115 protein-coding genes, 1 tRNA gene, 2 pseudogenes and 1 riboswitch (1 of these 119 running past the window's edge) are annotated in these 115,343 nt (G+C 52.0%); of the genes and pseudogenes, 31 read left to right on the top strand and 87 right to left on the bottom strand.

The genetic code is table 11. The features are described from left to right. The 29 genes and pseudogenes from AAC636_RS05645 to AAC636_RS05505 all read right to left on the bottom strand — a co-directional run. Nucleotides 1-304, bottom strand: the 5' end (the start) of a protein-coding gene (locus AAC636_RS05645; RefSeq protein ID WP_340300698.1) for an O-antigen ligase family protein. The gene continues 968 nt to the left of window position 1, outside the view; 304 of the gene's 1,272 nt are visible here — the first part of the coding sequence; it begins with the start codon at nt 302-304; the stop codon falls past the left edge of the window. Nucleotides 305-697: 393 nt separating this feature from the next. Beyond that, nucleotides 698-1,564: a hypothetical protein gene (locus tag AAC636_RS05640; RefSeq protein ID WP_340300697.1), complete on the bottom strand. Its 867-nt coding sequence runs from the start codon at nt 1,562-1,564 to the stop codon at nt 698-700. A 313-nt stretch (nt 1,565-1,877) separates the two neighbouring features. After that, nucleotides 1,878-3,004, bottom strand: a pseudogene (locus AAC636_RS05635) (IS3 family transposase). 184 nt (nt 3,005-3,188) lie between these two features. Then, complete coding sequence (locus tag AAC636_RS05630) at nt 3,189-3,746, bottom strand: acyltransferase (RefSeq protein WP_340301096.1); 558 nt, start codon at nt 3,744-3,746, stop codon at nt 3,189-3,191. Nucleotides 3,747-3,792: 46 nt separating this feature from the next. Then, nucleotides 3,793-4,680, bottom strand: a complete 888-nt coding sequence (locus AAC636_RS05625) for a hypothetical protein (RefSeq protein WP_340300696.1) — start codon at nt 4,678-4,680, stop codon at nt 3,793-3,795. Further along, a complete protein-coding gene (locus AAC636_RS05620) occupies nt 4,673-5,443 on the bottom strand; it encodes a glycosyltransferase (protein WP_340300695.1) in 771 nt (256 codons plus the stop codon). Before AAC636_RS05620 ends, AAC636_RS05625 begins: the two co-directional genes overlap by 8 nt. Next, nucleotides 5,444-6,865, bottom strand: a complete 1,422-nt coding sequence (locus AAC636_RS05615; protein WP_340300694.1) for a hypothetical protein — start codon at nt 6,863-6,865, stop codon at nt 5,444-5,446. Then, the gene (locus AAC636_RS05610; RefSeq protein WP_340300693.1) at nt 6,858-7,934 is read right to left on the bottom strand and encodes a hypothetical protein; all 1,077 of its coding nucleotides are present in this window, start codon (nt 7,932-7,934) and stop codon (nt 6,858-6,860) included. The genes AAC636_RS05615 and AAC636_RS05610 overlap by 8 nt, the downstream gene beginning before the upstream one ends. Next, the gene (locus tag AAC636_RS05605; protein ID WP_340300692.1) at nt 7,931-8,929 is read right to left on the bottom strand and encodes a glycosyltransferase; all 999 of its coding nucleotides are present in this window, start codon (nt 8,927-8,929) and stop codon (nt 7,931-7,933) included. The genes AAC636_RS05610 and AAC636_RS05605 overlap by 4 nt, the downstream gene beginning before the upstream one ends. Before the next feature lie 16 nt (nt 8,930-8,945). Next, entirely contained in the window at nt 8,946-9,704 is a 759-nt protein-coding gene (locus tag AAC636_RS05600) for a hypothetical protein (RefSeq protein WP_340300691.1), read from the bottom strand. Nucleotides 9,705-9,767: 63 nt separating this feature from the next. Continuing rightward, entirely contained in the window at nt 9,768-10,841 is a 1,074-nt protein-coding gene (locus AAC636_RS05595; protein ID WP_340300690.1) for a hypothetical protein, read from the bottom strand. A 544-nt stretch (nt 10,842-11,385) separates the two neighbouring features. Then, nucleotides 11,386-12,141, bottom strand: a complete 756-nt coding sequence (locus AAC636_RS05590; protein WP_340300689.1) for a glycosyltransferase family 2 protein — start codon at nt 12,139-12,141, stop codon at nt 11,386-11,388. Next, nucleotides 12,138-12,863, bottom strand: coding sequence for a glycosyltransferase (locus tag AAC636_RS05585; RefSeq protein ID WP_340300688.1), 726 nt, complete (start codon nt 12,861-12,863; stop codon nt 12,138-12,140). The genes AAC636_RS05590 and AAC636_RS05585 overlap by 4 nt, the downstream gene beginning before the upstream one ends. Nucleotides 12,864-12,902: 39 nt before the next feature. After that, nucleotides 12,903-14,636, bottom strand: coding sequence for a hypothetical protein (locus AAC636_RS05580; protein ID WP_340300687.1), 1,734 nt, complete (start codon nt 14,634-14,636; stop codon nt 12,903-12,905). Continuing rightward, on the bottom strand, nt 14,623-15,327 hold the full coding sequence (locus AAC636_RS05575) for an acylneuraminate cytidylyltransferase family protein (RefSeq protein WP_340300686.1): 705 nt from the start codon (nt 15,325-15,327) through the stop codon (nt 14,623-14,625). The genes AAC636_RS05580 and AAC636_RS05575 overlap by 14 nt, the downstream gene beginning before the upstream one ends. Nucleotides 15,328-15,555: 228 nt before the next feature. Next, complete coding sequence (locus AAC636_RS05570) at nt 15,556-17,106, bottom strand: N-acetylneuraminate synthase family protein (RefSeq protein WP_340300685.1); 1,551 nt, start codon at nt 17,104-17,106, stop codon at nt 15,556-15,558. Between the two features lies 1 nt (nt 17,107). Further along, nucleotides 17,108-18,199, bottom strand: a complete 1,092-nt coding sequence (locus tag AAC636_RS05565) for a Gfo/Idh/MocA family protein (RefSeq protein WP_340300684.1) — start codon at nt 18,197-18,199, stop codon at nt 17,108-17,110. 46 nt (nt 18,200-18,245) lie between these two features. Beyond that, nucleotides 18,246-19,988 (bottom strand): ABC transporter ATP-binding protein, encoded by a 1,743-nt coding sequence (locus AAC636_RS05560; protein WP_340300683.1) that lies wholly within the window; start codon nt 19,986-19,988, stop codon nt 18,246-18,248. Further along, complete coding sequence (locus AAC636_RS05555) at nt 19,985-20,668, bottom strand: cytidylyltransferase domain-containing protein (protein ID WP_340300682.1); 684 nt, start codon at nt 20,666-20,668, stop codon at nt 19,985-19,987. The genes AAC636_RS05560 and AAC636_RS05555 overlap by 4 nt, the downstream gene beginning before the upstream one ends. 217 nt (nt 20,669-20,885) lie before the next feature. Beyond that, a complete protein-coding gene (locus AAC636_RS05550) occupies nt 20,886-21,947 on the bottom strand; it encodes a nucleotidyltransferase family protein (protein ID WP_340300681.1) in 1,062 nt (353 codons plus the stop codon). 26 nt (nt 21,948-21,973) lie between these two features. Beyond that, on the bottom strand, nt 21,974-22,645 hold the full coding sequence (locus AAC636_RS05545; protein ID WP_340300680.1) for an acetyltransferase: 672 nt from the start codon (nt 22,643-22,645) through the stop codon (nt 21,974-21,976). Continuing rightward, nucleotides 22,642-23,712 (bottom strand): N-acetylneuraminate synthase, encoded by a 1,071-nt coding sequence (gene neuB, locus AAC636_RS05540; protein ID WP_340300679.1) that lies wholly within the window; start codon nt 23,710-23,712, stop codon nt 22,642-22,644. The genes AAC636_RS05545 and neuB overlap by 4 nt, the downstream gene beginning before the upstream one ends. Before the next feature lie 14 nt (nt 23,713-23,726). After that, entirely contained in the window at nt 23,727-24,398 is a 672-nt protein-coding gene (locus AAC636_RS05535) for a PIG-L deacetylase family protein (RefSeq protein ID WP_340300678.1), read from the bottom strand. Beyond that, nucleotides 24,395-25,309: a methionyl-tRNA formyltransferase gene (locus AAC636_RS05530; protein ID WP_340300677.1), complete on the bottom strand. Its 915-nt coding sequence runs from the start codon at nt 25,307-25,309 to the stop codon at nt 24,395-24,397. Before AAC636_RS05530 ends, AAC636_RS05535 begins: the two co-directional genes overlap by 4 nt. Then, nucleotides 25,306-26,457 (bottom strand): UDP-N-acetylglucosamine 2-epimerase, encoded by a 1,152-nt coding sequence (gene neuC, locus AAC636_RS05525; protein ID WP_340300676.1) that lies wholly within the window; start codon nt 26,455-26,457, stop codon nt 25,306-25,308. The genes AAC636_RS05530 and neuC overlap by 4 nt, the downstream gene beginning before the upstream one ends. Next, on the bottom strand, nt 26,454-27,647 hold the full coding sequence (locus tag AAC636_RS05520; protein ID WP_340300675.1) for a LegC family aminotransferase: 1,194 nt from the start codon (nt 27,645-27,647) through the stop codon (nt 26,454-26,456). Before AAC636_RS05520 ends, neuC begins: the two co-directional genes overlap by 4 nt. A 14-nt stretch (nt 27,648-27,661) precedes the next feature. Next, complete coding sequence (locus AAC636_RS05515; RefSeq protein WP_340300674.1) at nt 27,662-28,666, bottom strand: NAD-dependent 4,6-dehydratase LegB; 1,005 nt, start codon at nt 28,664-28,666, stop codon at nt 27,662-27,664. Between the two features lie 115 nt (nt 28,667-28,781). Further along, nucleotides 28,782-29,126: a MarR family EPS-associated transcriptional regulator gene (locus AAC636_RS05510; RefSeq protein WP_340300673.1), complete on the bottom strand. Its 345-nt coding sequence runs from the start codon at nt 29,124-29,126 to the stop codon at nt 28,782-28,784. A gap of 164 nt (nt 29,127-29,290) precedes the next feature. Continuing rightward, complete coding sequence (locus AAC636_RS05505) at nt 29,291-30,202, bottom strand: tyrosine-type recombinase/integrase (RefSeq protein ID WP_340300672.1); 912 nt, start codon at nt 30,200-30,202, stop codon at nt 29,291-29,293. A gap of 59 nt (nt 30,203-30,261) precedes the next feature. Between AAC636_RS05505 and AAC636_RS05500 the strand changes: the two genes are divergently transcribed. The 3 genes from AAC636_RS05500 to AAC636_RS05490 all read left to right on the top strand — a co-directional run bounded on the left by AAC636_RS05500 (nt 30,262) and on the right by AAC636_RS05490 (nt 31,610). Continuing rightward, a complete protein-coding gene (locus AAC636_RS05500) occupies nt 30,262-30,474 on the top strand; it encodes a helix-turn-helix domain-containing protein (protein WP_445322541.1) in 213 nt (70 codons plus the stop codon). 143 nt (nt 30,475-30,617) lie between these two features. Next, nucleotides 30,618-31,061 carry a hypothetical protein gene (locus AAC636_RS05495; protein ID WP_340300670.1) on the top strand — a complete coding sequence of 148 codons (444 nt, stop codon included), beginning with the start codon at nt 30,618-30,620 and terminating at the stop codon, nt 31,059-31,061. A gap of 171 nt (nt 31,062-31,232) precedes the next feature. Further along, a complete protein-coding gene (locus AAC636_RS05490) occupies nt 31,233-31,610 on the top strand; it encodes a hypothetical protein (RefSeq protein WP_340300669.1) in 378 nt (125 codons plus the stop codon). Between the two features lie 71 nt (nt 31,611-31,681). Here AAC636_RS05490 and AAC636_RS05485 read toward each other — a convergent pair whose 3' ends face one another. The 12 genes and pseudogenes from AAC636_RS05485 to AAC636_RS05430 form a co-directional block, all read right to left on the bottom strand. Then, nucleotides 31,682-32,662: a glycosyltransferase gene (locus AAC636_RS05485; protein WP_340300668.1), complete on the bottom strand. Its 981-nt coding sequence runs from the start codon at nt 32,660-32,662 to the stop codon at nt 31,682-31,684. Between the two features lie 82 nt (nt 32,663-32,744). Then, a complete protein-coding gene (locus tag AAC636_RS05480; RefSeq protein ID WP_340300667.1) occupies nt 32,745-33,209 on the bottom strand; it encodes a hypothetical protein in 465 nt (154 codons plus the stop codon). A 253-nt stretch (nt 33,210-33,462) separates the two neighbouring features. Then, nucleotides 33,463-34,005 (bottom strand): annotated as a pseudogene (locus tag AAC636_RS05475) (sugar transferase). 197 nt (nt 34,006-34,202) lie between these two features. After that, a complete protein-coding gene (locus AAC636_RS05470; RefSeq protein WP_340300666.1) occupies nt 34,203-34,655 on the bottom strand; it encodes a hypothetical protein in 453 nt (150 codons plus the stop codon). Nucleotides 34,656-34,777: 122 nt separating this feature from the next. Continuing rightward, complete coding sequence (locus tag AAC636_RS05465) at nt 34,778-36,982, bottom strand: NADP-dependent isocitrate dehydrogenase (protein ID WP_340300665.1); 2,205 nt, start codon at nt 36,980-36,982, stop codon at nt 34,778-34,780. Nucleotides 36,983-37,082: 100 nt separating this feature from the next. Continuing rightward, nucleotides 37,083-38,015, bottom strand: a complete 933-nt coding sequence (locus AAC636_RS05460; RefSeq protein WP_340300664.1) for an AEC family transporter — start codon at nt 38,013-38,015, stop codon at nt 37,083-37,085. 3 nt (nt 38,016-38,018) lie between these two features. Then, nucleotides 38,019-38,816 (bottom strand): MBL fold metallo-hydrolase, encoded by a 798-nt coding sequence (locus AAC636_RS05455; protein ID WP_340300663.1) that lies wholly within the window; start codon nt 38,814-38,816, stop codon nt 38,019-38,021. 4 nt (nt 38,817-38,820) lie between these two features. After that, a complete protein-coding gene (locus tag AAC636_RS05450) occupies nt 38,821-39,651 on the bottom strand; it encodes a TatD family hydrolase (RefSeq protein ID WP_340300662.1) in 831 nt (276 codons plus the stop codon). Nucleotides 39,652-39,716: 65 nt separating this feature from the next. Next, nucleotides 39,717-40,844 carry a DNA polymerase III subunit delta' gene (locus AAC636_RS05445; protein ID WP_340300661.1) on the bottom strand — a complete coding sequence of 376 codons (1,128 nt, stop codon included), beginning with the start codon at nt 40,842-40,844 and terminating at the stop codon, nt 39,717-39,719. Beyond that, nucleotides 40,841-41,470, bottom strand: coding sequence for a dTMP kinase (gene tmk / locus AAC636_RS05440; protein WP_340300660.1), 630 nt, complete (start codon nt 41,468-41,470; stop codon nt 40,841-40,843). The genes AAC636_RS05445 and tmk overlap by 4 nt, the downstream gene beginning before the upstream one ends. Beyond that, entirely contained in the window at nt 41,471-42,670 is a 1,200-nt protein-coding gene (locus tag AAC636_RS05435) for a D-alanyl-D-alanine carboxypeptidase family protein (RefSeq protein ID WP_445322540.1), read from the bottom strand. 46 nt (nt 42,671-42,716) lie between these two features. Continuing rightward, nucleotides 42,717-43,559 carry an SPOR domain-containing protein gene (locus tag AAC636_RS05430; RefSeq protein WP_340300659.1) on the bottom strand — a complete coding sequence of 281 codons (843 nt, stop codon included), beginning with the start codon at nt 43,557-43,559 and terminating at the stop codon, nt 42,717-42,719. A gap of 183 nt (nt 43,560-43,742) precedes the next feature. Between AAC636_RS05430 and AAC636_RS05425 the strand changes: the two genes are divergently transcribed. Continuing rightward, nucleotides 43,743-43,833 (top strand) — tRNA-Ser (locus AAC636_RS05425). 143 nt (nt 43,834-43,976) lie between these two features. Next, a complete protein-coding gene (locus tag AAC636_RS05420) occupies nt 43,977-44,153 on the top strand; it encodes a hypothetical protein (RefSeq protein ID WP_340300658.1) in 177 nt (58 codons plus the stop codon). A gap of 310 nt (nt 44,154-44,463) precedes the next feature. Here AAC636_RS05420 and AAC636_RS05415 read toward each other — a convergent pair whose 3' ends face one another. Beyond that, nucleotides 44,464-45,627: a glycine cleavage T C-terminal barrel domain-containing protein gene (locus AAC636_RS05415; protein WP_340300657.1), complete on the bottom strand. Its 1,164-nt coding sequence runs from the start codon at nt 45,625-45,627 to the stop codon at nt 44,464-44,466. 157 nt (nt 45,628-45,784) lie between these two features. Beyond that, entirely contained in the window at nt 45,785-46,303 is a 519-nt protein-coding gene (locus AAC636_RS05410; RefSeq protein ID WP_317655896.1) for an Lrp/AsnC family transcriptional regulator, read from the bottom strand. 129 nt (nt 46,304-46,432) lie between these two features. Here AAC636_RS05410 and AAC636_RS05405 point away from each other — a divergent pair, with 129 nt between their 5' ends. From AAC636_RS05405 to AAC636_RS05390, 4 genes are all read left to right on the top strand, one after another. After that, nucleotides 46,433-46,834 carry a thiol-disulfide oxidoreductase DCC family protein gene (locus AAC636_RS05405; RefSeq protein WP_340300656.1) on the top strand — a complete coding sequence of 134 codons (402 nt, stop codon included), beginning with the start codon at nt 46,433-46,435 and terminating at the stop codon, nt 46,832-46,834. Then, nucleotides 46,831-47,211, top strand: coding sequence for a hypothetical protein (locus AAC636_RS05400; RefSeq protein WP_340242972.1), 381 nt, complete (start codon nt 46,831-46,833; stop codon nt 47,209-47,211). The genes AAC636_RS05405 and AAC636_RS05400 overlap by 4 nt, the downstream gene beginning before the upstream one ends. A gap of 93 nt (nt 47,212-47,304) precedes the next feature. Then, the gene (locus AAC636_RS05395; protein ID WP_317655900.1) at nt 47,305-47,985 is read left to right on the top strand and encodes a phosphatidylserine decarboxylase; all 681 of its coding nucleotides are present in this window, start codon (nt 47,305-47,307) and stop codon (nt 47,983-47,985) included. Between the two features lie 11 nt (nt 47,986-47,996). Then, a complete protein-coding gene (locus AAC636_RS05390) occupies nt 47,997-48,794 on the top strand; it encodes a CDP-alcohol phosphatidyltransferase family protein (protein ID WP_340300655.1) in 798 nt (265 codons plus the stop codon). On the opposite strand, the gene AAC636_RS05385 is transcribed toward AAC636_RS05390, so the two are convergent. Genes AAC636_RS05385 through AAC636_RS05360 form a run of 6 tightly spaced genes read right to left on the bottom strand, consistent with a single transcriptional unit; the run spans nt 48,795 to nt 54,705 of the window. Beyond that, complete coding sequence (locus AAC636_RS05385) at nt 48,795-49,178, bottom strand: Na+/H+ antiporter subunit G (protein WP_317656679.1); 384 nt, start codon at nt 49,176-49,178, stop codon at nt 48,795-48,797. It abuts the gene before it with no gap. A gap of 3 nt (nt 49,179-49,181) precedes the next feature. Beyond that, a complete protein-coding gene (locus tag AAC636_RS05380; protein ID WP_317655903.1) occupies nt 49,182-49,451 on the bottom strand; it encodes a K+/H+ antiporter subunit F in 270 nt (89 codons plus the stop codon). Continuing rightward, on the bottom strand, nt 49,448-49,939 hold the full coding sequence (locus AAC636_RS05375) for a Na+/H+ antiporter subunit E (protein ID WP_340242977.1): 492 nt from the start codon (nt 49,937-49,939) through the stop codon (nt 49,448-49,450). Before AAC636_RS05375 ends, AAC636_RS05380 begins: the two co-directional genes overlap by 4 nt. Nucleotides 49,940-49,944: 5 nt before the next feature. Continuing rightward, nucleotides 49,945-51,468: a monovalent cation/H+ antiporter subunit D gene (locus tag AAC636_RS05370; protein WP_340300654.1), complete on the bottom strand. Its 1,524-nt coding sequence runs from the start codon at nt 51,466-51,468 to the stop codon at nt 49,945-49,947. Next, nucleotides 51,465-51,818 carry a Na+/H+ antiporter subunit C gene (locus AAC636_RS05365; RefSeq protein ID WP_340300653.1) on the bottom strand — a complete coding sequence of 118 codons (354 nt, stop codon included), beginning with the start codon at nt 51,816-51,818 and terminating at the stop codon, nt 51,465-51,467. The genes AAC636_RS05370 and AAC636_RS05365 overlap by 4 nt, the downstream gene beginning before the upstream one ends. A gap of 1 nt (nt 51,819) precedes the next feature. Next, nucleotides 51,820-54,705, bottom strand: a complete 2,886-nt coding sequence (locus tag AAC636_RS05360; RefSeq protein WP_340300652.1) for a monovalent cation/H+ antiporter subunit A — start codon at nt 54,703-54,705, stop codon at nt 51,820-51,822. Nucleotides 54,706-55,133: 428 nt separating this feature from the next. Between AAC636_RS05360 and AAC636_RS05355 the strand changes: the two genes are divergently transcribed. Then, entirely contained in the window at nt 55,134-56,150 is a 1,017-nt protein-coding gene (locus tag AAC636_RS05355) for a hypothetical protein (RefSeq protein WP_340300651.1), read from the top strand. Here the strand turns inward: AAC636_RS05355 and AAC636_RS05350 are convergent. The 10 genes from AAC636_RS05350 to AAC636_RS05305 all read right to left on the bottom strand — a co-directional run bounded on the left by AAC636_RS05350 (nt 56,138) and on the right by AAC636_RS05305 (nt 68,575). Beyond that, a complete protein-coding gene (locus AAC636_RS05350; protein WP_340300650.1) occupies nt 56,138-56,365 on the bottom strand; it encodes a formate dehydrogenase subunit delta in 228 nt (75 codons plus the stop codon). The genes AAC636_RS05355 and AAC636_RS05350 overlap by 13 nt on opposite strands. 6 nt (nt 56,366-56,371) lie before the next feature. After that, nucleotides 56,372-57,181, bottom strand: a complete 810-nt coding sequence (fdhD, locus tag AAC636_RS05345) for a formate dehydrogenase accessory sulfurtransferase FdhD (protein ID WP_340242988.1) — start codon at nt 57,179-57,181, stop codon at nt 56,372-56,374. A 2-nt stretch (nt 57,182-57,183) separates the two neighbouring features. Beyond that, nucleotides 57,184-60,081 carry a formate dehydrogenase subunit alpha gene (fdhF, locus tag AAC636_RS05340; protein ID WP_340300649.1) on the bottom strand — a complete coding sequence of 966 codons (2,898 nt, stop codon included), beginning with the start codon at nt 60,079-60,081 and terminating at the stop codon, nt 57,184-57,186. 14 nt (nt 60,082-60,095) lie between these two features. Further along, complete coding sequence (locus AAC636_RS05335; protein ID WP_340300648.1) at nt 60,096-61,622, bottom strand: formate dehydrogenase beta subunit; 1,527 nt, start codon at nt 61,620-61,622, stop codon at nt 60,096-60,098. Continuing rightward, nucleotides 61,619-62,095 carry a formate dehydrogenase subunit gamma gene (locus AAC636_RS05330; protein WP_317655915.1) on the bottom strand — a complete coding sequence of 159 codons (477 nt, stop codon included), beginning with the start codon at nt 62,093-62,095 and terminating at the stop codon, nt 61,619-61,621. Before AAC636_RS05330 ends, AAC636_RS05335 begins: the two co-directional genes overlap by 4 nt. A gap of 127 nt (nt 62,096-62,222) precedes the next feature. Further along, nucleotides 62,223-63,113: a LysR family transcriptional regulator gene (locus AAC636_RS05325; RefSeq protein WP_340300647.1), complete on the bottom strand. Its 891-nt coding sequence runs from the start codon at nt 63,111-63,113 to the stop codon at nt 62,223-62,225. Between the two features lie 104 nt (nt 63,114-63,217). Beyond that, the gene (locus AAC636_RS05320) at nt 63,218-64,438 is read right to left on the bottom strand and encodes an ABC transporter permease (RefSeq protein WP_317655918.1); all 1,221 of its coding nucleotides are present in this window, start codon (nt 64,436-64,438) and stop codon (nt 63,218-63,220) included. Between the two features lie 4 nt (nt 64,439-64,442). Continuing rightward, nucleotides 64,443-66,110, bottom strand: a complete 1,668-nt coding sequence (locus AAC636_RS05315) for an ABC transporter permease (protein WP_340243000.1) — start codon at nt 66,108-66,110, stop codon at nt 64,443-64,445. A 165-nt stretch (nt 66,111-66,275) separates the two neighbouring features. Then, nucleotides 66,276-67,397: an extracellular solute-binding protein gene (locus AAC636_RS05310; RefSeq protein WP_340243002.1), complete on the bottom strand. Its 1,122-nt coding sequence runs from the start codon at nt 67,395-67,397 to the stop codon at nt 66,276-66,278. 80 nt (nt 67,398-67,477) lie between these two features. Next, on the bottom strand, nt 67,478-68,575 hold the full coding sequence (locus AAC636_RS05305; RefSeq protein WP_317655923.1) for an ABC transporter ATP-binding protein: 1,098 nt from the start codon (nt 68,573-68,575) through the stop codon (nt 67,478-67,480). A gap of 294 nt (nt 68,576-68,869) precedes the next feature. On the opposite strand from AAC636_RS05305, the gene AAC636_RS05300 reads away from it, so the two are divergent. Beyond that, nucleotides 68,870-70,666 carry an ABC transporter ATP-binding protein gene (locus AAC636_RS05300; RefSeq protein WP_340300646.1) on the top strand — a complete coding sequence of 599 codons (1,797 nt, stop codon included), beginning with the start codon at nt 68,870-68,872 and terminating at the stop codon, nt 70,664-70,666. Here the strand turns inward: AAC636_RS05300 and AAC636_RS05295 are convergent. Beyond that, entirely contained in the window at nt 70,663-70,977 is a 315-nt protein-coding gene (locus AAC636_RS05295; protein WP_340300645.1) for a periplasmic heavy metal sensor, read from the bottom strand. The two genes, AAC636_RS05300 and AAC636_RS05295, sit on opposite strands and share 4 nt — an antisense overlap. After that, complete coding sequence (locus AAC636_RS05290; RefSeq protein WP_340300644.1) at nt 70,944-71,243, bottom strand: hypothetical protein; 300 nt, start codon at nt 71,241-71,243, stop codon at nt 70,944-70,946. Before AAC636_RS05290 ends, AAC636_RS05295 begins: the two co-directional genes overlap by 34 nt. Before the next feature lie 190 nt (nt 71,244-71,433). On the opposite strand from AAC636_RS05290, the gene AAC636_RS05285 reads away from it, so the two are divergent. The 3 genes from AAC636_RS05285 to pepN all read left to right on the top strand — a co-directional run bounded on the left by AAC636_RS05285 (nt 71,434) and on the right by pepN (nt 75,176). After that, nucleotides 71,434-71,865 (top strand): DUF983 domain-containing protein, encoded by a 432-nt coding sequence (locus AAC636_RS05285; RefSeq protein ID WP_340300643.1) that lies wholly within the window; start codon nt 71,434-71,436, stop codon nt 71,863-71,865. Continuing rightward, nucleotides 71,855-72,469 (top strand): NUDIX hydrolase, encoded by a 615-nt coding sequence (locus AAC636_RS05280; RefSeq protein ID WP_340300642.1) that lies wholly within the window; start codon nt 71,855-71,857, stop codon nt 72,467-72,469. Before AAC636_RS05285 ends, AAC636_RS05280 begins: the two co-directional genes overlap by 11 nt. A gap of 79 nt (nt 72,470-72,548) precedes the next feature. Then, a complete protein-coding gene (gene pepN, locus AAC636_RS05275) occupies nt 72,549-75,176 on the top strand; it encodes an aminopeptidase N (protein ID WP_340301094.1) in 2,628 nt (875 codons plus the stop codon). On the opposite strand, the gene AAC636_RS05270 is transcribed toward pepN, so the two are convergent. Both AAC636_RS05270 and AAC636_RS05265 read right to left on the bottom strand, forming a co-directional pair. Beyond that, nucleotides 75,164-75,895 (bottom strand): heparan-alpha-glucosaminide N-acetyltransferase, encoded by a 732-nt coding sequence (locus tag AAC636_RS05270; protein ID WP_340300641.1) that lies wholly within the window; start codon nt 75,893-75,895, stop codon nt 75,164-75,166. The two genes, pepN and AAC636_RS05270, sit on opposite strands and share 13 nt — an antisense overlap. Further along, nucleotides 75,892-76,509: a transglycosylase SLT domain-containing protein gene (locus AAC636_RS05265; protein ID WP_340243018.1), complete on the bottom strand. Its 618-nt coding sequence runs from the start codon at nt 76,507-76,509 to the stop codon at nt 75,892-75,894. Before AAC636_RS05265 ends, AAC636_RS05270 begins: the two co-directional genes overlap by 4 nt. 133 nt (nt 76,510-76,642) lie before the next feature. On the opposite strand from AAC636_RS05265, the gene gatB reads away from it, so the two are divergent. Next, the gene (gatB, locus tag AAC636_RS05260; protein WP_340300640.1) at nt 76,643-78,157 is read left to right on the top strand and encodes an Asp-tRNA(Asn)/Glu-tRNA(Gln) amidotransferase subunit GatB; all 1,515 of its coding nucleotides are present in this window, start codon (nt 76,643-76,645) and stop codon (nt 78,155-78,157) included. A 6-nt stretch (nt 78,158-78,163) separates the two neighbouring features. Here the strand turns inward: gatB and AAC636_RS05255 are convergent, their stop codons facing one another. Beyond that, nucleotides 78,164-78,436, bottom strand: a complete 273-nt coding sequence (locus tag AAC636_RS05255; RefSeq protein WP_340300639.1) for a BolA family protein — start codon at nt 78,434-78,436, stop codon at nt 78,164-78,166. Between the two features lie 77 nt (nt 78,437-78,513). On the opposite strand from AAC636_RS05255, the gene AAC636_RS05250 reads away from it, so the two are divergent. Together AAC636_RS05250 and AAC636_RS05245 are read left to right on the top strand one after the other, a co-directional pair. Further along, a complete protein-coding gene (locus AAC636_RS05250; protein ID WP_340261108.1) occupies nt 78,514-79,149 on the top strand; it encodes a DnaJ domain-containing protein in 636 nt (211 codons plus the stop codon). Then, nucleotides 79,150-80,364, top strand: coding sequence for a BaiN/RdsA family NAD(P)/FAD-dependent oxidoreductase (locus AAC636_RS05245; protein ID WP_340300638.1), 1,215 nt, complete (start codon nt 79,150-79,152; stop codon nt 80,362-80,364). It begins immediately after the preceding gene. On the opposite strand, the gene AAC636_RS05240 is transcribed toward AAC636_RS05245, so the two are convergent. From AAC636_RS05240 to metZ, 3 genes are all read right to left on the bottom strand, one after another. Further along, on the bottom strand, nt 80,339-81,787 hold the full coding sequence (locus AAC636_RS05240) for a TrkH family potassium uptake protein (protein WP_340300637.1): 1,449 nt from the start codon (nt 81,785-81,787) through the stop codon (nt 80,339-80,341). The two genes, AAC636_RS05245 and AAC636_RS05240, sit on opposite strands and share 26 nt — an antisense overlap. 227 nt (nt 81,788-82,014) lie before the next feature. After that, entirely contained in the window at nt 82,015-83,112 is a 1,098-nt protein-coding gene (folE2, locus tag AAC636_RS05235; RefSeq protein WP_340300636.1) for a GTP cyclohydrolase FolE2, read from the bottom strand. Nucleotides 83,113-83,280: 168 nt separating this feature from the next. Beyond that, nucleotides 83,281-84,477, bottom strand: coding sequence for an O-succinylhomoserine sulfhydrylase (gene metZ / locus AAC636_RS05230; RefSeq protein ID WP_340301093.1), 1,197 nt, complete (start codon nt 84,475-84,477; stop codon nt 83,281-83,283). A 79-nt stretch (nt 84,478-84,556) separates the two neighbouring features. Next, a riboswitch (SAM riboswitch) is annotated at nt 84,557-84,635 on the bottom strand. A 240-nt stretch (nt 84,636-84,875) separates the two neighbouring features. Here metZ and AAC636_RS05225 point away from each other — a divergent pair. From AAC636_RS05225 to AAC636_RS05215, 3 genes are read left to right on the top strand one after another with little or no spacing between them, the layout of a single operon-like run. Further along, nucleotides 84,876-85,166: a hypothetical protein gene (locus AAC636_RS05225; protein ID WP_340261113.1), complete on the top strand. Its 291-nt coding sequence runs from the start codon at nt 84,876-84,878 to the stop codon at nt 85,164-85,166. 9 nt (nt 85,167-85,175) lie between these two features. Continuing rightward, on the top strand, nt 85,176-86,141 hold the full coding sequence (locus AAC636_RS05220) for a DUF2927 domain-containing protein (protein WP_340300635.1): 966 nt from the start codon (nt 85,176-85,178) through the stop codon (nt 86,139-86,141). 52 nt (nt 86,142-86,193) lie between these two features. Further along, a complete protein-coding gene (locus tag AAC636_RS05215; protein ID WP_340300634.1) occupies nt 86,194-86,544 on the top strand; it encodes a hypothetical protein in 351 nt (116 codons plus the stop codon). 60 nt (nt 86,545-86,604) lie between these two features. On the opposite strand, the gene AAC636_RS05210 is transcribed toward AAC636_RS05215, so the two are convergent. Together AAC636_RS05210 and dksA are read right to left on the bottom strand one after the other, a co-directional pair. Next, on the bottom strand, nt 86,605-87,762 hold the full coding sequence (locus AAC636_RS05210) for an FAD-dependent monooxygenase (protein ID WP_340300633.1): 1,158 nt from the start codon (nt 87,760-87,762) through the stop codon (nt 86,605-86,607). Nucleotides 87,763-87,840: 78 nt separating this feature from the next. Next, nucleotides 87,841-88,263, bottom strand: coding sequence for an RNA polymerase-binding protein DksA (dksA, locus tag AAC636_RS05205; RefSeq protein WP_340261486.1), 423 nt, complete (start codon nt 88,261-88,263; stop codon nt 87,841-87,843). 356 nt (nt 88,264-88,619) lie between these two features. Between dksA and AAC636_RS05200 the strand changes: the two genes are divergently transcribed. From AAC636_RS05200 to AAC636_RS05185, 4 genes are read left to right on the top strand one after another with little or no spacing between them, the layout of a single operon-like run. Then, nucleotides 88,620-89,066: a GNAT family N-acetyltransferase gene (locus AAC636_RS05200; protein ID WP_340300632.1), complete on the top strand. Its 447-nt coding sequence runs from the start codon at nt 88,620-88,622 to the stop codon at nt 89,064-89,066. Further along, a complete protein-coding gene (locus AAC636_RS05195) occupies nt 89,056-90,459 on the top strand; it encodes a DUF2927 domain-containing protein (protein WP_340300631.1) in 1,404 nt (467 codons plus the stop codon). Before AAC636_RS05200 ends, AAC636_RS05195 begins: the two co-directional genes overlap by 11 nt. A gap of 22 nt (nt 90,460-90,481) precedes the next feature. Then, entirely contained in the window at nt 90,482-90,655 is a 174-nt protein-coding gene (locus tag AAC636_RS05190; protein ID WP_340300630.1) for a hypothetical protein, read from the top strand. Nucleotides 90,656-90,712: 57 nt separating this feature from the next. Next, the gene (locus AAC636_RS05185; protein WP_340301092.1) at nt 90,713-91,411 is read left to right on the top strand and encodes a M48 family metallopeptidase; all 699 of its coding nucleotides are present in this window, start codon (nt 90,713-90,715) and stop codon (nt 91,409-91,411) included. Here the strand turns inward: AAC636_RS05185 and AAC636_RS05180 are convergent. The 12 genes from AAC636_RS05180 to AAC636_RS05125 form a co-directional block, all read right to left on the bottom strand. Continuing rightward, a complete protein-coding gene (locus AAC636_RS05180; RefSeq protein WP_340300629.1) occupies nt 91,408-91,953 on the bottom strand; it encodes an RSP_2648 family PIN domain-containing protein in 546 nt (181 codons plus the stop codon). The two genes, AAC636_RS05185 and AAC636_RS05180, sit on opposite strands and share 4 nt — an antisense overlap. Next, nucleotides 91,950-93,158, bottom strand: a complete 1,209-nt coding sequence (locus AAC636_RS05175; protein WP_340300628.1) for an RSP_2647 family RNA methyltransferase — start codon at nt 93,156-93,158, stop codon at nt 91,950-91,952. The genes AAC636_RS05180 and AAC636_RS05175 overlap by 4 nt, the downstream gene beginning before the upstream one ends. Nucleotides 93,159-93,205: 47 nt before the next feature. After that, entirely contained in the window at nt 93,206-93,622 is a 417-nt protein-coding gene (locus AAC636_RS05170; protein ID WP_340300627.1) for a DUF6778 family protein, read from the bottom strand. After that, complete coding sequence (locus AAC636_RS05165; RefSeq protein WP_340300626.1) at nt 93,619-93,879, bottom strand: hypothetical protein; 261 nt, start codon at nt 93,877-93,879, stop codon at nt 93,619-93,621. The genes AAC636_RS05170 and AAC636_RS05165 overlap by 4 nt, the downstream gene beginning before the upstream one ends. A gap of 196 nt (nt 93,880-94,075) precedes the next feature. Further along, a complete protein-coding gene (locus tag AAC636_RS05160) occupies nt 94,076-94,249 on the bottom strand; it encodes an RSP_7527 family protein (protein ID WP_340300625.1) in 174 nt (57 codons plus the stop codon). Between the two features lie 126 nt (nt 94,250-94,375). Then, nucleotides 94,376-95,461 carry a FliM/FliN family flagellar motor switch protein gene (locus AAC636_RS05155; RefSeq protein ID WP_340300624.1) on the bottom strand — a complete coding sequence of 362 codons (1,086 nt, stop codon included), beginning with the start codon at nt 95,459-95,461 and terminating at the stop codon, nt 94,376-94,378. A 70-nt stretch (nt 95,462-95,531) separates the two neighbouring features. After that, nucleotides 95,532-98,216 carry an ATP-binding protein gene (locus tag AAC636_RS05150; protein WP_340300623.1) on the bottom strand — a complete coding sequence of 895 codons (2,685 nt, stop codon included), beginning with the start codon at nt 98,214-98,216 and terminating at the stop codon, nt 95,532-95,534. Beyond that, a complete protein-coding gene (locus AAC636_RS05145; RefSeq protein WP_340300622.1) occupies nt 98,216-98,551 on the bottom strand; it encodes a hypothetical protein in 336 nt (111 codons plus the stop codon). The genes AAC636_RS05150 and AAC636_RS05145 overlap by 1 nt, the downstream gene beginning before the upstream one ends. Continuing rightward, a complete protein-coding gene (locus AAC636_RS05140; protein ID WP_340261128.1) occupies nt 98,552-98,956 on the bottom strand; it encodes a response regulator transcription factor in 405 nt (134 codons plus the stop codon). It lies immediately after the preceding gene. A gap of 113 nt (nt 98,957-99,069) precedes the next feature. Continuing rightward, a complete protein-coding gene (locus AAC636_RS05135; RefSeq protein ID WP_340300621.1) occupies nt 99,070-100,425 on the bottom strand; it encodes a short-chain fatty acyl-CoA regulator family protein in 1,356 nt (451 codons plus the stop codon). Between the two features lie 64 nt (nt 100,426-100,489). Continuing rightward, nucleotides 100,490-100,771, bottom strand: coding sequence for a hypothetical protein (locus AAC636_RS05130; RefSeq protein WP_340300620.1), 282 nt, complete (start codon nt 100,769-100,771; stop codon nt 100,490-100,492). Between the two features lie 77 nt (nt 100,772-100,848). Further along, entirely contained in the window at nt 100,849-102,174 is a 1,326-nt protein-coding gene (locus tag AAC636_RS05125) for an aspartate aminotransferase family protein (RefSeq protein WP_340261131.1), read from the bottom strand. Between the two features lie 330 nt (nt 102,175-102,504). Here AAC636_RS05125 and accB point away from each other — a divergent pair, with 330 nt between their 5' ends. From accB to aat, 3 genes are all read left to right on the top strand, one after another. Further along, entirely contained in the window at nt 102,505-103,002 is a 498-nt protein-coding gene (gene accB, locus AAC636_RS05120) for an acetyl-CoA carboxylase biotin carboxyl carrier protein (RefSeq protein WP_340243073.1), read from the top strand. Between the two features lie 13 nt (nt 103,003-103,015). Continuing rightward, nucleotides 103,016-104,368: an acetyl-CoA carboxylase biotin carboxylase subunit gene (accC, locus tag AAC636_RS05115; protein ID WP_340300619.1), complete on the top strand. Its 1,353-nt coding sequence runs from the start codon at nt 103,016-103,018 to the stop codon at nt 104,366-104,368. Between the two features lie 74 nt (nt 104,369-104,442). Next, on the top strand, nt 104,443-105,099 hold the full coding sequence (gene aat, locus AAC636_RS05110) for a leucyl/phenylalanyl-tRNA--protein transferase (protein WP_340300618.1): 657 nt from the start codon (nt 104,443-104,445) through the stop codon (nt 105,097-105,099). On the opposite strand, the gene AAC636_RS05105 is transcribed toward aat, so the two are convergent. From AAC636_RS05105 to AAC636_RS05095, 3 genes are read right to left on the bottom strand one after another with little or no spacing between them, the layout of a single operon-like run. Then, nucleotides 105,063-105,740 (bottom strand): DUF2155 domain-containing protein, encoded by a 678-nt coding sequence (locus AAC636_RS05105; protein WP_340300617.1) that lies wholly within the window; start codon nt 105,738-105,740, stop codon nt 105,063-105,065. The genes aat and AAC636_RS05105 overlap by 37 nt on opposite strands. A gap of 1 nt (nt 105,741) precedes the next feature. Continuing rightward, on the bottom strand, nt 105,742-106,194 hold the full coding sequence (mlaD, locus tag AAC636_RS05100) for an outer membrane lipid asymmetry maintenance protein MlaD (RefSeq protein ID WP_340300616.1): 453 nt from the start codon (nt 106,192-106,194) through the stop codon (nt 105,742-105,744). Between the two features lie 39 nt (nt 106,195-106,233). After that, entirely contained in the window at nt 106,234-106,611 is a 378-nt protein-coding gene (locus AAC636_RS05095; protein ID WP_411567097.1) for an NADH:ubiquinone oxidoreductase subunit NDUFA12, read from the bottom strand. Nucleotides 106,612-106,772: 161 nt separating this feature from the next. On the opposite strand from AAC636_RS05095, the gene AAC636_RS05090 reads away from it, so the two are divergent. The 4 genes from AAC636_RS05090 (at nt 106,773) to AAC636_RS05075 (ending at nt 111,432) form a co-directional block, all read left to right on the top strand. Then, nucleotides 106,773-108,065 (top strand): O-acetylhomoserine aminocarboxypropyltransferase/cysteine synthase family protein, encoded by a 1,293-nt coding sequence (locus AAC636_RS05090; RefSeq protein WP_340300615.1) that lies wholly within the window; start codon nt 106,773-106,775, stop codon nt 108,063-108,065. A gap of 451 nt (nt 108,066-108,516) precedes the next feature. Continuing rightward, nucleotides 108,517-108,840, top strand: coding sequence for a hypothetical protein (locus tag AAC636_RS05085; RefSeq protein ID WP_340300614.1), 324 nt, complete (start codon nt 108,517-108,519; stop codon nt 108,838-108,840). Nucleotides 108,841-108,963: 123 nt separating this feature from the next. After that, on the top strand, nt 108,964-109,362 hold the full coding sequence (locus tag AAC636_RS05080) for a hypothetical protein (protein WP_340300613.1): 399 nt from the start codon (nt 108,964-108,966) through the stop codon (nt 109,360-109,362). A gap of 327 nt (nt 109,363-109,689) precedes the next feature. Beyond that, the gene (locus AAC636_RS05075; RefSeq protein WP_340300612.1) at nt 109,690-111,432 is read left to right on the top strand and encodes a hypothetical protein; all 1,743 of its coding nucleotides are present in this window, start codon (nt 109,690-109,692) and stop codon (nt 111,430-111,432) included. Here the strand turns inward: AAC636_RS05075 and mgtE are convergent. From mgtE to folP, 3 genes are all read right to left on the bottom strand, one after another. Further along, entirely contained in the window at nt 111,429-112,820 is a 1,392-nt protein-coding gene (gene mgtE / locus AAC636_RS05070) for a magnesium transporter (protein WP_340301091.1), read from the bottom strand. The genes AAC636_RS05075 and mgtE overlap by 4 nt on opposite strands. 105 nt (nt 112,821-112,925) lie before the next feature. Beyond that, nucleotides 112,926-114,269: a phosphoglucosamine mutase gene (gene glmM, locus AAC636_RS05065; RefSeq protein WP_340300611.1), complete on the bottom strand. Its 1,344-nt coding sequence runs from the start codon at nt 114,267-114,269 to the stop codon at nt 112,926-112,928. A 4-nt stretch (nt 114,270-114,273) separates the two neighbouring features. Next, nucleotides 114,274-115,293 (bottom strand): dihydropteroate synthase, encoded by a 1,020-nt coding sequence (folP, locus tag AAC636_RS05060; RefSeq protein WP_340300610.1) that lies wholly within the window; start codon nt 115,291-115,293, stop codon nt 114,274-114,276. Nucleotides 115,294-115,343: the final 50 nt, after the last annotated feature.

Genomic DNA, 115,343 nt, shown 5'->3' with positions numbered 1-115,343 from the left:
GGAGGGACCAACGCGGTGCAGAATCCAACGGCGAAACAAAAGATGAAAAACCTGAAAAAAAGGGAGACACCCAGAGCACCAACGCTAGCACCAAGATGGGTAAATCAAACGGCGATGAACCACCAAGCGATTTTGATTTCCAAGATTGAAAGGCCCAAACTAATAAAAACAATATACTAAAGATATTTTTTGGAGCCTCGTATAGCGGAAGACAAAAAAGCGTTAACGCTAGAAGTGATAACTCCACGTTAGATGCCGCGCGTTCAGAAAATTTTTCACTTTTATTAAAAATATTAAAATTCATTTTTCAAATTTAGTTCCCTGCGCCAATTATCAGCTGAGTTTGTCGTGAATTCTATTCACCTGATTTTCAAGAACTTTGTAACTCACTGCAACGATGATGTCTTTATATCCCCAGAAATCTTAAGAGAGAATCCATTGTACTTGCGTGACTTCCTTCAGCACTGGGCAGATCTAGATTTTTATTGGCCCTTTCAAAATCACTTAATATTATAAACTCCATAAGCGACCCAAATCTACGCAAATCTCAAGACGCTTGAATTTTAAACCTATTTACAATAATTTATTAAAAAATTAAATTATTTATAGATATTTCTTAAAAAAATTATACTTTCGATAGCTTTTATAGCACATATAATACGGTCATCGATTTAATAATCAATATTATAAAATATAATCAAGTGAATTTGGCTCTGGTCATCTCATTTAATCGTTTGAAATACGAAGATCCCAAGTTGAATTCTAACTGTCTTTTGTTATAAATTCCAAGTGGCTCTTCAAGTAGTTCAAAATAATGCTGGTCAGCGTCTTGATCATGGCAATAAATCCAATCTCGTTGCAAATTTGTTTTTAGAAATCTAGCGTTCGCCGTACGCCCATCAATCACAATCAAAGTTCCAGGTGAAAGGAAATGTTCAAAAGATAATATATCAGCAGACATTGGCATGCGATCTTTGTGGTTTGTAGTTATGCCCCTTACGCTATCCAATGGTGAAAACTGGTCAGGACCGTCAAGGTAAATGAAGTCAGGACATAAATTCGGTACAGGATCATAATATGTGCAAACCCTTCCGTTGAATTCACCCATTATAAGATCTGATTTATGATACGCTACTAATTCTAATCTGTTATTAGATTCAACTTCATCTATCCATCGTTGATAGTTATCTACTGAATGGCACTCATACAGATTATTTCTTCGCAAGATATCTTTTATGAGATCTCGATCACGCAGCTTATTTTTCATTAAAGCATCATTAAATACTATCGTGGACTTCCCTAAGCCAAACTCCAAAATAGTTGTAACTTTACGTGTATTTACCAACCAATGTAACCTACTAAGATCATCGATTTCTGCTACGAAAGCTTCGAGCAAATCTGGATTTACACTATAGGATGGATCCTTTATTATTTTCTTTTCTACTGTGCCATAATTATTTAAGTCAACACCAACCAAATCAGCAATTTTATGTTCGGATACATATGTAGAAATTTCAAAATTATTGAAAAGAATATTTTTAAAGTTAGGATTTTCTAGTATCATTTTTTCCTCTCCTAGCTAATGGCCATCTCTATATCCCAAAGGTAAGCTAAACGCGTCCTTACCAAGATGCTTTATTTCGTCCAATGTGTTGGCATGCTTATATTTCTTCGCCTCGATCATCTATTCCTGAAACTCTTTATTATGCAGATTAAAAATCTATCAGATTCACTATATTTTTTTATAATTTTTATTAGAGCTATTAAGAATAAGATATGAAAGTTACTATTTTTTGAAAGAGGTTAGCTATTTTTATATGATCAGCGAAGTAACTTGAACAAGTGAGCAGCCTCATTTGACCGGTCCAAGTTTATAGTTAGTGCATATTTGGCCTCTGATCCATTTGTATGATGGCTTCAGGAGCGGGTGGGCGATAGCCCAATGCACTGTGCGGTCTCTTTGTGTTGTAGTGCTGTCTCCATTTTTCAATGATGATTTGGGCTTCTCGTAGCGTGTAGAAGACTTCGCCATTCAAAAGCTCATCACGGAACCTGCCGTTAAAGCTTTCGCAATATCCATTTTCCCACGGGCTTCCAGGTTCGATATAAGCTGTTTTTGAGCCAACAGCCGTAATCCAATCTCTGACCGCTAGAGCAACGAACTCAGGCCCATTGTCAGAACGAATGTATGCAGGTGGCCCACGCAAGATGAACAGATCTGTTAAGGCATCAATCACATTCGTGGAGTTCAGTTTCCGCTCAACTTTGATGGTCAAGCATTCCCGACTGTACTCATCGATAATGTTTAAGGTTCGAAACGGTCTCCCGTCATCCGTTCTGCAGTGCACAAAATCATAGCTCCAAACATGATTGCGGTACTGGGGGCGAAGACGGACGCATGAACCGTCATTCAGCCAGAGCCGTCCTTTCTTGGGTTGCTTAGGTGGAACTTTGAGCCCCTCTCGTCGCCACAGCCTCTCAATGCGACCATCGCTGACTGACCAACCCACCTCTCTCAGAAGGTAGGCCACTCTGCGATAGCCATAGCGGCCATACTGTCGGGCAAACTCAATCATATCCGCAACAAGTCTCTCTTAATCCGCACGCCCTTTTGGGGGATTACGTTGTGTGGACCGATGTTGCTCAAGCACACGACAGGCTCTGCGCTCTGAAACATCCAATTGCGTGCGAACATGATCAATACATGCCCTGCGACGAGCGGGGCTTAGAAGTTTCCCCGTGCAGCTTCTCTTAAGATCAGCTTATCGAGTGTCAGATCAGAAACAGCTCTTCTCAGCTGTTCATTCTCTTTTTGTAGACGTTTAAGCGCTTTCAATTGATCAACGCCCATACCGCCATACTGTCTGCGCCAGCGATAATAGGTCTGCTCAACAACACCAATTTGTCTGATCGCATCAAGACGGGACAATCCTTGCCCAATCAACACTTCAACTTGACGTAACTTTGTAACGATCTCTTCGGGCTTTGGCCATTTGTTTGCCATTCATGGTCCTCCGTTTCCTAAACATAGCAGTGGACCGGTTCAGTGGGGGAGGCTCAATTAGAAGCGCCTTTCTAATCTAGTACATTATGCTGCTTCGATTTCACGAATCCCACTCTTTTTAATATTTTTCGTGAGGTTTGCAAAGTTTTAGAGGCCTAACGGGCTACAGAGTTAAAGGCTCAAATCAATTTTTCATTTCAAGTTGCTTTAGCAACCTAGCTGGAGCGCCCCCATGTAAGCCCCAGCTTCCGACGATGCACTTTGTAACAACTGAATTGGCTGCGATGATGTTAAAACTAGAGATTGAGCACCCAGGATTAACGACGACATTTCGACCTAACCAGCACCCTTCAGCAATGGTTATCGAGCTCAAGTTAACGAGATCCCTCTCGCCCGAAAGACCAACACAGGGAAAACGATGAGTGACATCTGCCAGAAATACGTTATCAGACACCGTAACATCTCTCTCAACTTCGACCGACTGGCTAACCTCGATCTGACAGTTTGCGCCAATGAAAACATTATCAGCCAGAAAAAAAAACGCGTCCTTAGCAACATTAATTTTGGTTCCTCTGCCAATTTTGCAGTTTTTCCCAACCATCATCCGCCCCTGAATGTTAAGGGTGACATCGCTTTCAAGCCAACCCTTCTTGCCAAAAACACAAAAAAAACGAACACGCTTTAACGCATTAGCCAATTGAAAACGAATACGAGTAAATCTGAACACAAAGCTTAACCCCATAAACACCACACACTCTTTAAGACTGGACGCACGAGCGTACTAATTATCACTCAAAATTACCTTTATCCAAATCAATATACTTAGAGCTATTGGCTTCAACATATTTACGAGCATCCGAAAAGAACGCGAATGATTTCACACCATTCTCATGCATTTCCCTGTAGGAAATTTCCCTGAAGCATGGACTCCCTTTAATGATTTTGACAACGAGAGGAACAAGATCATTCTGTAAAAAAATCATATTGTTTCCCATTTCAGACACATGAAACAAGGAATAACCTTTTTCGCTCAACAATGACTTAAACGCCAAGAAGCTTGCACCATAAATACAACCAGAGGCATCAAAACTAAATCGATTGAAATCTTCTTTATAGGGAGTTGAAATCTTTTTTAAATCACCAAATAAACTGTTATACTCAACAATTAACACTTTTGGCTTACAAGTTATCTCTTTCAACACCCAATAATCATTTCCATCCAAGTCGACAGAAATTACGTCAAATTCCGTTGATAGTGCAGAACTGGCCGAAACAATTAAGTTATTGATATTTTCAACTGTAATCCACGATTGGAGAGCCAAGACGTTTGCAGAATAGAATTCCCGAGATTTCTGGATCTTGGTTATATTTTTTGCACTACCATCGATTACACAGTATCTACCGTTGATCAGCGAGCTAAGAATTCTTGTATTTGATTCCCGCCAGTCCTCAACCCCAAATTCCAAAAATGAATTCAAGCCAAGAATCCGCGATAAAACATACAGAAAAAAGTCCTCTTCACCCTGAGAAAAGCCTTTGAAACGCGGTGAAAACCTTTCATTTGCGCCGATTAAAATATTTTGAAATCCAATCTCAAATTGGTTACGAATTATCTTTTCATAGAAGTATCGATCTCTTTTAAGATAAGAGAATTCAGAAATAATTTTTTTAAACACGTGAACCCCCCATCGTGATTTGCTTAAGTTTTCGGATGCGCTTAGATAGTACTGTCAAAAAATAAAAACAACCAAAATACTTGCGGGCGATTGATAGATCCTCACGAAACGACCTTAAGTATTTTTTTAAGCTACCATTACTTGCTCCACCAGCAGACATCGCGATAATACCACTTTTTACATACATTATTTCCCTATCGCATAAAAACTTAAAGCATTTCAAACACCAATCGTAGTCTGACGCAATCTGATACTCATCACTAAATAAAATATTATTCGTTTTCAAAAAAGACGTCCTTACACAAACTGTTGTATGTGGGGGCATCCAGCCCAAGAAAAGCTGGATTGGGGAATAGTACTTCCCATGCCACTCTCTTACAACCTTATCATGGTTATTGATAAAAAGGACGTTCGAATATAAAAAAGAAATATTTCCTGAACTCGAAATTATTGAATCAGAGTAATTTTTTAAATAATTACAATCTAAAAAAAAATCATCTGAATGTAAAAAAAGCGTGTAGTCACCAGAAGCCAGATCGACGCCACTGTTCAATGCAGTGTAAATGCCCATAGGATCTTGTATTAATAATTTGTTTGGCAGCATACTTGAATTTTGAATGATTTCCAATGTATGATCTGTTGAATTTCCGTCAATTACAATCCACTCGAAATCCCTGAATGTTTGCCTTTCAATAGAGTCAATACATCGTTGGATTGTACGCTCTGAATTTCTTGTAGCAGTAATAATCGTAAATCTTGGCATTTATTTTTCTATAATACGATCAAGTTTTACATCAATATGACGCTTATAGTGTAACGCCATATCGGTAAAAACATCAAAGGAATTAGCGTCAATTTCGTCAAAAGAAACGTTAGTTAAATTAACAGAAGGGAAATTCCAATTATAATGTTGAGCAATGGCATAGCGCATCTTAACTAAATCCGGGTCAAGCGACGTTGGATAAAGGCCAACAGTGTCATTCCAGTAAGAAATGGTGGATGAAACTGAGGTTTTTCCTAGTATGAAGGACTCTGCGCCTAATGATGTATTGCGTGAGATAACCATGTCTACCGCTTCGACTAAGTCGTATGTATTAACGGCCGTGTCGGCTGATATGATTTTCACATTGCTATGAATTTTATAAAGTTTAAAAATATCATCGTACCGCGAGTTGCTACGCAATCTTTCTATCGGATGAACTCTTATAATAATATTTTCATTCTTGTAGGTTTGTAAAATTTTTTTCACAAAACTAAATTCGGTTCCATAGACGTCCCTGCGCATTAATGACGCTGCGTCCCAAGGACAACTCAGTGGCACTAATATGTTCAATTTAGAAGGGTCCAAATAATTTGAAAGATCGTTGCTACCCCTTTTTACTTTCTGATATTTAAATATATCTCTTGAACCCATTCTATCTGAAATAAGTTTATCTGCAGATTTCTGTATAATATGAGAGTGGGAACTGCTCATTGAGCTAAAATCAAAAGATTCAACTTCACCTAAGTGTGCAGCCACGCCCTCTCTCGCAAAAATAACCTGTCCGTTTGAACCGGAATCGTATGTATAATACTTTATTTTACAATTATTACATGCGAGAACGTAGGAAAAAGATGGACTTAAAACTCCACCAGGAATAACAATAACGTCATCACAACCAAGTTGAGATATTTTCAATTTTACCTTAACATAGTGTAAACATTGACGCCTGTAATAAAAATTTTTAAAAATTGAATGGCAACTTCTCCACACAAGCTCGCTTTTTGTATACCAAGTTATATTTGCTTTAATATTTTCATAACATGCCCTCCGCTCCGCAAAAGTCAATTGATTGATAGTTTGAGAGTTCCTACTTTTTTCATCAATAATCCTTTGACGAAAAATGAATACAAAAACCAGATGTATTGGGTAATAAACATATGAAAAACTTTCAATAATGAAAGAAACTCTGCAACCATTTTTACTGATCAGTGACGCCAAATATAGTTGATACCATGGCACCCTAGTCCCCTCCCAGGGACATACCAAAAAATGAAAGTGGAATCCAGCTTCCGCAGTTAAGTTCTTTGCCTCAATAAGATCACAATTTTTACGCAAACTCCGTAAACGAGATTCAAATAAAAATATATTTAAAAAAAGAGGTTTACATAGTTTAATAACAATCTTGTAGTATATATTAAACATTTACATCTCGTAGTTCATCTTCAAGCAGCTGCAAGATTGGCAACGTGACATTAGCCGGGCCCAAACTTCGCAAAAATACACTTGGATTGAATGAGAGGTTTGGAACCCTTGAACAAAACGCCAATAATTTTTCATGATTCATGTCGTCAATCCCATATTCGTGCGAAATAGATTGATAATCATCAAGAGCTGACGCCGAATAAATTTGTCCACTTTTTATTTTGAGCAGGCGATCGCGCGGCCGTATATCACGATCGTGTTTCGTTACCACATCACTTTTTTGCACTAAATTCCGTAATTTAATAACAAATATTGCCGATATGAGAGCCCACCAAACCCACTTCTGATGTAAGGATGAAATGGCCAAAATTAATGCACCTATGACATTACGAGCTATGATTAAGTTGATGAATTCTTCAAATCTTGGATTATATATCATTGGAATTGAGTGATAGTACTCCAAATTTCCACGAATACCGAGAAACGGCTGTCTTTTTATCTGCAATTTTCCCGCATGCAAAAAATGTGTGTCGTACGTATCCTTTAAATAAACAACTTTTGAGAAATGATCACCAAAAAATACTTCATCATCCAATATTTTACTTTCTTGCAAAATTTTTAAAAGGTTTATATGGTCAATTAAAATAAAGATTTTGTCATAATTATTAATTTTGATCGAATAATCAGAAAAAATGAGCTTTTCGGAATTAACGTATTTTAAAACGCCGTAAGAAAATTTCGCTCTGGACATAAGACTAAAAGCCGACTTCTTAAACCATGCTTCTCTTCCTTTGAAAAGAACTCCTTTATTTTGAGCTATATTAACATTTAACCTCGATCCGATTATATTTATATTACGAGACCCAATGTTGCAAAATTGAAACATTTTCCTTGAATAGCAGTATACATCTGCGAAGTGATACAAAACTCCGCCCCATTGCTCGACTCGTCCAAATCCGATTTGACCATCCAATCCTATATCTGCAGAAATAATTTCAAGCTCATGATCCTGCAATGCACTAGCAGCATATATTCCAGCAAGTCCAAAACCCACAATCAAAACTTTCACAACGCTTTTAACTCCTTTACAAAATCTTTCACAATAATTTTCCTTCGCATCAATTCATGGCTAAAATCAACATTACATTCTATTGGCATTTTTTTTGAAAAAATATCACTTAGCTCCTGTTTTGAATTTACAAACATGGCGTTACTTACTTGGTCACGATGGAATGATGTATCGCTTAAAATAATCGGCTTATTGAAGGCTAGCGCCTCTTCGACTGAGGAATTCCACCCCTCATACAAGGAGTAATTCAAAAGAGCTTTACAGCGAGCAAACAATTCAAATTTTTCCGAGTTGCTGACATATCCCAAAAAATTTGCACTTGAGTCAGACATTAGTTGTTTTAAACGTTTAGTATAAGCTGTGTTTCTTGGATCAAACAACTTACCTATTACAATTAGGCCAATTTTCTGATCTGATTGATCATACGCCTGAACAACTTCGTCAACTCTTTTATGTGCCCAGGATTGAGCAGCAACCAAAATATATTCTTTCTTACAATGCGCTTTAATATCTTTTATAGAATCAGATTTTGGGTGTGAAATATGATCTTCAAAAAAGCTAAGTACACAAACTCGTTTTCTTGGGGCAATTTTATGCAGTCTTATTTTATCAAAATTATTTTGCACCACGATTAGGTCACTGTAATCGATTAATTTATTCTCAAATCTCACTCTACGCTTTACCTGAGATCTCGAGAAAAACTCTGGAAAATCATGTACTTGAAAATCTGGAAACCAAGAAATACTTTTTATCCCAAGTAATCTTTTTATAAATTGTGGAGGGAAAAAGTTTGATCCATAAACAAGTCGACTATTATGTTTTGATACAGTTATCAGTCTAAAAATACTTAAAAATGAAATTCCAATTGTCTTCCAAATCAGTAGATCTAGTCTTGCAGCTACAACGTATCTTGGGTGAATGGTCTTAATTTGAACTTCTACGCTGTTGAGCGCCATGATGCGCTTGAAACGCTGATAATAGATGCTGCCTCCCATATAATCAGGCCTATCATTAAATATGATTATTTTCATAATACCGAATTACCTCATCAAGAGCACATAATCCAACATACTTAACTGTATACCCACGATCAAATAATCGAGATTTTGTTGATGCTAAACTCATATAGTTTAAATTATCATCATTAGGATGAAATTTCAATTTCATATGAAAATTTAATCCTTGAGCTATGTACTCGACAGCATTTATCAAATGTGTTGCCTCTGAATTTGTGAAATTTACAATTCCCGAAAATTCATTATTCAAGCTAAATCTCATCATGCTAATGAAATCTTCCTCACAAACAAAACATCTTTTCTGTTCTTTTGAAATATGAAAATCACGAACTCCTAATTTTAATTTTCTAATCGCATCATAAACAATTTGTTTTTTAAGCTGTACAGAGACAAACGAAAAAAGTCGGACTATCAAAATATTATTCTTTGCGCTGTGGCACAATGATTTCTCAATTTTACGTTTATGATATCCATATAGAGTAACCCCATTTCCATACTCAACGGATTCATCATAATCTTCAATAAAATTACCGAGAACAGCGGGCGTACTGACATGGACTATACGATCAAAATAGGGCGCTAAATTTTTGATGCTTTCAATATGGGACCATTCCCGTTTAATGTTCTCGTCCGACATCAAACTTGGGTGTGGTATTCCAGCGCAATTAAACAATGTTCCCGGATAGTCCGATGCAACATGACGCAACGATTGTGCAATCGCTCCCCTACCAAGAACATTACTCGAAATAATCACGTTTCAGCACCTTAAATTGATAAGGGATGTCATTTTTTTAGAGCACAGTAAATTAACAAAATTTTACTTACGCACCCGAGACTTCGATTTCACGAGCCTGCTAGTACACACCGCCAAATACACAAAAATAAAATTCATTAAATGGGTTAAGGTCGGATTACCCAATGCAGTCACCCAAATGGGCAACGCATACCAGATACATCTTGTTCCAAAAAGTAATTGAAACAGCAACATTAATAGAACGAAAAAAATGCCCAGCTTGTGATAGTATGAAACGTAAGAGATTTCGAATCCATATGGCCTTGAAACGTCTCTAATCAGCTCTTGAGGCAAACTTGCTCCAAATCCCTCTCCCCAGATTGTAAGTGTATTTTGTATTAATGAAAGTGTCACGGTTAACCTTGTAACGTTTGAAATGTCGGAAGGATCAAAGGTTGCAAGAAATAGGTCATATAAAGGAAAAAAATTTGCAAAGACAGAAACGCAAGAAATAATTGTAAATATTTTTAAAAAATTAATTTTCTTTACGTCAGCTAATATGATGTAGCATACAAGGACGAAACCCGAAAGCACAATGCCCTTTGATCCAGAGAATACAATTGAAAAAATTATGATAAGTACGTCAACCAACTTCAGCGAATTATGTTGGAGCGCCACCTTCATAAAAATCAAACACATCAATAACGTAAAATTATAATTATAAAATCTGTTCCCAACGACAGTACCGCCAGAACTATAAAGTCCAAAAAATTTTACGAACCAGCCATCACGCTGAAACACCTCATAACCCATTGAATGCAGGGCAACAACGACAACGCATTGTCCCACAATTATCAAAATTAATAAATTTACAAAGCGCTTAGAGAAAAAAGTTCCTGTCCTGAGGAGCGATGCAAGTGGAATGATATAGAAGAAGAGCGAGTTTTTAAGAACATGTTGCCAAGGGCTTTCATTTAAACCCTTTATAGTAAAGACTATAATAATTGCATACCAAATAAAAAGTATTAAATAACGGGCAACTGAAATTTTCGTTTTTAATCCAACAAGAAATAACGAAAGAGATGATAATGCACTAAATAAAACCCAGTCAGATGCTACAACCGAAGAAAGTAAAATATTTTTTATGAAAATCCTCATTTTCTAAAATAATTTTTTATACGAACAGATCCGGAAATATCATGTTTTCCAAAATAGTATAACGGACGGCTATCAGGGCAAATCATATATTCTTCAAACATGATGCAACCGGACTTTTTCGTTTCACAAATTATGAGTCGTTTTTCGTCAATACCAAGATCTATCAGTAATCTACAAAATTTTAATGTTGACGGATAGGACATATATCTCGATGAATTAAAATCGTGTAGCCCAATATAGCCATTTGGATAAGCATGAGAGAATTTGCATATCTCACGAACTAATAACAATTTTGGTTTGAATATCATAAGTTGCCTACAAATGTTATTCATGACGTTGCATAAGCGCCACAGGGGTGGTCTCTTTGAACAAAACCAAGCTGCGGGATGAAACTTTGTAATCTCAGAAATGAGACCCTTCTCAATCAAAATTTCTGAGTGATATCCATAAAAGTTACTCAAATCAAACGAGTAAGACTTTAAAATTGAAACGTCGATTTCGTTAGAGTATTTTGAAAAGTTAGATGACCCAAAAACAGTCCGTTTCAACGCATATATTCCTCGATTAACTGTTCATAAAAACTGATAAGTACAGAATACCGAAATCCAGCATATCCATCCAAAATTCCTAATTTAAATACAAGTTGATAAATCATTCTTAAAACAAACCTAAAGCGGACTATATTTGCTGTCCGACGCTTTAAAATGGGTAAATTTTGATTAAATTGGCCATTTCGAAACTCAAGAGCCTCACGTTTGGCATAATCTATATGCTTAAAAAGCCATTCATCAACGCCTTTGCTAAAGTTATAATGAATGAGCTTTGATTTTAATTTCCCTACCTTTCCATCCACAAATGCAACAGGGTTGATATCTCTTTGATAAAAAATATTATTTACTGTAAACAGCCTTACTATACCTGGACACTTCATACTGAATTTGAGAGATTCTCCAGATATAAACCTATTATCTCGAAAAACTTTAAAGGCCTTAAAACCATCAGGCTCAAGGTTAGAAATTTCATATAGCAAGTCAGTACTTACACGCTCATCCGCGTCTACATAAAGGACCCAATCATATTTAAATCTAATATTGTTTAGGGCCCAATTTTGGTGCGCTGCCCATCCAGAAAACTCTCTTTCAACTATCCGCGCACCCAGATCGGAAGCGATCTTCACGGTATTGTCAGAACTGATGGAATCAAACACAATAATATCGTCTGTAAGACCTTGAACCGATCTGATACATTCAGCAATGTTCAGCTCTTCATTTAATGTAAGAATTAATACTGAAACTTTCAAATTAACACTGCTTTTAATAATTTGTATCTGGAGTAAATCTTATTGTAATATTGAATATTTTTTGAAGTAAAAGCACCAGAATGCCGATAATGGTTTATTAAGCATTCATCAATTATTCGTACTTTTTTTCCTTTCATAAAACAATAACTTGAAAGATACCAATCATGCATTGGTGAATTAGGAATATTATCAATTACTTTTTTTGGAAAATGCGTTCGGTTGATCGCCATACAACACCCAATAAATCCATTTCTGATAAAATTTCTTAAGAATCGATTGGACGTTTTTAAGTGCTGAAATGCTGTAGTATTATGCAGGGGATCAGTACTATTCTCACAAATGTACTTAGCATTATGGACCATAAGTGATAGATCCTGATATGAGTATTCCTTTTTAGTGACCATAATTTTTGATGGAAGCCACTCATCATCCTGATCTGCGAATATTACTACGTCGCATCGCGCGAGATTTATCAATTTCTTGATATTTTCTAGAACGCCCATGTTTTTACTATTGTTGTACACTTTTATATCATGCATTGAACGAGCCTGAGTCTCAATCAGGTATTCCAATGAACCATCTGTTGAGCAATCATCAACTATTAAAAGCTCATCGTTTTCTTGCAACTGAACTAGAATTGAATTTATTTGAGTTATGAGGTGGGGCATGCCGTTGAAAACTGGCATAACAACCGTCACCGGTATTTCAAAATTTCTATCCATGTATATTTCCAAATTTACGCCATATACGCAGCTGCATTGTCATTGAATATAGAACTTCTTATCGTCAAGGATCCCATCACAAATAACGTCTAAGGTCTTCATATTTTTTGGCCTTAAAAAGTCTAAGCTAATGAACGATAGGCTAGTCTGATATCCTGATTTTTCTTTAGTAGACAATAATGGAAGATCCAACATTCTCCTAAAATAAAGGTAATGAGCATACTTCACGGCTGTGTCAAAACACTGATCTTCATCATAGTGTTGCACAAAACTTTCGATGTTTTGTAGTATTTTAACGTATTTATCCTTTGATTTGACATCATAGCCATACCCCTTGTTTCTACTAAATGTTTCACCAGCCACAATTAAAGGCGATTTAAGTAGCGCGATCTCTAATCCCATTTTAGTACCATAAATGATATTTAACGCCGCCAGTGAGGCGAGAGTATACGAACTTAAGTCACTTGACGGTGGTATTACTCTAATATTTGCAGGCAAAACTGGGTAACGCTTATAAATTTCATTCAACATGGGTTGTTTTGTTGGAATCCCACCACGGGTCTCAGCTGGGTGGATCCTAACAACAAGAGTAATATTTTTGTTAAGTGCAGCGGCATCGATTGTTGTCCAAAGCCAATCAAAAATATCATCAAAAACGTTTGAGCTGTAAACAACCTGCGCATCCCAGATTACATTAGTATATACAGCCACAATTTTGGTGCGTTTATCGATGTTCAAGGACGAAATCAGCTTAGACTCGTCTTCAATAGGACTTGGATGATACGACAGGTAGTCCACTCCGGCACCAGAAGTTCGCTTAGCCTCTGCGTACTTTAAAGTCTGTTTCACCTCATCCTCAGAAAGAGTTCTTTTATTCCAAATTGAATTATCCTCATTAATCAACTGATGATGATAAGTTTCTCCGTGACAAGCTATAATAGTATTTTTCCTGATGCCTCCCCCCCCAATGACATCAATTGGAATATTAAGCTTGTTTGCAACTTTTACTGCTAAACCATGAATTTGATAAATTCCATGTATGCAAACGATTTTATCAGGCTTCAAAGTAGAAAAAGCATTAATATATGCAATAGTGGTTAATATGCCTGCTAACAGGTATCTCTTTTTTAAGGCTTCATCAGCAGGTGCGTCACCTATCTGACCTTTAAATGTAGCCCTTAATATTGAAGCAAATGCCTCCTCCCCAACCGAAATTCCTTCAAACTCAAAACTACGAAATTTTTTTAAATCAATATCTTTAACGATACTTTCAGCACGTTTATAATCGTCGTTAGTTATGTAAACACTCATTTTATGGGTAGCGACCCCTAGCTCATTTAGAACATGGGTGACATTTTCGGTACAAGAATTACACTTACTGGTTATTGTGCTATTAAAGATCCCTTCCCTTGCTATTAGGGGAGCTTTAGGCTTGTTATTTCCATTCTTATTCAATTCACAAGCTGGTAAGCTTTTCGCACATACTAAACTACTGATTTTAGCTCCGCGTTGCCTTAACGAATTTATTAAAATTGGCTCAATTAAGTAATAATGGGACCCTAATCCGTATCCTGTTACAAACAGAACATGCTTACTATCCTCTCGGGTAATATGAGAAGAACCGTTTTTTAGTACATTTTTCCATTGTGACATTAATTCCGTGTAATCAGGGACCACTTTTCGGCTTTTAATCTTAGTTAACCAAAACTTAATTTCTTTTAGGACTGGATAAAGTAAATTCACTGGTACTTCCAAATCGTCAATTGCTACCATTAATCAAAGCTTCAATAGCCCTAACGTCACCAAGTGTGTCAATCGATATATGAGGAGCGACGAGACGCAATCCGCCAGGACGGTTTCCCCAAATGTTCTTTGATTGGACTATGCAATTTCGGGTGAAAACGTATGCAACACCATTCCGATGGTACAATTTATCCAATTGCTGTCTGGCAACAATTTTTTTTCCCGAGGGAGAATAATGGGTCATATCTGTACCATCCAATTTCATTTGTTTTAGTGGATGGTATTTGGGGTCGCTTTCCGACAGCGTCCACACAGACGTATAGTTCTTATCAACTAACAACCGCAACGCTTCACGAACTTCATGTGGTTTTCTCAAAGGAGATGTCGGTTGCAGCATCACTATATAGTCGTAGTTCACTCCATCTATTCGCTCAACCTCAAGAAGAGCGTGATGGATTACCTCCCAATCACCAATAAAATCACCAGATATTTCTTTTGGACGCATGAACGGAGCAGATAAACCATGTTTTACTGCATCTTTTACAATGTGGTGACTGTCTGTTGATACGATACACTTGTCTATTTCATCAATGCTTCCAACAACGGTAGCAACGTGTTCCAATAAACTTTTTCCATTTATTTTCAATAAATTCTTATTTTTAATTCCTTTTGAACCACCACGTGCTGGCACAATTGCCAAAACTCTCTTACCATTAATCATAAGGGCATCTTCCTACTGCAATTTTCAACAAAAAAATTTTTCATAATTAAATATGTTTACAATTATTAAAAATTTAAGGCAATATTTTGCGCCCCACTGTAGATTTTTAAGGAATTAAAGTCCAAATCAAAAAACCTAGAGTTTAAAGAAAATTAAGCCTTTTACCTTTAAGTATTTGAATATTTTATCTAAAAAAATTTTTTATTTTCCTATCTATGCTTTGAGCGCTCATTTATTAGTAAGCTTATTGTGCATTTGAAAACGTCCCCAATGATCAACAATGGTCTTTCTCTCCTGAACGCTGAGTTTGTTTATCTTGGGATCTCTATAAACTGAATCCCCATTAATCGCTTTGGTAGATATCTCTTCAAAGACACAACCCGTGTCGGTTTTGAAACTATGCCAAACGCCTGGATAAACAGTGAGCACGTCCCCAGGTCTCATAATAGTTTCTTTATCTTCGACAGTTACAATCAAAGTCCCCCAAGTTACCAAGAAAGTTTCTTCCTTTACTTTATGATAATGAGCCGGGTGCTGTTGACCTGGCAATTGTACTAATATTTTTTTTGCATAATCTCGGTTTATCACGTTTATTAGAACAACCCCCACTTTAGAAAAATTCTTTATGCCATAATGGTGAGAATATTCAGTAGTAAACTGGGGATTTAATGATATATTTGCCTTATTTAACAGTGCTTTTACATGATGGATGTTTTCTTTTAAAATAGATTCCAGCGTAATATCTGGAAATTTAATTTTTTTAGCAATGACAGGAGCACCGTTCGAAATTGGCTCTTTTACAATTAAATTATCGCTCCACATACCGGTTAAAACTTGTCCAGTCTTGGCCGGGAATGCGAATGTAACATCGTTACGAGATATCCTCTCTCCGACTTTTAATTCACGATTTGCAAACACTCCCCGGGTCAAACTATCAAGTGCATCGCGTTCTTGCGGCAGCGGAGCAGACCTCTCCTTTGATCCAAGTAAAATCCTCGCTCGTTTATATGAGGAAATCCACTCAGTCAGCTGTGCTGGCGTTGAGGAGTATTTGTTCAGTGTGATGTGTTCGGTTTCGAGCCCTACATGGCGCTCAAACATCTCAGCACCTAATGCAGCCGCCAATCCAACGTGTATCGTGTCCTCTGGCGCTTCATGCGTCGACCAACCAATCACTATATTTGGATATCTCTCCTTCAAACCCGCAATATTTCTCAGGTTGCATGCATAATCTGGCGTTGGGTAAATCGATACACAATGCATCAAAGCGAAGTTACATCCACGATGTTGTAGGAAGCTAACCAGCCTATCTATATGTTCAAACTCAAGTCCACCGGTCGAAGCTATAATCGGCAAGCCAGCATTAGCAATCTTTTCTAAAAGCGGCCAATCGGTGGCCGAACAACTTGCAACCTTAATTATATCGAACTTCATATCAATGATTTTCTGTACAGAAACCTCATCGAATGGCGTACAGATTGTTATTAGACCAGCCTCGTCAGCAGCATTCTTCATAACTTTGAAATCTGACCACGAAAGCATAGTAGACAAAAATCTTGAGACATGACTATTGTCTGAATTATCACGTTCACTTTCATGCACAAATGATGGAAGATCTCTAAATTGGAACTTTATCCCTGCTTTGACGTCCATCTTATCGACAACATCAGAACATTTCTTTATTATTTCCAACGCATGCTGTAAATCTCCTTGATGATTATTAGCGAGATCTAAAACAAAAAGGTCTTTGAAATTGAAGCCATCAATAAAATTGATCATTTTAATTTATACCCTTAATTTTTAGTTTTTCTGGATACTTGACCTGGAGGGTTCGTGTTTCAGCTTGGGACCAAAGAGCGGTTTTGATTACTGACATTGTAGCATATCCCCTATTGATATTAATAGGAGAATTTTCATAATCATTATTTTCCAAAAAATCTTTAATGTGTTTCAGCTCATTAATAAAATCGTCAGGACGCGTCTTTTGGAACCATTTCTCAGAAATATCATCGGCTCCTACACACCACGATACTAAATCATGTCCGTTTGATTTACCTATCTCAAGTGACAAAAAGCCGTTTTGAAATTGCAACCTCAGATGTTTATTAGATGGCTTAGTTACTACATCTTGAACACACCTGCCCAAGATTCCCTTTTTGGATTGCAAAGTTAAGATGGTGAGGGAGTCATAATTTACCAAATCGTCTTTGACATAATCAATCGTGCAACTGACTTTGTCAATTAAGCCAGCATCGCATTTCAAAGCGAAATGCTGCCAAAGATTGATGGCGTGAGAATGCTCACACAAAGCCCCCCCACCTCTTTCAGTGAAGCCAAGATAACTATCGGCGGGTCCATCCAACCAATGGTGAGCAGCAAATATTCCACCCCAATGCTCTCTAAATTCAACGTCGATAGTTAGCAATTTACCAAAATCTTCGTTATCGATGAGATACTCACAAAATTTAACAGCATCACCTACAGTATGGTCGTAACCGATAAAGGCTTTGATTTGGTACTTTTCGAATAAGGAATGAACTGTATCTAAATCAGATGATCCGGGTTCGCATAATGGTTTCTCTACAAGAACCGCTCTAGGTTTTTCACATGCAATAACTTTTGCAATTGACAAATGACTGTCAGGAGGCGTTCCGATACATATTAGGTCATAATCTCCCTTAGGAGCTGTTTCCATGCTGTGGAGATTAATTTTTGGATCCCAAGCTCCATATCTTGAGGGATATATTTCTTTCTGAGTTCTCTCCAAAGCCAATAGATCAATATCACACATATCAACTTGCCATTCCAACCGCCGCGCTGCGTTAGCCAAATGGTTACCGATCGAACCCGCGCCAATAACCTTAACTTTCATCAGTAGTCACCTTTCACTAAATATTTTCACAAAGCATGGGAACCATTTATTCAATCGCGGTAGACGTATCTTTGAGGTCTTGAATGTCGAAGATTTCGTCACAGTAAGAAAACGTCTGCATTCTATGTGACACGATAAGAACCGAGATACGATCACGGATCCTGTGGAGATTTTCCAAGATCTTTTTCTCTGTGCTCACGTCTAAAGCGCTGGTGCCCTCATCAAGAACAAGCAGTTTGGGCCTACGGTACAAAGCTCTGGCAATCCCTATACGTTGTTTTTGCCCCCCGGAAATTTTGCATCCCCTCTCACCGAGTATGGTTTGGTATCCGTCTGACAGCTCATTCTTAATAAAATCACCTAATGCGCATATTTCTACCACTTCATCCAGCCACTCAAAGTCGATATCATCGCAATCCGAATATAGTGTGATATTTTTTGCAATAGTATCATCGACAATAAATACCTCTTGAGGAACATAACTTATAATAGTGTTCAAATGTACAAGATTTTCGTTGGCCAATGTCTTACCGTCAACTTTTATACAACCTTTATTTGGACGGAGAATCCCAAGCATCAAATTGATAAGCGTCGACTTACCAGACCCACTAGGGCCTTTTATACCTACAATCGAATTGCAATTAATACCGAAGTTAAAATCTTTGAACAAAGCATATCTAGCACCTGGATAATTGTAAGTGACAGATGACAGCTCAATACGATTATTAAACAAAAGAGGCACTTTCACTTCGTGAAATTCTTCATCTAATGTTGTTTGCTTCACAGACATTTTTTCTACAGTCAGAAGAGACGAAGAATTGAAACGCAATTGAGAAATCGAAAAAAATACTTGCTGTAATGCAGGTAAAATTTTGTAGATCCCAAATGTGAATGGCACAATAATAGAAATATATTTTGAAGGCTCATCATCCATACCACTCATTAGGAGAGCTGAAATAATTATGATACTAAATAAAACTAGCTCAACGACATATTTTGGCAGGATTGATAAAGCTTGAGATTGAGCCTGAGCATCACAAAACATTTTTGTAAATGAATTGAAATTTTTAGCCTCAATTTTTTCAGCATGATAGAATTTGACCTCCTTAATGGATGATAACATATTATTTAAAATTTTAAACATTTTAGAATTAGCGCTGTATCTCTTTAATCCAATTTCAGTTTGAATTTTTCGTGTGAATATGACCAATGATCCAAAAATTGAACCAAAAATAAAAATTAGCAAACTCATCGCGGCAAAGTCCAAATAAAACAAAAATGCTGAAATGGATAGAATTAATAAACCACTTGATACAAGTTGAAGGCTTGGAATGATGAGCCCCACTACTTTAACGCTGATTTCTGAAAGAATATCTTTACTTAAGTCAGCGCTATGATTCTGGACGAAGAAAGAAAAGTCATTAGACAGGAAATTATCTATAGTTGTTTCAGTAAGAGCATATTGCAAAACATAAGTAAAATTTATTTGTTGGTATGCAGTATACATTCTGAAAAACTGAGCAAATATGACATAAAAAAGAAGCGAAATGCCAAAATAAAATATAAAATCGTTTTCGCTTTCGAAGTGGAGAACCTGACGAAATAATTGTGCAAGAGCATAATTATCCACGAGATTTGGATCTATAATTAAGTTAACGAACGGAATTAAAAATGCGAGCCCAACAACTTCAAATAACGCCGTGAAAAAAAATAAAATTGTAAGAAAAATTAGTTTGATCCTATCTTTTGAGTCCAAAAGCATAACGAGCTGATTGATTACTTTAATCATTTTTTTACATGATCCCCGTACATTTCATCGTAATTTGCTTTCGCTAAATGAAATTGATACTCGTAATCAATATCAAAACTCCTTGAAATGGGCGTTTCAATCAATTGCGTTTCTGGGCCAATAAACCCTTTTTGCAAAAAAAAGTTTTCAGTGCTAATCCAATAAAACAGTCCATTGAAAAATAAATTTTCTAACTTTGATCCTCGTCGACCTACTTGACAAGCTATACCAAGGTCTTCAAAGACGTCGTTCACCCTATGACGACTTTTCAACACATTCTGTTCGTCATAATGAACACTCACAGAATTATCTGAAACTGAGTCAACAATATCCGTAGTTATTCGAAGCGGGCTAGTAGGTTGTAGATAACAGATATTCAGATCTTGGCTCTTGTATCTGAAATTCAATACGTCAGATACAACTTCAAATGCTGAAGTCCCATCTTCAGCAAATATACCAGGACGTCTCCTCACATAAAGGAAAGGAAATTTAGAATTTAAATTAAAAAAATACTCATCATCTGTTGTTAGCACTATATCGTCGAATATTTTTGCATTATGGGCACATAGAACAGCGTGCTCGACTAAACTCTTTCCATGAATCTTAGCTCGATTTTTTTTAGGAAATCTTTTTGACCCTTTGCGCGCTGGTATAATTGCAATTTTTAGTTTCTTACTCATAAACAAATGATCCACAAAATTTAAGCATTAATTTTCACTATTAGGGTTGTACATCTTAATATTTTTAAGTAAATTTTAAAAATTCGCAATAATTTCACCCAATATTAAAGCATTTAATTCTTGATCTTTTTGAAAATTTTTTGGTCTTGCATTTAATATTTATATTCTATTTTTATTTGAATCATCATAACTTGAAAATTAATATTTTATCATACATTTATGATTGGCTTTTTTGAGCTTGTTCCCGGGCACGTTCTAGCTCGCTCAGACGACCAATATCAATCCAATCATCATCCGTCTCAAAATGTATTACCAAATGATCATTTCTGATTATTCTTTCAAGTAATTCAGGCATATCGCAATATTCATTATACTCCAGGAGCTCTAAACAAGTCTTATTAAGAGCATATACTCCCATACTAATTATTTTTGAAACTATTGGCTTTTCTTCTATGTGGAGCACTCTTGGTCCACATGTGCTCAAGGCGCCAAATGGAACTTCGTGAACATAAGTTCTGCTGCATATCGTAGCGAGCGCATCACTTTGATTATGATGGTCTAATAAATGTTTCAAATTTATCTGAGTAATGAGATCTGCATTCATTACTAGAATATCATCAAATTTATAATTGTTCAGCAGCGAAAGGCTACCAGAAGTTCCAAGTTTTTTAGTCTCCTCAATATATTGAATATTTAAGCCCCACTTTGCACCATCTCCAAAGTAATTTTTTATAAGATGCCCTTTGAAGTTTATAGAAATAATAATATTTCGAAATCCTTGGCGTGATAACCTTATTATTATGTGCTCTAGTATCGGGCGCCCTTCAATGTCGATCAATGGCTTTGGGAGGTCATTTGTGAGTGGCCTTAGGCGTGTGCCTAGACCGCCAGCAAGCAAAAAGACTGGGGTTTCAATATATTTTTCTGTTAAATTATAACTTCGAATTAATAAACTTGTAGCTTTTTTGTCTTTACTCAAAACAGGAATTTGTGAAACCGATCTGTCCGACATTAATTTTTCAGCGCTATCGAGCCCATCTTTCTCATACAAATAAACAAAATCTTTGTTGATGAATTGCAAAACTGGATCGTTAATGTCAGCTCCATTTAGCAACGCTCTCCGGATGTCGCCATCAGTAAGTGTGCCGACAACTTCATCTTCTTTTTCAACTACCAAACAGAATTGCAAAATACTGGTATTAATATTTTGCATTGCTTCTTTAATTGTAGAGTCGATTTTTAACAGATACTCTTTCTTTATTTTTATTTGTTTAATCAAGCTGATTCCAATTTTTTATTCGACTTTTACTGTGATTTAACTTTATTAGATGCATATGCGCGGGCTGGATTGCCAATAGCTATCGTATTCTCGGGTACATCGCGTATGACAACAGCTCCTATCCCAATTATTGCATTATTTCCAATACACACACCTTGAGCGACAACTGATGATGCACCTACATGGACCCCTTCGCCAATTATTACGCCGCCGGACAAAACCGCTCCCGGCGCAACGTGTGAATGAGCGCCAATCGTGCAATCATGTTCAATTATACACCCGGTGTTCAAGAGTACATCTTCAGCAATTTTTACATTATGTTGAATAATTACTCCGGGAAACATTTGCACCCCTTGAGATAGCATAACATCATTGGCTATGATCGCTGTTGGGTGGACGATCGATCCAAACCGAAACCCACATTCACTATTTTTTTTGAATATCGCTTGTCGGAGGGATGTGGACCCCGTAGAGCCAATACCGTTAAACACGTATGTGCTCCTTTGATCGAACTGTTTGAGCACGTCATCGTTTCCTAGCCACCGGCAAGTATCTTGACGAGATGTTTCAGGTGGGCTCGGAGCGACGCAGCCAAAGACTTTCATATCGCATTCTCTTAATAACATCATTAACGCATGTGCATGACTGCCGGCACCAAGAATGATGTTTTTCACATTGTTTTCATTAATAACATTCATAGAAAGTCATCGCGCTTTATCGGACGCGTTGTAATGTTTCCGATGATGTCCCAGAAGTTCATCGGTGACAATCCGTTACCAGGGCGTTTTACTAATATATCCTCTGGTGATAAAGTTTGGGTCTTTGGAATATTGCGTGCTGCCACTAGACTTTTTCTGACAGCTGTTCGGTTTTCCACCTCAACTTTCCCAGGTTGTTTAATTCCAGTCCCAAGGGCGGTTTCAATTGCACGTACCCCATTTACTAGCGATGCCAATTCATGTGGTTCCATTGACGCTGCATGATCAGGTCCGGACAACATTCGATCTAAGGTGAAATGTTTTTCTATCACGCTCGCACCCAGAGCTACCGCGGCAAAGCTTACTGCATTTCCGATCGTATGATCCGAGTAGCCAACGCTAACTCCGAACGCCCTTCGCATTGTTTCCATTGCATTAAGGTTAGTATCCTCAACCGCCGCCGGGTATTCGGTCGTACAGTGTAATAGCGTCACCCGTTCAGACAAGACAGGCCATACATCTGGATCGTGCAGCACTTGAGCAAAGTCAGCGCGCCCCTTCGGCATGCCTTTTCTGCACATTGCGAATGCAAGAACACCTAAAGCCTCCTCAACTTCAGCTAGACTGGCCATACCTGTCGACATAATTATTTTCACCTCAGCTCGCCCCGCAGCTAAAAGCAATGGTGCATTAGTCAACTCACCCGACCCTAATTTTATTTCAGGAAGCGCAAAGTGCTCAGTCAATAACGCCAAACTCTCTAAATCAAACGGCGTTGATAGGAAACTCACTCCTTGCTGAACGCAGCGCTGAATAAGTTTTTCATGATCATTAAGCGAAAGCTCAAGTTTTCTTAACATATCCAGCAGGCTTTCTTTATCGCTGGTACAACGTTTTTGGTAGCCTGCCTTCTCAGCGATACTGCTAGCTAACTTTTGTGACTTAAAAGTCTGAAATTTCACATAATCGGCACCTGTAGCTGCTGCTACGTCAACTAATTCCAACGCTAGATCAAGGTTGCCGTTATGATTTACTCCAGCTTCAGCTATTATTCGCGTCGAATTCACGATATTTAGCCTCTTTATCTAATACGCTGCCGCAGAAGCATAAATGCTTCTGCGGCCTCGAAACCCGACGCCGCTCCACGAAGTAATGCAAGCGCTCGGATACCTTGAAAACTACGCGGGAAGGGATGTGCTGCAAACTCGCTGTTATACATACCTGCAATCTCAATTTTGCGATCAATCGAACTTGAAATGTTAACGAAAACATTAGGACGAAACCCAAGTGAGTCTGGAGAAAGGTCAAAATCTGTCTCAGACTGTGTTTCGTAGACATAAGTCCTTTCTATAGAGCTGTAACGGAACCATTTTGACACAGAAATCGCAGCGTCAAATACAATGGAATGATCGGAATGAGCATCCCGCCTGTGCGGCAGGTAGATGTCAGTTGGCTTAATTCTTGTAGTTACGCTCCCTATCCCCTCTATGATATCTCGCATTGGGAACGAATCTAGCTCAGCTGCCGGAAAATTCAGTAAAATGGTTTCACTGAAGCCATAAGCGTTAGAAACTCTGTCAATTGCGACTCTACGACTTTCTATCTGTTCGGTAGTGAAGCATTGCTTGTCACTCATACCAGTAATAACAAGCCAATAGATTTCGTCTCCTTCATCGCGAGCTTTGAGAAGCGTGCCGCCACAGCCCAAAGTTTCATCATCAGGGTGCGGTGCAATAACTAAATGACGTTTCACAAATAGTCTCCCGTTCGCAAATTTAAAAACGGATCAGTTTCCGATAGACGAACGGCTCCACCTTCGCGCCCCAAACCAGTCTTTATAACTGGGCCACTAACATCTACACTTAGTACTTTACCAGGTTCCGCATTGAATGGAACTTTGTCAGTGACTAGCTCACAGCGCCAAACTTTAACCAGGTGGTTACCATAATAGAACTCGGCGCCGGTATATGGACGAGTTAGCGCTCGTGTCAGGTTGTAAACAGCTGAGGCGGACATGCGCCAGTCAAGCCGGCCATCAGGGGTACTACGCTTGCGCCAGTAATTCGACAGCGAGTGGTCCTGTGGTGACCCATTTAGTTGGCCTGCAATTAAATCGTCAATTATCATGTTAATTTGTTTTGGCACAATCTCTAATACTTTTTGGTAGAGGCTCTGCGCATTATCATTAATATTTATATCTATTTCTTTCTGATTTATAATTGGACCGGTATCTGCACCCTTCTCCATCATAAAAAATGTTGAGGCTGTTTTTTCCAACCCGAGCGCCAGCGCCCATATAAGTGGATGCCTACCTCGGTTCTGGGGTAACGCCGATGGGTGAAAGCCAATGGTTCCGTAACGCGGGATTGAAATGATGTCCGGATCTAGCAATCTTGACCAGCCAACAGCAAAAGTAATTTCAGCCGCACTAGCACGCAAAATCTCAGCCAACTCTGTTTGATTCATGTGCTCAGCATAGAAGATTGGGATACAATTTTCTGCTGCCATCTCTGAGAGGTCAACAAAGTCCGAATTATATGTGTTTTTTCGCATGCACAGCACGCCTTTAACACTAATTTCAGGGCGAGCCATTAACGCCCGTAAGGCTACTTCACTTGATTGGACACAGCCTATGAAGAAAACAGGAACAGCAACCGCATTCACAATTTATAAAACCTTTTGAACAAAATTCCAGAAAGGTTCATCGTACGCAAGATTTCAACAATCTTATTTGAAGCCCCCGGTTTTCCATATGGTGTCTCTCGGCGAGCTGCAATCGCTCTCAACTCACCACTACGTGCTTTTTCTATAGCGGCGTGAATGTCTTCAGTTGTGTTTGAGCAATTCACTACTGCAGGTCCAGTTAAACGACCACGCTGTCGATCGCCAATGTTTACACTGGGAACCCCTAAAAACGGAGCTTCAAGTAGTCCACTTGAAGAATTCCCTATTACGGAGTCCGATATTGCCATCAAATTAAGATATCTATTCACTCCTAGTGAAGCCACTTGCACCGCCGTTTCTGATTTTGCTTTACAGAACGAGCGAATACGAGCGTTGATATCTTGCCCCATAGCATCTGCGTTAGCGCCAGTGAAAACGATACGTACATCTTTCTGCATAGCCAAAGCCATCAGTAAATTGTCAACTGAGGAGGTGCCGCAACCGTCTAGTGTGAGTGGGTGGTACGTTACAAGAAGTGTAGGCGCATCAAGTTTCAATCCAATAAATTCTTCGATTTCGCAACGCGAAATGTGAGGAAGAGATGCAATATTATCAAGCCCTAATGCTCCAACGTTATGCACTGTGCTCGGATGCTCGCCCAATTGAATTACTTTTTTACGGAATGGTTCTGCAGCGGTAAAATGCACATGTGACATCTTAGTTATGCTATGACGAATGGCCTCATCGACAAGCCCCTCAGTCGCTTCTCCACCATGGATGTGCGCGATTGGGATACCAAGTATCATTGCACTTTGGGCAGCAGCTAATGCCTCGTAGCGATCGCCCAATAATACGATTATATCCGGCGACAACCTCGACAAAGCGTTTGTAATGCCAATTACACCCATCCCAAGCGACTGTCCAACCGCACGAGAACTGTTTGAAGCTAGTAGCATATCCACTTCTGCATCAATCTGGAAATCTGCAGAATGAATTTCATCATACGTATTACCATACTCAGGGACTAGATGAGCACCGGTAACTATCAATTGCAAATGGACATCAGAAGCCTCTTTCAGACCTAATAACACGAAGCGCAGCAAGCCGAATTCTGCTCTCGTACCAGTGATCACACAAATTTTTCTCATATTCCGTTATTCACTCGCGCACCCAGATAAGCTGACGAAGGAATGCTTATTAGACGTGCGGCTAAATCCTCAGCTTGCGTTAGGATGGCACGTGGCGCACTTTGATAAATTGACAGCTGATGCATGAGAGCCCAGACTGGCCTAGCCATAATTCCTGCATCATTCAGAACCGTCAAAATATTGTTTCGGTCTTTGGCGTATGCACGGTCTAGAAGTAACGTTATTAGCCAATTGTTTGAATTTGAGACAATGGGCGCTTTAAAAATTTGCACACCAGACAATCCACGAAATGCCTCAGCGTATCCATCGAAAAGACGCTGCTTCAATACCAAACGGTTATTTAATTGCTCTAACTGTGCTAAACCTATAGCCGCATTAACATTTGGCATTCGAAAATTATATCCGACTTCATCGTGCACAAATTCCCACTTGTGAGCAAGCTTTGCTGTGGTACTCAAGTGTCTCGCCCTGCTGGCCATATCAGCATTATTAGTAACAATTGCCCCCCCCCCACCCGTCGTCAAAATTTTGTTTCCATTAAAGCTGATAGCCGCGACTGTTCCTAAGCTTCCACAACTTTTACCCTTGTAACGGCTGCCTAAACTTTCGGCTGCATCTTCAACAACAACCATAGGCCAATCGGAAATCGCTGCATCGATGCCATCCATGTCAACAGGGCAACCAAATACGTGCACAGGGACCAAAGCTGCAATTCGCCGCCCGGTCTTGCGGTTCCAGGTTTGCCCCCCACGGACCTCAGCAATCCGTTCAAGATGAGAACGCAACAAGGTTGGGCAAACACCCAAGGTATCATAGGCGCTGTCAATAAAATGGGGCACCGCACCCAAATGAGTAACTGCATTTGCAGTTGCCACAAAAGTAAGCGTAGGCAGCAAAACTTCATCACCTGCGTTAACCCCAGAGACTGCTAATGCGATTTGAAGAGCAGCTGTACCATTCACAACAGCAACACCATGCAAACAGTCGGAAAGTCTAGCCACTTCAGCTTCAAACATGTTTACATATGATCCAACTGACGAAACCCATCCAGTATCGATACAATCTAAAACTAACTCCCGCTCTCGGCCAAGAAATTCAGGTGCATGCAAAGGCAGTGACGCATCATTTTGACCAACAACCGATCTAATACGGTTAAGGAGCTCTTCGGCTAAAGAACGCTTGAACGTCAAAGGACTATCTTATTTCAAACAGTGTAGCTTGAAGTTCTAAATGCTGCTAAGTTGGATGGGTTTTGAAACCATTCGACAGTTTTGGAAATGCCTTTTGCAAACCCCTTGACGCTACCATGCTCCGGCGCCCAACCAAAGAGGTGACGAGCTTTATCAACCCCGGCAAATAATCGCTCTACTTCGCTACCAGCCGGACGCACCCTCTCATGGTCCGAAATAACCTCTATTTCCACACCCATACAATCTGCAATTAGCCCAACCGTGTCTTTAATGGAAATCTCGAAGCCTGATCCGATATTAGTGATCTGACCAACGCACTTGTCGCATTCCATAGCCTGTACGAAACCTTGGACCGTGTCTGCCACAAAGGTAAAATCACGGGTAGGGTGTAGGGCCCCTAACTTTATTTTGCGTTTTCCAGCTGCGATTTGGGTAATTATCGTTGGAATTATGGCGCGAGCAGACTGTCGCGGACCATAAGTATTAAAAGGACGAATTACCGAAACCGGTGTGCCAAAGCTCTTGTGGAATGCTAGGGACAGCTGATCGGCCGCAATTTTCGTTGCAGCGTATGGCGATTGCGCATTAACTGGATGGTCCTCAGTAATCGGTACAAATTGCGCAGTGCCATAAACTTCAGACGTAGATGTGGACAAGATACGTCTGGTATTTAAACGCCTCGCTGCCTGCAAAACGTTGAGTGTGCCAGCAACATTCGTTGCGACATAGCTATCAGGTGAATGGTAGCTAAAGGGGATAGCGATCAAGGCAGCCAAATGCAACACAACGTCACATCCCTTCATAGCGCTCGCTACGCCATGTGGATCACGGATGTCTCCGGAAATAACCTCAATGTTGTGCTTTATATCGTTGGGAAGTTGGTCGAGCCATCCCCAAGAATTAAAAGAATTGTACATTACAAAAGCGCGCGTGTCGTAGCCCGCTCGAACCAGCAACTCGACCAAATGTGAGCCGATAAAACCATCGGCCCCAGTTACCAACACTCTTCTGTTGTCCATAATATTTAAAACTTTCTTCTGAAAAGTTCAAAAATTTAACAAGCACATAACAAGAAACGCAATTTAAAAAATTAGGCTTGCTTCTTAATAGAACCGCACCCATCGTGCGCAATCATTAGACGCTACTTATATTGTCAAGATATTCTCTCTCAAGTGCTTCTATTTCTGCCTTCAAAGCATGATATTCGGCCCTCTTGCGCCGAATGAATTTAGCAGTCAGCTTCGACTTCTCGCTAACGCCAGCTGGTGTGAGCAGATAGAAATAGCCTGATTTTTTGGCATTATTTTTAAAATTCTCTACCTTTACATAGCCCTTCTCTATCAAGGCATTGAGGACATAGTAGGCAGCACCGTTAGATATATTGAGCCGATCGGCCAACTCACGGGAAGAAATATCGCCCTTTTGTTGTATGAGCCGCATACACTGAAATGACCGCTCAAGCGCAATCTCTTCACGCACACTAGCCATTAACCCGCAACTTCAACTGCTACCGCACGGCAGCTGACAACGTCGGGCCACCAGGTAAAGTCAAAAATTAGAAACGATATAATCATTCGCTCAAGTTTGAGCGTATACTACGCGCGTCAGATTCGTAACTACGAAATTTGGGCAGAAACTTTTTTTCAACAGTTCTGACCACTCCAGACTGAGTGCTCGGCTCGTTCAAGATAACGCGCCAGGGTAGACACCGACTTCCAGCCACCGGCACGCATGATACCCGCAGTGTCACGCCCCATACGCAACAACTCTTGTGCCGCCCCGACACGCAACGCATGTCCGGTGTAACAGTGGTACTCGTCATAACCAATTTCCCGTAGACAGCGTTTAATAGCGCGCTGCACAGACACTGGGTTGAGCAATCGATCAATCATCAGGTCACCATAAACGGGCCCAAACAAATACTGCGTACTGTCACGCAGTTCCATCCAATCTTTCAATACCCGGTTTGAATTATCCGTGGGCCACACCACCCTGCCCCGCGCCAACTGATCCGTCTTACTACGCCTGACGATCACGCGTGCCGTTTCGCTCCCGTTCCACTCAACGTCAGACATCCTCAGTGAGACAATCTCAGATCGTCGCATCAATCCGTCAAATCCAACAGAGATCATGGCGGCATCACGCAGGTGGCGCAGCGATCGATGTCTCTTTGCCACAATAGCATTCACATCCTCTCGCGTAAGGCCAATTGACTGGCGCTGAGGGGCAATAGCCGCACGTTGCGCGCGTCGCAAGGCAAGCCGAAGCAATTCAGATTTAGTCGGGTCATCAAAATTCAGGAGGCGGTGTATTTTGCCAATAGACACGGCATAACGCCTCACCGTCGTGGCGGCCTTAGTTTCGGATTGATCATCCAGAAATGCGACAACGTCTGCCACACCACAGGGCAATGGTTTAACCCCGCTTAGATCACACCATTGGACAAATACACAGAAGTCGCGATAGTAGGCGTCAATCGTCGACGGGGCATAAGCGCCCTTCAACAATTCAAGCGCCCCTAACCAGTCGTAAGATTTATTACTTTCTGCAATCATAAATGTCCAAATATCGGACAATTTGGATGATGTCAATGATAAATGGACTACAAATAAGAATGGCGCGCGCAGCCCTCGGACTTTCACTGCAAGACCTTGCTTCGAGCGCGGGACTTTCCGAAAAAACTATCCGGCGCGTGGAAGCCGATGGGAATGGCGCCAGCGCATCAATAAAAACCATCGATGCCATCAAAGCCGCCCTCGAAGCCGCCGGCATCGAATTCATAGGCACGCCCGACGACCGCCCCGGCATCCGCATCAATACCAAGTGACACACTTGCGACACTAAGCTGAAACACACCGAGACAGACGTGAGACAAAAACCCAATAAACACTGAACATATCCCAATTTTAGATTTGACATGTTCATTATTTGTTCCAGAATTCTTACATCACAATTGTAAGGATTTCGAACATGTCCAGCACCCTCCCCATCCTGTCCGGCCCCATCCTCTCAATAGGAGAGGAGCCACACGACTTTCAAATTCACTTCGACGCCATCAAGGCGCACTTCAGTCCGGTAGACCTATTCGAGGTGAGGCAAGTCGAACTCATCGCCTATTGCGACTTAGACATCGACCGTAACCGCCGCCGCATGCAATCATACATGGAGCGAGCGATCGACGAATACGCCCACAAGATAGCGCCAATGTTTGACGCAGACCCGCCGATCGAGCCCCAGTCCATCATGACACGCGCCGCCACCTGCGCCTATGTCGACAACAGGGGAGCAATTACGGTCTACGAGCAAAATATTCGACTGGCCGAGAACCGGCGGCGGCAACTGATCGCAGACCTCGAGCACTACCAAAGGCAACGCAAACTTAGACAAGTCGAGGACGCAGAGGAGGTGCAGTGATGGCCACCAAACTGCAAATCACGGCCAACCGCTCTAATGCGCGCAAGAGTACCGGCCCCAAGACGAGAGAGGGCCGGCGCAGCTCCTCCCAAAATGGCGTCCGACACGGGCTGAACCAGCCACCGCCACACGACCTCATCCTCAAATACCTGGAGCCATACGCCAAGGAGTATGGGTGTCGACACTTCAGAGGCGCACCAGACAGACCTCGGGCGCGCCCTCCTCTCCATCGCGACGGCGGACGCGCAAATCGACCGCGTCCTGGCGGTCATCGCAAACGCGCCGACGCATGACGACGAACGCAAGCGCGCAGAGTTCTGGATGGACCAACTGCTTTCATTTCCACGGCGATCTGGCCAGGACGCCACATACCGGCAGGCCATAAAACTCATTCACCGCTGCGAGCAAAACGCCAACAGGCGCCACTACTCCAACCCCAAGACCCGGAACCGATACCTCGACGCCGCCATCAACGGGCGCCGCAAGGCCATCAAGCGGCTCGACGCCCTACTGCATAAATTTTCCAAAGCGAAGCCAATTTCAGCGTGAGGTTGTATTGTTCTAAAATTGCCGCTGGCCTTTATGCAGCGAGCCGTTACAGGCTATTACCATCACGGCACTCACTTCCTGCCGACATTAATGCGGTCAAACAATTCGAGATAGGCGTCAACGACGGCGTCCCGGTCAAACCGCTCCGACAGCGTCTGACTGGCGCCCGCAACCAGCCGCCCGCGCAGGTCACCATCCGCAACCAGTCGCCGCAGTGCCCCCGCCAGCGCACTCACATCCCCCACCGGCACCAAGAGGGCATCCCGACCATCCTCAGCGTACCAATTCGGCCCATCCGTCATGCTCGCGACAGACGGCACGCCAACGCGCCACGCCTCAATGAGGGCATTGCCTAGTGGCTCATCGCGCGACGGCAAGACAAATGCGTCGGCAGCACCAATGACCTCCGTTGGGTTCTCTCGCCAACCAGCGAAGCGCACGCGGTCAGACACTCCCAAGTCTTCCGCCTGCCACAACAGAGCCTCAGCCTCAGGTCCATCCCCCACTAGCCACAGATACACGCCCTCCAACTGCGCCACCGCCGCAATAAGCAAGTCAAACCCCTTCACCCTGGTGAAGCGACCGGCACCACACACGACAAATGCATCATCAGGCGTGTCGAGCTCTGCGCGCGATATCGGAACGCTCGACACTGGCCTAGAGAAGTTCGAGATAATTGGCGCTTTGCCGCCCCACCCTAATTCTCGAATGTGGCGCGCGATGCTCGGGTTGTTACAAACCACCGCATCGAGCCCCGCGAAGTGGCGCACGTGGTGCGGGTAGTCGCCGAGGCGGACAATCTTGGCTGCCGGCACGTCCCGCGGGATCAATCGAGCAGCAGGAGCCCGCCACGCCATAATCGCATCGGGCTGAAAGTCTCGGATGGCGCGATGGAGCCGCCAGAGGTCAAACAGCCCGCGCGGCGTGCGACGCAGAAACCGCCCCTCTAATATGCCTCCAAGCCCCTCAACCTCATGGCGCCACAGACGCCCAGGACGAATGGCAAACTGCTGATCTATCCCGCGCTCATGAAACGCCTCCGACAGCGTCACGAAGAACCGCTCCGTCCCGCCATCCGTCCCCGGCTGTATGTGGAATATCCGACGCACCGTCACGTCAAGCCCTCACCCAAAATCAAACCGCGCACCAATCACCATTACTTACACCACTCCGGAATGACCGCCGCATATACTCAATGCAGTAGTCTGGCGCAGAGAACCACACGTCTGTCGCGCCAATCGATTGGTGCACAGCCACCCACGTCTCCCTCAGCTTGCGGTGCAAGACCGCCACGTGGGTGCCGTCTACGTGGTCAGGGTTCATACACCGCCGATAGCCCGGCGTGTTGTAGAGGTCAATCGCGCCACCGCCCGGCAGCTGTGGAGACAGGGCCCCATACGGCACGTCGCCCGCCACCCGCAACTGATCGACGACGAACTCAGTGGGCTGACCGAGATCCCACTCCACGTGGACGCGGATTGCATCCATCAATGCAGAGCGCGTGGCAGTCCAGCGACCGGGCTCCGAATAACTCTGAGCAGACACCGGCAAAGGCCCCACAGCCAATAATCCAATGAATAGAGCAAAAATGGCGCGCATAGCGTAATCCTTTCGAAAAACCAATGCCTCTATTGAGAGGGCAAGCGACACCAAATTGCAAGCCAAGCGCATCCAATTTTGAGCCCAAAAACACACCCAAAACACCGCCAAAACACTCAGAGCCGTGTCTTCGCTAAGTCACTGAATTCAAAACACGAAACGCGTTCCACGCGCGTGGCTGCGTCTTTGGAGTGTATTTCGCGATTTTCAAATGTCACGAAACACCAGTTATCAAACACGCGCAAAATCAATCTCATTTCCCAACGCGATCGCCCTGCCCCGCCCCAAGGGCCGTCTGCAAGATCAACCGAATGTCCAAAATCAGACCGCGCAGAGCGATGTAGCGGGCATCCCATGCAACGAGGCGCGCGGGATCGCTCATATCCACGCCCGCAACTTGGGCAAGACCCGAGATGCCGGGGCGAACGTCCAAAACACCCGCTTCCTTCCGCAAGCTCACCAATTCCTCTTGCGCAGGCAGGCAGGGGCGTGGGCCAATAAGACTCATGTCACCCCAAAGCACGTTCCAAAGCTGCGGCAGCTCATCAAGTTTATATCAGCGCAGCTTGACCCCCAAGTGCGTGACGGCGGCGCTAGACACCTCATGCGTGCCCGCCTGTCTCATACCAATCGCCATGGTGCGGAATTTGTAGCAGGTGAAAACCTGCCCCCCACGGCCCACGCGCGGTTGCGCGAAAATTGCAGGGCCATCGCCTTCTTTGCGGATCAAAGCCCACAAGATCAGCATCGGCAGCGCGAATAGGATCAAGCCACCCACTGCGACAGCTAAATCCATCACGCGGCTGACCGCGCGATAGGTGAGGTTGTCCCCCTGCCCGTCACTCAGCACAAGCTCACGCGGGGCCGTCCGCGCGTGATGACACAGCCACTCCGCCAGCCGCGTCACGGACAGGGTCGGCTTCAGCTCCGAAATCGGGCCAAAGGCAAACCGCGCCAGAGGCTTGGGTAAGCGGTTTAGATGGCGCAGCGCGCCTACGAATGTCGCGCCATAAATCGCTGGCAGATAGAGATGCACGATATCCCCCCCACCGCGTCAACTGCTGCAACACCATCGCGTTTACTTTGTGCATAGGCGGATCGGTTGGCTGCCTCCAAAGCATGGGTCGATCTGACATTGACAAACCGCACCCCCGCATCCTGCGCCGCCTGCGCAAGCGTGGCGGCGAATTCCACATTGACGGACTGATAGGCGCTCAGGCTTGCCCCCGCATCTGAATTGACCACCGCCAAATTAAGCAGCAGATCTGACCCCTGCAGCACCTGCGATAGGTTTGCATAATCCGACACTGCGCATTCGGGGAATTTCGCCTGCAGCGCCTCAGGGGTGCGGCTCAGCAGCATCACATCAGCCCCGCGCGCGCAATTCGGGCACCAGCATTTGCCCCACAAACCCGCTCGCCCCTGCAATGACAATGCGCATGGCATCCCCCCTCATGTTGCGCCATGTTCTGTCTGATTGGGGTCGATATGGAAAGCCCCCAAACAGAGAAAAGCCCCCCGAAACCACGGGGGGCTTTGCTACATTATCACGCAAAGTGGCCTGTGCGTCAGGCGAAAATTGCGTTCATCGTGGCCGAAGGGCGCATGACGGCTGCAACCTTTGCGGGGTCTGCGTGATAATAGCCGCCCAAATCCACAGCCGCACCGCGACCTGCGTGCAACTCTGCCAAAATCTGCGCCTCATGTTCCGCCAAGGCTTTGGCGATTGGCGCGAATTCTGCGGCAAGCTTTGCATCCTCGCCTTGCGCGGCCAAGGCCTCAGCCCAGTAGCGCGCGAACCAGTAATGGCTGTCGCGGTTGTCAGGCTCGCCCACCTTGCGGCCAGGGCTGCGGTTATCATCCAACACGCCTTGGGTCGCGGCCTCGACCGCTTCGCCCAAGATACGGGCTGCGGCATTGTTCTTTGTCTCCGCCAAGAACTTAAAGCTTTCACCAAGGGCGCAGAACTCGCCCAGACTGTCCCAGCGCAGGTGGTTTTCACCTTGCAGCTGCTGCACATGTTTCGGGGCCGAGCCGCCTGCACCCGTCTCAAACAAACCACCGCCCTGCATCAACTTTACAATCGACAGCATCTTGGCCGATGTCGCCAATTCAAGGATGGGGAAGAGATCGGTCAGGTAATCGCGCAACACATTGCCTGTGATGGCGATATGGTTCTTACCTGCGCGGATCGTTTCTAGGGCTTTGCGGGTCGCTTCACGCGGCGCCATAATCGCGAATTTATCGGCCACACCGCGCGCTTCCAAAATCGGGCGCACATAAGCGATCAATTCTGCATCATGGGCGCGGGTTTCATCCAACCAAAACACCGCCTCGCAGGCTTCGGCGCGTTGACGATCAATCGCCAAATTCACCCAATCCTCAATCGGTGCTTTGCGTGCAGAGGCCGAACGCCAAATATCACCCGCCTCAACAGCGTGTTCATGGATCACCGTGCCATCTTCCAAGATCATCCGAACCGTGCCTTTTGCGGCCATTTCGAATGTGGTTGGGTGGCTGCCATATTCTTCGGCCTTTTGCGCCATCAGGCCAATATTCTGCACCGTGCCGCAAGTGGCGGGATCAAGCTTGCCCGTTTCTTTGAAATACTTGATCGTCTCGTCATAGACGGGCGCGTAAGAATTATCAGGGATCACACAGACCGCGTCATGTTCCTTGCCATCTGGCCCCCAGCCTTTGCCACCTGCACGGATCAGCGCGGGCATGGATGCGTCAACAATCACATCCGAGGGGACATGCAAATTGGTGATGCCGCGATCACTGTCGACCATATACATAGGCGCGCGCGCTGCCATGCAGGCGTCAATCGCCGCTTTGATATCGGCCTCACCTGCAATGCGGGTCAAGAGATCACCCAAACCCGAATTGGGGTTGACGCCAAGTGCCGCCAAACGATCCCCAAATTCTTCAAAGACGGGCGCAAGATAGGCTTTGACCGCATGGCCAAAGATGATCGGGTCAGAGACCTTCATCATTGTGGCCTTCATATGCAGCGAGAACAGCACGCCATCTTTCTTCGTTTGTTCAATCTCTGCCGCCAGAAAATCGCTCAGCGCCGCAGCACTCATGAAGGTCGCATCAACAACCGTGCCCGCAGGGTAGCTGACTGCATCCTTCAACACAGTCTCAGTGCCATCTTCCGCAACGTGAACGATGCGCGCGGTTGCGGCATCTTTTAGCGTGACCGATGTTTCATTGCTGCGGAAATCGCCGCCCGACATGGCCGCAACGCGGGTTTTGCTATCCTTCGTCCACTCGCCCATGCGATGTGGGTTGGCCTGCGCATAGGCCTTCACGGCTTTGGCCGCGCGGCGGTCTGAATTCCCTTCGCGCAAAACGGGGTTCACAGCAGAGCCTTTGATCGCGTCATATTTCGCGCGCGCGTCTTTTTCCGCATCAGTTTTTGGGTTTTCTGGATAATCAGGGATAGCATAGCCCTGCCCCTGCAATTCTTTGATTGCGGCTTGCAATTGCGGCACAGAGGCCGAGATATTTGGCAGCTTGATCACATTGGCATCCGCCGTTTTGACCAATTCCCCCAAGGCGGCCAGATCATCACTTTGGCGCTGATCGGCGGGCAATTGATCGGCAAATGCCGCCAAAATGCGCCCTGCCAGCGAAATGTCGCGCGTGCCAACCGAGACACCCGCCGCCCGCGCAAAGCGCGCGATGATCGGCAAAAGCGAAGCCGAGGCAAGTTCAGGCGCTTCGTCAACTTTGGTGTAGATGATATCTGGGGTCTGGTCGGTCATAGCTTTGGCTCCTTAGGGAGGATGATTTCGGCATCCCATAGTATACAATTGAGCAAATGGGAAGCGTGAAGGTTGCCGCAGCACAAAATTTGTAAGGGCCTCAGCCGAGGATGATCAACCAAATTGATGAGGTCAAAACTGTCACGCCCGTGCCAACCAAAACCGAACTGGCCGCAACGCGCCGCCCTGCCCCATACATATTGGCAAACAGATAGGCATTGGCGCCTGGGGCCATCGCGGCGGTGATGACCACAGATTTCAGATCATCACTGGGAATATGCAAAATCTGCGATCCCATCACCCAGCCAATTGCGGGATGCACAATCAGCGACAGGATCAAGACCATCGCGATCACCCGAACCTCGCCCTCAGGGCGATAACGATAGAGCACCCCACCCAACCCAAAAAGCGCGGTCGGCAGGGCCGCGCGGGCCAAAAGGGCAATCCCATCCTCGACAACAACGGGCATGCCAAGCCCGATGAAATTCACAACAAACCCCGCCCCAATGGCCAAGGTCAGCGCATTGCGCGACAGCGCACGCCCCACAGCAAGGGCCAAGATATGCGGCGCCACGCGGCCCGCCTTGACCCCCTCCATTGCGGTTACGCCCACCAGATAACAAAACGGGGCGTGGAGCGCGACAATCGCAAAATTCCCTGCAAGGCTATCGGGGCCATAAGCGCGCTCCATGATCGGCAGGCCCAACAGCACGGAATTGGCGAACATGGCTACAAACCCAATCGCCACCGAATCTGTCCAAACCCGCCCAAAGATGACGCGCGCCCCGAACATGCCCAAAAGGAACACAAGGATTGAGCCAGAATAATAGCTCAGCAGCAGCGGGAAATGGAAATCTTGGCTCAGATCAAGCCGCGCAATCGCCAAAAATAGCAGCGCAGGGATCGCAATTCCTTGTGAAAACTTCATGAGAAGGTCAACGCCTTCTTCAGAAAACAAGCCGCGCCAGACCATCACATAGCCAAAGCCAATGACGATAAAGACGGGCAAGACAACTTCGAGAAGGGCGGACATTCTCTAGATATCCAAACTGATGCGCAGCCCGTCATAGGCGGGCGAGATATGCGCAGGCAATTCATCGCAAAGCGTTTGATAGTCCAAATCTAAATGCATATTGGTCAGGATTGCGCGGCGCGGGCGGGCGCGGGCAATCCAATCTAGGCTTTGCTCAAGATGCGCGTGGCTTGGGTGGGGCGTGCGGCGCAGCGCGTCCAAAATCCAACAATCCAAACCCGATAGCATCTCCCACGCAGGCGCAGGAATGTCCGAGACATCTGGCAAATAGGCCACGTCACCGATGCGAAACCCTTTCGCCATGATGCGCCCATGTTCCACATCGAATGGCTGCAGCGTCACAGGCCCGCCTGCCCCCGTCACCACAATCTCACCCTCAATCGGGTTCAGCGTCAGGATCGGCGGATAATCCGACCCTTCGGGCTGCACAAAGGCATAGCTAAAGCGAGACAAGAGATTGCTGGCCGTGGCTGCATCTGCCCAAACATTGAGGCGGGATTTCATGTTGAAGACGATCATGCGCAGATCATCCAAACCATGCACGTGATCCGCGTGTGAATGGGTGTAAACCACACCATCAAGCGCGCCCACATCTGCATCCAATAGCTGGGCGCGCATATCAGGCGAGGTATCAATCAAGACCCGCGTTGTGCCGCCCTCGCCCAAACGCTCCACCAAAAGCGAGCAGCGGCGGCGGCGGTTCTTGGGTTCACGCGGATCACAGGCCCCCCAATTGCCCCCCAAACGCGGCACACCGCCTGATGAGCCGCAGCCAAGTATGGTATAACGCAGCTTGCCCATAACCCTAAACGCCCCCCTGCCATTGGGCGGCCTTAGAAAACAGCCTGTCAAAATTCGCACTGGTTGCCGCGGCGAATTCGGCAAGGCTGATGCCAAAGATATCCGCCCCCACCTGCGCGGTCAGGGTTGTATAGCTAGGCTCGTTGCGCCGTCCGCGGTGCGGTGGCGGGGCCAAATAGGGGCTGTCGGTTTCAACCAAAATCCGATCAAGGGGCGCTTTGGCAAAAATGGCGCGCAACTCGCCCGATTTTGGGAAGGCCGCAATGCCCGACATTGAAAGATAAAACCCCAAATCCAATGCCGCGCGCGCCAATTCAGCCGAAGAGCTGAAACAATGCATCACGCAGGAATAAGGTCCGTTTGCATATCCTTCGCGCAAAATTTGCGCCATATCCTCATCTGCAGCGCGGGCATGGATGATCAAGGGCAGCCCTGTCTCGCGCGCGGCATCAATATGGATGCGCAAACTGTCTTTTTGCGCTTCTGCGCTATCGGCGGTGTAGTGATAATCCAGACCCGTCTCGCCTATGCCAACGAATTTTGGATGCGCTGCAAGGGCCACTAAATCCTCAACCGTGACGGGCGGTTGAGCGGCCACGCTCATCGGATGAAGGCCCGCAGCCCAGAACACGGGCGCATGGCTCTCGGCAATGCTGCGCACCTGTGGAACATTGCCCATTTTGGTGCAAATCGTCACCATACGGGACACACCCGCCTCCACAGCCCGCGCCACGACATCGCCCAATTCACCTTCAAAATCGGGAAAATCCAGATGGCAATGGCTGTCGACCAATTGCGGGGTGGCATCAGAGGAGGGGGTCACGCGGTCACTCATGGGCTAAAAGATCAGTCTCGCAGATTTTGGCGCAGCAAGGGGGGTGATGCGCCCCTCAAGGAGGATCACGCCATCACACGCGGTGCCGCTTTTTCGATGCTTATGATCATATCAAGGATCAAAGCGGCAGGGTCAAGGTTCACCGCGCGCCCCTGGCGTGCCTTGGCGGATAAACGATCCGCCAGATCGGCCCATCCCCGCCCCTCATGGGGGCTTGGCGAAAGGCGCGCCAAAATTGCCCCCTCGCCCGTGACAATGTCGGGGGGCAGTGCGCCAGTTACCCCCACACGGGCCAAGCGCGCCAACAACCGATCCAACAGCGCAAGCATCAGATCAAACTGCGCTTCGCCTACTTTGCCCGTGACCTGCTCGGAGAGGGCCATCGCTTGGGCGCGATCCAATCGCGGTAATGTGCCAATCAGCGAAACCAAAGCGCCGTAAAGCGCCAAACCGCCCCCCTCAATCATCTGCGCGGCCACCCCAACCGATCCATTGGCCAATTCAACCACCGCGCGCGGGTCGTCCACTGCCACATCAATGCTGTGCATGGCTTGGGCCATCTCATCCGCCCCAAGCGGGTTAAGGCGCAAGGTGCGGCAACGCGAGCGGATTGTGGGCAGAAGCTTCGCGGGTTGATGCGCAACCAAAAGCAAAATCGCATCCTCAGGCGGTTCTTCAAGCAGTTTGAGCAGCGCATTGGCCGCGTTGCGGTTCATCTCATCCACCGCATCAACAATCACCACACGCCGCCCGCCATCTACGGCCGAAAGTCCAAAAAATTGGTTCAGGCGGCGCACTTCATCCACGGTAATTTCGGCGGAGAGCTTCTTGGTTTTTTCATTCCATCCGCGCCGCACCAGCAAAACCCGTGGCTCGGACAGCGCGCGCAAACGCCGCGCCACGGCCCCCTCAGGATCAGTGACGAAGCCCTGCGGATCAGGCGGCATGTCGAACAAAGCCGCCCCTGCGTCATTGGGGCTGTTCAATAAATGCTCCGCCGCTTTCCACGCGAATGTAGCCTTACCAATGCCCTTTGGCCCCGTAATCAGCCACGCGTGATGCATCCGATCTGAGGTAAGCGCCGCACAAAACTCGGTCACGGCGGCGGCGTGACCAATCAGTTGCGGGGCATGGCGCGGATGCGGCAGACCCTCGGCGGCATCCGCCTCTGGCAGGAGATCATCATCCTTCATAACCGCGCCTCTACGATCCGCGCGATATCCTGTGCAATCGCCTCGGGCGCTTGATTGGCATCAACAATTGCGCAGCGGTCAGGAAAATCGCGGGCAAGTGCCTGAAACCCAGACCGCAGCCGCTCTTGAAAGGGCAGCCCCATGTCCTCGAACCGATCTTCGCCCGATTGCCGCGCCAACCCACGCGCCAAGGCCACAGCGGGATCCATATCCAATATCAAGGTCAGGTCAGGCTCTACCCCGATCACACGGGCATGGATATCATCGACAAGATCGCGCAAATCGCCACGCGCAGCCCCCTGATAAACACGGGTGGAGTCCGCAAATCGATCACAAATCACCACGGCCCCACGGGCAAGCGCAGGCGCAATCGTGCGCTCAAGGTGATCACGGCGCGCGGCAGAAAAAAGCAAGATCTCCGTTTCGGGCGACCAACGATCTGGATCCCCCTCGACCAACAGCTTGCGGATATCCTCTGCCCCCGCTGCACCGCCGGGTTCGCGTGTCTCAATCACATCACGGCCAAGGCCGCGCAGATGTGCCGCCAAAAGGCGGCTTTGCGTGGATTTTCCCGCCCCATCTATCCCTTCAAGACTGATAAACAGCCCGCCTGCCGCCCCCGACATTCAATTATCACTCAGGCTAGACACCTGACCCATCACCGCCGCCATGGCGCGCGAGGTTGCGGCCCCCAGACGCCCCATTACGCCTGCCTGCGCCACATCAGTGGCGGCAATCAAGGGCACTGTTGTCGGCGCAAGCCCCTCAACCGCGATGTGCAGCTCACCCAAAGGCGTGCCCGCCGCAATCGGCGCGGGAATAGGGCCAGACAGCGTGACCTCTGCCTCTAGCAGCCCGCCCGTGACCGTCAATTGCGGCAAGAGCATCCGCACATCATCGGCCACTGTCAAAGGCACAGTTGGCATTTCGCCCAAGAACACAGGCGCCTGCGCCAAAATATCCCCCGCAGCGATCACATCGCGCTCGACAAATTGACGAAAGGCCCAATTCACGATCCGCTCCGCCTCACCGGCGCGGGCATCCGCCGTAGGCAAGCCCGAAATCACAAAGGTCACGCGGCGATCGCCTTGCACGGCAGAGCCGACCAAACCATAGCCTGCCTCCTCGGTATGGCCCGTTTTCAGACCATCAGCCCCAATGCCCAATCCCAAAATCGGGTTGCGGTTAAAACGATTGTCAGGCGCGCGGTTGTCGAAGGGAAATTCACGCTCGTTGAAATAGTGATAATATTGCGGAAACTCGGTGATCAGACGTTCCGCCAAAATGCCCAGATCGCGCATCGACATCACATGCCCCGCCGCGGGCCAGCCGCTTGCGTTGCGAAAGGTTGCCGTCTCCATCCCCAATTGCCGTGCGCGCTCTGTCATCAGCGCGGCAAATCCTGCCTCAGTGCCATCAGGGCTTAGCGCCTCAGCCAAAACCACCGTTGCGTCATTGCCAGACAGAACAACAATCCCGCGGATCAAATCCTCGACCCGAACGCGGTCGGTGGTGTTGAGAAACATGGTTGAGCCACCAAAGGACATGGCATGCTCTGAGACAGGCAATGCAGTGTCTAACGTGAGACGCCCATCTTCCAGCGCCTCAAACGTCATGTTCAACGTCATCAGCTTGGACATCGAGGCAGGCGGCAAGGGCACATCCGCATTCAGCGCGAACAGAACCTGCCCTGAATTGTGATCCACCACATAGGCCGATCCTGCCTGTGTCTCAAACCCTTGGGCCTTGACCGCCTGAGGCAGCAAAATTCCCAAAGCCAAGGCCAAACTGCAGCCAAAACTGCCGAGTGTCTTTGCCAATGTCACGCCCATTCTCCACCTGTCACTCGACCCGCAGGGCTTGGCCGCGGGTTCAATTGGTTACAAAATACGCATCTTGGAAGCCAAGCCTGCGTGCAGCGTCCAGATTATTGGCCCGCTCCGCAGTTGTCGAGGCAGGCCCGACCACCACCCGCCAAAAACGGCGGCCATTGGAGGTCTGATCATAGATGGTGGGCTGCAATCCAGAATTTCGCAAGGCCTGCGCGGTGTTATTTGCATTTTCTTGCACCGCGAAAATGCCAATTTGCACGAAAGGCCGCTCAAGGGCGCTTGTCGCAACGGGTGCGGGGCTTGCGGCAGGTGCAGGGGCAACGGGGGCAGCAGAGGCAGTCCCATCCAAAGGCAAGGCGGCAATCGTCTCGGCCCCGCCCGCATCAGGCCCGTCATAATTCGGCGGCGCAATCCCTTCGGCAGGGGTGGCCAAGGCGATATCCTCCGCGACCTCCTCGCGGCGCAAGGCCGTGACGTTCAACACCGAAGGCGCCCCCGCCAATAGCCCCAAAGCCGAAGCTGCGTCAGATGACACCTGAAGCGCAGGCCCAGGATTGTCGCGTTCACGGCGGAACAACGCACCAATCACAAAGCGCCCATTGGCCTCGTTGCGAATAATCACCCGCTCGGGATCCGTGGCTGATGGGTGCGCCACCCAAACGCCGCCCAAGGAGGGCCGCCCATCCCAAAGCCCGTCTTCGGTCACCTGAAACACATCGGGCGCCTCAACATCGCGCTCGACCAAACGGGTCGTGCCAGTATCAGCAAGGCTTGGATCGGCCGCATTCCCCGTGAGCCCCGTCTGACACCCGCCAAGCCCGAAAGCCGTCACCACCAAAAGGGCATAGATCGGTCTTGCCCGTCCCGAAAAGGAAAAATCCATCTGCCCTACCCTGTTCTCAATCTGATGCCGCGCGCCCATCTGGGTGCAATTGTTATTTTTGCACGAATAATACACATGAAAAAGCAACCTGAAAACCCATGTCGCGCAATTTTGACTACGGATAAATTCACAACCGCAGCCCCCCTTCCAGAATCGCCCTCCACAAGCTATCCCGCCCAAGTCGGAGGAGTGGCAGAGTGGTTTAATGCACCGGTCTTGAAAACCGACGTACGTCAAAAGCGTACCGTGGGTTCGAATCCCACCTCCTCCGCCAACACCCATTGAAAACGTTGGTTTATTTTGGGATTTTGGTAAATTACCCCACATAAGGCCCCACAAATCGTAAACGCTTAGTTGCGCGTCCGCAGCCTAGCTTTTTTGTTCAGAGCACCTTTTGGGAAAAATCACGCGCGTTTGGTGACGTTGAACTCCTCGACCAAGAAATCAATGGTCGCCTCGTCCCGCAATTTACAGACGATGTTTTGGTTTGCAAATGCGCCTTTGAACCTTTTGCCATTGGGCGAGCTCGGTCGCGCGGCCAAGGCGGCAATGTTTGCGCAGGCTGCGTTGGCGGATGCCTGTCTGTTTGGCTGATGAGATCGGCGCGGCGCAGAAAGCGCGTGTTCTGTGTGTCATGCAATCCCAAGCCCGCATCCCCATGCGCGCTTGCCCCTAGATGTAACCCCAAAAAGATTTCTGCCCGCGCGGCCAGATTGCGCCTGAGGTGCAGATCGACTTGTATTTTAATTTAATATATAAAATATAATCAATATAATTATTGTTATCTGGGCATATTTCTGAGGGACGACTGCCTTTGCATGACAAAGGCGCACAGAAAAACCCCGCGAAGCGTCATGCTGGCGGGGTTGTTTTTGATAGGATCTTGCGAAAGACGCGCGGCGCTTTATGCGCTGATTGAGGTGGCCTTAGCACCCGCAGCCAATTCTTTGCGGGGATCAAAGAACGGTTTTTCCACAACACGGGCCTGCCGTGGCCCCTCATGCGTTGTGACCTCTAATTCTGTGCCAAGCTCTGCGGCGGCCAGATCGACCATGGCCAATGCAATATTGGCCTGCAACCGTGGCGAATAGACCGCAGAAGTTACTTTGCCCACGGGTTGCCCCTGATGCGACAGCGCCCAGAAACGGGTGTTTGGCGTGGCCAAGGGCGCCCCATCCAGAATAACGCCCACCTGACGGCGGGTGATCCCATTGTCACGGATGCGTTGCAGCGCGAATTTTCCGATGAAATCTGCCTCCATCTCGAGATCGACCAAGCGATCAAGGCCCAGTTCGAACGGGTTGGTTTGGATATCTGCATCCGCGTGATAAGAGAGCATCCCCCCTTCAATGCGGCGGATTGTGGAGGTGTGACCTGGCTTCAACCCCATCGGCAGACCTGTGGCCATGATCCGTTCCCACAGCGCATCGCCATATTCCGAATTGCGGAGATAAATTTCATAGCCAAGCTCGCTTGACCATCCTGTGCGGGACACGATCAGGGGGATGCCGTCCAACTCCATCTCGCAGAACCAGTAATAGCGCAGATCGGCAATCTCATCGCCAAACAGCGCCTTCATGATCTCGCCCGATTTCGGGCCTTGCAGCTGAAGGGGCGACACATCAGGCTCGGTGATGGTGACATCCATCCCCGAATGCACCGCCACGCCCTGCGCCCATAGCAGGATATCGCTATCTGCAAGCGAGAACCAAAAATGGTTTTCACCAAGGCGCAGAAGGATGGGGTCGTTCAAAATCCCGCCCAAGGCATTGGTCATCAAAACATATTTGCACTGGCCCACCGCCATGTTGGACAAATTGCGTGGCGTCAGCATCTGCACGAATGCCGCTGCATCTGGCCCCGTGACCTCAACCTGACGCTCTACCGCCACATCGCACAAGATGGCGTCATTGACGAGGTTCCAGAAATTCGCCTCAGGATCGCCGAAATCGCGGGGGATATACATGTGGTTGTAAACCGAAAACCCCTGCGCGCCCCAGCGCACGGTTGCGTCAAAATAGGGCGATTTGCGAATTTGCGTGCCAAAGCCAAAATCCTGAACCTGCATCTGTGCCTCCCTCAGATGATATGGGCGGGGGGATACCCGTCCCTGATCAGCGGGATTTAAGGCAGGACGGTCGCGCGGCGAGACTAAAAATCGGCCCATTCAAAGACCAGTCAGACTGAAAAAATCGGCGTCGCTAGTCTGGCTGGACTAGACCGGCCTAGGGGGTTTTGCGTGCTTGCGTCACAAGCTTGGCCAGATTGGGCTGTTCGGCCTTGACCAATCGCGTTGCAAAATAGGTCATGTAGCGCTCAATCAGCAGATCAGCCTGCAGCATGGTTTCCATCAAATCTTGGAATTCCGCCATGGATGTGGTGACAACTGTCATCACATAGTCAGACCCACCCCCTGTTGAGACGCAGTTGATGATTTCATCGCGGCCGAGCACATAGGCCTCGAAGCGCTCAAAATCCGTTTTGCGGTGGCGTGATAGCGAGAGGGTCACAATCACCCGTGTGGTGTCGAGCACCGCATCCAGAACAATATCTGCGTGATATCCTTTGATATATCCCGCGGCCCGCAACCGTGTGAGGCGCGCCCAACAGGGCGTGGCAGACAGGTTCACCAGTTCCGCCAGTTTTGTTTTGCTTAATTGACCATGCTTTTGCACCGCACTGAGAATGCGGATATCCGTTGCATCAAGGCCTAGTCGATCTCGCAAAACACATCCCCCACTCATCACCCTTATCCCCTAGCATGGGCGCAGGCGCAGGCAAAGGCCGCGATGATTGCGACCCTTGGGGCGGTCATGGCGGCAGGATCAGCGCCAAAACGGTGACAATGCCCAAACCCGCCCTATCTTTGGCCCATGACCGAGCATAGCACCCCTTCGAGCACGAAAATCGAACTGCTTTACAATGCAGATTGTCCCATCTGCAGTTGGGAAATCAATCAGTATAAGAAACACGCGCCCGACCATCTGCGTTTTGTGCCGATCACGGATGAGGCCGCCGCAGACTGGGGCGTCAGCCCTGATACAGCTTTGCGGGCGCTGCATTTACGCGACATGGGCAACCCTGATCTGCATCAAACGGGGGTTGCGGCCTTTCTGGCGCTTTGGCAGGCTATGCCGCGCACAAGATGGATTGCGCGTCTGGTTGGGCTATGGCCGCTGCGCCCCTTAGTGGATTGGGCCTATCGCAAATTGGCGGCACCCGCCCTTTACCATTTGCACCAAAGGCGCAAGGTAAAACGGGGGGACAGATCGTGAAGCCTATTCTTGCCGCATGGGCCCTCTTGGGTTTCGCAGTCGCGGGGCTTGCTTTTGCAACCGCCACCCCACCCTATCAGCTTGAGCTGACCTGTCGCGCGGGGGATGTCACGGCCACTGTGCGGGTCGATCAACCTCGGCGCTATTTCGCGTCTCTGCGTGCCACGGCACTGCCACAGGCCGAGATCGATGATGGGCGCGCGCGCTTTACGGCGCAATTTGCACATCAACACTCTGATCGGGGCGAGGAAGTTACTTTTTATCTCGAGAGCGGGGCATATTTGGGCGCTTGGACGGATGCAATCAATGAATTATGGCTCTATCGCGATGCCACGGGCGCGGTTTATGACAACGCCCTTGTCCTGCCCTGCACATAGGGGCAGAATGACGGGCATCTGTTATTGCCCCTTTACGCATGGGCCTTCGCAGATTAGGCAAGCGCTAACGTAATCCTTTCAGGAATGGCCAAAATGTCGGTTTCGATGCTCTCCACCTTTGTCAAACCCATGCATCCCGAAGGGCGCAAATTCGTGGCCATTGCAGCGGCAATCACGCTTGTCCTCTTCGCGCTATGGGAACCTTTGGGGTGGATTGGCACGGGGCTGACAGTGTGGGTCTATTACTTTTTTCGCGACCCCGAGCGCGTCACCCCAGATCGCGCTGGCGTGATGGTCTCGCCCGCCGATGGTGTGGTGTCCCTGCTTGAACCTGCGACCCCGCCCGCCGAACTTGGCTTGGGCGAGGCGCCGATGACGCGCATCTCGGTTTTCATGTCCGTCTTTAATTGCCATGTGAACCGTATCCCTGCGGCGGGGCGGATCACGGCCGTGGCCTATCATGAGGGCAAATTCCTCAACGCCTCGCTCGACAAAGCCTCGACCGATAATGAGCGCAACGGCATCGCCGTTGAACTGCCCGATGGCCGCAAATATGGCGTGGTGCAGATTGCAGGATTGGTTGCACGCCGCATCCTGTGTTGGAGCGTTGTGGATGAGGCGATGGAGCGCGGGCAACGCTTTGGCCTGATCCGCTTTGGCTCGCGGCTTGATATCTACCTGCCAGAGGGCGCAGAACCTTTGGTCGAGATCGGACAAACCATGGTCGCAGGCGAGACTGTGATCGCCACGCTTGACCCTGACACGCAACACTAAGGCCCGCGGCAATGAAACGTCTGTTTTCACGCAATTCTGGAAATGAAGGGGTGCCTTTCGCCCTTCTACTGCCCAATCTTGTTACTTTGACAGGCATGTGTTTGGGCCTTACCTCGATCCGTTTTGCGATGGATGGGCGATTTAAGACGGCGGTGGTGTTAATCCTGCTTGCGGCTGTGATGGACGGGCTGGACGGGCTGATCGCCCGCCGCCTCAACGCCACCTCTCGCCTTGGCGCAGAATTGGACAGCCTGTCAGATTTCCTTTGCTTTGGGGTCGCGCCCGCGCTGCTTGTCTATCATATGATCTTGGATGGCACTGGATCTTTAGGATGGATCGCCGTTTTGACCTTTGCAGGGGCAAGTTGCCTGCGCCTTGCGCGCTTTAACGTCATGCGGGCCGAACCTGACAAACCAGAGGACAGCACACCTGATCTCGATGATGTCATCGAAGAGGTTGAAAACAGCAAACCCCATTTCGTAGGCGTGCCTGCCCCAGGTGGCGCAATGTTGGGGCTATTGCCGCTTTATCTCATTTTTGCAGGCTGGGATTTCCCAATCATGCACCCGTTCGCTGCCGCGCTTTGGTTGGGGATTGTGGCGATTTTGATGATCTCCACGCTAAAAACCTTTTCGCCAAAGGCGCTGAAAATCCCGCGCTGGTCAATCGCACCTTTGATGATTGTCACAGTGGTTTTTATCGGCTTGATCTTTTCGATGCCTTGGACGCTCTTCGCTGCAATCTGCGCGGGCTATGGCGCGCTGATCGCGGGCAATATTATCACGGCCCGCGGCAGGCTGTTTGGCTGATTAAGCGGTCTTATCGCCCTCAGGCTGTGCGGGTGGATCGTTATAGGCGGCCCAGCCGTAATCTCCACCTGATGGCGGCAATTCCGTTTCGCGCACCCGCCGCGCCATATAGGCCTTGGCGATGAAATGACCCGAAATCGGTGCGGTGAGGAACAAAAACAAGGTGATCAACAGCTCGTGAAAACTCAGATGCCCCTTGATCAATAGGAAGTAGAGCATCGAGGCCAGAAGCACCCCACCCACACCCAAAGTTGCGGCCTTGGTCGGCGCGTGCAGCCTTTGCAACGTGTCTTGCAACTTGATCATCCCGAATGATCCCACGAGGCCAAAAATCCCGCCGATGACCAAGAGCGCGCTGATGATAATCTCTGCCAACATCGCCATCCCCTATTCGATAATGTCGCCGCGCAACAAAAAGCGGCAATAAGCAACGGTTGACACAAACCCGACCATTGCGATCAGCATGGAAGCTTCGAAATAAACGCCCGTGCCCTGCCAAATGCCGTAAAGCACGACCAAGGCAATGACATTCAGCACCATTGTATCCAAGGCAAGGATGCGATCCGCAAGATCAGCGCCCGTGGCAAGAATATAGAGATTGGCCAAGAGGCCGATGCCAAAACAGGCCATCGCGAAAATCAACGCATAGGTGATCACTGGAAAATCTCCTTCAAACGGCGCTCATAGCGGGTTTTGATCTCATCGCGCACGGCATCGGGATCATCCGTGTCCAAAGTGTGAACCAAGATCGCTTTCCCATCTGAGGACAGCATGGTCGAAACCGTGCCTGGGGTCATCGTGATGGTTCCCGCCAAAATCGTGATCGCCTCAGCCGAGGTCAGATCATGCGGCACAACCACCCATTGCGAATGGATATTGGCATTGCGCTTGAACAAGATCACCTTCGCGACTTGAATATTCGCGACAATAATATCCCACAGCACGATCAGCATAAATTCGATCGCCTTAAACGGGTGGCGTAGAATTGGCCGATGCGGCCAGTAGATCGAGGTCATCAATGGCAGAACAAGCCCAAGGAACCCGCCAAGCAAAATATTGCCAAGCGTCACCTTGTTGACGAGGCCCAACCAGACCAATGTCAGCAAAAGCGAAAGATAGGGATGTGGAAAGATGCGTCTGAGCATGGGGGTCATCCTTCGCCATGGGGTGCAAGCACCGCCTCAATATAGCCCTGCGGGAAGAACAATTGATCCGCCGCAGCCGCGCCCGCGTCATAAATTGGGCCTGCGAAGAGGGTCAGCCCCACTAAGAGCGCGACAAGCGCACCCATTCCTGCCCCGTGCGATAGGGTGACAGGCGGGGCGGCCTCTGCATCGGGGTCTGGTGCGACGGTAACCGATTTCCAGAACAAGATTGATCCCGCACGCACAAAGCCCAAGATCATCACCAAAGAGCCTATCAAGATGGCCGAAAAGGCCAAAGTGATATGCGGGCCATCGGCCAAGGCCTCGAGGATCAACAACTTACCCAAGAAGCCGCTCAATGGGGGCATACCCACCATCGCAATCCCTGCGGCAAAAAAGGCAGCCGCAAACAGACCATTTTGCGCCAATGGTGCCGCAAGGATTAGCCTGCCATCTTCGCCGCGCCGCGACAGGTAAAGATCTGCAAATAAGAACAGCGCCGCTGCAGCAAGAGTCGAGTTCAGCATGTAATATATCGCCGCTGAGGCCGCCGCGGGGGTCATGGCGGCAACCGCCAACATCATCGTGCCCATTGACCCGATTACCGCATAGGCGATGAGGTGCTCCAAACGTTTGGCGCCAAAGACACCAATCGCCCCAACCGCCAAAGTCAAAGCCGCCATTGGGATCAACCACGCGGTCACCATATCCCCAATCGCGCCCGCCTCAGGGCCAAAGGCGATGGTGTGAATGCGCAAGATTGCATAAGCCCCGACCTTGGTCATGATGGCGAAAAGCGCAGCAACGGGGGCTGGTGCGTTGGAATAGGTTGCAGGCAACCAAAATTGCACAGGGAACAACGCGGCTTTGACCGCAAAGACAAACAGCAACAAAATCCCCGCAACCCGCACAAGGGCTGCATCCTCTACAGGCACCTGCGCAATTTTCACGGCCATATCCGCAATATTCAGCGTGCCAGTCGAGGCGTAAAGCGTGCCAAGCGCGAACAAAAATAGGGTCGAGCCTGCAAGGTTCATCACCACATATTGCAAGCCTGCCTTCAGACGGATCTTGCCCCCTGCATGGATCATCAACCCATAAGACGCGATCAAGAGAACCTCAAAGAACACAAAGAGGTTGAATGCGTCCCCCGTCAGAAATGCCCCGACAATCCCCATAAGTTGGAATTGATAGAGCGCGTGGAAATGGCGGCCTCGCTTATCCCAATCGGTTGCGACAACATGATAAAGCACCACTAAGGCCAAAATCGCCGTGAGCAAAACCATCAGCGCCGAAAGGCGATCGAGCACCAAAACAATGCCAAAAGGTGCGGGCCAATCGCCGAGGCGATAGACAAATGTCTCACCGCCCGAAGCCATTACAAAGAGGCCAATCGCAAGACCCAATAGGCCAAGAACGCCTGCAAATGACCCAACCCGCGCAAGGGTTATGTCGTGCCGCATCACATAAGCGATGATCGGTGCAAGCATCGCGGGCAGAATAACGGGGGCAATGATCCAATGCATCATTTCGTTCCCTCTTCTGCTGCGTCTTCGGCATCAAGATTGATCTCATCACTTTCGTTTTCGAAAAATGCACCCAAGGAAATCATCACCAAAACCGCCGTCATCCCGAAGGAAATCACAATCGCCGTCAGAACCAAGGCCTGTGGCAACGGATCTGTGTAGGGCTGATCACCATAGGGGTTGAGGATGGGCGCTGCATTTACCACAAGGCGGCCTGTTGAGAACAAAAACAGGTTCACCGCATAGGATAAGAGGGCCAGACCAAGGATCACGGGAAAGGCCCGCAACCGCAAGATCAGGTAAACGCCCCCAGCGGTCAGAATGCCGACCGCGCTGGCTACAAGAAACTCCATCTCAAACCCCCTTCGCGGTCTGCTCTTGCGCAGTGTCATCGGCGCGGGCGGGATCAAAATCCATTGGTTCGGGATTGGCACGCTCGCCGCTGGTAAAGGCAATACGAGCCAAGGAATAGAGCATCAGCATCACCGCCCCCAGAACCGTCAAGAAGACGCCCAGATCAAAAAGGGCCGCTGTTGCCAATTCGAATTCCTCAATGGGCGGGAAATGGAAATACCCAAAGGCAGAGGTCAGGAACGGCGTGCCCGAAAGCCACGCGCCCATCCCCGTCATGCCTGCAATCACCACGCCCCAACCAATCAAGCTGTGATATTCGAATTTTTGCCGCTCCTGCGCCCACGCAAAGCCTGACGCCATATATTGCGTCAAAAGCGCAATCGACACGATCAGCCCCGCAACAAAGCCACCACCCGGTTGGTTATGGCCGCGCAGGAACATATAGACCCCGACCATCAACACGATAGGCAGCATCACGCGGGTTGCGACAACCATCATCAACGGGTGACGATCACGCGATAAATCCCCACGATCAGGGTTCGCTCTGCGCCGCAACCGCCGCCCCACTGGGCCAGAGAGCAGCGCCTCCATCAATGCATAGATCACCAGACCCGCAATACCCAGAACGATGATCTCGCCATAGGTGTCGTAGCCACGGAAATCGACCAAGATCACGTTCACCACATTGGTGCCGCCGCCGCCTGTTTTGGAATTGGCGAGGTGGTAATGCGAGATTGACGAAAAATCCCGCAAGAGGAACGCCATAGACAAGGCCGTAACCCCAACACCCGCCGCAATCGCAATCGCACCATCGCGCATGCGCAAAGCGGGGCTGCTTTCGGTCGGAGTGTATTTCGGCAAGAAATGTAGCGCGATCAACAACAGCAAGATCGTCACCGTCTCAACCGAGATTTGCGTCAGCGCCAGATCAGGCGCCGAGAGGTAGACAAAGGCACCAGAGACACCCAGGCCGATAATACTGATCAAAATCAGCGACAAGAACCGCTTGCGGTGGTTCAAGACAACAAGCGCCGTTGCGATCACCATGGCCACCCACCCCGCTGCGGCTATCGGGGTGATTGGCAAAGCCTCGCGCGTGACAGGGCCGATACCCGCGCCGCTATATGCGATGTAGCCTGCCGCTAAAATGGCAACCACGAAGATTGCCAAATAGCGACTGATCGCGCCATTGTGCAACGCCCCGTTAAGGGCCGACATGGCCCGCTGAACCGCGCCATAGAGAGCATCAAAAATCACTTTCGCCTCAGGGCGCGGCACCGCGTTCCAAAGACGCTCAAGCTTGTCATGCAGGGCGAGCAGGATCAAACCACCGACCACCGCGCCGATGGACATAAACAAGGCGGGCGTGAAGCCATGCCAAATCTTGAGGGCGTAATAAGGCAACTCCCCGCCAATGACCGCCTGCCCAGCCGTGGCCACCAAAGGCCCCGCAATCAGGGCGGGGAAGAGGCCGATCAAAACAACGAAAACGACCAAGAAGGCAGGCGCAGCCCACATCCCAAACCCTGGATCATGCGGCATGTGCGGATAGTCATCCCGCTTTGGCCCAAAAAAGACATGAACGATCAAACGGAACGAATAGGCGACCGAGAATAATGCCCCCAAGGTTGCGAATACTGGCATCACCCAATGCGCCCCCGCCCAAGGGGTATGCACCGCCGCCTCAAGCATCATTTCCTTGGACAAGAACCCGTTGAAAAGCGGGATCCCTGCCATAGACAATGACCCAATCACCGCAATCACCGCGGTGATGGGCATCAGATGACGCAAACCGCCAAGCCGCTTGATATCGCGGGTATGGGTTTCATGGTCGACAATCCCCACGCTCATGAACAAAGCGGCCTTAAAGGTCAGGTGGTTGAGGATATGAAACACCGCCGCAACAGCGGCAAATTTCGTGCCCATCCCCAAGAGCAAGGTCAAAAGACCCAAATGGCTGACAGTCGAGAAAGCCAACAATGCCTTTAGGTCATCTTTGAACAGTGCGATTTTCGCGGCCATCACCATCGTGATCAAACCTGTCGTGGCCACGATATAGAACCACTCAGGTGTGCCTGCCAAAACGGGCCACATCCGCGCCATCAGGAAAATGCCCGCCTTCACCATAGTTGCCGAATGCAGATAGGCTGATACAGGTGTGGGCGCAGCCATCGCGTGGGGCAGCCAGAAATGGAAGGGGAACTGCGCAGATTTTGTAAAGGCGCCAAGCAGGATCAAAATCAGCGCGGGCACATACCAGTCGGAGGCGCGGATCGCATCGCCTGCCTGCAAGATATCCGTCAGGTTATAGCTGCCTGCAATCTGGCCCAAAATGACCAATCCCCCGATCATGGCCAAACCACCCGCACCCGTGACAGCCAAAGCCATACGCGCGCCTTGGCGACCTTCGGGCAGGTGTTTCCAATAGCCAATTAGCAAGAAGGAGGAGAGCGAGGTCAACTCCCAGAAAATTAGCAAAAGCAGGATATTGTCAGACAAAACAATGCCGAGCATCGCGCCTTGGAACAGCAGAAGATAGGTGTAAAACTGCCCTATCGGGTCTTTGTCCGACAGGTAGAACCGCGCATAAAGCGTGATCAACAGGCCCACGCCCAAGATCATGCCCGCAAACATCAGGCCCAAACCATCAAGGAAGAATGCCATCTCCAAACCCATGGCAGGCAGCCAAGGGACGGAATAGGTCAAAACCTCGCCACGAAATACCGCAGGGGCAAGCGTGCCCAACATAATAAGCGCCAAAGCCGTGGGGATCGCGGTAAATGTGGCGCAAGCATTGCGCCCCGCGCGGATCATCAACCCCGGCACCAAGGCGCCCAAAAACGGTAAAATGGCAATGATAGGCAATATCTGGCCTGCGCTGCTCATGTTACTTCCCTGTTCTAGGCGCATCTTGCGTGATGCGCGATTATGCTGTCTCAATCTGCAAAGGCTTTGCGGGAAAGGTCAATATCTGACACCCAATTAACGGCGCATTTTCTGCGTCCGATAGAGAATGCGCGTGAAAAACGCCAAGATATCGCCCCAACCTGCGCCAACCTGCCATGAGCGCATAATGGGAAGGTCACACTGACCGCTGCCCGTTCCTTTTGCCTTCTTCGGTGGTCTCAACTTTCTGTGAGGTGATCTAGAGCCCGAGATATGGTTCTGCAAGAGGTGGGCGGCGCATTTATGTAGGATTTCGGAAGGATTGGCTGCCACAGGGCTTGAGATATTCTGTTCGATATGGTCTGACTTGCCCTGCTAAACTCGGGGATTACCAAAAGGCCAGTGCATCGACCATGCAACCTACAGCTATGAGCGCGAAACACGCAATTTTGACCTGTTGCGATGAAGCTTCGGGATGGAATGCTGCCTTTTTGATGTCGCAGTTGCGTCAGCGCACAGATACGCGCAGCTGCGTCTATTATGTCTTTACCGACCGCGCCCTCTCGGCTAGCACATCCGCCATGATCAAGCGTTACGCCACCTTGATCCGCTGCGAAGACGTCTTTGATTTGGACGAATTTGCCCCTGATGGCCCCGATGGCGCCCCAAACCCCGCGCGGGAAAGTTTCCTTGTGCTCTTCGCGCTTGAGACGTTGACGCGGATTCACAGCAAGGTGCTGTTTGTCGATAAGTTCAGCTTTGCCTTAGGGGATGGGTTTGATGCGCTGTTCTCTTATCCCTTCAGCGCCCCAGCGGCAGCTGTGCGCCATATCTCATCATGGACATTGGCAGAGAGCGACAAAATCCCTGCCCCGTTCAAAGATCGCATGCCTGCGGGGTGTGAACGGGCGCTCAGCCCTGCTTTGCTGCTTGTGGATGCCGCGCAATTTTCAGAAACGGGCATCGGGCAAGCCGCAATTGCCGATTTACGCAGCGAGGGCGGCACAAGTTTCAGCGCCTTGAACGTGGCTTTCGCGGATCGTTGGCAAGAGCTTGCGCCAAGATGGAATTGGCCGATGACGGAACAAATGGCCATTATTGGTGCGATGCGACCCTTGCAGCTTGTGAATTTCTTGGGCGGGCGGAAACCATGGTCAGACAATATCGGCTTTTTTGATGTGAAATATCTGACCGAAATCACCGCCTTTCTCACCTATGAAGAACGCGAACAAGATTTGCAGATGATCCGCAATAATGGGTTTCAACCGCATAGGGAGCGGCGCCGCCTGCGCTTTCTTGAAGGGTGGTCAAGCAATCTGGTGCAAAACTATGACCAGATCAAAGACTACATTGACCGCGAAGATTTCATTGATGGCGGCTTTTCGCCCGCATCGAAACTTGATCTCACCTCCGACCTCGCCGCCGAGGATGATCAAACGTCCTGAGGCAGACGCAACAACGCCACAGCATCGCGTGCCAGCGGATGCAATCGGCCAGCCTGTGACGGGTCGCTCACCAGATGCACGAAATCAGCGCGCATCTCTGGCCCCCAAAAATCGTTCAGATGGGCCGCAACACGTTCGGCCAAATCATCGCCTTTTTGGCTTTCGAAAAATGTGGCGATCTGGTTCGCCATCGTAATCAGCTTATCCGATGCCATAGTGATCTATCCTTGTTCTATCCGCTCAGGATGCGTGAAAATTTCAAATTGCCCTTTGCGCGCCAATGCCGCCACGCACAGACCCGCCTGATCTGCAACATCCAAGGCCAACGCGGTTGGTGCGGAAACCGCGATCAGCACAGGCGCGCCTGCGATAACGGTTTTTTGCACCATCTCAACCGAGACGCGGCTGGTGATCACAATCGCGCCCGCAGTCGGATCAATATGTGCCGCCCCCATCGCGCCGATCAGCTTATCAAGCGCATTGTGCCGCCCGACATCCTCGCGCGCCAAGACAATGCCCTGTGCGGGCTGAAAAAACCCCGCCGCGTGAACCGCATGGGTTTCATCGTGCAAAGGTTGGTGACCCCGCAAGGCCTCCGCCGCGCCCAAAAGCGGGGTGAGGGGCAAAGGGGCTATATCGTGCGGTAAGGGCGCGATATCCCGCATCGCTTGCGCAAGGCTGTCAATACCACACAGCCCACATCCCACAGGGCCCATCATCGAGCGGCGCCGAGCTTGCAAGGCCTGCGATTGCGCGGCATCAAGCCAAAGCCGTGCTTCAATGCCTTGACCCGCCTCGTGGCGGACAATCTCAATCTCGCGAATATCGGCATCGCTTGCGATAAAGCCTTCGGTCTTGGCAAAGCCGCGCGCGAAATCTTCAAGATCGCGCGGGGTGGCCATCATGACCGCTTGCGTGCCCCCATCAAACACCATGGCCACAGGGCATTCTTCGGCCAAGGCACGGTCTTCGGCCGTCAGGCCGTCACGGGTGGCTTTTACCACCGCGCGCGCCAAAGGGGCCGCAGCCATAGCTATTCCGCCGCAGGCAGGATACGCCGCGCCGCCTTGGCCTGCGCCTCATAGCTTTCTTGCCATTCAGTCGGGCCATTTGATTGCGACACCTGCACCGCTGTCACCTTATATTCAGGGCAATTCGTGGCCCAATCCGAGAAATCGGTGGTGATCACATTGGCCTGCGTCTGCGGGTGGTGGAAGGTTGTATAAACCACACCTGGGCTAACGCGATCGGTGATCTTGGCGCGCAGGGATGTCTCGCCTGACCGCGAGGCCAACTTGACGTAATCCCCCTCCTTGATCCCGCGTGTTTCTGCGTCATGGGGATGGATTTCCAACACATCCTCCTCATGCCAGACGGTGTTTTCCGTGCGCCGTGTCTGCGCGCCCACATTATACTGGCTCAAGATACGCCCTGTGGTCAGCAACAGTGGGAAGCGCGGCCCTGTGCGCTCATCGGTGGCAACATATTCAGTCAGAATAAAGCGCCCCTTGCCGCGCACAAACCCATCAACATGCATCAGTGGCGTGCCCTCTGGGTTTGCGTCATTGCACGGCCATTGCACGCTGCCTTTTTCCTCAAGCACCGCGTAATCAACGCCAGCAAAGCTTGGGGTTGTGGCAGCGATTTCCTCCATGATTTGAGACGGGTGGGTATAGTTCCACCCTGCCCCCATGGCATTGGCCAAGGCTTGCGTTACTTCCCAATCAGCCATCCCTGCCTTTGGCGCCATAACTTCGCGCACGCGGTTGATGCGGCGCTCGGCATTGGTGAAGGTGCCATCTTTCTCAAGGAAGGTTGAGCCAGGCAAGAAAACATGGGCGTAATTCGCAGTTTCGTTCAAGAAAAGATCATGCACGATCACGCAGTCCATCGCGGCCAAACCTGCCGCCACGTGTTTGGTATCTGGGTCAGACTGAAGGATATCTTCGCCTTGGCAGTAAAGCCCTTTAAACTTACCCGCCACTGCCGCATCCAACATATTGGGAATGCGCAGGCCCGGCTCTGGGTCAATCTCAACACCCCAAGCTTGTTCAAAAATAGCGCGCACATCGGCGTTTTTGACATGGCGATAACCCGGCAATTCATGCGGGAAAGACCCCATATCACACGAGCCTTGCACGTTATTTTGCCCACGCAGCGGGTTCACACCCACACCTTCGCGGCCCACATTGCCCGTAAGCATCGCCAAATTGGCGATCCCCATCACTGTGGTCGAGCCTTGCGAATGCTCCGTCACACCCAAGCCGTAATAAATCGCCCCATTGCCGCCCGTTGCATAAAGACGCGCTGCGGCGCGCAGTTCCGCAGCAGGCACACCCGTCAAGGCCTCAACCGCCTCGGGGCTATGGCGCGGGTCAGAAATGAATTCTGCGTAATCCTCGAACTCATCCCAATCGCAGCGCTCGCGGATATAGGCCTCGTTCGCAAGACCTTCTGTGACAATCACATGGGCCATGGCCGTAACAACCGCCACATTGGTGCCTGGTTTCAACGGCAGGTGATGCGCGGCCCTGATATGGGCGGATTTCACCAGATCAATGCGGCGTGGGTCGATCACGATCAGCTTTGCCCCTTGGCGCAGGCGCTTTTTCAGACGGCTTGCGAAAACGGGGTGGCCATCGGTTGGGTTGGCCCCAATCACGACAACCACATCTGCATGCGCGACCGAGTCAAAATCTTGCGTCCCTGCCGATGTGCCAAAGGTCTGGCCCAAGCCATAACCCGTTGGCGAATGGCAGACCCGCGCACAAGTGTCGGTGTTGTTATTGCCAAACACCGCACGCGCCAGTTTTTGCACAAGGAAGGTTTCCTCGTTCGTGCAACGGCTTGAGGTGATCACGCCGATGGATTTCTGGCCATACTTCGCCTGAATGCCCCGCAGTTTTTGCGCGGCGAAGCCAAGCGCCTCCTCCCATGACACTTCGCGCCATGGCTCGGAGATGTCATCGCGGATCATCGGGTTCAAAATGCGGTCTTTATGGGTGGCATAGCCATAGGCAAAGCGCCCCTTCACACAGGAATGCCCGCGATTGGCCTTGCCGTGTTTATAGGGCACCATCCGCACCAATTGATCGCCATTCAATTCCGCTTTGAACGAACAGCCCACACCACAATAGGCGCATGTGGTCACGACCGAGCGTTGCGGCGTGCCCAATTCGATGACAGATTTTTCCTGCAAGGTTGCCGTTGGACAGGCCTGCACGCAAGCGCCGCATGACACGCAATCCGAGCTGAGGAAATCATCCAACGGGCCGCCCGCGGATACGCGGCTGTCAAACCCACGTCCTTCGATGGTCAGCGCAAACGTGCCTTGCACCTCCTCGCAGGCCCGAACACAGCGGTTGCAGACGATACATTTGGAGGGGTCATAGGTGAAATAAGGATTGCTTTCATCCTTGGGTAAATATTCGGGGTTGAGATCCCCATTGGTGTCACGCGCGGTGAAATGGTTGGCGATACTCGCCCCTTCGGTCGCGCTATAGCGCACATCGCGCAATCCAACCGCGCCCGCCATGTCCTGCAATTCGCAATCGCCATTGGCGGCGCATGTCAAACAATCAAGCGGGTGATCGCTGATATACAATTCCATCACCCCGCGGCGCAGTTTGTGCAGCTTGGCGTTTTGGGTATGAACCACCATACCTTCGGCCACGGGTGTCGTGCAGGAAGCAGGCGTGCCGCGCCGCCCCTCAATTTCGACAACGCATAAACGGCAAGAGCCAAAGGCCTCAAGGCTGTCTGTGGCGCAGAGCTTGGGGATCGACAACCCCGCCTCGGCTGCGGCGCGCATAACGCTTGTGCCCTCTGGCACAGTAACCGCCACACCATCAATCGTCAGACTGACAGGCGCGCCCGTCTTAGCGGGCGTTCCCATGTCGCGGTCATCCCAAGGAATGATAAAATCTTTCATGGATTAAAACCCTCCTATTCCGCGGCCTGATTGGCGGGGGTAGCCCCAAATTCATCTGGAAAATTCTGAAGCGCCGACATGACAGGGTAAGGCGTGAACCCGCCAAGCGCGCAGAGCGAGCCGTCTTTCATCGTCTCGCACAGATCGGTCAACAAGGGGATTGCGGTCGCATCCCCCGCGGCAATGCGGTCGATGGTTTCCACCCCGCGTCTTGCCCCAATGCGGCAGGGCGTGCATTTCCCGCAAGATTCCACCGCGCAGAATTCCATCGCAAACCGCGCCATCTGAACCATGTCTGCGCTGTCGTCAAAGACGACCGCGCCCGCATGCCCGATCAGCCCACCTTGCCCATCAAATTCCTCATAGGCAAAAGGCGTGTCAAATTTGGACGGGGGCATATAGGCACCCAAGGGGCCGCCCACCTGAACCGCTTTGACGGGCCGCCCCGTAGCGGTGCCGCCTGCAATCTCGTTGACCAATTCGCCCAAAGGCATCCCAAAGGCGGTTTCAAACAACCCGCCGCGCGCAACGTTGCCTGCAATCTGGATTGGCATCGTCCCTTTAGACCGACCAAGGCCGAAACTGGCATAATGCGCCGCACCTTTTTCGAAAATCACGGGGATCGTTGCTAAGGACAGGACGTTATTCACAACAGTTGGCCGCCCCATGAATCCTTCCAAGGCGGGCAACGGCGGCTTGGCGCGCACAACACCGCGTTTGCCCTCAAGGCTGTTCAAAAGCGATGTCTCTTCGCCGCAAACATAGGCCCCTGCCCCCACACGAATCTCAAGATCAAAGGCTTTGCCTGATCCCAACACATCGTCACCCAAAACGCCTTCGGCACGGGCGATGGTGACCGCCTGTTCCATCACTTCAATCGCATCGGGATATTCGGAACGGATATATACAAACCCGCGCGTGGCCCCTGTGGCCAGCCCCGCAATCGCCATGCCTTCAATCAAGCAGAAAGGATCCCCTTCCATGATCATCCGATCCGCGAAAGTGCCGCTATCCCCCTCGTCTGCGTTGCAAACGATGTATTTCTGAGGGCCTGCCGCCTCTGAGACAGTTTTCCACTTGATCCCAGTCGGGAAGCCTGCGCCACCACGCCCGCGCAATCCAGAGGCGATCACCTCTGCGACAATGTCAGCGGCACTCATGGCGGAGGCACGAGACAGTCCCACAAGGCCGCCGTGATCGCGGTAATCCGACAAGCTGAGCGGATCAATCAAACCGCAGCGCGCAAAAGTCAGACGGTTTTGCTTGGCAAAAAACGGAATATCTTCGACAGGGCCGAGCGTCTCGATCTTGCCTGCCAGAAGGTCCTCGACTTGATCCGCAGCAATCGGGCCGTAAGCCAAACGGGTGCCATTTTCTTCGATCTCTACCAGAGGTTCTAGCCAGATCATCCCGCGACTTCCGTTGCGGATGATCTGCGCCTCTTCCCCACGCACCAAAAGCGCATCGGCCAAAGTGGCCGCAACTTCATTAGACCCTAGCGCCTTGGCGGCGGCATCGCGGGGGATGTAAATCTTTTTCATAGGCCCGCCTCCGACAAGGTTTTACTGATTTTTTCTTCGGTGGCGCGACCGATCAATTTGCCATCCAGCATAGCCGCAGGCGCACAGGCGCATAGGCCCAGACAATAGACAGGCTCAACCACCAATTTCCCATCGGCGCGCGCCTGGCCCCAATCCAGTCCAAGCATCGCAAGAATACGATCAGACAGCGCCTTGCCGCCAACAGCCTGACAGGCCTCAGCACGACAAATCTTCAAGCTGTGCCGCGCGGACGGCGCTGTGCGGAAATCATGATAAAAGCTGATCACCCCGTGCAATTCCGCGCCTGTGATATTGAGCGCATCGCAAATGATCGGGCGGGCCGCTTCAGGAATATACCCAAATTCCTCTTGTAAGGCATGCAGCATGGGCAGCAGAGGCCCCTCCATCCCCATGTGGCGCATCACAATCGCCGTGATGTCTTGATCATTCGCATCAGCATGGTCGCGGGGCATGGCCGTCATCCTTTGGTCGTGAGGATCGCGCGCATCCACGCTTGAGCGCGCGCGCGATACCCGACCAATGCCCGAGGTATAATTCCGATTCAATATCAGTATTTCGTCAAACGATAGAAAAAATCTATCAACTAGCCTCGCCCGCCATCTCGCGTGCAACGCGTAAAAGACTGCGGAAAACGGGGGTATAAGGCTCTTGATGGGGGGCAATCAAACCCACCTCAGGGCGCAGCGCCCCATCTTCCAACGGGATCACCCGCAGATCATGGCCAATGGCAAGGAACTGCGCCATGGGTTGCGGCAAAACTGTCAGCGCACCTGCCTCAATCACGTGGCTCACCAGAACAATGGTCGAATTGCTTTCGACAACCGATTTTGGCTCGAGACCATGCGCCGCGAAATTGCGATTCAAGATCCGCCGATTTTGCATATCAGGGGTCAGCAGGCTCAGGCTCATCCCCTCGAGCGCGGCCCATGCCACTTGGGTCTGTGCCGCGAAAGGGTGATCTGATCGGCACAGAACCGCGTAATTTTCCCGATAGAGCCCCGTACTCACCATGCGCCCCAAAGGCTCATTGTCCAAATAGGTAACCCCCGCATCTGCATCGAGATTTTCTAACAGCTTGAGGATTTCGGCGGACGAACGGGACAGAATAGAAAAACTGACATTGGGATGCGCGCGCGAAAAGCGGCTGACCAGACGCGCGGCTTCGGTCAATGCGGTCGGGATCACCGCAAGGCGCAAATGGCCTGACAACCCCTCGCGGCTATAACGCATTTCTTCACGCAACTGGCGGCTATCGCCCACGATACGCCGCGCCCAATCCAACGCACGTTGCCCCTCGGGGGTCAGACCGCCAAAGCGTGACCCGCGCTGCACCAACTTCACCCCAAGCTGGTCTTCCAGTTGCTTGATCCCTGAGGACAGGCTTGGCTGGGTAACCCCCAACAATTCAGCCGCACGGCCAAAGTGCTGGGTTTTGGCCAAAGCGAGCAGCATTTCCAATTTTTGGATCATAGGAACTTCCTATCAATTTCCACAAATTCTATCGTAATATCAGATCAAAAAAAAGGCCGCATCGGCATATCCAATGCGGCCTTGATGATGTGATCTTGCACCAATCAGCTTGGGCTGAGGCCCCTTAGGCGCTCTGATCGGCGGCGCAGAAGTTCGACTGTGGTCAAAAGCAGGATAGAGATGGTCACAAGGATCGTGGCCGCCGCCAAAATCGTTGGCGAGATCTGTTCGCGGAGGCCCGTGAACATCTGCCAAGGCAGGGTCTGCTGCTGCGCTGAACCAACAAACAGCACCACGACAACCTCGTCAAACGAGGTGATAAAGGCGAACAGACCGCCTGAGATAACACCCGGCAAAATCAGCGGCATCTGCACACGGAAGAAGGTGGTCACGGGGTTTGCGCCCATATTCGCCGCCGCCCGCGTCAGCGACCGATCAAAACCAACAAGCGTGGCGGTCACTGTGATGATCACAAAGGGCACGCCCAAAACGGCATGCGCCAAGATCACTTTCACATATCCCACGAAGGACTTGTTCAGACCCAAGGTCAGTTCCAACCAATTACCAAGAGGGGCGTAGAAAAAGAACATCCCTGTCGCTGAGATGATCAAAGGCACGATCATAGGCGAGATCAAAACCGCCATGATGGTTTGACGCCCAGGCACATGCGATTGCGACAAACCGATGGCAGCCAATGTGCCAAGACTAACCGAGATAACAGTCGCAATTGGCGCAATGATCAGCGAGTTTTTCAGCGGCTGCATCCACTCATCCGTGGTCAGGAAATCGCGGTAATGCTTCAGCGAATACCCCTCGGGGTCAAAAGCCAGCATCTCGGGCGTGAAGGTAAAGAAATCCTGCGCGTTAAACGACAGCCACATCACGGGGAAAAGCGGAGCAATCAGAAAGAAGAAGATCAGCCCACAGATAAACAGGAAACTGTTATGCCAAAGGGTCTGCCCGCCTGTGTAATAAATCGGCACGCCTTTGCGATAATCGCCCGTGTCGATCCAGAAGACGAACCATGACAGCACCGCGCCTACAAGGCCTGCTGCGATCCCGCCGCCCAAATTGGTGGCGAAAAGACCCGCGGCAAAGAAGATCGCAATCACACCAAGGCGCGCCATCATCCGCTTTTCAGCCATAGGGTGCAGCAAGGCCGCCAATACGGCCCCAATGACAGCGCCCGCAACAATCCCCATGAGCGGATTTCCAAAGGATGTGCCTGCGATATAGCCAAAGGCCGCTGACACAGCCGCAGTCAGGGGTGCCGTGAACCCCCAAAGGGAGGGGCGCTTGAGCGTAAGTTTCAGCGATTGAGCCATAATCTCAGCCCCCCAATTTCACGTTATCAATGCCGACAATGCGGTCATAAAGCCAATACAGCGCCAAGACCAAGGCCAGAAGGATCGACCCCAAAGCCGCCGCCAAGCCCCAGTTGAGCGAGGATGAAATATGGTAGGCAATGCGGTTCGAGATAAAGACACCATCTGTGCCGCCCACGATTTCGGGCGTGATGTAATAGCCAATCGCCAAGATGAACACGAGAATCGACCCCGCCCCAATGCCTGGAACAGATTGTGGGAAATAGACCCGCCAGAACGCTGTCCAATTGGTCGCGCCAAGACTTTTGGCGGCGCGAAGGTAGGACGGCGGAATGGTTTTCATCACCGAATAAAGCGGCAAAATCATAAAGGGCAGCAAAATATGCGTCATCGCAATGATCGTGCCTGTCGAGTTATTCATCAAAATCAGGCGGTTTGCATCATCGACAAATCCAAGCCAGACAAGGATTTCATTGATCACGCCTTGCTGTTGCAGCAGCACTTTCCACGCACTGGTGCGCACCAAGAGCGATGTCCAGAACGGCAGAAGAACAAGGATCATCAATACATTGGCGCTGCGCACGGGCAAGTTGGCCAAAAGCCACGCCACGGGATAGCCCAACAGGATACAGGAGCCCGTGATGATCAAGGACATGATCATCGTACGAATGAACAGTTTGATATAAAGCTGCTGGCTTTCAGGGCGGGCATTCACACCCTCAAGCCCCTTTTCCATATCAATCGCGTTGAGGAAATAGCCTGTGGTGTAATCAGGGCTGTAAATCTTGATCGTTTGCCAGTTTTCCGTATCGCCCCACCCATCATTTTCTTCGATAAATGCGGCGCGGAAATCAATTTGCGGCAGGCTTGGCAGGGCTGCAATCGCATTGGCCAATGGGCCTGCGCCCGCCCCTGTGTATGAGGCCAGGGCGGACGCTGTATCAGCGCGCGCCAGATCAAGGGCCAAGGCCGCATAGACCGCCTCCCATGGGTCTTCTTCGGAAACCACATCCTCATCCGCGATGGCGGTATAGATGGCCCAGTCACTATAGGCGGCGGCGGTTTGGGGCAGAAGTGCTGCCATCTCACCCGATAGGGTAAACCCAATATCGCCTGCAAACCCCTCGCCCACCATATTCGCCCAAAGGGCGCGGCGGGCTTCGATCACATCTTCGCCGCCTGTGCCAGACAGCATCTCATACCATGTGATCCCATCCTTGAAGGCAGGATCTGCATCTTCAAGCCAATCTTGAAAAACCTCGCCAATATCATCAACGCCCCGCCCTGTGGTGCGGAACATCGAGGATAGACCCGTGCGTTCATAATTTAGGCGCGAGCCAAGTTTGGTATGTTCCTTGGCCTCGGCAGCGCGGAAAATGTCGAAAAATAAGGCTTGGAACACGGTCTCATCTGGCAAGGTGCCGTCTTGGCCATCCCAAGCGTCAAGCGCTTCAACCGTTTCGGGAAGCGTGCCAGATACAATTTGGTTTTCTACCGATCGAAACAACATCGATCCGATCGGGACAACAAATGTCAAAACAACAAAGGCCAAAAGGGGCGCAATCAACATCAGCGCACGCAGCTTTTGACGTCTCAGGGCACGGGCGAGGCTCGTCTTGAGGGGGGTTCCATCCGCCGCCAGCATCGGGCCTGAATTGGTGGTGTCGCTCATCCTGTCCCCGTCAGTCGTTTCTATCTTCAATCGTCATGAATTTGGTCGGGCCGTGCCGCGGTTTCACGCGCGTTAGGTCTGCCGAGACCCTTGCCCTCATGGGGCTACCCGATGGTTGAGAGGGGGCCGCGTTTGATCGCGGCCCCGCCCCAAATTCAGCTCAGATTACTGAGCCAGCCATGCTTGGAATTTCGCGTCAATATCATCGCGATAATCCGCCCAGAACTCGTAGTTATAGAGGAACGTGTTCTGTGCATTGTTTGGATCGGTTGGCATATGTGGTGCCATTTCGATGCCAAGCTCTGCATGGTTGCCAACCAGTGGCGCAGAGGACAGACGTGCAGGGCCATAGGAAATGTAGGCGGCCTGATCTGCCAGACGCTGCGTGTCGGTTGCGAAATAGACGAAGTCCATCACGCGCGCCAGACGATCTTCTGGCAGACCTGCTGGGATGATCCAACCATCAAGGTCGAATACCTGTGCGTCCCACATCATGCCGATTGGCTGGTTCTGCTCAACGATGGCCGAGAACAGACGACCGTTATAGGTCGAACCGATAAAGACTTCGCCATCCGCCAAAAGCTGTGGCGTATCGGCGCCAGCGTTCCACCAAATCACGCTGTCGCGGATGGTGTCGAGCTTGGCCAAAGCCTGCTCTTGGCCTTCATCAGTGGCCAGAACGTCATAGACGTCTTCCTTTGCAACGCCGTCACAAAGCAAGGCCCATTCCATGTTGTTGATTGGGCGGCTCTCAAGCGAACGCATGCCAGGATATGTTTCGAGATCGAACACATCACAGATGTCATTTGGAGGCTCTACACCATCAGGCACCATGTCGGTGCGATAGCCGAAGGTGGTGGAGTAAACGATCTGTGGGATGAAGCAATCGCCAACCAAAAGGTCACCGAAATCTTCGCTTGCGGGAGTGCCATCGGGCGCAGGTGCAAGCATCTCATCAGGATCGATTTCCATGGCGAGACCTTCGTCACACAGACGCAACGCGTCCGATGCCACAACGTCAACCAAATCCCATGTCAGGTTGCCCGCTTCGTTCATCGCGCGCAGTTTTGCCACCGCTTCGTTCGAGCTTTCGTCCCAAACGATCTGAACATCAGGGTTATTCGCGGTGTATGGATCCGTATAAGCGTTGGTTTGGCTGGCCTGATAGGCACCGCCCCAGCTTACGAAGGTAAATGTGCCAGTGGCCATGTGGCCGCCCGCATAGGCCAAACCTGCTGCGGCGACGCCGAGTGCAGAAGTTGCCAGAAGTGTTTTTGACAGTTTCATGTCAGTCTCCCGTGTTGTTACCTGGTATGGTCTTATGCATGGCCACCCTCCAGGCGAAGGTGGCAGCTTAGGCCATGCGCTTAAGCATCAAGCGCGCGGCAATCGTCAGGCAACCATCCTATTTCAATCTGGGTGCCAGGTGTGAGTCGTTTTTGATCGGGGGCGTTGCGGGTCTTAATGATGAAGTCATCCGACCCGGCCACGCGCAGGCGCGTGCGGAAAATATCGCCCATGTAAATAAATTCGAGAACCTCGCCTTTCAGCGTATGCGCGTCAGGCGAAAGGCGGCGCTTGTCCATTTCCACCCGCTCGGGACGGATTGAAACAGTTGTGCGATCCCCCACGGCCGAGACGTTTACAGGCCGCGCGTCAATTTCGTCACCGCTGTCCAGCTTTACAACGCAGCGATCGCCTGAGATTTTCGTCACCACACCCGAAAGCGTGTTATTTTCGCCAATAAACTGCGCCACAAAGCTGTTTTGCGGCTGTTCATAGAGAACATCAGGCGGATCAAGCTGTTGGATACGGCCATCATCGAACACCGCGACACGATCTGACATGGTCAGGGCTTCGGTCTGGTCATGGGTCACATAAACTGTCGTGATGCCCAACTGATGCGCCAGATTGGTGATTTCAAATTGCATATGTTCGCGCAATTGCTTGTCGAGTGCCCCCAAAGGTTCGTCCATCAAAACAAGCTCAGGCTCGAACACCAAGGCCCGCGCCAAGGCGATACGCTGTTGTTGCCCACCCGAAAGCTGCGCGGGACGGCGACCGCCAAAATCCCCCATCTGCACCATATCAAGCGCGCGTTTGATCTTTCCTTCGCGCTCTGATTTTCCCATGCCGCGCACTTCCAAGGGGAAGGCAAGGTTTTCTGCAACCGACATATGCGGGAACAAAGCGTAATTCTGGAACACCATCCCAATGCCGCGCTTATGGGGCGGAATGTTGTTGATCGGACGACCCTGCAACAGGATCTCGCCATGGGTGGCTGTCTCGAAACCTGCAAGCATCATCAAGCAGGTCGTTTTGCCCGACCCCGAAGGCCCAAGCATCGTTAGAAATTCGCCCTGACCGATCTGAAGGTTAAGATCTTTTACGACCAGCGTTTCGCCATCGTAACTTTTCTGGACATGCTCAAAAGCGACAAACGCGTCTTTTGCTGTGTCGAACAAAGTGTCGAACTCCCGTTGTGGTTGCGGTGTAGCCCCGCATTCAATTGCCCTAAGCTAAACAGCCTGAGCCTTAGATGACAACCAATTAACAGAAATTAGTGCAAAACCGTCCTGAAAACGCCGCTTTGCACCTCAGAAAAGACATCGACCCGAAAACAATGGCGGATTCAGGAAATATGACCACATACATTGCGGGTGCTTGTTTGCAGGGGCGGCATAGCCTAATCAGGGCGGATGATGATTTGCTAAGCATTCTTTAGCAGAATGCGTAATTTTTCGCAGATTTGGAGACGCATGTCAGACCCAAGCCCCGCATCAGATTCGCAGACTAAGGCCCCAAATGGGGTTGACCTGCGCTCGTCTCGACTTGTGATCCGCCTGTGGCGCGAGCATGTCCTCAAATATTGGCCCGCCCTGACATTCGCACTGATCTTGATGAGCCTTGAAGGCGCCGCACTTGGTGCATTTGCATGGATGGTGCGCCCTCTATTCGATGAACTTTTTGCCGCACAATCCTTGGATGGGCTTTGGAAAGTGGTCACGGTCATCGGCTTTTTGTTCCTGTTCCGCGCCGTTGCGGGCTTTGTGCAGCGCGTCATTATGTCGGCGCTTGGCCTAAATGTGACAACCGCGTTGCAAACACGCCTGGTCGAGCATCTTTTGACGCTTGATGGCGCCGTCTTTACCCGCCACCCCCCAGGTGAATTGATCGAACGCGTGCGCGGGGACAGCCAGACGCTGCAATCTGCGGCGACAAGTGTCCTTCTCTCCTTTGGGCGTGATTTAGTTTCGCTTGTGGCTTTGTCCTTTGTGATGTTCTCAAATGATTGGCAATGGTCACTGGTGGCCTTGGTTGGGCTGCCTTTGATGATCGTGCCCATGACCCTGCTGCTCAAGCAAATCCGCCGCACCGCATTTGCCGCGCGCGAGGCTGCCGCGACCCTGACCACGCGGCTGGACGAGATGTTTCACGGCATTCAATCCATCAAGGTCAACCGCCTTGAGGCGCATGAGCGCGGGCGGTTTGAGCGCAGCGTCAAGCAATACCTCAAGCAACAGATCCGCTCGAGTGCAGGCCAATCCGCGAACCCCTCGTTGATCGACCTCATGTCGGGGATTGGGTTTGTTTCGGTCACATTGTTTGGGGCTACCGCCATTGTGACGGGTGATAAATCGGTGGGAGATTTCATGTCCTTTATCACCGCGCTTTCGCTGATGTTCGACCCGCTCAAACGTCTGTCAAATATTGCAGGCAGCCTTCAGGCCGCCGCAGCCTCGCTAGAGCGGATCTATTCCATGCTTGATCTGCGCCCCACGGTTCTTAGCCCTGCCCACCCTGCCCCGCTGAGTTCTGGCGATATCTGCTTTGAGAAAGTCGAATTCTCCTATGGCGACATGCCCGTTCTGCGTGATCTGACCTTCACCGCCAAAGAGGGGCAGACCACCGCGATTGTGGGGCCATCAGGCGCGGGCAAGACCACGCTGTTTGCCTTGCTGACACGCTTGATTGATCCAGTGGCAGGCAGGGTGCGCATCGGCAGTGTTGCAACAACCGAGGCTGATCTGGCCGCCTTGCGTGACATGATCGCGGTTGTGGGCCAAGACACGGCGCTGTTCGATGAAAGCATCGAAGATAATATCCGCATGGGGCGGCTTGATGCTGACAGCGCCGATGTGGCCAAAGCCGCAGAAAACGCCGCCGTGATGGAATTTGCCAAATCCCTGCCCGCAGGGTTGGAAACGGCTGTTGGCCCGCGCGGCTCGTCCCTGTCGGGCGGCCAACGTCAGCGCGTGGCCATCGCCCGCGCGATGCTGAAAGATGCGCCGATTTTGTTGCTGGATGAACCCACATCGGCCCTCGACACGCAATCTGAAAAATTGGTGCAAACCGCCCTGTCGCGCCTATCGCAAGGGCGCACGACCCTTGTAATTGCGCATCGGCTGTCCACCATTCGCGATGCCGATAAGATTGTGGTCATGGATAAAGGCCATGTTGTCGAAGAAGGCACCCATGACAGCCTGATGCAAAGGGGCGGCATTTACGCGCGTCTTGTTGAATTGCAATCCGCAGGGATGAGTGCCGATCTCTAACGCCTGCGCCCTTCGGCCAATTCATCGGCCAAGGCCGCGCGGCGTTCAGGCGGCATATCCGCGATCAAATCAACCAAGGCACGATGCCCGCTTTCCTGTATGGCGCCGCGATATCCGCGCTGCTCAGACAGGGCCTGCATCAACGCATCAGGCACAAAGGGGGTTGCGCGCAACGCAGCCTCAACCTGCAGATTGGCCGCCCCGATCCCACGGCGCGCGGCGCCCATCCCTTCGCGCCCGCCCATGCGCCCGATCAACATCCGCATTTCATCGCGGTTCAATTCCCCCGCCAATGGCGCCAAACTGCGCAAGGCGTTGATCCGCTCACGCGGGCCTCAAGGGAGGCACTCAATTCTTGGGCGTCCAACGTGCCATCCCCGTTGGTGTCTTGGGCCGCAAATCGCGCCTCTGGCATACGCGCCAGTTCCTCAGCCGTGACCTGACCATTGCGATCCGCATCTAGGGCGGCAAATATCGCATCTGCATCGGCCTGCGCCATTGGGGCGGCGGTTACCATTTGCGCAGCAAGACCCAACAGCATGGCCAAGCCCAAAGTGAAAAGTTTGAATGTGCTCATCTCAATAACTCCTGATCTTGTGGCAAATGGCCCATCCATCCGCCGATCCATTCCTTTCACGCGCTCGCCCGCAGTTTCCGTCACACTTTTTTGCAGCTCTCTTTTGCCCCGCGTCAAAACGGCCCGCCCCTTTGCCAATGATTGCGCTTTGCGCTAGGGCTAAGGTCGAGATAAGAAAAGGATGCCCGCCATGGCAAACCCCAGCACCGAAGCGGCTGAAATAGATCCAATCACTGCCTTGGCGGATGGTATTTTCGATAATGTCCCGCAGGAACGCCCAACATGGCCCGCGATTGCCAAAGCCATGCGCGGCCGCTGCCCGTGCTGTGGTGGGGGCGCACTGTTTAGCGGCTATCTGAACCTTGTAAAAACCTGTGGCAGCTGTGGCGAAGATCTGAGCCACGCCCGCGCGGATGATGGGCCTGCCTATTTAACGATCCTCGTTACAGCGAAAATCTTGGGCACGTTAATGCTCTGGGTTTATACGGCCTATCAACCAAGCCCATGGGTTATGGCAGGCGGCTTTTCGCTTGGGGCCTTTGTGGTGGCACTGTTCCTCTTGCCCCGCTTTAAGGGGCTGATTGTGGGCATCCAATGGGCCAAGCGGATGCATGGTTTCTGATCCTCCCATTCGGGATGCCGCAAGCATCATCTTATTGCGCGACAGCGCAAAAGGCGCGCAGGTCTTAATGGGCCAACGCGGGGCATCTGCCGCGTTCATGCCGCAAAAATTTGTATTCCCCGGCGGGGCGGTGGATGCGGTGGATTACGACACCCCGCTTGCCCACGCAATCCCTGATGCGCTTGCAGCGCGCCTCGGCCATGACAGCGCCTGTTCACCCGAGGCCTTGATCAACGCAGCCTTTCGCGAGTTGCACGAAGAAACAGGGCTCAGCCTTGGCCCACACGACCCGCGAAGGGTTGATTTCTTTTTTCGTGCCGTCACCCCCACAGGCCGCCCACGCCGCTTTGACGCGCGCTTTTTTTTGGCGCTTGCTGATGATCTGAGGGGCGTTGCGCAGGATTTCACCAAAGGCGATGGCGAGTTGTCTCATCTGACATGGCTTGATCTGGCAGAGGCGCAACGCTTGGACATCCCCTTTATCACCCATGTGATCCTCGCGGAATTATCCCAAGCGGTGGCGCGCCACGGCTATGGATTTCGGCCGGAAGCGGTGGCGTTCTTTGACAATCGCACAGATATATCGCGGTTTTACTGGCTCTAACCCACCTATCTGGTTGCAGCCTGTCACCGCCGCGCATAGCCTAAGGCCAACCCTTCCCCGATATAATGAGGCCTGCCCCGTGTCCGCCCTGCCCCTTGATGCAACATCCACCACTGCCACGCCCCGCACCATTTGGCTCAGTGACTACACCCCTACCGAGTATTTGATTGACCAGGTGCATCTCACTTTTCGCCTTGCACCAAAGGCCACGCGGGTCATTTCACGGATCACCTTTCGTCCCAACCCCGAGGCGCAAGGTTTGGGCGAAGGGGCGCTTGTGCTTGATGGCGAGGATCTGCGACTGATTTGGGCAAAGATAGATGGAACAGCGTTAGGTGAGGCCGACTATCGCCTCAGTGAGACTGCCCTGACTGTGCCTGCCGCACGCCTGCCAGAGGGCGGCTTTGTTTGGGAGGCCGAAGTCGAAATCGCACCACAGGATAACACAGCCCTTGAGGGGCTTTATATGTCCAAGGGCATGTATTGCACCCAATGCGAGGCGGAAGGGTTTCGCAAAATAACCTATTACCCCGACCGCCCCGATGTCATGGCGCCCTTTGATGTGCGCATTGAGGGGGATGCACCGATCCTACTGTCCAATGGCAATCGGGGCGAGACAGGCGCAGGCTATGCAGAATGGCATGACCCTTGGCCCAAACCTGCTTATCTCTTTGCTCTGGTGGCAGGCGATTTGCGCGCCTATAACGATCAGTTCACCACGGCCTCGGGACGCGAGGTTGATCTCAATATCTATGTCCGCCCCGGTGATGAGGGGTATTGCGCCTATGCGATGGACGCGCTCAAGCGGTCAATGATCTGGGATGAACAGGTGTATGGCCGCGAATATGACCTTGATCTGTTTAACATCGTGGCGGTCGATGATTTCAACATGGGCGCGATGGAGAATAAGGGGCTGAACATCTTCAACTCCAAATATGTTTTGGCCAGCCCTGAAACCGCAACGGATCAAGATTATGCCTTTATCGAGCGGATCATCGCCCATGAATATTTCCACAATTGGACAGGCAATCGCATCACCTGCCGCGATTGGTTTCAACTCTGCCTCAAAGAGGGCTTAACCGTCTTTCGCGATCAACAGTTCAGCGCAGATGCCCGATCCGCGCCTGTGCAGCGAATTGGTGATGTGCTGAATCTGCGTGCGCGCCAATTCCGTGAGGATGCAGGCCCATTGGCGCATCCTGTACGCCCTGCAAGTTTTGTCGAGATCAACAATTTCTACACGGCCACTGTTTACGAAAAAGGGGCGGAGTTGATCCGAATGCTGCGGCTTTTGGTGGGCGAAGGGGCCTATCGCGCGGCGCTTGATCTCTATTTCGACCGCCATGATGGGCAGGCCTGCACCATCGAGGATTGGTTGCAGGTGTTCGAGGACACCACCTTGCGCGATCTGTCGCAATTCAAACGGTGGTATGAACAGGCAGGCACGCCGCGTTTGACGGTCACCTCCACCTATCAAGATGGGCGCTTGGTGCTGAAATTGGCACAGCGCACCGACCCTACCCCCAACCAACCGCTGAAAGAGCCATTGTTGTTCCCTGTGGCGCTTGGCCTATTGGGTCAGGACGGGCGCGAATTGCGGCCCACGCAGATTGTCGAAATGGCGGATCCTGAGATGGAATTGGTGTTTGACGATCTGCCTGAGGCCCCTGTGCTGTCGGTCTTGCGCGAATTCTCGGCCCCAGTGATTTTAGAAATCGAGCAAGATTTTGCTGCGCGCGCAACCCTCTTTGCCCATGACACAGACCCGTTCAACCGATGGGAAGCGGGCCGCAGCCTGTCACGTGAGGTTCTGTGCGCAATGATCACCAATGGGACAGCCCCGAACCCTGACTATATCTCAGCCCTCGCTGCGGTGGTGCAGGATGACACGCTCGACCCCGAGTTTCGGGCGCTATGCGCAAGCCTGCCAAGCGAAGATGCGCTGGCCAATGATTTGGCCGAAGCAGGCGTGGTGCCTGATCCAAGCAGCATCCACGAGAAGCGCCGCGCTTTGGAACAGGCCATCGCAGCTGCACTTGCGCCGATTTACGCGCGGCTGTTCGAAACACTGACCGATAAAGACGGCTATAGCCCTGATGCGGCCTCTGCAGGCCGGCGCAGTTTGCGCAACGTGGCCCTGCGCGCCTTGACCCTTGTGCATGGCCCAGAGCTCGCGCAGACGCAATTCGAGACGGCCACCAATATGACCGATCAATTGGCCGCTTTCGGTGCGCTGTTGGATCACGGGAGTGGTGTTGCACAGCAGGCAAGCATTGCCTTCTACGACCAATGGCATGAAAACCGCATCGTGATGGATAAATGGTTCATGCTGCAAATCGCCCATGCCGCCCCTGATGAGGCCGCGCAAGTTGCACATCGCCTGGCCGAGCACGCAGATTTTGATTGGAAAAACCCCAATCGCTTCCGCGCGGTGATTGCAGGTCTGACCTCAGCCAACCCGGCGGGCTTTCATGCGCCCTCAGGCGCGGGCTATCAGTTCCTCGCGGATTGGCTAATCCGCATGGACGGCAAAAACCCGCAAACCGCGGCACGGATGTCCACCGCCTTTGAGACATGGGCGCGCTATGATGTTGATCGTCAGGCCCTGATCCAAGAGGCGCTAAAGCGTATTTCTGACACCCCGAACCTCAGCCGCGACATGAGCGAGATGGTGGCAAGAATGCGTGCGGGTTATCAAGGCGCATAATCCAGCAGCCAAACATATCCACCGACCAATGCCAGGAGCACGGGTTGGTGGATTAAATAAAACGCAAGGGAATTGCGCCCCAAAAGGGCCAAACCCACCCCAAGCGCACCACCGCATATCTTTTGGGGTATGATCGGCCTGCCCAGATCACGGGCAAATTGCGCCCAAGCCATGCCCAAAAGATAGGGGCCGATCCATGGCAAGATTGGCAAATAATCCACTGTCACAGGCCGCGCCGCCTGTGCGCCTGTGATCCAAAATATCGGGTGCTCAAGCGCAGGCAGGCGCAGCCAAACCCCTGCGGCAAGGGTCAAGACACCAAGCACGGCCAAGCCCCAAGCAGGCACACGCCCCAAAAGGACAATCCCCACTAGGCTTGCAGCCGCCATCATGTGCAAAATACCCCAAAAGACAAATTGCGCCCCAATGGCAAAATAGGTCGTAACGCTGACCGCCGCCGCAGCAGCGACCAAAATTCCCCATCGCCGCCAAAAGGCGGGCCACCGCCGCCCCACCCCATGGGCCAAGACCATGCTGAGGCCCGACAGGAACAGAAAGCTGCCCGCAATCGCGATAGCATAGCCGCGCATATAGGGGGACAGGGCTGTGCCCGAAGGCACAAGCCCGAATAAATCAAGATCAAAGATGAAATGATAGCTTGCCATGGCCACAAGCGCGACACCGCGCGCCTGATCCAAACCCGACAAGCGCGCCGTCATGACTGGCAGTAATCCTGCTCCGACACCCAACCGCGAATATCATTGCGCAAGGCTTCGCGTTGCAACGGCCCCCAATCAGCCGCAACCCCGCCTTGATCTGCGGCAATGACCCCATCGCGCACGACAGTTGATGACCAAATGCGCAGAGCGCAGCGCAAATTCGCCTCGCCCTCGCGCAAAGCCTCGCTTGTGCCAGCAGCACAGCCATAGCCGCGCGCAGTTGCGGGCGAGATTTGCAAAAGACCATGCCACTTGCCATTGGACGAAATCGCATCTTCGCGGAAGGTGCTTTCACGATAGGCCAAACTGGACAAAAGCCCGTTCCAAAACGCAGCACGCTGTTCTGGGTTCGCCTCATCATAGGCGGGACACCATGCCTCAATATCCGCAGGGGTTGTCTCAACCAAAACGGCCGCGTCCTCCTCCAACATCGAGAGGCTTGCCTTTGTCCAATCTTGGGCCTGTGGGGTTTCATCCCAACGTGCGGCGGGCAAATCAGCCTGCGCGCCGACACATCCCATCAAAACCGCCGCGCCCAAAAAGGTTGCAGCACATTTGCCGAATTTCCGCGCATGATGCGCCAGATCGCGTTCATTCCTTTTGAATGAAAACATGCAATTCCCTCAGGTGGCCAATAGATGCTCGCCCTTTGCCCTTATTTTGCCTCAAAATGCAAGTCCTGCCCTTGCCGCGCCCTACGCGCTGGCCTAGTAAACGGCGGGAAACCGCCTGTTGGAGAGATGCGCCATGCTTGACCTCAGCTATGAAGCCCCAAAACCCAAAGTGATCGCGGGTGCCAAATCCGATTGGGAACTTGTGATCGGGATGGAAGTGCACGCGCAGGTCGCAACCCGTGCCAAACTCTTTTCAGGGGCCTCAACGAAATTTGGGGCAGAACCCAATTCTAACGTGGCCTTTGTGGATGCTGGCATGCCAGGAATGCTGCCTGTGATCAACGAGGCCTGCGTGGCCCAAGCGGTGCGCACAGGGTTGGGCCTGAAGGCAGAGATCAATTTGTTCTCGGCCTTTGATCGCAAAAACTATTTTTACCCTGACCTTCCGCAAGGCTATCAGATCAGCCAATTGTATCACCCCATCGTGGGCGAAGGCGAGGTTTTGGTCGAGCTTGGCGATGGCACGGCACGGATTGTGCGGATTGAACGTATCCACTTGGAGCAAGACGCAGGCAAATCCATCCATGATATGGATCCCGCCCTGTCTTTCGTGGATCTCAACCGCACAGGTGTGGCGTTGATGGAGATCGTCTCGCGCCCCGATATTCGCGGCCCAGAGGAGGCAGCGGCCTATGTCTCTAAATTGCGCCAAATCATGCTCTATCTGGGCACTTGTGACGGGAATATGCAAAACGGCAATCTGCGTGCGGATGTAAACGTGTCTGTCTGCGCACCGGGCGCCTATGAAAAATTCCGTGAAACAGGTGATTTTAGCCATCTTGGCACGCGCTGCGAGATCAAGAACATGAATTCGCTGCGGTTCATTCAACAGGCCATCGAATATGAGGCACGCCGCCAAATCGCCATTATCGAAAATGGCGGCACTGTGGATCAGGAAACACGGCTCTATGATCCTGATAAGGGCGAAACGCGTTCGATGCGGTCGAAAGAAGAGGCGCATGATTATCGCTACTTCCCAGACCCCGACCTCTTGCCGCTTGAGATTGAGCAGGCATGGGTGGACGACGTTCGCGCGAACCTGCCCGAATTGCCCGATGCCAAAAAGGCGCGCTTTATCGGCGATTTTGGCCTTTCAGATTATGATGCCAGCGTTTTGACCGCGGATGTCACCGCCAGCGCGTTTTTCGAAGAGGTCGCTGCCACCGCCAAAGACGGGAAACTGGCCGCGAATTGGGTCATCAACGAACTCTTTGGCCGCCTAAAGAAAGACGAGCGCGAGATCAGTGACAGCCCTGTCTCACCTGCACAGCTTGCAGGCATTATCGCGCTGATTAAGGCGGGGGATATTTCGGGCAAAATCGCCAAAGACCTGTTCGAAATCGTCTATACCGAGGGCGGCGACCCCGCGCAGATTGTCGAAGCGCGCGGCATGAAACAGGTCACGGATACAGGCGCGATTGAAGCAGCGGTAGACGAGATCATTGCCGCCAATCCCGCCCAAGTGGAAAAGGCCAAGCAGAACCCGAAACTTGCGGGATGGTTCGTGGGTCAGGTGATGAAGGCCACAGGCGGCAAGGCAAACCCTGCCGCTGTGAACCAGTTGGTCAGCCAGAAACTGGGGCTGTAACCTTTCTCAGGCGAGCCGCTCAGGCCCGTCTGCATCAATGGCCAAAGCGTGAATTTCGCCCATCAAAGGCTTGCCGATGGCATCATGCACGGCACGATGGCGCGCAATGCGCGACAACCCCGCCAATCCATCGGCGCGGATCACCACGCGAAAATGACTTTCGCCCCCCTCTTGATAGCCGCTATGGCCACGATGGGCCTCACTTTCATCGTGAACATCCAACACTTTGGGATTGAATGCTTTTTCTAATGCGTCACGAATTTTTTCGGTTCTTGTCATGAAAATCTTAACCCTAGCCCTTCACCTTCGCCACCAATAGCTTAGACTGCCCGTTCCGAGTCGAGAAGGACAGGCCCATGACCTACAAAGATCCATTTAATTTTGACCTTCGCGTTTCGACCGACAAGAAAAAACGCAAGACGGGCCGGCGTGGCATGTCTGGGGCATTTGAAACCTCGCAGCGCAAATGCGAGCATCCCGCCTGCGAAGAGGCGGGGCAGTATCGTGCGCCCAAATCCCCCGACAATCTTGAGGATTTCTTCTGGTTCTGTCGCGAACATGTGCGCGAATATAATCTCAAATGGAATTTCTTTGAGGGCACGACCGAAGCCGAGATGGAAGCGCAGCTCGACCGCGATCGCGTCTGGGACAGGCCGACCAAACCCTTCAAAAAATCGGTTGAAGAAAAAGCATGGGCACGGCTAGGCGTGGATGATCCGCATCAGGTTTTGGGCGGCAATGCCACCCGTAATCCAGGGCAGGCAGGTGGGGCACAATCGGGGCGCAAACTGCCGCCCACAGAACGGCGTGCACTTGAGATCTTGGAAGCACGCGACACGATGAACAAGACCGAAATTCGCAAATGCTACAAGGCGCTGATCAAGGTTCTGCATCCCGATATGAATGGCGGTGACCGCTCGGATGAGGAACGCCTCCAAGAGGTGGTCTGGGCTTGGGATCAAATCAAGATCAGCCGTAATTTCGTAGATTAAATGGCACAGCTGCCGCAGCATCATGTCAGCACCCTAATCCTTGGCGCGGGGGCAGCAGGACTGATGGCCGCGGCCCATTCGGGCGCGGGCGTTTTGGTGATAGATCACGCAAAAGCCGCGGGTGAGAAAATCCGCATCTCAGGCGGCGGGCGATGTAACTTTACCAATATTTACTGCGACCCTTCGGCGTTTTTGTCCGAAAATCCGCATTTCGCCAAATCTGCCCTGTCGCGATACGGCCCCTATGATTTTCTAGATTTGGTCAATCGCCACCGCATTTCATGGCATGAGAAAACCTTGGGGCAGCTTTTCTGCGACACCTCTGCCAAAGAGATCATCGCCATGCTGCGGGCCGAGATGGCGGCGGTTGGTGCCGAACTTTGGCTAGAAACAAGCATTTCTTCCGTGCGGCAGAGCGGGGATAAATTTTGCGTATTAGTCGAAAGACAGGGCCAAGCGCGCGAGATATATGCCGATTATCTCATCGTGGCCACGGGCGGAAAATCCATCCCAAAAATGGGCGCTACAGGCTTGGCCTATCAGATTGCAGAAACCTTCGGTCACCGCGTCACCGACACCCGCCCTGCCCTTGTGCCCTTTACGTTTGACGAGGGGCAACGCGCGCGGTTCGCGGCGCTGGCTGGGCTGTCCCTGCCTGTGCGCGCCAAGGCGGCCGATGCAGAATTTGACGAAGCCATGCTTTTCACCCATCGCGGCCTGTCTGGCCCAGCCATTTTGCAAATTTCATCCTATTGGCGCGAAGGGCAAGAGATCACGCTGCATATCGACCCCGAAACCAATTTTTTCGCTGTCCTGCGCGAAGCGCGGGGTCAATCGGGCAAACGCAGCCTGCAAGGGGTGCTGTCCGATTATCTGCCCAAAGCCTTTGTTGCGGATTTTGGGCAAACCCAAAGCCTTGCGGGCAATATCGCCGATTGCAGCGATGCACGCCTGCGCGAGATTGTCGAGGCATTGCAGGATTGGCGACTGCGGCCCACAGCCACCGAAGGGTATCGCACCGCCGAAGTGACCTTGGGCGGTGTCGCGACCGATGGCTTAAGTTCCAAAACCATGCAATCCACGCATATCCCCAACCTCTATTTCATTGGCGAAGCGGTGGATGTCACGGGTTGGTTGGGCGGATATAATTTTCAATGGGCATGGGCCTCGGCCGTTGCGGCAGGGGCGGCTATACGCGCCAAAAGGCAGGCATGAACAGCACCAAAACTGCCAACAATTCAAGGCGGCCAAGCAACATGCCCAGCGTCAAAATCCACTTCGCCGCATCATTGAGCGGCGCGAAATTGCCAGAAGGGCCAATCATATCCCCCAATCCTGGCCCGATATTTGCCAAGGCGGTGGCAGCCCCTGATACCGAGGTGACGAAATCTAGCCCCGTCAGTCCCAAAGCCACCGCGAAAATCCCCAACAGCACGAAGAACAGCACAAAGAACCCCATGACGGAGGAGAGGACATCTGCCGAAACAGGCCGCCCCTCAAAGCGAGGTTCGAACACACCATGGGGGGCCGATAAGCGGCGCACTTGGGTGGAGATGGATTCGAGCAAGATCTGATAGCGGAATATTTTGATGGAACAGGAGGTCGAACCCGCACATCCCCCGATCAAGCCGACAAAGAAGAACACCACCACGGGCAAAGGCCCCCAGAGCTGGTAATCCACCGAAGAATAGCCTGTGCCAGATATGATGGAGGTAACGTTGAACAGCCCTTCGCGGATCCCATGCTCGAGATGGTCGCCATTTGCGATAATCCGATACACTGTCATGATCAGCACAAGGGCCGTGATGACCCCAAGATAAGCGCGCACTTGGCTGTCACGATAAAGCGGTTCTGCCGTGCCCGCCAAAAGCTGCACAAAGCGCACAAAGGGCAGGCTTGCCAAAATCATGAACACCGCCGCGACATATTCAAGCGGGCCTTGATAAACCCCAAAAGAGGCATCCGCGTTCGAAAACCCACCCGTGGACAGCGTGGTAAAGGCGTGGAAGATCGCGTTGTAAAAGGTCATGCCTAAGGCCCAATAAGCCAGAAAGCACAGGAAGGTGAGCGCCACATAGATCACCGAAATACGCGCCGCAATTTCAGTTGCTCGGGGCAAGATTTTTCCCATTGTTTCAAATGCCTCGGAGCGGAAGATTTGCATCCCCCCCACCCGCAATTCGGGCAAAAACACCATCGCGACAACGATGATACCTACCCCGCCAAACCATTGGATCATCGCCCGCCAAAGGTTCAGCCCGTGGGGCAAATATTCCAAGCCTGTGAAAACTGTTGAGCCTGTTGTCGTCAGCCCTGACATCGCCTCAAACACTGCATCAACAATCCGTGCATCTGTTGCGCCGAACACAAAGGGAAGCGCCGCAAAGATCGGCAAAATCGCCCAAATTGCGGTTGTCAGAAGAAAGGTCTGTTGTAGGCTCAGGCCCTGCTGCACCCCATTGGCGCAAGAAAACACCAAAGCAAGGCCGATAAACACCGAGATTGCGGCAGACTCGGCAAAGACACCCCATTCGCCATTGGCCAAGGCAAGATCCACCCCCATAGGCACAAGCATCGACACCCCAAGAAAGGTAACGATCAGGCCAATGACATATCCAACGGGGCGTATATCAAACATGAGGCAGAGCGTTGGCCTCTGACTTAGGCAGTGTCAAGCATGGAAGGGCCTAAAACCCCTCCAAAGCCTTGATCTGGGGCTTCATTTCATTTGCAAACACCACGCCCGCAGTTTACTGTGTTCGTTAGTATACGACCGGACTGCTTCGTCAGACCGAGCAAAGCCTCAAGACAGCGTCACATCCGTGACCCGCGTCTTGGGGCTTTTTTCGTATGGGGTCTTGGCCCTTAGCCGATATGGAACAGGCTTTGGAACAGGCGGGGGTCAAGGCTGGCCTGCTCAAACGTGGCGCCTTCGGTCAAGAGGCTGACCGCATCATGGCTGTGCAGGCTTTCTTGGTGGCTTGCCAAAACGCGGAAATCGCCCACCCGTGGATCGGCTTGCAACTCGCCCGCGAAAAGGCGGGCCGCATCTTCCACAAAGATCGGGTTTGCAGCGTTTAATTCTGCGAAAGCTTGTTCATCCTCGCGTTTCACCATGACCTGCGTTTCTGTTGGCACAGCGCGGCGCGCCATCTCAATCAGGTCTTCAAACCACATACACCCTGCGTCAGGGGCAATCTCGACAGAAATCCGCGCAACAGATCGCTGCGAATGCGGGGTGGCCAATTGCCCACGCGTGGCGCGCGCATGTTCGCTCAATTCAAGCGAGCAGGGGCAGGTCGAAGAATAAACGTAATCCAGATGCACCAATTTCTGGCGCACCCCATCGCGCTCGACCAGTTCCAGCGCAATGTCATAATATTGGTACCCCGACAGGCCAGACCGCAGGCTCTGGACCTTCATTGGGAAGGAAAGGCGCATTTGGATACGCGCATCAAAACTTTCGAGGTCAGATTTGTAATCATCAAGCGCGGCTTCGATCACCTCAAAGCTGAACGTCTTTTCGGCATGGGCATAGAAGCTGCGGATGATGCGGCTCATATTGATGCCCTTTTTGCCCGCCTCTAGGCTGACGGTGCCCGTCACCGAAGTTTCCAGCATCACATCGCCATTGTCGCGGGTGTGATAGCGAATAGGCAGGCGGAAATTGGAAATCCCCACATGTTGGATTTGGCGCTTGGCCCCTTTAATCAGCGAGGCAGGGCCATTTTGAAGATCAGGAAGACCCGCCTTATAGGCTGCGTCCACTTTAAAATCCTGCGGATAGCTGCGCGAAAATTCGGAGTAATCTTGGGAGGGGGTCAAAAGTTTGGAGACAGCAGGATCAAGGGCGGCACGCTCCGCCATGCTTGCGCTTTCCGCCCACTGCTTCAAAAGCGCCAAGGCCGCACGGGCCTCGTCTTGGGTCGGTTCACTCGCAACTGCACCAATATGGACGTTCATCTCATCACCCCTTCGGTCACGCGACCTTACCATTATATGGGTGTTGGTGCGCGGAATCCAAACTTGTTTTGTGAATAGTTTACGATTGTGAACGCCGAACGGATCAATATTGGCCCGATAAATATCGACTAATTCCTTGAGTTTCCGACAAAATCCCAAAAATAATGGTTAATTTGCAGCACGCGCAGCACCGAGCGCGTGTTTTAAATCCATTAACAGGTCGTTAACGTCCTCAAGCCCCACCGAAAGGCGCACAAGACCAGATGTAATGCCCAGATTTTGCTTTTGATCCTCAGGCAAACGCTGGTGGGTCGTTGTTGCAGGATGGGTGATAATGGATTTTGCATCGCCCAAATTATTTGAGATTGTAATGATCTCTAACGCGTTGAGGAACCGAAACGCCGCATCACGCCCGCCCTCCAGTTCAATCGCGATCACTGTGCCGCCTTTTTGCATTTGCGTGCGGGCAAGCATGGCTTGCGGGTGGCTGTCGAGATGCGGATAGAGCACCCGCGCCACACCCGCCTCCCCCTCTAGCCCTTGCGCAATGGCAAGAGCAGTGTCGGCTTGGGCGTTAACCCGCAGGTGGAGCGTTTCCAAACCCTTGAGCATGACCCATGCGTTAAAGGGCGACATCGCCGCGCCTGTATGTTTCAGATAGGGTTCCACGGTCTTACGAATGAACTCACGGGTGCCACAAATCACCCCGCCCAAACACCGCCCCTGCCCGTCAATATGCTTGGTCGTGGAATAGATCACGACATCAACGCCCAGTTTGCGGTTGTCTTGAAACAAGGGAGAGGCAAACACATTATCGACCACCACCAAAGCGCCTGCATCATGGGCCAGACGCGCAACGGCGGCGATATCGACAACCTGCAACGTGGGATTCGAAACACTTTCAAAGAATACAGCGCGGGTTTTGCCCTTGATGATTGCGGCCTCCCATTGGGTAAGGTCATCGCCATCCACAAACGTGACCTCAACCCCGTAACGGGTCAAAATCTCCTCAAGAATGTAGAGACAAGACCCGAACAAGGCGCGCGCAGACACCACATGATCACCCGCGCGCAACATGGACATCAGCGCGCCATTCACCGCCGCCATTCCAGAGGCGGTTGCAAAAGCATCTTCTGTGCCTTCAATCGCCGCGATCCGATCCTCGAACATTGCGACAGTCGGGTTGCCGTAGCGGGCATAGATAAATTCCTCACGCCCCGCTTCGATAAAGCGGGCCTCGGCTGCCTCGGCGCTGTCATAGACAAAACCTTGGGTCATAAAGATTGCCTCAGACACTTCGCCGTATTGGCTACGGCGGGTGCCTGAATGCACCGCGCGTGTCTGCGCCGAAACGGTATCGGGCAAGAGTTTCAATCCTACGGATTGCTTGGCAGCTGCGTCTGACACTTTATATCCCTTCCATCTGAACGGTCGGGCATCATGCGGCAAGCAGGCCTCGACCTCTTTAGCGGCATTTTTTTTGTGGCCCGCAATCCGGTAAACAAATCGCCACGGTACAGGGCATTACGCCTTGCCATAATTAGGGTCAAGGGGCTGCAATACAATACCCGTCGCCACGCTGTGAGATTGCAACCATGACAGATACATTCCAAATCTTTACCAGCCAAACCACCGCAAAGCTGATTAAAGAAAAATATATGTATAAATTTTTATATATTCATTACCACATTGGGTTGCAACGGTGAAATCCAATGCAAGGGTGAAAAAATGATCGATCCTAAGTCCTCAAAATCGACCCAACCGTGGTTGATATTTGGCCACTCGGGGTTGCCGAATTGGCGCATGTCGTGATCGTCGAACAGTATTTTCCGCAAAGAAGTCGAGCGTGGCGTTATTTAATTGAGACGGTGAAACGCGCTAATAAGAAATTGGTTGCAAACATCAAAGATAATCTTGCAAGTGCAGACACAGGACGGATGCTCCGCTCTGCAACTGATGAAGACACCTTCAAGATGGACGCGAAATTGCGCAACACGTTGGCCGCTGGCAAAGACAAAATCCATATGCAACGCTTCCTAAGCGCTGATATGTAAGGCGTCATTATGCATTTTATGAAAAACGCGATGTTTTTAGGACGCAAGTTTTGGCGCGGTCTATGGATGGGAGCGGCGCTTGGCATTTTGGTGGGCTGTCAGGCCATGGGGCCAGCCGCCACGGACCAGAACGGAGTATCAAGCAGCATACCTGTAACCACCCCCTCTGCCGAAAGCGCACTTTACGCGCAATATTATGCCCAAACCGAGGCACGGCTTCTGCGTGAGGGTTTATTGCGCCAATCCACCACCCCCTCGGATGCCCCTGTCTCGCGCCGTGCTTTGGCGCGCAATTTCGAAGCCATTGCGCTATATGATGAATATGCAATGGAAAACGGTCGCTTTGTCGCCCGTCAAACCCCCTCGCGGCTGAGACGATGGATTGATCCTGTCCGTATCGAAGCACATTTTGGGCCAGCAACCGACCCGCAAAAAATGGCAAGGGATCGCCAAATTCTGACCGATTACGCCCGACAACTCAGCCGCGCCGCGGGGCATTCGATTGATTTAGTTGGGTCGGGTGGAAATTTCCATGTGCTGTTCATCAGCCGCGATGAGCAGGCAGAAATCAGCCCCTATCTGCGCAGTATCGAGCCTAGTATTGATACCTCAATCATCCGCGAAATTGAGAACCTGCCGCGCCATACGTTCTGCTCTGTCTATGCATTTGCGCGTTCAAATGCGCGGCCAGAATATCGAAGCGCTATTGCCGTAATCCGCACCGAGCATCCGGATTTGATGCGCACATCCTGCATTCATGAGGAAATCGCCCAAGGGTTGGGATTGCCCAATGACAGCCCCACGGCGCGCCCCTCGATTTTTAATGATGATGAAGAATTCGCCCTTTTGACCGCTCATGACGAATTGCTGTTGCGCGTGCTTTATGATCCGCGCCTGGAGATTGGCATGACTCCCGATGAGGCACGCCCCATTGTTGATGCGATTGCTGCGGAATTAATTGACACTTCTAGATAACGACGACTGCTCACGTTCATTTTTGATTTCATTGAATGGGTAGACTGGAACAGTGATCGTTGAGGCGACGTTTTCAGCAACCATGATATTGGGTGGCCAGATCAAAGGCACCTCCACGCGCCTGCTCCAAATTTATCGTGAGGGCAATTTCGTAGAGGCCAGCGATGACACGCCACTCTTTCAGATTAGCGCGATGCAATATGGCCGCCCCATTTTGGTGCGTGCCTTTGACCTCGAAATGAGTTTTGAGGATGCGGTCAAGCTTTTGATGGTGAGTTTTGACTCGACCTTTAAGGCCAATCTTTCGGTCAACCTGCCGCTTGATCTTCATGTTTATACTGCAGACAGCTTGAAGCATGGAACAATGACACGGATCAAAAAAATGATCCGTATTTCAACGTAATTTCAATGGTTTGGGGAGATGCGCTAAAGCATGCGTTTAACAGCCTACGCCCCTATAGCTTTACGACTTAGTCGGATCAAATCCGTAAATCCACTCAAAGCGTTGCGCCAGCAGATGCGGCGTGTAGCGCGTTACCATGCGTAACCCTGTATGCGCGGCCACCCGAAACAGGCTTGGCCGCATATGATAATGGTCTGCATTGTCCGAGGCCGCCTGAACAATCCGCGCGGTGCGGGGGCGGCGCAGCGCCTCATATTCAGCCAAGGCCCTTGATAGATCATGTGTATCCGAAAGGCGCGCTGCCAAGATCCAAGCATCCTCCAACGCCATATTGGCCCCTTGCGCGAGGAAGGGAAGCGTTGGATGCGCTGCATCCCCCAAAAGCACCAACTGGCCATTTTGCCAGTTGCGCGCGACCGGATGCCGAAACAACCCCCATTGATAGCATTCCGTCACGCGGCCTAAATAGGCACGCGCCTCGGGGCAAAAATCACCAAATCGGCCCGTCAGCTGTGCAGGATCGCCCCGCTCCGACCACGAGTCCTTAACCCACTGGTCATGTTCCTCAACCGCCACGATATTGATCAATGCCCCGCCTCGAAGCGGATAGATCACCATATGGCGGGCAGGCCCCATAAACACCTGCACATCGCGCAACGCATCGCCCTGTTGCGCCTCAATCACGGCGCGCCACGCAACTTGGCCCGTGAAAAACGGATGCCCGCGCGGCTCAAGATGGGTGCGGATGCGGGAATGCAATCCATCTGCCCCGATAATCACATCCGCGCTTTGGCGCTGACCATCGGCCAAGATCACATCACGCCCCTCGACCCCTGTCACAGCCGCGCCAAGGGCAATCTCAACCCCAAGATCACGGGCACGATTGGCCAAAATCTCGATCAAATCCGCCCGATGGACATAGTGATATGGGCGTGTTTGACGGGATAAGGGCACGCGCGCCACCGCCGCCCCTTTGCGAAAATCGCGCAGATATACGGCATTGGCGCGGGGGGATATCGCGCTGATCTCTTCGGCCAGCCCAAGGCCTGCTAACGTGGCCATCCCATTGGGGCTAAGTTGAAGCCCTGCCCCAAAGGCACGGATTTCCTCAGCCTGTTCTAGCACGCGCACCGAAGCGCCCCGTTGCGCAAGGCAGCAGGCCGCAGCCAAGCCACCAATACCCGCCCCAATCACCAAAATATTGCGCCCGATAAGCATGCTCAGCCTCGCACCCGTCAAAGAAAAAAGGCATCCGAAAAGATGCCTTTTTTAATCTTATAAACTCGCTGCGCGCAATCAATCGTCCCGATGGACTTTTTCGCGGCGCTCATGGCGCTCTTGTGCTTCAAGCGTCATGGTCGCAATCGGGCGCGCATCCAGACGTTTAAGGCTGATCGGGTCGCCTGTGACCTCGCAATAACCATATTCGCCCTCATCGATACGGCGCAAAGCAGCATCAATCTTGGTGATCAGCTTGCGCTGACGATCGCGGGTGCGCAATTCAAGCGCGCGGTCTGTTTCCTCACTCGCACGATCCGCAACATCAGGGATGCTGCGCGTGCCATCTTGCAGCGCGGTGACAGTTGTGCGGCTTTCATCAAGCAGATCAGCTTTCCAGTTGAGCAGTTTCCTGCGGAAATACTCTAACTGTCGCTCATTCATAAACGGCTCGTCCTCGGCGGGACGATAGTCTTCTGGAAGAAAGGTCTCAGCTTTCATCTCGTTCCCCTCAGCGGCGGCTGACCCGATTTTTGATTTTGCATCAGACGTCATTTTACCACCTCGGGCTTCGCTTACAGGATGGCGTGGGCAATGTCACCCACCTAAAGACGGTTTTTCCGCTCAAAATCACCTGAACGGATCGGCGCGCCCCTAGGCCCTATTATGAAACCCGTTTCTAACTGCGCCTCAAATCGCTTTGGACTGACGAATGGCCCCAATTCGGCTTGGCCCGCGCAATTTGTCGCGGCTATAATGCCTCAGGGATTATCACCCAGAACAACACCAGTTTTCGCCAAATTCGCGACAGAATCTGTGGATACATCCGCAACAGCAATTGGTAGTCGGAGTAACATATGCCCAGCTCAATCGATATTTTGCCCTTGCGCCCAGAGGATCGGAGCGCGTGGGAGGGGCTGTGGAAGGCCTATCTCGCATTCTACGAAACCACCCTCGCCGAGGCGGTGATTGATCTCAGCTTTACCCGCTACAGCACCCCTGCGCATGGCGATATGATGGCATGGTTGGCATGGCAGAATGGGCGCGCGATTGGTTTGGTTCATGTCATCTCTCACGCTCACGGGTGGAAGGCCGAACCCGTAACATATCTGCAAGATCTGTTTGTCGCGCCTGATGCACGCGGGCAGGGTATCGGGGCCGCTTTGATTGACCATGTCTGCGCCGATGCCGCAGCGGCAGGGCGGCCTTCGGTGTATTGGCTGACACAAAGCCACAATGCGACAGCGCGTCGGCTTTATGATCGCGTGGCAACGGATACGGGCTTTGTGAAATATGCGAAATAAATTAAATCGCGCTTTTGGCTTTTTGGCGCTGCTCACGCTGTGGGCCTGCATGGCCGATATGCCGCGCGATGATGCGGCGGCGCGTCTTGCGCCCGCATTGGACACATCCTCATCTGATCTGCCAAATTTTGGTGCGCCAAACCCAATCCGTTTCTCGCGCAGCAACCAATCCTTAGCTGAAGATTTCATGGCCCTCAGTTTTGTTTTGGAATCGGGGCGGCAAATCCCACGAATCAGCCGTTTTGAAGGGCCGATTACTGTGGCCCTTGCCCCGTCCGCCCCACCTGCATCGGAGGGGGAGCTGTCGCGCCTGCTGACCCGTCTGCGCACCGAAGCGGGGATTGCGATCAGCGCAACCGCCTATCGCACGAACAGCCCCGCAAAAATCACAATCGAGGGCCTGCCCGCTGAACGCATTGCGGCTGCCGTGCCTCAAGCGGCCTGTTTTGTCGCGCCCAATGCCAGCACATGGCAAGAATTCATCCGCCAAAGAGGGCGCGTCACCTCCGATTGGGCGAGCCTCACCAACCGAAACCGCGCGGCTATTTTCCTGCCCGCCGATGCCAGCCTGCAAGAAATGCGTGATTGCCTCCACGAAGAATTGGGGCAGGCTTTGGGGCCATTGAATGACCTATATGACCTGACCGACAGTGTCTTTAACGATGACAATTTTAATGCGGTGCTCACCACGACCGATATGATGTTTCTGCGGATCTTCAATGACCCGTCCCTGCAAAGCGGCATGGGTCAGGCCGATGTCGCAGCGCGCCTGCCCGCGATTTTGGGGCGGATCAACCCGACAGGCGGTGTTGTGTCTAGCATCAATCTGGCCAACCGCGACAATCGGGCATGGTCAAATGCCATTGGTCGCGCGCTTGGCCCGAATATGCCCGAAGGACAGCGCCTTGAACACGCGCAAGCGGCGCTCAACATTGCGCAACGCTCAAACATGCGCGATGCGCGTTTGGGATTTAGCTATTATGCCTTGGGTCGGATTGCCTTGGGCCGCGACCCTGATCGTGCCGCAGCGGCCTTTGCATCGGCGCAAGATATATATCAACGCCTGCCCAACACCGATGTGCAGCGCGCCCGTATCGCGATGCAAATCGGGGCCTTGGCCCTCGCGCGCGGGGATATGACCGCCGCGCTTTTGCAAAGCACAACCGCCCTTCCGATTGCGCGGCGCAGTGAAAATGCCCATCTCTTGGCAAGCCTTTCAATGCTGCGCGCAACAGCACTCGAAGGATTGGGGCGCGGGTCTGAGGCGCAGAGATCACGGCTTGAAGCCTACGCATGGGGCCGCTATGAGTTTGCGGATCGCAGCCTGATGCAAATTCGTTTGGGCGAAATCGCAAATCTCGCTCCAAACGCAACCCAAGCCGCGCGCAATTAAGACGAGAAAAGGACAGCTTCGCATGATCCCCTTGCCCGCACTTCTTGGCCTTTTGGGCGGCATTGCCCTCGGCCTCTTTATGGCCTTTCGCAAAAAGGGCAATAAGCTAGACCTGTTGCATTATGGCTCGGTCTGCGGGCTGATCGGGTTCACTTTGGGCTATTTTGTGATGTTGGTCGTGCCTGCCCCCGTTTAGGCAACCCTTGCATAAGCACCCCTTGTCCGAGGCGCAGTGCCGCGCCATATCAGCCTTATGTTGAAGCTGACCCCGATCCTTTTGGCCATTGGCTATGCGCTGCTCAGTTACCAGTTCTCAAGCTGGCGACTGAAGCGAGAGCTTGACGAACGCTCAACCCGTTTGGCCGATCCGCGACTGCGTGAAATCTCTAAGCGGATGGCCAAGGTGCTCGACCTTGAGGATATTCCCGTCCATCTCTACGAAGTCGAGGCCATCAATGGGCTTGCGGCACCAGATGGGCGCATTTTCATTACCCGTGGTTTTTATCAAAAATATCGCGCGGGGGAGGTCACCGCCGAAGAGCTGGCCTCGGTGATCGCGCATGAATTGGGCCATGTCTCACTGGGTCACACCAAGCGGCGGATGATTGATTTTTCGGGTCAAAATGCAATCCGTGTGGCCCTCAGCAGCCTTTTGAGGCGGTTGATCCCAGTTGCGGCGGTGGGGATTTGGGTGGCCAATATCCTGACCTCTCTTTTGGCCGCGCGCCTAAGCCGTGCCGATGAATACGAGGCAGATGCCTATGCCGCCTCATTATTGACGGCCAGCGGCATCGGGACAGAGCCGCAAAAATCGCTCTTTCGGAAACTCGAAGCCCTGTCTGGCGGAGGATTGCGCGGGGGGGCGGCGTGGCTGATGAGCCATCCAAGCACGGCTGATCGGATCAAAGCCATCGAAACCCTAGAAGATAAATGGCGCGGGCAAATCCGCTAATCTGCAAGGCGTTTCGCCAATTTTGGCAGGCGCGCGCGCTTTAGCATTTTGCGCAGATCAGATGGCGCCTCGCGCAAGTCATTCATGCGCTCCAGAACGCCTGCGCAAATTTTGGCCACCAAGTCAGGTTCCTGCGCCCAGATATCGCACAGGTAGCTGTCAGGATGGAGGGCCACGATATCATGGCCCGCCAATTCAGCCCACGGAAAATCTCGTAGGTTGAAGGTCAAAATGGCTTCGGCCTTTCCCGTGATAGCGGTGGCCAACACATGAATATCAGCACGATCAGGCAGGTAAAGCCGCGCTTCTATCTCAGAATCCGCCTCGATGACGGCAGCGGGGAAATTGGCGCGCAGCAGCGCAATTTCGCCGCGTGCAATCATACCCCCCTCAGGCCCAAGATTACGCTCTGCGGCACGGGCCCATTCCTCGAGAATGCGATCGGACCAAAGCGGCGTCATCTGCCCTGCCTGCGCAAGCCCGATCAAACAGTCGCGCAGAACCGTGGGGTATAGCACACAGGCATCAAGACAAAGCCTCATGGCATCAGGCGGAAGGCCAAAGCCTTAAGATAGCCTGTTGCAGTCAAACTTGGATGTTGCGGATGATCAGGCCCGGCGAAGCCCGTATAGATCAATCGCGCCTCACGCCCCGCGCGCCCGATGCCGCGCAAACACGCGGCGCGGAATTTTTCAAGATCCGCCGCGTGCGAACAAGAGCATAGGATGAGCACACACCCCTCAGCCACCAAGGGGGCTGACAAACGTGCAACACGTTCATAGGCGCGCAGGCCTTTTTCCAAAGCGGGCTTGGACGGCGCAAATGCGGGTGGATCGGCCACAACAAGATCAAACTGCGCAGCCTCGCCTGCCAAGGCATCAAGAACGTCAAAAGCATCCCCTTGGCGGGTGGAAAATCGCTCCTCGGCCCCCATGGCCTTAGCCCCTTGGGTTGCCAAATCAAGCGCCGCTTGCGAGGCATCAACCGACAGGGCCGAGCGCGCACCCGCAGCCAGACTTGCCAAGGCAAACCCGCCAACATGCGAGAATACATCCAAAACGCGTGCATCCTTGGCCAATTGCGCAGCAAAGGCATGGTTGGGGCGTTGGTCGTAAAAGAGACCAGTCTTTTGCCCCCCCATCACATCGGCCATATAGGTGGCCCCGTTCATGACCACGGGCAATGGCCCGGAAATCGGCGCGCCAGAAAGCTGCGCCATCTCCTCGGGGAGGTTTTCCGCGGCGCGCGCGCGGGACGTGCCGTTCTTGATCAGCGTTTCAGCGCCCGTCACATGGCGCAAAGTGGTGGCGATCTCCTCAATCCGATCTTCTAGCCAAACCGCATTGGGTTGAATCACCAAACAGTCGCCAAAGCGATCAACGATTAGACCTGGCAACCCATCCCCCTCAGCATGGATCAGGCGGTAATAGGGGGCGGGATAGATCTTGTGGCGCAGGTCATGGGCTGCTTGGATCTTTGCCTGCAGCCACGCAGAATCTATCACGACATCCACGTGGCGCTCCAAAACCCGAAAAGCAATCTTCGCCTCAGGTGTCGCGATGCCAAGGGCCAGCGGATTGCGCTCGGCATCCTCTAGAATGGCAAGACTGCCTGCCGCAATCGCGCGGCTGCGGCGATCGAGCACCAGATCATCGGCCCAAGCCCAAGGATGACCAAAGCGGATGGCACGCGCATCGGCCTTGGGACGCAGACGCAAAACGGGAAGGGGCGAAGGATTATGTGTCATGCCCCGCCTTTAGCTCAGAATACCGCGCCCTGAAAGAGGGCGCGAGATTAGAATGTGACGCCTGATGGGGCCACAGATAGTCGGAATTCGGAAATCATCCAATCATGCATCCGCGCCTCGATGGGCGCACGCTGGGTCAGACCCATCGCTTCGGCTTCCACGGCGCGCCGTCCGCCATAAGCGGCAAAGGTCAGATCCCGTGATGCGGGGCCATAAACCAAGGCACCCGTTGTCGCGTCATAAAGCGAAAAGGTGAATTCGATCTCATGCTCACCCCCAAAGGTGCTGCGCACCAAGGCTGTCTGGGCATGAAAGTACGACACGTTGAGTTGCAAAACCACTTCACGGCTGCCCTCAAAGGCAGGCAGAAGCCTGCGCATAGGCCGCTCTAGAATGTCACGCACTTGAGCATAGCGATCCCCATAGGGCTCATCCTGCCACAAAAGTTCGACATTGGGTTTCATGGTATTTGCTTCAGAGGTGCTGAGGCTGCGCGGCACATACAACGTACATCTGTGATCCTCCAGCCCCGCTCACGCACAAACGCCGCAAGAGTGGGTTGGGTTTGTGCCGATGGGTTTGAAACATTCCCAGCAACATCGAAAAAGGTGGATGTGTCAAATGCGTTGCTCGCTTCGCGGGTTACTGTCCCGTTCGAGACACAGGCCGAAGCCGAGAGCGCCACGGCAACAAGGCCTAATGCGGTTTTCAATCGTGACATATCTTCCCCCATTCTGGGTTAATTCTCTATCGCATTGGCCAGGATAGGCGCAGATGCGACTCAAGAATTGTGCTCGTTTCAGCACCAATGACCCATAAATGAGGCGGAAATAAGAAAGCCTCGGCACATTGCCGAGGCTATTCTTGATCTCAAACCCCTGCGCGCACATAGGCCACGCGAGGCGAGGGCCGTAGAATTAGGCCAAATGCGCTGCTTGTTTGCCACCCAATTTTGCAACAGCGCGGAAGGGGGCGCCAAGTGCGTTAAAGAGTGCGCCAAAGGTTTCTTTCATCGCTTCAGCGCGCAAACGGCGGGCTTCAAGCTCTACACGGCGAACATCAGCGAAAGAATAAACAGAAGCAGTTGTCATTTCATTTCTCCTATATGGCTGTCACATCAGCCTTTCTGCTATGCAGCATATGGGACAGCATAGGTGACTTACCACTGCCGATTTGATCATCCCGCCATGCGCCAGACGCATAGCTTATTCAAAATCCTATGGGCCTGGCGGCAAAGGTGCGGCTTCCATTGCAAGCGGTGTGGGCATCTCAGGCAGGTCAACCGCAGACGGTGCTACTTCAGGCGGCGGCACAAGCCCGCCAGTCGCGCGCATCGTAATTTCTTTGCCAAGGCGCACGGCGCGCATGCCTGACTTTTGCCCCAACCGACCGCGCAACACGGCCCGCCCTGTCACATGCTCAAGCCGTATCTCGGTCAATGTTGCATCTGTAAACGGCAGCACGGTGCCGACAGACAGCCCTTCAACTTCAACAAAAGGCAGTTTGCGGCGCATCAAAATGGCCTCAAGCGAAACGCTGGCCTCGCCAATTGCAGCGCCCCATGCGGCGCGCCATTTCTGGCGCTCTGCCTCAGTGAATTTGCGCAGCTTTTTGGGGGCTTGGGCCACGGCATCGGCGCGCCCAATGACAGGCAGGGTCAACGCGATCTGCCCCGATTTCACCCCGCCGCCCAACTCAAGGCTTAATTTCCACATGTGGTAATCCCGCTCCTCCAAAATCAAAGACAAGCGATGACGTTCTTCTACAGGTTCCCCCAAAGACAGACGCAACGGCCAATCGCGGGCTTGAAAATCGCCGAATTCCCGCGCGCAGCCTGCCAAAAGCAGGTCGATAAAATCGCGCACCAACACGATATCAACCCGCGTCACGGGGCGGGCGGGGCCTGTTTGCGCCTCAACCCGGCCCGTTATCTGCACCTCGACCATGGCATCGACAATGCCTGAGGACAGCGCCACCGCGCCGTAAATCATAGCTTCTCCTGCACCAGTTTGATCGGGCACTTGCCCCTCGAGAAGGGCGACAAACCCGTCTGTGGGCATGACCGTGCCCAGATCCCCCAGATCGCGGCCCCAATGAAAGGTCGAGTCCAACGCATTCGGGGAAAGCGTGCCGTAACTGTCACCTGCTGCAATCAAGGCCCGCTGCACCCCACGGATCACCCGCGCCTCTTGCCGCGGATCTGGCGGGGTCGTGGCACTGGCCTGCCGCGGCAGATCACGGCCCAGCATTTTGGACAGGATCCACGTGTGATCGGATCGATTTTTTGAAATGCCTTCTGTCATCCTGCGCGCTTTCTGCCCCAAAACTCATCGGCCTTTCGGGGATCATAGCCGCGCAAAGGTTGAGCAAAGTTTAAGCCGCGCGCGCCTCCGCTCTGGGAAGGCGCACCAAAAACACGGCTCCGCCCTCTGACGGCACATAGTGCAGCCCTCCGCCAAGGCGCTGCATGATCTCGCGGCTGATGGCCAGACCCAACCCCGCGCCTTGTGCGGGGCGCGTGCCATCAAGGCGCACGAATTTCTCGAAAATCAAACTTCTCTGGCGTTCAGGAATGCCTGCGCCATTATCGGCAAATTCCACCTCAAGATGTCGCGCTGTCTCGCGCAGGGTGATGGTGAGGCGCGGGGCCTCTGCCTCGCAATATTTCTGGGCGTTCGAAATCAAATTGATAAAGACCTGCGCCAAACGATCTGCGTCCGTGTTCAAACGAAAGCCCGCCTCCTCCGTCCCATTGTAAATGATCTCAAGGCGATGGCTTTCCTCAAGGGCGGCGGTCGCATTGATCGCCCGCTCTAAGACCCGCGCGAGATGCACCTCACTGGGGTTCAGAGAGACATGACCATTCTCAAGAACGGATAAATCCAGCAAATCATCCAAAAGCCGTGTCAGACGGCGGCTTTCATCATGGATGATCTTCGAGAACCGCGCCCGCGCCGCATCATCCAAACCGTCAGATTGCATAAGGATTTCAGAAAACGCGCGAATAGAGGTCATAGGCGTGCGCAATTCATGGCTGATCTGCGATAGAAACGCATCTTTTTGCACAGAGAGTTCCGTCAGCTTCTGGTTCACCTCGCGCAAGCGCGCCGCGGTGCGGGCCAATTCCGCCGATTGCGCCTCAAGTTTCGATGAATATTCCATGATCTGCGCGGTCTCATCGGCCACAGCCAGAAGGTCTTGCACCGACACGCCTGCGCCGCCCGTAATTTGCCCGACCATCGCATGGGCTGTTGCAGCACCAACAGACCCCGCCAGTTCCCGTTCAAGGCGCTCTAGAAAATCGGGGGTTGGATCGGGCAATTCACTGTCCCGCCCCTGCGCGCGGGCCGCCTGCCCAAACAGACGCGCCGCGCGCCCCGCCCCCAAAATACGCCGAGCCATGATCAAAAGATCATCAGCCGTGCCCTGCGCCGCCTGCCACCCCGATGGGGCATGGGTGTAGTCAAACACTTTGACAAATTGCGCGCCCTGCAAGCGCTCTAGCGGGGACGGGAAGCTTGCCAAAGACACCACGATAAAAACAACCGTGTTCAGCCCCAAAGACAGCACCATCGCCGTCAAGAGCGGGTCTGTTCCAGCCATGCCAAGGAAATTATTGGGGCGCAGCCATTGCACCCCCATTGGCCCCAAGGTCAGCACATCATGAAGCAATTCACCCGCAAAGGCATTTGGCAGCAACAGCAGCCACGCCCATACGGCAAAGCCTGTCAAAATGCCCGCCCCTGCCCCAAGCCGCGTGGCCCCGCGCCAGAATATGCCCCCTGCAAGCGCAGGCAAAACCTGCGCCACACCCAAAAAGGCAATCAATCCCATTGCGGCCAAAGCCTCGGTTCCGCCAGAAAGGCGGTAATAGGCAAGGCCAAGCGCCATGATCCCAAGGATCGAAAACCGCCGCGCCATCAGCGCCACGCGGCGCATATCGCCAGACATCGGATCATCGTGGCGCGTGGCGCGCAGCCAGACAGGCACGATAATATGGTTCGACAACATCGTAGCCAAGGCCAAGGCCGCCACAATGACCATTGAGGTGGCAGCAGAAAACCCGCCCAAAAACGCAAGCAGGGCTAGGAATTCGCGCCCTTGCGACAAAGGCAGGGTCAGAACGAACAAATCAGGGTTCGCACCTTGCGGCATTTCTTGCAGGCCAGCCACGGCAATTGGCACCACGAAAATCGAAATCAGCAGCATATAAAGCGGGAAGGCCCAAGCCGCCATTGCCAGATGCCGCTCGTCAGAGTTTTCTACGACCAAGACCTGAAACATCCGCGGCAGGCACAAGATCGCGGCCCCCGATAACAGTGTTAAACCGACCCAACGCGCGCCATTGGACGAGATCGAGGCAAGCGGGCTTGCATCTATCCGCGCCAACATATCCATCGGGCCAGAAGCCACGCCCCAGACCACGAAGACGCCCACTGCGATCAGGGCGAATAACTTGACGATGGCCTCTAAGGCAATAGCGGAAACCAGACCCGGGTGACGCTCGTTCACATCCAAAGAGCGCGTCCCAAACACGATGGTAAAGAGTGCAAGCCCCCCCGCAACCCATATGGCCATCAGGCCTGTATCCATCTCGCGCCCTGAATTTGGCGTGATAAAGGCAGAGAAAGACAGCGTCACCGATTGCATCTGCAAGGCGATATAGGGCGTGGCCCCGATCACCATGAGGATGGTCACAATCGCAGCCAATCCCCCCGATTTCCCATATCGAGATGAGATCATATCCGCGATAGATGTGATCCTTTGCGTGCGCCCAATGCGCACCAATTTTCGCAAGATCCAGAACCATCCGATGAAGACCAAGGTCGGGCCAAGATAGATCGTGATAAACTCAAGTCCTGATCGCGCGGCAGACCCGACCGCGCCGTAAAATGTCCATGCGGTGGTATAGATCGACAATGACAGCGTATAGGTCACAGGGGATTGCAGCCAACGCGCCTTGCCCTCGGCTGCGCGTTTCTCCGCCCAAAAAGCCGCGCCAAAAAGCCCCACCACATACAGAACCGCAACCGCGACCAACCCGTCAAAGGACAGCATCACCCCTCCCCCGATGCTGGATCGGCCGCATGGTCTGGGAGGTCTGCGGAGGCATCTTCGCGCTCAATCTGGCGCAGCGCGCGCGACAGAATATAGGTGATCACAATCAAGATTGTCCAAACCGCGAAAAAATAGACAAGCCAGAACGATATCCCCCCTGCCAGTTGCTCGCGCGGGGTGAGGATGAAGGCGGGGCCAAAGAACAACAATCCCCCAAAGACAGGCATCAAGGCAGCCGCATCGCGCAGGCGATTCTTGCGATAGCTTTCCCGTTCAAGAAACAAATGCCTGCGCGCAGGTGGCGCCGCGCGGGACGTGTCGCGTGGGGGGCTCATTTAGGCCGATCCTTTTTGCACGGCTGATTTTGCCCCGCGTTCGTCCAAAATTTGGGTCAAAAGTTGCAACATTTCGGAATTGGAAAAGGGTTTGGTCAAATAGGCATCCGCCCCCAACACAAGCGCCGTCTCGCGATCCTTGGCTTGACCCTTTGCGGTCAGCATGACCACAGGCAATGCCTCCGTGCTTGGATCGGCGCGCAGGTCACGCAGAATATCCAAGCCCGATCTGCCGGGAAGCATTACATCTAATACGATCAGATCAGGGCCATAGCGTTTGACCTCCTCCACGGCGGTGGCCCCATTGCCGTGGCTGCGCACCTCCATTCCAGCACGCGAGAGGATGAACGTGATGGCCTCAAGAATATTGGCCTCATCCTCAACCAGCAAAATGCGGTTCGTCATGATGTCCCTCCCCACAGCAGATATGGGCTTGGCGTTTGCGCCTTCTGTCCCACGCTGCTTTTCTTATGGAATCCCTGCGACACCGCTTTTGTCAATCTTTCTGCATCAAGACCCTAGGCCAGAACAGAAGGCACGCGGCGCGCGGCACAGGCGTCACGCGGGCAAACATGACAACCAGACCCGATGGGAAGCGCGGTTTGCGGCAGAGCATTCTCAGCGTTCTGCAAAGGACGTAGAAGCATCGTTGCATTCAAAATTGGCGCGGCTGCAAACCCCGCACCACCGCGTGGTTGCGCCACCGCCCATGCATGATAGGCCAAACCATTGGGCAATTCCAAAACCCCATCCGTTGGCATCATTGGGCGCGACAGCACGGTATATAGCGGCCATAAGGGGCAGCCCGCCCCAAAGCGCGGGATCGAAAACCCCGTGATACGTTTGCGGAACATCAGCGCGCCCGAAGCATCGCAAATCGCAAGTCCGAATTCAGGCATATCAGGGGCAGGCGGCAGCGTGGCCAAGCGGCGCAAGATCAAGGCCACATCCCCCTGCCCCAGATGCAGCAATTGAGACGGGTTATAGCCCACTGATTTGGCGGCAGATTGAAACTGCGCCAAGGGCAATCGCGCAGCATCTTGCGCATAGGCCTGCAACATAGCACGCGCCAAATCCCGCGTTGTGCGATCCTCCATCCCAGCGGCGCGCGCAATCACCGCGTCTATCGCGTCCACCCCATGCGTCTCAATCGCCGCAAAATGATGCCCTGCCGCGTCAAACATGGCCTCAACCGTTTCTTGCGCTGTTGAGCTTGCGCCCTCATTTGTGTCGCCTTGTTGCTCGAAATGGCTAAGCATTTGCGTGGCCCGCAACGATAGGCGTTCTGCTTCCTCGTTGAGGTTGCGATGAAAGCGGGCACGCCATTGCGTTTCGAGATCAGGCTCGCGCACCAAAATATCAGCGGTCGAACGGATTGCTGCAACGCTTGAGAGGATCTCATGCATGGCTTCAGCCAAAACAGGATCATTGGCCAAACGATCCTGCAAACTATCAATCATCGCCTCAAGCGCGGTGATCCTTTTCTGCTGCAAGGTCAAAACCCCCGACCATCCCGGAAAGCGGCCAGACAATTCATCAATGCGATCCAATTCTGGCTCAGCCAAAAGGTTCGGGCGCAAATCTGTCGCGGCCTTGTGCAGCGCGTCAAAAACCGTTGCGTCCGCGCCTGATGACAGGGCGGTCGGCTCGACCGATAGGGCACGGGCGATATCGACCAATAATTTACCGCCAATTCGGCGGCGGCCATGCTCAATCAGATTGAGATAACTGGGGGAAATCTCGACCGCTTTCGCCAAATCAGCCTGCCGCATCCCCAAAGCACTGCGGCGTTGACGGATACGACTGCCTGTCAGCGCGCTGCTTGAAGGCAGGGCGGCGGTTTTCGTTGTAAGGCGCAGGTCAGCATGGCTCATAATCCCTGCTTATCGCAAGTTGGGCGGCCTTGTAAAAGAATTTACTAACCGCCTCTCGCCTGCCCTACTGGTTGCAGATCATGCGGCCTTCTTCGGTAAGGATTGGCAGCAAAGTGGTTTCGACCACGCCATTATAGAGATACCAGTAACAGTTATCTTCCATCAGGCGCACGCGGCCAATATCTTGCCCATCCGCTGCCAACTCGACCAAAGCCTCTGGCAATTCAACCAAATAGCCCTCGTCATCCACAGGCGGGCTTGTGAGGCAACCCGTTAAAAACGCGGCCATCGCCACGACCCCTGCTGCAAATCGCAGATTTGATCCGGTGAAGTTCAGTATCATCACGACAGAGGCCCCCTGTGGCGCATTTGGTTTTTATGTGGGCAAGCACACAGCCGCACCCCGCTGTTCGTCAAATCAGATCAATGCAGTTTTTTCAACACATCTGCCAATGTTCCGATCAATTGATCAATATGCGATTTCTCAATGATCAACGGGGGGGACATGGCGATAATATCGCCCGTGGTGCGGATCAAGATGCCTTTTTCATAGGCGTCAAGGAAGGCTGCAAAGGCGCGCTTGGCTGGCTCGCCTGCAATCGGCTCTAGCTCGACCGCGCCAATCAAACCCATATTGCGGATGTCTTTGACATGCGGCAGGCCCTTCAGGCTATGCAGCGCCTCTTGCCAATACGGAGCAAGTTCGGCTGCACGCTCAAAAAGGCCTTCTTCTTTGTAGGTTTCGAGCGTAGCAATCCCTGCCGCAGAGGCAATCGGGCTGCCTGAATAGGTATAACCGTGGAAGAGCTCAATCATATGTTCTGGGCCTTGCATAAAAGCATCGTGAATTTCTTTTGTGGCCAGAACCGCCCCCATGGGGATCACGCCATTGGTCAAGCCTTTGGCACAGGTGATCAGATCAGGCATGACCCCGAAATGTTCCGCAGCAAAGGACGAGCCCAGACGACCAAACCCTGTGATCACCTCGTCAAAAATCAGCAAAATGCCATGTTTCCGGGTGATCTCGCGCAGGCACTCAAGATATCCTTTGGGCGGCAGAAGCACACCCGTTGAGCCCGCCATAGGCTCGACAATCACGGCGGCAATGGTTTCAGGCCCGTGCAGCGCCACGATCCGCTCGAGATCATCGGCAAGATGCGCGCCATGCTCAGGCTGACCTTTGCTATAGGCGTTTTCAGCCAGATGCGTATGCGGCAGGTGATCGACACCTGTCAGCAAACTGCCGAAGAATTTGCGGTTATTGACGATGCCGCCCACAGAAATCCCGCCGAAATTTACACCATGATAGCCACGCTCGCGTCCAATCAGGCGGGTGCGGCTGCCTTGGCCGATGGCCCTCTGATAGGCCAGCGCAATTTTCAAAGCCGTTTCAACGGACTCAGAGCCCGAATTCGTAAAGAACACATGCTCAAAGGGCGCAGGCGCCATATCCCGCAGGCGAGAGGCCAATTCAAACGCCACAGGATGCCCCATCTGGAACGCAGGCGCATAATCCAATTCGCCTGCCTGTTTGCGGATGGCTTCGACAATTTTGGGGCGATTATGCCCTGCATTGCAGCACCACAATCCCGCCGTCCCATCCAAAACATCGCGCCCATCCGCTGTTTTGTAGAACATCCCATCGGCTGAGACGAGCATCCGAGGCGCTTTCTTGAACTGCCGATTGGCGGTAAACGGCATCCAAAATGCCGAAAGATCATTGGGTGTGTTCGACCGATCCAAAGCCATGATGCATCTCTCCCGTGGCGAAAGCGCCCTAGTTCCGTTTCCAAGAATATGAACGCCTTTATTGGCTGTGGCGCAAGAGGGAACGGGGCAAATCTATGCGCATATCCTCAATCATTGCATGCGCAATCGTTCTGGCCTATCACAGAAGATGCAAACAAAGATAAGGAAAGAAATGCGCATTCGTTGCAAAAGAAGCATAATTTTTTGACCATCTGGTGCTTTCCACTCTGGCCGAGGTGGCATATAGAGCTTCTGATTTTGCGGCAATTTAGGGCGCAAACATAAGCGAAGGGCTCAGCCAAAGGCGGGCGAATAATCTGCGAGGGATCCATGAGCAAGAATACGCATGACGGTGACGTTGGCTTTATCAAAGCCTTGGCTGAGTTGCTGCGCGAAAACGATTTGACCGAATTGGAAGTTATCCGCGAGTATGGCGAAGATGACAGCCTGAATGTGCGCGTGGCGCGGCAAATCCATGCGGCCCCAGTTGCGATGGCCCCTGCCCCAGTTGCAGCAGCCCCTTCTGCAGCGGCCCCCGTTGCCGCCGCCGCACCCGCAGCGGCCCCTGCCGCCGCCGAAGACCCAACCCAAAGCCCAAATGCGCTGACCTCTCCAATGGTGGGCACCGCATATCTCGCACCAGAACCTGGCGCGGCGGCATTTGTCTCGGTGGGCGATAAAGTCACGGAAGGTCAGCCTGTCTTGATCATCGAAGCAATGAAAACCATGAACCAAATCCCAAGCCCGCGCGCAGGCACGGTGAAGCGGATTTTGGTGGAAGATGGCTCACCCGTGGAATTCGGCGCGCCATTGATGATCATCGAATAAGATGGCTGCCCGCATGTTCAAAAAAATTCTCATCGCCAATCGCGGGGAAATCGCGCTGCGCGTGATCCGTGCTGCGCGCGAAATGGGTATTGAGACAGTCGCCGTGCATTCCACCGCCGATGCTGATGCGATGCATGTGCGCATGGCCGATGAAAGTGTCTGTATCGGCCCGCCCACCAGCACCAACAGCTATCTGTCGATCCCCTCTATCATCTCGGCATGCGAGATCACGGGGGCCGAAGCGATTCACCCTGGCTATGGGTTTCTCTCCGAGAACGCGAATTTCGTGCAAATCGTAGAGGATCACGGGATCAAATTCATTGGCCCATCTGCCGAGCATATCCGCATTATGGGCGATAAAATCACCGCTAAGGAAACGGCAAAGGCGCTTGGTATTCCTTGCGTCCCCGGCTCTGAGGGGGGCGTTCCCGATCTGGACGCGGCCAAGAAAGTCGCCGCCGATATGGGCTACCCCGTCATTATCAAAGCCACTGCAGGGGGCGGCGGTCGCGGCATGAAAGTGGCGCAAAGCGCCAAGGACTTGGAAAACGCATTCCGCACGGCGCGCAGCGAGGCGAAATCTGCCTTTGGCAATGACGCGGTTTATATTGAGAAATACCTCACCACGCCGCGCCATATTGAGGTGCAGGTATTTGGCGATGGTAAGGGCAATGCAGTTCATTTGGGCGAGCGGGATTGTTCTCTGCAGCGCCGTCACCAAAAGGTCTTCGAAGAGGCCCCAGGCCCCTGCATAAGCGAAAAGGAACGCGCCGAGATCGGGGCGATCTGTGCCAATGCGATTGCCAAAATGGGATATGAGGGTGCTGGCACCATTGAATTTCTCTACGAAAAAGGCGCGTTTTATTTCATCGAAATGAACACCCGCTTGCAGGTGGAGCATCCCGTGACCGAAGGGATTTTCGGGGTGGATTTGGTGCGCGAGCAAATTCGCCTGGCAGCGGGCCTGCCGCTCAGCTTTGCGCAGGAAGATTTGCAGATCAACGGCCATGCCATTGAGGTGCGGATCAACGCGGAAAAAGTGCCGCAATTCTCCCCCTGCCCCGGCAAGATCACGCAATACCACGCCCCAGGTGGCTTGGGTGTAAGGATGGATAGCGCGCTTTATGATGGCTACCGCATCCCTCCTTATTATGACAGCTTGATTGCCAAGCTGATCGTTCATGGCCGTGACCGACCCGAGGCGCTTGCCCGCCTCAAGCGCGCCTTGTCAGAATTGATCGTGGATGGTGTCGACACCACGGTGCCCTTGTTTCACGATTTGCTCGACCAAGAGGCGGTGCAAACAGGCCAATATAACATCCACTGGCTGGAACATTGGCTGGAAGAAACCTTCGGCAAGGCCTAATTCTGGCACAAAATCAAAGATCACAGGCCAAAATGCGTGCAGCATTTTGGCCTTTATCATGCTAAATTTCACTCATGCCCGACACCCAAGCAGCCCTTAAAATTACCCCGCAACTTCTGTTGCAAGCCTATGCAGCGGGCATATTTCCAATGTCCGAGGGCCGCGATGACCCAAACCTATTTTGGGTTGACCCAAAACGGCGCGGGATCATTCCGCTAGACAGCTTTCACATATCCCGCAGCCTTGCCCGCAGGATCCGCCAAAACCCATTTGAGATTAGGATCAATAGCGATTTTGCAGGTGTTGTGGCCGCCTGTGCGGATCGGGACGAAACATGGATTAATGCGGAAATAACCGCTTTATACAGCGCGCTGCATGAGAAAGGATTCGCCCATTCCCTTGAGCTGTGGCAAGGGCGTGATCTGGTGGGTGGTGTCTATGGGGTGGCGCTTGGGGCTGCGTTTTTTGGGGAAAGTATGTTTTCGCGGGCGCGTGATGCCTCGAAAATTGCGCTCGCCTATTTGGTCGCGCGCCTCAATGCAGGCGGGTTCACGCTCTTTGATGTGCAATTTACCACGCCCCATTTGATCCGCTTAGGTGCTATAGAGATCTCGCGCATCGACTATCGCAAGCGGCTTGATGCGGCGCTTGAGAAACATGCAGATTTCATGGCGGGCGGGGGCCTATTCACCCCTCAGGATGTGCTACAGCGCAACACCCATACATCATAGCGCGGGTGATCAAAGGCGATCAGCGCGGGGCTGGAGGCCACCATCCATCCATCAAACAAGGCCCGCCCATCGGTGTCGGTGATGCGCATATGGGCGAAAGCATCTGAATTGGCGTCACCCTCAGGATAACGGCATTCAACCATTTCAACCGTGATACGGCCAAGCCGCGCCGCGGCCCCAGTCGCCAATTCCAAATCACGCGATTGCGCCAAGGTTTTGTCTAAGGCGCGCAACAGCGCCCCTGACCCCGTTTCTGTTGCGATTTCTGTGATGGACGTCACGCCGCCCAAATCAGGTTCAGCGGGGCTTGTTTCCAAGAGTACACCCGATTGCCCCGCATCGCCATTATCGGTCAGGGTCACATCCCCAGTTTCCGCTTGCGGCACGATCACAGGCGCCACCTCCCCCATAACGGGGGCAGGCGCGATAACTGTGCCGCTGCCAAGAGGAAGGCTGCCTTCACCAAAGGTTTGCGGGCGGCTTGTCTCTGCGCCAGTATCAAGCGGCAAAGGATCAATCGGGATCACAACAATGCCATCGGCCGACACTTGCCCATTCAAACCCAAGGTTTGATCTTGCGCGCCCACAGGGCCTAAACAAAAGGCTGATATCAACGCCAATCCCGCCAGACGCGCCCGCATGTTACTGCCCAGATCCCGAGAAGGCGCGCATCAGCAAGGTCACAAGGCTGACCGAACTTTGTGTGTTTAATACCTCATCCCCAGCGGCCAAGTTAAACGGCGAACCACCCGGTTGGATGTCAACAAATGACCCACCCAAAAGCCCCTCTGATACGATGCTTACAATGCTGTCATCAGGCAACAGAATATCGTCACGGATATTCAAGGTCGCTTCTGCGCGGAAGGTGGCAAGGTCAAGATTGAGGCTGCTGACAGTGCCGACCCGAACGCCCGCAAGGCGCACGTCTGTACCAATTCCGATCCCTTCTGCAGAGCGGAACAGCGCCGATACCTCGTAGCTTGACCCCGTGCTGCGCCCGATCCCGCCGATTTCAGCGGCATAGAGCAGAAACCCCGCAGCTACGGCCAAGACCGCACCGCCGACCAAAATTTCGCTCAATCTATTTTCGGCCATCACGGAACCCCTCTCATGCTGCCAAAAAAGCGCACAGGCTTATTCGGGGCTCCATGCCTCGTAATCCTTGCGCGCGACTGGTGCGGCCTGACGCAACGAACCCGCAGGCGCATAGGCCGCTTCTGATCCCGTCAGGTTCATTTCGTGCTCTTTTTCCCATGCCTTGCGCGCAAGCGGCGCATCGGCAGGGGATTTATCCCATGTGTGATGTAACCAGCCATGCCAATCGGGGCTGATGCGGCTGGCTTCGGCCTCGCCATTGAAAATCACCCAACGGCGTTTGCCATCGCGGGATTGGTAGAACACATTGCCCTGCGCATCCTCACCAACCTTCTGGCCCTTCCGCCAAGTGTAGAGTTGCGTTCCAACCGTCTGACCATTCCACCAAGTCACAAGGCGCAGCAGGAATGAGAGCATGACAATCTCCAAACTAAATCGCGTGTCGTTTTGTCTTCTAATGCCGCAACACGCCGCTAAGGTCTAGGGGCAATGCCAATAACAACTGCGACAGATGTTGTTTTGCGCACGCCAGCGCCCTAAACATAACCCTCAGGGAAACACGCGAGGAGAAAAACGCCATGTCCGACCCCAAAAGCCTAAAATTTGACACGCTGCAGATCCATGCAGGTGCGCATCCAGACCCTGCAACCGGCGCACGCCAAACGCCTATCTATCAAACCACGGCCTATGTGTTCAAAGATGCTGATCACGCGGCGCGTCTGTTTAACCTGCAAGAGGTCGGCTTTATTTACTCGCGCCTGACCAACCCCACAGTCGCTGTGCTACAAGAGCGGATCGCGACCCTAGAGGGCGGTGTTGGTGCGGTTTGTTGCTCGTCTGGTCATGCGGCGCAGATCATGGCCCTGTTTCCGCTCATGGGGCCAGGCTGCAACATCGTGGCCTCTACGCGCCTTTATGGCGGCACAGTCACCCAATTCAGCCAGACCATCAAACGCTTTGGGTGGTCTGCAAAATTTGTTGATTTCGATGATCTTGACGCGGTGAAAGCGGCGATTGACAATAACACGCGCGCCGTGTTCTGCGAGGCCATCGCAAACCCTGGTGGCTATATCACCGATCTGCGCAGCATTGCGAATATCGCCGATGGCGCAGGCATCCCCTTGATCGTGGATAACACCTCTGCAACCCCCTATCTCTGCCGCCCAATTGAACATGGCGCGACATTGGTTGTGCATTCCACCACAAAATACATCACGGGCAATGGCACTGTCACAGGCGGCTGTGTGGTTGATAGCGGCAAATTTGACTGGTCAGCCAGTGATAAATTTCCTTCGCTCTCGGCACCTGAACCCGCCTATCATGGCTTAAAATTCCACGAGGCATTGGGGCCGATGGCCTTTACCTTCCACTCAATCGCGATTGGCTTGCGCGATTTGGGGATGACCATGAACCCGCAAGCGGCGCATTATACGCTGATGGGGATTGAGACCTTGTCGCTGCGGATGCAGCGCCATGTTGAGAATGCCGCGAAAATCGCTGCATGGCTTGAAAAGGATCCCCGCGTTGATTTCGTGACCTATGCGGGTCTGCCATCCTCGCCGTATCATGGGCGGGTCAAGGATATCTGCCCCAAAGGTGCGGGCGCATTGTTCACCTTTGCTGTGAAAGGTGGATATGAGGCTTGTGTGAAACTGGTAGATAGTCTTGAGCTGTTCAGTCATGTCGCCAATTTGGGCGATACGCGTTCGCTGATCATTCATTCAGCATCAACCACCCACCGCCAGCTGACCCCAGAACAGCAACAAGCAGCGGGGGCAGCACCTAATGTGGTGCGTGTCTCCATTGGGATTGAAGATGCAGATGATCTGATTGCCGATCTTGATCAGGCCTTGGCCAAAGCAACCGCGTAAACCTTGCGCCACTGAAAAAGAAAAACCCCCGTCCAAACAGATTTAGATGGGGGTTTTTGATAGGTTCGGGCAGAGGCCAGTGTCGGCTGCTAAACTGGGGACTGGCCTCTGCCCCGGGCTACGATGGGGTTACGGAGTAGCCCGCACCCAACCTGCAAGATTGGCCAGCTGCAGGAGGGGCGTTCCAATATCTGCGGAAAAGTCCCAAATTGATTCACCCGACTAAGGCGCTTGCATCAAGAATTCAGGTCTGAGATTTCCCCGTGAATCGCATGTGACACATCGGGCGCTCGTTTTCAATCATTTTGATTATTTTTTATGAATTTCAATGCAGAGAAGGCGTTGTATTTAGGAAACATATATTAATTATAGTTACATATAGATATGAGATATGAGCGGCTTAGCAGCGAGATTGGTATAAACGCGCGGTCGGTTAGTACGGAGTTTAAGCGTGGATCAAAGCTCGCTCAATGTGTTGCCGCGCATGCGCCAGTTTTTGGCGTCGCTTGAGCGGGACTTAGGTCTTGTCTCGCTGCCCAAAGTAGAACTTGATCTTCTATACGCGATCGACCTTTTGGCTGAAAATCCAGACGAGATTTTAACATCTGCAGAAATCCACAATCATCCGTTGATGCGAGACGTCCCCACAGCCACATTCAATCGTGCACTGAAATCCCTTATGAAAAAGGGGTTTATACAGTTGAATTCTGACAGTCGCGCCAAACATTATCGCAAGACAGAGCATTGGCTCAGTCTTTTGCAGCGTGACGATTGACATCAGTCAAATTTAATCACTTGCAATCTTTAGGCATGAGTAATAGGTCTTTATTCACAACAAGACTTTAAGATTGGTTATCGTAGTTCGGAGCGGGCTCTCAGCTCCAAAGGAGTCAACCGCGTGGTTAAATGGTTTAAATGTCTTGCGGGACCTGCGTTCCTGCGCGCTGTTTCACATCTGAAAACCGCTTTTTTCGTGTCCTCAGCCCTGTTGGGTGCCGCGTTGATCAATCATGGCTTGATGAGCCAAACCAATGCGACCCTCCATTGTGCCACGGAGTCCGTTTTGATCTTCTTTGGCTTTGCAACCATCGCCAAAGTGCTGACCGCTTGGCTTTATTCACATTCTGGGCTTCTCTACGGCCTGCCAGGTATCGCGCTGACTGTATATATCTACGACACCGAAAATGATGCCCATCTCTTCTTAATGGGCATGATCGGGCTCACGGTGCCCGTTCTCGCGTTCAAACTGCTGGCCTTCTTGGGGCACTATATCACAGTGGCACAGCGCCAGTCGTAGCGGGTGTTACCACCCGTTACTATCGCAAGTAGTGCAATCTTGATGATCTGTGCATGGGCGATAGCGCCCAACGCAGAATTTGGACTTTCAGCACTGTTTGAATTGGCGGCTGTCGCACTGTTTGATGCATGCCTGCTGATGAGTGTGCTGTTGATCGCCCTCGCCCTGACACGCGCCTACGAGCAACGGCGCTGATCTCGTTCAAATTTTTATAAATATAGCGCTTATCTGGTTTATGCTCCCTGCAACTATCGTATAGAGTTAGGCGCAAGGAGGGAAAAATTACCCCCCCCCTTTGGCCCACTTAACGAGAAGCGCATCGGTATTTTGAGCACGGAGTTCACGCTACACCTGTCGCCCGAGGCCATTAGCCTTGCTTCACGCCGCTCTGATGATGCGTGGGAGGTAATCGTTCGCACTGCACCAGATGCAGAGGATCTCAGCGCCGCTTTCGCGCAGATGAAATCTCTTATTGAGGCCAAAGACAACGCCCAAGTTTTGGTGATTGTCCCGCGCGAGCAAGTTCTGTTTACAAGCTGCGAAGCCCCTGATGAGGCCACCCCCGCCGCTGAGCGGCGCGCAGTCGAGGCCAAACTGGATGGCCTCACCCCCTATGAATTGTCGGAATTGCAATATGATTGGCTGCGCACGGATTCCGTGATCCAAATCGCCGCCATTGCAGCGGAAACCATCCAAGCCGCGCAAGAGTTTATAAAATCCTACGGGATCACGGCTGTGGCATTGACCGTGGAAACACTGCCAGATGATTATGATGGAACGCCCATCTTTCAATTGGCAAAGCGCCCCAAACCGACACCGCATGTGCAAAACCTTGCGACCATTCCTGCCCCCAAGCGCAAAATTCGCCTAGAGGACATCGCGCTCTTCGTGCCGCGTTTTCGCAAAGGAATGGCCCTTGGTCTTAGCGGGGGGCTTGGCGTGACTGTTGCGGCATTTCTCCTGATGCCTTCTGCCCCAGAGCAGGATGTGACGCCTGAAGCCCCCGCTGTTGTCGCAGCAACGCCCCCAGTTGCCGAGCCTGCCCCAAGCGCGCCTGTGGTAAACGGCCTGCCTGCGCCCGATGTGGCACTTATGGCGACAGCGCCTACCCTTACTGCGCCAAGGCCACGGCGTGACGGCACCATCCTTGCCGCGATTGACCCGATCCTGACCCAACAAGATGCACTGGCCCTACGCCCACCCTTGGGCGGTATCGGCGATGATGCCCCGCCGCCAATCCTCTCGCCGATCCCCTTTGGCGCGGGCAGCGTTTTGAACAGCGCGGGTCTTGTCGATCCAACCCCTGAGGGGGCGTTGAACCCCGATGGTGTATTGGTCTTTGATGCGGCGCCCCCCGTTGCGGCAATCCCGCGCCCCGATGCCATCCTAGAAGCGGCCCGTGCGGCACGGCTTGAGCAAATCGAAACATTGGCAGCCACGCTGCCGCGCCTCAGACCTGAGAATTTCGCAGAAATCCTTGAGCGCCAGAAATTTAACGGCTTTACGCGCAGCGAATTAAGCGGCATCACGCCGCAACTGCGCCCCGCCTCACTTCAAGAAATTGCCGAAGCGGCCCGCACCGCCGAGGCAGTAGCCCTCGCCGTCAGTGAAGGACGCAGCGCCAATCAGGCCTTGATCAGCGATTTGGCTATCGCGCGTTCGCTTTTGCCACAGGCCCGCCCCTCGGGCTTTGAGGCAGTGGTGGCCGCTGCAACACCTGCAAGCGCCGCTGCACCAAATGGCGTTGCTGCAGAGGCCGCGGCACAATCAGGCGCAGATGAGGAAATTGAGGCGGAAATTGCCGCCGTCAGCACCGACACCCCATCCGGCGAACGGGTGACCCGCGCCGCGACCAATCGCAATGCCATAAATTTGCGCGACACGAATTTGATTGGTGTCACTGGCCCTTCGAGCAGCCGCCGCGCCTTGGTGCGCCTGCCATCGGGTCGATTTGTTACGGTCGAAGTTGGAGATCGTCTTGACGGGGGGCGGGTCGCCGCGATTGGCGATGACAGCCTTCAATACATCAAGGACGGCGAAAATATCACGCTAGAGGTGCCAAACGGCTAAATCAGGACAAGTGCTGCGAGGCCAAGAAAGGCGAAGAAGCCCACAACATCGGTGACTGTGGTCACGAATGTGCCAGAGGCGAGCGCAGGATCCGCGCCAAAGCGTTCTAACGCAACGGGGATCAATATCCCCGCCAATCCCGCCACAACAAGATTAACCACCATTGCGCCTGCAATGACGCCGCCCAAGAGAACGGAATCGAACCAAACATAACCCACAATGCCCATCACAAGGGCAAAGGCCAAACCGTTCAAAGCCCCCACGCCCGCCTCACGCATTACAACACGCCACAGGTTGGCGGAGGTGAGGTCGCGTGTTGCAAGCCCACGCACAGCCAAGGCAAGGCTTTGCGTTCCGGCATTGCCCCCCATAGAGGCGACAATCGGCATCAACACGGCCAAGGCCACCAATTGCGCAATCACCGCTTCGAATTGTGCAATCACCACCGAGGCCAAAATCGCGGTGCCCAAATTGACGAACAACCAAGGAAAGCGTTGACGCACAGTTTCAAAGGTCGTGTCGCTAAGGCTTTCATCCACGCCCAAACCTGCAAGGCGGCGCAAATCCTCTTCATTGACCTCATCAAGAACGCTCATGGCGTCATCAATGGTGATCACGCCCACCAATCGCCCATCATCATCGACAACGGGCGCAGAGATCAGGTGATACTGGTTAAAGGCGTAGGCGACATCATCCTCATCCTGCTTGGCAGGGATGGTGCGAAAGCTGTCTTCCAGAATGTCTTTCAATGATGTTGCCCGCGCACTCGACAACAACCGCCCAAGCGAGACATAACCCACAGGTTTCATCGCAGGGGTCATGAGGATGATGTGATAGAATTGTTCGGGCAATTCCGCCTTTTCGGAACGCAGATAGTCAATCATCTGCCCGACATTCCAATGTTCGGGCGCGCGCACCACCTCGCGCTGCATAAGACGCCCAGCAGATCCTTCGGGAAAACTCAGCGCCTGTTCAACCGCGACCCGATCCGCATCGTCAAGCGCGCCAAGAATAGCCCCTTGCTGATCTTCTTCTAGGTCTTCGACCAGATCAACAACATCATCCGAGTCCAACTCGCGCACAGCATCGGCCAGAACATCGCTTGGCAAAAGCGGCAAAATGTCTTCACGGATTGACCAATCAAGTTCAGAGAGAACCTCACCATCAATCCCACGCGACCAAAGCGCCAGAAGGGCTGCGCGCTCGCCGCTGGAGATTTGTTCAAGAATATCAGCGATGTCAGCAGGGTGTAGCGGCTCCATCAACTCATCGATGGCATCTACATCCTCGGCACTAACCGCACGCCGCAATTGCGCGCGTAGACTATCGTCCAACGCATAAGCGTCACGATCATCATCTAGATGGAGGTCTTGTTCGTCCAAAATGATCCACCTCGCGCAACAAGATCAGGCGTCGCGCGGGGTATGACATTGCAAAGCCGATCTGAAAAGGTGGTTTTGCGAAAAATCCCAAAAGGGACAGTCAGCGCGGAGTTACAGCTCGGCGCGAATGGCCGCTGCAATATCCCCAACCACAGCCGCCATTAGTCCCTCATCCTCGGCTTCGGCCATAACGCGAATAAGGGGTTCTGTGCCTGATTTACGGATCAAAATACGCCCCGCCTGCCCCAATCGGGCCTCTGCCTCGGCGATGGCGGCCTTGACTGATGCTGCCTCTAACGGGGCTTTATCAGGTGAAAAGCGCAGATTCTCTAACATCTGCGGAACGGGATCAAAGCTGCGGGCAAGCGCGCTTGCAGGCTTGTTCTGGCGCACCATTTCAGCCAAGAATTGCAAACCTGCCATCAACCCATCACCCGTGGTGGCATGGTCGCTCATGACGATATGGCCCGATTGCTCACCGCCCAGATTATAGCCACCTGTGCGCATCGCCTCGACAACATAGCGATCCCCAACGGCCGTGCGGTGTAGGCCAATCCCGCGCCCGCCCAAAAACCGTTCCAATCCCAAATTTGACATCACAGTGCTCACCAATGCACCACCTTTGAGACGGTTCTCATCCGCCCATCGCGCCGCCAACAGCGCCATGATCTGATCCCCATCCGCGACTTGGCCAGCCTCATCAATGATCACAATGCGATCAGCATCGCCATCAAGGCACAAGGCCACATCGGCCCCTGTTTCCTTGATCTTGGCAATCGCGGCTTGCGGCTTTGTTGACCCGACATTTTCGTTGATATTGAACCCATCAGGGCTCACGCCAATCGCCACGACTTCGGCGCCCAATTCCCAAAGCACTTCGGGGGCGGCGCGATATGCGGCACCATTGGCGCAGTCGATGACAACCTTCAAACCTTCAAGGCTCATACCTTGGGGGAATGTGCCTTTGACGCGTTCGACATAGCGGAAACGACCATCATCAATGCGCCGCGCGCGCCCGATATTGCCCGCTTGTGCAGGTTGAACATCCCCAAAGACAAGGGCTTCGATCTCGGCCTCTGCCTCGTCTGACAGTTTGAATCCATCAGGGCCAAAAAACTTAATCCCATTATCTGAGGCGGGGTTGTGGCTTGCGGATATCATCACACCAACATCTGCCCGCATGGAGGGGGTCAAAAGGCCCACAGCAGGGGTTGGCACAGGCCCCAGCAACAGAACATCCATGCCCGTGGAGGTGAAGCCCGCCGTCAGCGCATTTTCCAACATATAGCCCGACAGGCGAGTGTCTTTCCCGATCACAACACGATGGCCGCGCTCCATATCACGGCGGAAATAGCGCCCTGCCGCCGCACCCAATTTCAGCGCCATATCGGCGTTCATGGGATAGCTGTTTGCCTGACCCCGCACCCCATCTGTGCCAAATAATTTTCGTGCCATTTTATTACCCCTCCCCAAGGGTCAAACCGCTTGCTGCCATATAGGCAGAAATCATCGCTTGATGCACGGCTATATCATGGACACGCAGCATCTGAACCCCCTGCGATATGGCCCATAGGCCGATTGCCGCCGATGCGGCATCACGCTGATCTGCATGTTTGATCCCCGTCACATGGCCCACAAACCCTTTGCGCGATACGCCCAAAAGCAACCCACAGCCAAGCCCGTGGAACAGGCTGATGTCACGCAACAACGCGCGGGTTTGCGCAAAGGTCTTGCCAAAGCCCGCCCCAATATCAAGCAGGATTTGGTCATGCGTCAGCCCTACAGAAAGCGCCTGATCGCGCATCGCAGCAAGCCCATCGTAGATATCGAGAACGACATCTTGATAGGCATCGGGGGCCAAATCTTGCATGGTTTCAGGCGTGCCAAGCGAATGCATCAGGATCACGGGCGCGCGGCTCTCGCGCAGAACCTCAATCATATTTGCATCAAAGCGCAGCCCTGAAACATCGTTGATCACCTGCGCGCCAGCAGCAAGGCCCGCACGCGCCACATCGGCCTTGCGCGTGTCAAGCGAGATCACGCCAGAGCCGCGCAACGCCTCTAGCGCAGGCATCAGGCGCGCGATTTCTTGTTGCTGCGGCACTTCTTTGGCGCCTGGCCTAGTGCTTTCTGCGCCCAAATCCAAAATATCTGCGCCTTCCGCCACAAGACGATGGGCTTGCTCCAGCGCGGCTTGGATGTCCTCATGCCGCCCACCATCGGAAAAGCTGTCTGGGGTGAGGTTCAAAATCCCCATAAGGCTTGGGTGCCGCATAGGCACAGTCGCAAAATCACCACGCGCTGCCGTCAAAGGCGCGCGCCACGCCGCGGGCAAGTCTGCGGCGGGCAAAATCTCGCGCGCGCCCGTGCGGCTTAACCGCTCAACATGCGTGAAATGGCACCAGCCCCCTGCAAGGGGCACGGCCGCAGGCCCAATCGCGGGGCCCGTAACAGGTATGGGGCGATAATAATCAGTCATAGGATTAGCCCTACCCTGTGGCTCAGCGTCCATCAAGTTTACTGCCCAGA

The organism is Roseobacter sp. HKCCD5988 (assembly GCF_037830355.1).
In the GTDB taxonomy this organism is placed as follows: Bacteria; Pseudomonadota; Alphaproteobacteria; order Rhodobacterales; family Rhodobacteraceae; genus M30B80.
This window is presented reverse-complemented; position numbering and strand designations above follow the sequence as displayed.

Bases quoted from the DNA above. Each gene is read 5' to 3' on its own strand.
- AAC636_RS05640 (WP_340300697.1), bottom strand. From the start codon at position 1,564: ATGATACTAGAAAATCCTAACTTTAAAAATATTCTTTTCAATAATTTT.
- AAC636_RS05630 (WP_340301096.1), bottom strand. From the start codon at position 3,746: ATGGGGTTAAGCTTTGTGTTCAGATTTACTCGTATTCGTTTTCAATTG.
- AAC636_RS05620 (WP_340300695.1), bottom strand. From the start codon at position 5,443: ATGCCAAGATTTACGATTATTACTGCTACAAGAAATTCAGAGCGTACA.
- AAC636_RS05615 (WP_340300694.1), bottom strand. From the start codon at position 6,865: ATGTTTAATATATACTACAAGATTGTTATTAAACTATGTAAACCTCTT.
- AAC636_RS05605 (WP_340300692.1), bottom strand. From the start codon at position 8,929: ATGGGAGGCAGCATCTATTATCAGCGTTTCAAGCGCATCATGGCGCTC.
- AAC636_RS05595 (WP_340300690.1), bottom strand. From the start codon at position 10,841: ATGAGGATTTTCATAAAAAATATTTTACTTTCTTCGGTTGTAGCATCT.
- AAC636_RS05585 (WP_340300688.1), bottom strand. From the start codon at position 12,863: ATGGATAGAAATTTTGAAATACCGGTGACGGTTGTTATGCCAGTTTTC.
- AAC636_RS05580 (WP_340300687.1), bottom strand. From the start codon at position 14,636: ATGGTAGCAATTGACGATTTGGAAGTACCAGTGAATTTACTTTATCCA.
- AAC636_RS05575 (WP_340300686.1), bottom strand. From the start codon at position 15,327: ATGATTAATGGTAAGAGAGTTTTGGCAATTGTGCCAGCACGTGGTGGT.
- AAC636_RS05570 (WP_340300685.1), bottom strand. From the start codon at position 17,106: ATGATCAATTTTATTGATGGCTTCAATTTCAAAGACCTTTTTGTTTTA.
- AAC636_RS05565 (WP_340300684.1), bottom strand. From the start codon at position 18,199: ATGAAAGTTAAGGTTATTGGCGCGGGTTCGATCGGTAACCATTTGGCT.
- AAC636_RS05560 (WP_340300683.1), bottom strand. From the start codon at position 19,988: ATGATTAAAGTAATCAATCAGCTCGTTATGCTTTTGGACTCAAAAGAT.
- AAC636_RS05555 (WP_340300682.1), bottom strand. From the start codon at position 20,668: ATGAGTAAGAAACTAAAAATTGCAATTATACCAGCGCGCAAAGGGTCA.
- AAC636_RS05545 (WP_340300680.1), bottom strand. From the start codon at position 22,645: ATGAATGTTATTAATGAAAACAATGTGAAAAACATCATTCTTGGTGCC.
- neuC (WP_340300676.1), bottom strand. From the start codon at position 26,457: ATGAGAAAAATTTGTGTGATCACTGGTACGAGAGCAGAATTCGGCTTG.
- AAC636_RS05515 (WP_340300674.1), bottom strand. From the start codon at position 28,666: ATGGACAACAGAAGAGTGTTGGTAACTGGGGCCGATGGTTTTATCGGC.
- AAC636_RS05505 (WP_340300672.1), bottom strand. From the start codon at position 30,202: ATGATTGCAGAAAGTAATAAATCTTACGACTGGTTAGGGGCGCTTGAA.
- AAC636_RS05500 (WP_445322541.1), top strand. From the start codon at position 30,262: ATGGCGCGCGCAGCCCTCGGACTTTCACTGCAAGACCTTGCTTCGAGC.
- AAC636_RS05495 (WP_340300670.1), top strand. From the start codon at position 30,618: ATGTCCAGCACCCTCCCCATCCTGTCCGGCCCCATCCTCTCAATAGGA.
- AAC636_RS05490 (WP_340300669.1), top strand. From the start codon at position 31,233: ATGGGTGTCGACACTTCAGAGGCGCACCAGACAGACCTCGGGCGCGCC.
- AAC636_RS05480 (WP_340300667.1), bottom strand. From the start codon at position 33,209: ATGCGCGCCATTTTTGCTCTATTCATTGGATTATTGGCTGTGGGGCCT.
- AAC636_RS05470 (WP_340300666.1), bottom strand. From the start codon at position 34,655: ATGCCATGCGCATTGTCATTGCAGGGGCGAGCGGGTTTGTGGGGCAAA.
- AAC636_RS05465 (WP_340300665.1), bottom strand. From the start codon at position 36,982: ATGACCGACCAGACCCCAGATATCATCTACACCAAAGTTGACGAAGCG.
- AAC636_RS05460 (WP_340300664.1), bottom strand. From the start codon at position 38,015: ATGTCCGCCCTTCTCGAAGTTGTCTTGCCCGTCTTTATCGTCATTGGC.
- AAC636_RS05455 (WP_340300663.1), bottom strand. From the start codon at position 38,816: ATGGGCAAGCTGCGTTATACCATACTTGGCTGCGGCTCATCAGGCGGT.
- AAC636_RS05450 (WP_340300662.1), bottom strand. From the start codon at position 39,651: ATGAGTGACCGCGTGACCCCCTCCTCTGATGCCACCCCGCAATTGGTC.
- AAC636_RS05445 (WP_340300661.1), bottom strand. From the start codon at position 40,844: ATGAAGGATGATGATCTCCTGCCAGAGGCGGATGCCGCCGAGGGTCTG.
- tmk (WP_340300660.1), bottom strand. From the start codon at position 41,470: ATGTCGGGGGCGGCAGGCGGGCTGTTTATCAGTCTTGAAGGGATAGAT.
- AAC636_RS05430 (WP_340300659.1), bottom strand. From the start codon at position 43,559: ATGGATTTTTCCTTTTCGGGACGGGCAAGACCGATCTATGCCCTTTTG.
- AAC636_RS05415 (WP_340300657.1), bottom strand. From the start codon at position 45,627: ATGCAGGTTCAGGATTTTGGCTTTGGCACGCAAATTCGCAAATCGCCC.
- AAC636_RS05410 (WP_317655896.1), bottom strand. From the start codon at position 46,303: ATGAGTGGGGGATGTGTTTTGCGAGATCGACTAGGCCTTGATGCAACG.
- AAC636_RS05405 (WP_340300656.1), top strand. From the start codon at position 46,433: ATGACCGAGCATAGCACCCCTTCGAGCACGAAAATCGAACTGCTTTAC.
- AAC636_RS05395 (WP_317655900.1), top strand. From the start codon at position 47,305: ATGTCGGTTTCGATGCTCTCCACCTTTGTCAAACCCATGCATCCCGAA.
- AAC636_RS05390 (WP_340300655.1), top strand. From the start codon at position 47,997: ATGAAACGTCTGTTTTCACGCAATTCTGGAAATGAAGGGGTGCCTTTC.
- AAC636_RS05385 (WP_317656679.1), bottom strand. From the start codon at position 49,178: ATGGCGATGTTGGCAGAGATTATCATCAGCGCGCTCTTGGTCATCGGC.
- AAC636_RS05375 (WP_340242977.1), bottom strand. From the start codon at position 49,939: ATGCTCAGACGCATCTTTCCACATCCCTATCTTTCGCTTTTGCTGACA.
- AAC636_RS05370 (WP_340300654.1), bottom strand. From the start codon at position 51,468: ATGATGCATTGGATCATTGCCCCCGTTATTCTGCCCGCGATGCTTGCA.
- AAC636_RS05365 (WP_340300653.1), bottom strand. From the start codon at position 51,818: ATGGAGTTTCTTGTAGCCAGCGCGGTCGGCATTCTGACCGCTGGGGGC.
- AAC636_RS05360 (WP_340300652.1), bottom strand. From the start codon at position 54,705: ATGAGCAGCGCAGGCCAGATATTGCCTATCATTGCCATTTTACCGTTT.
- AAC636_RS05355 (WP_340300651.1), top strand. From the start codon at position 55,134: ATGAGCGCGAAACACGCAATTTTGACCTGTTGCGATGAAGCTTCGGGA.
- AAC636_RS05350 (WP_340300650.1), bottom strand. From the start codon at position 56,365: ATGGCATCGGATAAGCTGATTACGATGGCGAACCAGATCGCCACATTT.
- fdhD (WP_340242988.1), bottom strand. From the start codon at position 57,181: ATGGCTGCGGCCCCTTTGGCGCGCGCGGTGGTAAAAGCCACCCGTGAC.
- fdhF (WP_340300649.1), bottom strand. From the start codon at position 60,081: ATGAAAGATTTTATCATTCCTTGGGATGACCGCGACATGGGAACGCCC.
- AAC636_RS05335 (WP_340300648.1), bottom strand. From the start codon at position 61,622: ATGAAAAAGATTTACATCCCCCGCGATGCCGCCGCCAAGGCGCTAGGG.
- AAC636_RS05330 (WP_317655915.1), bottom strand. From the start codon at position 62,095: ATGCCCCGCGACCATGCTGATGCGAATGATCAAGACATCACGGCGATT.
- AAC636_RS05325 (WP_340300647.1), bottom strand. From the start codon at position 63,113: ATGATCCAAAAATTGGAAATGCTGCTCGCTTTGGCCAAAACCCAGCAC.
- AAC636_RS05320 (WP_317655918.1), bottom strand. From the start codon at position 64,438: ATGGCTCAATCGCTGAAACTTACGCTCAAGCGCCCCTCCCTTTGGGGG.
- AAC636_RS05315 (WP_340243000.1), bottom strand. From the start codon at position 66,110: ATGAGCGACACCACCAATTCAGGCCCGATGCTGGCGGCGGATGGAACC.
- AAC636_RS05310 (WP_340243002.1), bottom strand. From the start codon at position 67,397: ATGAAACTGTCAAAAACACTTCTGGCAACTTCTGCACTCGGCGTCGCC.
- AAC636_RS05300 (WP_340300646.1), top strand. From the start codon at position 68,870: ATGTCAGACCCAAGCCCCGCATCAGATTCGCAGACTAAGGCCCCAAAT.
- AAC636_RS05290 (WP_340300644.1), bottom strand. From the start codon at position 71,243: ATGAGCACATTCAAACTTTTCACTTTGGGCTTGGCCATGCTGTTGGGT.
- AAC636_RS05285 (WP_340300643.1), top strand. From the start codon at position 71,434: ATGGCAAACCCCAGCACCGAAGCGGCTGAAATAGATCCAATCACTGCC.
- AAC636_RS05280 (WP_340300642.1), top strand. From the start codon at position 71,855: ATGGTTTCTGATCCTCCCATTCGGGATGCCGCAAGCATCATCTTATTG.
- AAC636_RS05270 (WP_340300641.1), bottom strand. From the start codon at position 75,895: ATGACGGCGCGCTTGTCGGGTTTGGATCAGGCGCGCGGTGTCGCGCTT.
- AAC636_RS05265 (WP_340243018.1), bottom strand. From the start codon at position 76,509: ATGTTTTCATTCAAAAGGAATGAACGCGATCTGGCGCATCATGCGCGG.
- gatB (WP_340300640.1), top strand. From the start codon at position 76,643: ATGCTTGACCTCAGCTATGAAGCCCCAAAACCCAAAGTGATCGCGGGT.
- AAC636_RS05255 (WP_340300639.1), bottom strand. From the start codon at position 78,436: ATGACAAGAACCGAAAAAATTCGTGACGCATTAGAAAAAGCATTCAAT.
- AAC636_RS05250 (WP_340261108.1), top strand. From the start codon at position 78,514: ATGACCTACAAAGATCCATTTAATTTTGACCTTCGCGTTTCGACCGAC.
- AAC636_RS05245 (WP_340300638.1), top strand. From the start codon at position 79,150: ATGGCACAGCTGCCGCAGCATCATGTCAGCACCCTAATCCTTGGCGCG.
- AAC636_RS05240 (WP_340300637.1), bottom strand. From the start codon at position 81,787: ATGTTTGATATACGCCCCGTTGGATATGTCATTGGCCTGATCGTTACC.
- folE2 (WP_340300636.1), bottom strand. From the start codon at position 83,112: ATGAACGTCCATATTGGTGCAGTTGCGAGTGAACCGACCCAAGACGAG.
- AAC636_RS05220 (WP_340300635.1), top strand. From the start codon at position 85,176: ATGCATTTTATGAAAAACGCGATGTTTTTAGGACGCAAGTTTTGGCGC.
- AAC636_RS05210 (WP_340300633.1), bottom strand. From the start codon at position 87,762: ATGCTTATCGGGCGCAATATTTTGGTGATTGGGGCGGGTATTGGTGGC.
- dksA (WP_340261486.1), bottom strand. From the start codon at position 88,263: ATGAAAGCTGAGACCTTTCTTCCAGAAGACTATCGTCCCGCCGAGGAC.
- AAC636_RS05200 (WP_340300632.1), top strand. From the start codon at position 88,620: ATGCCCAGCTCAATCGATATTTTGCCCTTGCGCCCAGAGGATCGGAGC.
- AAC636_RS05195 (WP_340300631.1), top strand. From the start codon at position 89,056: ATGCGAAATAAATTAAATCGCGCTTTTGGCTTTTTGGCGCTGCTCACG.
- AAC636_RS05190 (WP_340300630.1), top strand. From the start codon at position 90,482: ATGATCCCCTTGCCCGCACTTCTTGGCCTTTTGGGCGGCATTGCCCTC.
- AAC636_RS05185 (WP_340301092.1), top strand. From the start codon at position 90,713: ATGTTGAAGCTGACCCCGATCCTTTTGGCCATTGGCTATGCGCTGCTC.
- AAC636_RS05180 (WP_340300629.1), bottom strand. From the start codon at position 91,953: ATGAGGCTTTGTCTTGATGCCTGTGTGCTATACCCCACGGTTCTGCGC.
- AAC636_RS05175 (WP_340300628.1), bottom strand. From the start codon at position 93,158: ATGACACATAATCCTTCGCCCCTTCCCGTTTTGCGTCTGCGTCCCAAG.
- AAC636_RS05170 (WP_340300627.1), bottom strand. From the start codon at position 93,622: ATGAAACCCAATGTCGAACTTTTGTGGCAGGATGAGCCCTATGGGGAT.
- AAC636_RS05165 (WP_340300626.1), bottom strand. From the start codon at position 93,879: ATGTCACGATTGAAAACCGCATTAGGCCTTGTTGCCGTGGCGCTCTCG.
- AAC636_RS05160 (WP_340300625.1), bottom strand. From the start codon at position 94,249: ATGACAACTGCTTCTGTTTATTCTTTCGCTGATGTTCGCCGTGTAGAG.
- AAC636_RS05155 (WP_340300624.1), bottom strand. From the start codon at position 95,461: ATGACAGAAGGCATTTCAAAAAATCGATCCGATCACACGTGGATCCTG.
- AAC636_RS05150 (WP_340300623.1), bottom strand. From the start codon at position 98,216: ATGCTGTCCTTTGACGGGTTGGTCGCGGTTGCGGTTCTGTATGTGGTG.
- AAC636_RS05145 (WP_340300622.1), bottom strand. From the start codon at position 98,551: ATGAGCCCCCCACGCGACACGTCCCGCGCGGCGCCACCTGCGCGCAGG.
- AAC636_RS05140 (WP_340261128.1), bottom strand. From the start codon at position 98,956: ATGACGAACCGCATTTTGCTGGTTGAGGATGAGGCCAATATTCTTGAG.
- AAC636_RS05135 (WP_340300621.1), bottom strand. From the start codon at position 100,425: ATGAGCCATGCTGACCTGCGCCTTACAACGAAAACCGCCGCCCTGCCT.
- AAC636_RS05125 (WP_340261131.1), bottom strand. From the start codon at position 102,174: ATGGCTTTGGATCGGTCGAACACACCCAATGATCTTTCGGCATTTTGG.
- accB (WP_340243073.1), top strand. From the start codon at position 102,505: ATGAGCAAGAATACGCATGACGGTGACGTTGGCTTTATCAAAGCCTTG.
- accC (WP_340300619.1), top strand. From the start codon at position 103,016: ATGTTCAAAAAAATTCTCATCGCCAATCGCGGGGAAATCGCGCTGCGC.
- aat (WP_340300618.1), top strand. From the start codon at position 104,443: ATGCCCGACACCCAAGCAGCCCTTAAAATTACCCCGCAACTTCTGTTG.
- AAC636_RS05105 (WP_340300617.1), bottom strand. From the start codon at position 105,740: ATGCGGGCGCGTCTGGCGGGATTGGCGTTGATATCAGCCTTTTGTTTA.
- mlaD (WP_340300616.1), bottom strand. From the start codon at position 106,194: ATGGCCGAAAATAGATTGAGCGAAATTTTGGTCGGCGGTGCGGTCTTG.
- AAC636_RS05095 (WP_411567097.1), bottom strand. From the start codon at position 106,611: ATGCTCTCATTCCTGCTGCGCCTTGTGACTTGGTGGAATGGTCAGACG.
- AAC636_RS05090 (WP_340300615.1), top strand. From the start codon at position 106,773: ATGTCCGACCCCAAAAGCCTAAAATTTGACACGCTGCAGATCCATGCA.
- glmM (WP_340300611.1), bottom strand. From the start codon at position 114,269: ATGGCACGAAAATTATTTGGCACAGATGGGGTGCGGGGTCAGGCAAAC.
- folP (WP_340300610.1), bottom strand. From the start codon at position 115,293: ATGACTGATTATTATCGCCCCATACCTGTTACGGGCCCCGCGATTGGG.